Source organism: Microbacterium sp. lyk4-40-TSB-66 (genome assembly GCF_030209475.1).
Taxonomy (GTDB): Bacteria; Actinomycetota; Actinomycetes; order Actinomycetales; family Microbacteriaceae; genus Microbacterium.
Genome location: NZ_JARVRW010000001.1, coordinates 284,387 through 398,785, shown reverse-complemented (window position 1 = coordinate 398,785; position 114,399 = coordinate 284,387). Strand labels below are relative to the sequence as shown.

At 70.5% G+C, this 114,399-nt stretch carries 104 protein-coding genes, 1 tRNA gene, 1 pseudogene and 1 riboswitch (2 of these 107 only partly in view); of the genes and pseudogenes, 42 read left to right on the top strand and 64 right to left on the bottom strand.

Annotated features, from left to right (window positions below; translation table 11 throughout):
- Positions 1-15, bottom strand: the start of a protein-coding gene (locus QRO03_RS01780) for a homoserine dehydrogenase (RefSeq protein ID WP_285135807.1). Its footprint begins 1,341 nt before the window's first position; 15 of the gene's 1,356 nt are visible here — the first part of the coding sequence; the start codon lies at positions 13-15; the stop codon falls past the left edge of the window.
- On the bottom strand, positions 12-1,442 hold the full coding sequence (lysA, locus tag QRO03_RS01775; protein WP_285135806.1) for a diaminopimelate decarboxylase: 1,431 nt from the start codon (positions 1,440-1,442) through the stop codon (positions 12-14). The genes QRO03_RS01780 and lysA overlap by 4 nt, the downstream gene beginning before the upstream one ends.
- 268 nt (positions 1,443-1,710) lie before the next feature.
- Between lysA and QRO03_RS01770 the strand changes: the two genes are divergently transcribed.
- Positions 1,711-2,826 (top strand): P-loop NTPase family protein, encoded by a 1,116-nt coding sequence (locus tag QRO03_RS01770; protein WP_285135805.1) that lies wholly within the window; start codon positions 1,711-1,713, stop codon positions 2,824-2,826.
- Between the two features lie 167 nt (positions 2,827-2,993).
- Here QRO03_RS01770 and QRO03_RS01765 read toward each other — a convergent pair whose 3' ends face one another.
- From QRO03_RS01765 to QRO03_RS01735, 7 genes are all read right to left on the bottom strand, one after another.
- Complete coding sequence (locus QRO03_RS01765; RefSeq protein WP_285135804.1) at positions 2,994-5,729, bottom strand: RCC1 domain-containing protein; 2,736 nt, start codon at positions 5,727-5,729, stop codon at positions 2,994-2,996.
- 637 nt (positions 5,730-6,366) lie between these two features.
- Complete coding sequence (locus QRO03_RS01760) at positions 6,367-7,149, bottom strand: LmeA family phospholipid-binding protein (RefSeq protein WP_285135803.1); 783 nt, start codon at positions 7,147-7,149, stop codon at positions 6,367-6,369.
- Between the two features lie 2 nt (positions 7,150-7,151).
- Positions 7,152-8,816 carry an arginine--tRNA ligase gene (gene argS / locus QRO03_RS01755; protein ID WP_285135802.1) on the bottom strand — a complete coding sequence of 555 codons (1,665 nt, stop codon included), beginning with the start codon at positions 8,814-8,816 and terminating at the stop codon, positions 7,152-7,154.
- 39 nt (positions 8,817-8,855) lie between these two features.
- On the bottom strand, positions 8,856-9,665 hold the full coding sequence (locus QRO03_RS01750) for a transglutaminase-like domain-containing protein (RefSeq protein WP_285135801.1): 810 nt from the start codon (positions 9,663-9,665) through the stop codon (positions 8,856-8,858).
- 54 nt (positions 9,666-9,719) lie between these two features.
- On the bottom strand, positions 9,720-10,283 hold the full coding sequence (locus tag QRO03_RS01745) for a hypothetical protein (protein WP_285135800.1): 564 nt from the start codon (positions 10,281-10,283) through the stop codon (positions 9,720-9,722).
- A complete protein-coding gene (locus tag QRO03_RS01740; RefSeq protein ID WP_285135799.1) occupies positions 10,280-11,542 on the bottom strand; it encodes a serine/threonine-protein kinase in 1,263 nt (420 codons plus the stop codon). The genes QRO03_RS01745 and QRO03_RS01740 overlap by 4 nt, the downstream gene beginning before the upstream one ends.
- 31 nt (positions 11,543-11,573) lie before the next feature.
- Positions 11,574-11,828, bottom strand: coding sequence for a DUF6458 family protein (locus tag QRO03_RS01735; protein ID WP_285135798.1), 255 nt, complete (start codon positions 11,826-11,828; stop codon positions 11,574-11,576).
- Between the two features lie 110 nt (positions 11,829-11,938).
- On the opposite strand from QRO03_RS01735, the gene QRO03_RS01730 reads away from it, so the two are divergent.
- Positions 11,939-12,145: a DUF2188 domain-containing protein gene (locus tag QRO03_RS01730; protein ID WP_285135797.1), complete on the top strand. Its 207-nt coding sequence runs from the start codon at positions 11,939-11,941 to the stop codon at positions 12,143-12,145.
- Between the two features lie 54 nt (positions 12,146-12,199).
- Here the strand turns inward: QRO03_RS01730 and QRO03_RS01725 are convergent.
- From QRO03_RS01725 to QRO03_RS01715, 3 genes are all read right to left on the bottom strand, one after another.
- A tRNA-Arg gene (locus QRO03_RS01725) sits at positions 12,200-12,275 on the bottom strand.
- Between the two features lie 90 nt (positions 12,276-12,365).
- On the bottom strand, positions 12,366-12,551 hold the full coding sequence (locus tag QRO03_RS01720) for a hypothetical protein (RefSeq protein ID WP_285135796.1): 186 nt from the start codon (positions 12,549-12,551) through the stop codon (positions 12,366-12,368).
- An 84-nt stretch (positions 12,552-12,635) separates the two neighbouring features.
- Positions 12,636-13,085, bottom strand: a complete 450-nt coding sequence (locus QRO03_RS01715) for a hypothetical protein (protein WP_285135795.1) — start codon at positions 13,083-13,085, stop codon at positions 12,636-12,638.
- 109 nt (positions 13,086-13,194) lie between these two features.
- Between QRO03_RS01715 and QRO03_RS01710 the strand changes: the two genes are divergently transcribed.
- On the top strand, positions 13,195-13,587 hold the full coding sequence (locus tag QRO03_RS01710) for a DUF5684 domain-containing protein (protein WP_285135793.1): 393 nt from the start codon (positions 13,195-13,197) through the stop codon (positions 13,585-13,587).
- A 67-nt stretch (positions 13,588-13,654) separates the two neighbouring features.
- Here the strand turns inward: QRO03_RS01710 and QRO03_RS01705 are convergent, their stop codons facing one another.
- From QRO03_RS01705 to QRO03_RS01690, 4 genes are all read right to left on the bottom strand, one after another.
- Positions 13,655-14,824: an RtcB family protein gene (locus QRO03_RS01705; protein WP_285135792.1), complete on the bottom strand. Its 1,170-nt coding sequence runs from the start codon at positions 14,822-14,824 to the stop codon at positions 13,655-13,657.
- 333 nt (positions 14,825-15,157) lie between these two features.
- Complete coding sequence (locus QRO03_RS01700; RefSeq protein WP_285135791.1) at positions 15,158-15,514, bottom strand: hypothetical protein; 357 nt, start codon at positions 15,512-15,514, stop codon at positions 15,158-15,160.
- A gap of 70 nt (positions 15,515-15,584) precedes the next feature.
- Entirely contained in the window at positions 15,585-15,764 is a 180-nt protein-coding gene (locus QRO03_RS01695; RefSeq protein ID WP_285135790.1) for a hypothetical protein, read from the bottom strand.
- Entirely contained in the window at positions 15,761-16,315 is a 555-nt protein-coding gene (locus QRO03_RS01690) for a MarR family winged helix-turn-helix transcriptional regulator (RefSeq protein ID WP_285135789.1), read from the bottom strand. Before QRO03_RS01690 ends, QRO03_RS01695 begins: the two co-directional genes overlap by 4 nt.
- A 113-nt stretch (positions 16,316-16,428) precedes the next feature.
- Here QRO03_RS01690 and QRO03_RS01685 point away from each other — a divergent pair, with 113 nt between their 5' ends.
- From QRO03_RS01685 to QRO03_RS01675, 3 genes are all read left to right on the top strand, one after another.
- Entirely contained in the window at positions 16,429-16,812 is a 384-nt protein-coding gene (locus tag QRO03_RS01685) for a DUF7882 family protein (RefSeq protein ID WP_285135788.1), read from the top strand.
- Between the two features lies 1 nt (position 16,813).
- A complete protein-coding gene (locus tag QRO03_RS01680) occupies positions 16,814-17,155 on the top strand; it encodes a hypothetical protein (RefSeq protein WP_285135787.1) in 342 nt (113 codons plus the stop codon).
- A 110-nt stretch (positions 17,156-17,265) separates the two neighbouring features.
- Positions 17,266-17,436: a hypothetical protein gene (locus tag QRO03_RS01675; RefSeq protein WP_285135786.1), complete on the top strand. Its 171-nt coding sequence runs from the start codon at positions 17,266-17,268 to the stop codon at positions 17,434-17,436.
- Positions 17,437-17,440: 4 nt separating this feature from the next.
- Here QRO03_RS01675 and QRO03_RS01670 read toward each other — a convergent pair whose 3' ends face one another.
- The 5 genes from QRO03_RS01670 to QRO03_RS01650 all read right to left on the bottom strand — a co-directional run bounded on the left by QRO03_RS01670 (position 17,441) and on the right by QRO03_RS01650 (position 22,645).
- Positions 17,441-18,511, bottom strand: a complete 1,071-nt coding sequence (locus QRO03_RS01670) for a spore photoproduct lyase family protein (protein ID WP_285135785.1) — start codon at positions 18,509-18,511, stop codon at positions 17,441-17,443.
- Positions 18,512-18,520: 9 nt separating this feature from the next.
- Positions 18,521-19,345, bottom strand: a complete 825-nt coding sequence (locus QRO03_RS01665) for a DNA-formamidopyrimidine glycosylase family protein (protein WP_285135784.1) — start codon at positions 19,343-19,345, stop codon at positions 18,521-18,523.
- Positions 19,346-19,347: 2 nt separating this feature from the next.
- A complete protein-coding gene (locus tag QRO03_RS01660; RefSeq protein WP_285135783.1) occupies positions 19,348-20,829 on the bottom strand; it encodes a phytoene desaturase family protein in 1,482 nt (493 codons plus the stop codon).
- Positions 20,826-21,329 carry an SRPBCC family protein gene (locus tag QRO03_RS01655; protein WP_285135782.1) on the bottom strand — a complete coding sequence of 168 codons (504 nt, stop codon included), beginning with the start codon at positions 21,327-21,329 and terminating at the stop codon, positions 20,826-20,828. The genes QRO03_RS01660 and QRO03_RS01655 overlap by 4 nt, the downstream gene beginning before the upstream one ends.
- A gap of 140 nt (positions 21,330-21,469) precedes the next feature.
- Complete coding sequence (locus QRO03_RS01650; protein WP_285135781.1) at positions 21,470-22,645, bottom strand: sensor histidine kinase; 1,176 nt, start codon at positions 22,643-22,645, stop codon at positions 21,470-21,472.
- Positions 22,646-22,755: 110 nt separating this feature from the next.
- On the opposite strand from QRO03_RS01650, the gene QRO03_RS01645 reads away from it, so the two are divergent.
- On the top strand, positions 22,756-23,007 hold the full coding sequence (locus QRO03_RS01645) for a hypothetical protein (RefSeq protein WP_285135780.1): 252 nt from the start codon (positions 22,756-22,758) through the stop codon (positions 23,005-23,007).
- A gap of 64 nt (positions 23,008-23,071) precedes the next feature.
- On the opposite strand, the gene QRO03_RS01640 is transcribed toward QRO03_RS01645, so the two are convergent.
- The 5 genes from QRO03_RS01640 to QRO03_RS01620 all read right to left on the bottom strand — a co-directional run bounded on the left by QRO03_RS01640 (position 23,072) and on the right by QRO03_RS01620 (position 27,448).
- Positions 23,072-24,385: a hypothetical protein gene (locus QRO03_RS01640; protein ID WP_285135779.1), complete on the bottom strand. Its 1,314-nt coding sequence runs from the start codon at positions 24,383-24,385 to the stop codon at positions 23,072-23,074.
- A 130-nt stretch (positions 24,386-24,515) separates the two neighbouring features.
- On the bottom strand, positions 24,516-24,839 hold the full coding sequence (locus QRO03_RS01635; RefSeq protein WP_285135778.1) for a DMT family transporter: 324 nt from the start codon (positions 24,837-24,839) through the stop codon (positions 24,516-24,518).
- A gap of 10 nt (positions 24,840-24,849) precedes the next feature.
- A riboswitch (guanidine-III (ykkC-III) riboswitch) is annotated at positions 24,850-24,914 on the bottom strand.
- Between the two features lie 64 nt (positions 24,915-24,978).
- Positions 24,979-25,839 (bottom strand): CPBP family intramembrane glutamic endopeptidase, encoded by an 861-nt coding sequence (locus tag QRO03_RS01630; RefSeq protein WP_285135777.1) that lies wholly within the window; start codon positions 25,837-25,839, stop codon positions 24,979-24,981.
- Positions 25,836-26,558: a tRNA (guanosine(46)-N7)-methyltransferase TrmB gene (gene trmB / locus QRO03_RS01625; RefSeq protein WP_285135776.1), complete on the bottom strand. Its 723-nt coding sequence runs from the start codon at positions 26,556-26,558 to the stop codon at positions 25,836-25,838. Before trmB ends, QRO03_RS01630 begins: the two co-directional genes overlap by 4 nt.
- 56 nt (positions 26,559-26,614) lie before the next feature.
- The gene (locus QRO03_RS01620; protein WP_285135775.1) at positions 26,615-27,448 is read right to left on the bottom strand and encodes a DUF3097 domain-containing protein; all 834 of its coding nucleotides are present in this window, start codon (positions 27,446-27,448) and stop codon (positions 26,615-26,617) included.
- A 135-nt stretch (positions 27,449-27,583) separates the two neighbouring features.
- On the opposite strand from QRO03_RS01620, the gene QRO03_RS01615 reads away from it, so the two are divergent.
- From QRO03_RS01615 to QRO03_RS01600, 4 genes are all read left to right on the top strand, one after another.
- Positions 27,584-29,698, top strand: coding sequence for a TPM domain-containing protein (locus QRO03_RS01615; RefSeq protein WP_285135774.1), 2,115 nt, complete (start codon positions 27,584-27,586; stop codon positions 29,696-29,698).
- A 93-nt stretch (positions 29,699-29,791) separates the two neighbouring features.
- Entirely contained in the window at positions 29,792-30,547 is a 756-nt protein-coding gene (locus tag QRO03_RS01610; RefSeq protein WP_285135773.1) for a PspA/IM30 family protein, read from the top strand.
- Between the two features lie 66 nt (positions 30,548-30,613).
- Positions 30,614-31,426 carry an arginase family protein gene (locus QRO03_RS01605; protein ID WP_285135772.1) on the top strand — a complete coding sequence of 271 codons (813 nt, stop codon included), beginning with the start codon at positions 30,614-30,616 and terminating at the stop codon, positions 31,424-31,426.
- The gene (locus QRO03_RS01600) at positions 31,423-31,878 is read left to right on the top strand and encodes a Fe-S oxidoreductase (protein ID WP_285135771.1); all 456 of its coding nucleotides are present in this window, start codon (positions 31,423-31,425) and stop codon (positions 31,876-31,878) included. Before QRO03_RS01605 ends, QRO03_RS01600 begins: the two co-directional genes overlap by 4 nt.
- 156 nt (positions 31,879-32,034) lie before the next feature.
- On the opposite strand, the gene QRO03_RS01595 is transcribed toward QRO03_RS01600, so the two are convergent.
- The 3 genes from QRO03_RS01595 to QRO03_RS01585 all read right to left on the bottom strand — a co-directional run bounded on the left by QRO03_RS01595 (position 32,035) and on the right by QRO03_RS01585 (position 33,872).
- Complete coding sequence (locus tag QRO03_RS01595) at positions 32,035-32,499, bottom strand: SIP domain-containing protein (RefSeq protein ID WP_285135770.1); 465 nt, start codon at positions 32,497-32,499, stop codon at positions 32,035-32,037.
- Positions 32,500-32,661: 162 nt separating this feature from the next.
- Positions 32,662-33,375, bottom strand: a complete 714-nt coding sequence (locus tag QRO03_RS01590) for a tyrosine-protein phosphatase (protein ID WP_285135769.1) — start codon at positions 33,373-33,375, stop codon at positions 32,662-32,664.
- Positions 33,372-33,872, bottom strand: a complete 501-nt coding sequence (locus tag QRO03_RS01585; protein ID WP_285135768.1) for a carboxymuconolactone decarboxylase family protein — start codon at positions 33,870-33,872, stop codon at positions 33,372-33,374. The genes QRO03_RS01590 and QRO03_RS01585 overlap by 4 nt, the downstream gene beginning before the upstream one ends.
- A 157-nt stretch (positions 33,873-34,029) precedes the next feature.
- On the opposite strand from QRO03_RS01585, the gene QRO03_RS01580 reads away from it, so the two are divergent.
- From QRO03_RS01580 to QRO03_RS01545, 8 genes are all read left to right on the top strand, one after another.
- Positions 34,030-34,965, top strand: a complete 936-nt coding sequence (locus QRO03_RS01580) for an alpha/beta fold hydrolase (protein WP_285135767.1) — start codon at positions 34,030-34,032, stop codon at positions 34,963-34,965.
- Between the two features lie 147 nt (positions 34,966-35,112).
- Complete coding sequence (locus QRO03_RS01575; protein WP_285135766.1) at positions 35,113-36,624, top strand: ABC transporter substrate-binding protein; 1,512 nt, start codon at positions 35,113-35,115, stop codon at positions 36,622-36,624.
- A complete protein-coding gene (locus QRO03_RS01570) occupies positions 36,621-37,571 on the top strand; it encodes an ABC transporter permease (RefSeq protein WP_285135765.1) in 951 nt (316 codons plus the stop codon). Before QRO03_RS01575 ends, QRO03_RS01570 begins: the two co-directional genes overlap by 4 nt.
- Entirely contained in the window at positions 37,568-38,437 is an 870-nt protein-coding gene (locus QRO03_RS01565) for an ABC transporter permease (protein WP_285135764.1), read from the top strand. Before QRO03_RS01570 ends, QRO03_RS01565 begins: the two co-directional genes overlap by 4 nt.
- Positions 38,434-39,375: an ATP-binding cassette domain-containing protein gene (locus tag QRO03_RS01560; protein WP_502882992.1), complete on the top strand. Its 942-nt coding sequence runs from the start codon at positions 38,434-38,436 to the stop codon at positions 39,373-39,375. Before QRO03_RS01565 ends, QRO03_RS01560 begins: the two co-directional genes overlap by 4 nt.
- Complete coding sequence (locus QRO03_RS01555; RefSeq protein WP_285135763.1) at positions 39,372-40,163, top strand: ABC transporter ATP-binding protein; 792 nt, start codon at positions 39,372-39,374, stop codon at positions 40,161-40,163. Before QRO03_RS01560 ends, QRO03_RS01555 begins: the two co-directional genes overlap by 4 nt.
- A gap of 242 nt (positions 40,164-40,405) precedes the next feature.
- Complete coding sequence (locus QRO03_RS01550; protein WP_285135762.1) at positions 40,406-41,464, top strand: M4 family metallopeptidase; 1,059 nt, start codon at positions 40,406-40,408, stop codon at positions 41,462-41,464.
- Positions 41,451-41,777, top strand: a complete 327-nt coding sequence (locus QRO03_RS01545) for a protealysin inhibitor emfourin (protein WP_285135761.1) — start codon at positions 41,451-41,453, stop codon at positions 41,775-41,777. The genes QRO03_RS01550 and QRO03_RS01545 overlap by 14 nt, the downstream gene beginning before the upstream one ends.
- Before the next feature lie 144 nt (positions 41,778-41,921).
- Here QRO03_RS01545 and QRO03_RS01540 read toward each other — a convergent pair whose 3' ends face one another.
- The 4 genes from QRO03_RS01540 to QRO03_RS01525 form a co-directional block, all read right to left on the bottom strand.
- Entirely contained in the window at positions 41,922-42,533 is a 612-nt protein-coding gene (locus tag QRO03_RS01540) for a GNAT family N-acetyltransferase (RefSeq protein ID WP_285135760.1), read from the bottom strand.
- A gap of 74 nt (positions 42,534-42,607) precedes the next feature.
- Positions 42,608-43,294, bottom strand: a complete 687-nt coding sequence (locus tag QRO03_RS01535) for a uracil-DNA glycosylase (RefSeq protein WP_285135759.1) — start codon at positions 43,292-43,294, stop codon at positions 42,608-42,610.
- Complete coding sequence (locus tag QRO03_RS01530; protein ID WP_183418208.1) at positions 43,291-43,776, bottom strand: phosphoribosyltransferase; 486 nt, start codon at positions 43,774-43,776, stop codon at positions 43,291-43,293. Before QRO03_RS01530 ends, QRO03_RS01535 begins: the two co-directional genes overlap by 4 nt.
- Before the next feature lie 292 nt (positions 43,777-44,068).
- Positions 44,069-44,839: an SDR family oxidoreductase gene (locus tag QRO03_RS01525; RefSeq protein ID WP_285135758.1), complete on the bottom strand. Its 771-nt coding sequence runs from the start codon at positions 44,837-44,839 to the stop codon at positions 44,069-44,071.
- A gap of 258 nt (positions 44,840-45,097) precedes the next feature.
- On the opposite strand from QRO03_RS01525, the gene QRO03_RS01520 reads away from it, so the two are divergent.
- Positions 45,098-46,420: a bifunctional o-acetylhomoserine/o-acetylserine sulfhydrylase gene (locus QRO03_RS01520; protein WP_285135757.1), complete on the top strand. Its 1,323-nt coding sequence runs from the start codon at positions 45,098-45,100 to the stop codon at positions 46,418-46,420.
- A gap of 275 nt (positions 46,421-46,695) precedes the next feature.
- Here QRO03_RS01520 and QRO03_RS01515 read toward each other — a convergent pair whose 3' ends face one another.
- Positions 46,696-47,394: an SDR family NAD(P)-dependent oxidoreductase gene (locus QRO03_RS01515; RefSeq protein ID WP_243223922.1), complete on the bottom strand. Its 699-nt coding sequence runs from the start codon at positions 47,392-47,394 to the stop codon at positions 46,696-46,698.
- A gap of 149 nt (positions 47,395-47,543) precedes the next feature.
- Here QRO03_RS01515 and metX point away from each other — a divergent pair, with 149 nt between their 5' ends.
- Complete coding sequence (gene metX, locus QRO03_RS01510; protein ID WP_285135756.1) at positions 47,544-48,749, top strand: homoserine O-acetyltransferase MetX; 1,206 nt, start codon at positions 47,544-47,546, stop codon at positions 48,747-48,749.
- Between the two features lie 294 nt (positions 48,750-49,043).
- On the opposite strand, the gene QRO03_RS01505 is transcribed toward metX, so the two are convergent.
- Positions 49,044-50,291 (bottom strand): MFS transporter, encoded by a 1,248-nt coding sequence (locus QRO03_RS01505; RefSeq protein ID WP_350224112.1) that lies wholly within the window; start codon positions 50,289-50,291, stop codon positions 49,044-49,046.
- A gap of 231 nt (positions 50,292-50,522) precedes the next feature.
- On the opposite strand from QRO03_RS01505, the gene QRO03_RS01500 reads away from it, so the two are divergent.
- On the top strand, positions 50,523-50,882 hold the full coding sequence (locus QRO03_RS01500) for a hypothetical protein (RefSeq protein WP_285135754.1): 360 nt from the start codon (positions 50,523-50,525) through the stop codon (positions 50,880-50,882).
- 109 nt (positions 50,883-50,991) lie between these two features.
- Here QRO03_RS01500 and QRO03_RS01495 read toward each other — a convergent pair whose 3' ends face one another.
- From QRO03_RS01495 to QRO03_RS01485, 3 genes are all read right to left on the bottom strand, one after another.
- Positions 50,992-51,318 carry a thiamine-binding protein gene (locus QRO03_RS01495; RefSeq protein ID WP_285135753.1) on the bottom strand — a complete coding sequence of 109 codons (327 nt, stop codon included), beginning with the start codon at positions 51,316-51,318 and terminating at the stop codon, positions 50,992-50,994.
- Between the two features lie 110 nt (positions 51,319-51,428).
- Positions 51,429-52,736, bottom strand: a complete 1,308-nt coding sequence (locus QRO03_RS01490; RefSeq protein WP_285135752.1) for a glycosyltransferase family 87 protein — start codon at positions 52,734-52,736, stop codon at positions 51,429-51,431.
- An 85-nt stretch (positions 52,737-52,821) separates the two neighbouring features.
- Entirely contained in the window at positions 52,822-53,679 is an 858-nt protein-coding gene (locus QRO03_RS01485) for an ADP-dependent NAD(P)H-hydrate dehydratase (protein ID WP_285135751.1), read from the bottom strand.
- Positions 53,680-53,708: 29 nt separating this feature from the next.
- Between QRO03_RS01485 and QRO03_RS01480 the strand changes: the two genes are divergently transcribed.
- Positions 53,709-54,767: an NADH:flavin oxidoreductase/NADH oxidase gene (locus QRO03_RS01480; RefSeq protein WP_285135750.1), complete on the top strand. Its 1,059-nt coding sequence runs from the start codon at positions 53,709-53,711 to the stop codon at positions 54,765-54,767.
- Positions 54,768-55,064: 297 nt separating this feature from the next.
- Here QRO03_RS01480 and QRO03_RS01475 read toward each other — a convergent pair whose 3' ends face one another.
- Together QRO03_RS01475 and QRO03_RS01470 are read right to left on the bottom strand one after the other, a co-directional pair.
- Entirely contained in the window at positions 55,065-56,120 is a 1,056-nt protein-coding gene (locus QRO03_RS01475; protein ID WP_285135749.1) for a hemolysin family protein, read from the bottom strand.
- Positions 56,120-57,460 carry a hemolysin family protein gene (locus QRO03_RS01470; RefSeq protein ID WP_285135748.1) on the bottom strand — a complete coding sequence of 447 codons (1,341 nt, stop codon included), beginning with the start codon at positions 57,458-57,460 and terminating at the stop codon, positions 56,120-56,122. The genes QRO03_RS01475 and QRO03_RS01470 overlap by 1 nt, the downstream gene beginning before the upstream one ends.
- A gap of 156 nt (positions 57,461-57,616) precedes the next feature.
- On the opposite strand from QRO03_RS01470, the gene QRO03_RS01465 reads away from it, so the two are divergent.
- Positions 57,617-58,651 (top strand): glycoside hydrolase family 76 protein, encoded by a 1,035-nt coding sequence (locus QRO03_RS01465; RefSeq protein ID WP_285135747.1) that lies wholly within the window; start codon positions 57,617-57,619, stop codon positions 58,649-58,651.
- Here QRO03_RS01465 and guaB1 read toward each other — a convergent pair.
- Positions 58,641-60,101 carry a GMP reductase gene (gene guaB1 / locus QRO03_RS01460; RefSeq protein ID WP_285135746.1) on the bottom strand — a complete coding sequence of 487 codons (1,461 nt, stop codon included), beginning with the start codon at positions 60,099-60,101 and terminating at the stop codon, positions 58,641-58,643. The genes QRO03_RS01465 and guaB1 overlap by 11 nt on opposite strands.
- Before the next feature lie 171 nt (positions 60,102-60,272).
- Here guaB1 and QRO03_RS01455 point away from each other — a divergent pair, with 171 nt between their 5' ends.
- On the top strand, positions 60,273-63,962 hold the full coding sequence (locus tag QRO03_RS01455; RefSeq protein ID WP_285135745.1) for a multifunctional oxoglutarate decarboxylase/oxoglutarate dehydrogenase thiamine pyrophosphate-binding subunit/dihydrolipoyllysine-residue succinyltransferase subunit: 3,690 nt from the start codon (positions 60,273-60,275) through the stop codon (positions 63,960-63,962).
- 14 nt (positions 63,963-63,976) lie between these two features.
- Here the strand turns inward: QRO03_RS01455 and QRO03_RS01450 are convergent.
- The 10 genes and pseudogenes from QRO03_RS01450 to QRO03_RS01405 all read right to left on the bottom strand — a co-directional run.
- Positions 63,977-64,229, bottom strand: a pseudogene (locus tag QRO03_RS01450) (IS30 family transposase); the annotation flags it as partial.
- Positions 64,230-64,316: 87 nt separating this feature from the next.
- Positions 64,317-65,573 (bottom strand): MFS transporter, encoded by a 1,257-nt coding sequence (locus tag QRO03_RS01445; RefSeq protein WP_285135744.1) that lies wholly within the window; start codon positions 65,571-65,573, stop codon positions 64,317-64,319.
- Complete coding sequence (locus QRO03_RS01440) at positions 65,570-66,670, bottom strand: JmjC domain-containing protein (protein WP_285135743.1); 1,101 nt, start codon at positions 66,668-66,670, stop codon at positions 65,570-65,572. The genes QRO03_RS01445 and QRO03_RS01440 overlap by 4 nt, the downstream gene beginning before the upstream one ends.
- Complete coding sequence (locus tag QRO03_RS01435) at positions 66,667-67,287, bottom strand: hypothetical protein (RefSeq protein WP_285135742.1); 621 nt, start codon at positions 67,285-67,287, stop codon at positions 66,667-66,669. The genes QRO03_RS01440 and QRO03_RS01435 overlap by 4 nt, the downstream gene beginning before the upstream one ends.
- A 632-nt stretch (positions 67,288-67,919) precedes the next feature.
- Entirely contained in the window at positions 67,920-68,891 is a 972-nt protein-coding gene (locus tag QRO03_RS01430) for a ThiF family adenylyltransferase (protein WP_285135741.1), read from the bottom strand.
- 713 nt (positions 68,892-69,604) lie between these two features.
- The gene (locus tag QRO03_RS01425) at positions 69,605-70,906 is read right to left on the bottom strand and encodes an alpha/beta hydrolase (RefSeq protein ID WP_285135740.1); all 1,302 of its coding nucleotides are present in this window, start codon (positions 70,904-70,906) and stop codon (positions 69,605-69,607) included.
- On the bottom strand, positions 70,903-73,416 hold the full coding sequence (locus QRO03_RS01420) for a bifunctional lysylphosphatidylglycerol flippase/synthetase MprF (RefSeq protein ID WP_285135738.1): 2,514 nt from the start codon (positions 73,414-73,416) through the stop codon (positions 70,903-70,905). Before QRO03_RS01420 ends, QRO03_RS01425 begins: the two co-directional genes overlap by 4 nt.
- 36 nt (positions 73,417-73,452) lie before the next feature.
- Positions 73,453-74,757: a GNAT family N-acetyltransferase gene (locus tag QRO03_RS01415; protein WP_285135737.1), complete on the bottom strand. Its 1,305-nt coding sequence runs from the start codon at positions 74,755-74,757 to the stop codon at positions 73,453-73,455.
- 52 nt (positions 74,758-74,809) lie between these two features.
- The gene (locus QRO03_RS01410; RefSeq protein ID WP_285135736.1) at positions 74,810-75,052 is read right to left on the bottom strand and encodes a zf-HC2 domain-containing protein; all 243 of its coding nucleotides are present in this window, start codon (positions 75,050-75,052) and stop codon (positions 74,810-74,812) included.
- Positions 75,049-75,675 carry a sigma-70 family RNA polymerase sigma factor gene (locus tag QRO03_RS01405; RefSeq protein WP_183419364.1) on the bottom strand — a complete coding sequence of 209 codons (627 nt, stop codon included), beginning with the start codon at positions 75,673-75,675 and terminating at the stop codon, positions 75,049-75,051. Before QRO03_RS01405 ends, QRO03_RS01410 begins: the two co-directional genes overlap by 4 nt.
- Before the next feature lie 88 nt (positions 75,676-75,763).
- Here QRO03_RS01405 and aroA point away from each other — a divergent pair, with 88 nt between their 5' ends.
- From aroA to bcp, 3 genes are read left to right on the top strand one after another with little or no spacing between them, the layout of a single operon-like run.
- Positions 75,764-77,110: a 3-phosphoshikimate 1-carboxyvinyltransferase gene (aroA, locus tag QRO03_RS01400; RefSeq protein ID WP_285135735.1), complete on the top strand. Its 1,347-nt coding sequence runs from the start codon at positions 75,764-75,766 to the stop codon at positions 77,108-77,110.
- Positions 77,111-77,123: 13 nt separating this feature from the next.
- The gene (gene rsgA / locus QRO03_RS01395) at positions 77,124-78,185 is read left to right on the top strand and encodes a ribosome small subunit-dependent GTPase A (protein WP_285135734.1); all 1,062 of its coding nucleotides are present in this window, start codon (positions 77,124-77,126) and stop codon (positions 78,183-78,185) included.
- Positions 78,182-78,655, top strand: a complete 474-nt coding sequence (gene bcp / locus QRO03_RS01390; RefSeq protein WP_285135733.1) for a thioredoxin-dependent thiol peroxidase — start codon at positions 78,182-78,184, stop codon at positions 78,653-78,655. Before rsgA ends, bcp begins: the two co-directional genes overlap by 4 nt.
- A gap of 386 nt (positions 78,656-79,041) precedes the next feature.
- Here bcp and QRO03_RS01385 read toward each other — a convergent pair whose 3' ends face one another.
- Positions 79,042-79,422, bottom strand: coding sequence for a histidine kinase (locus QRO03_RS01385; RefSeq protein WP_285135732.1), 381 nt, complete (start codon positions 79,420-79,422; stop codon positions 79,042-79,044).
- A 210-nt stretch (positions 79,423-79,632) separates the two neighbouring features.
- Here QRO03_RS01385 and QRO03_RS01380 point away from each other — a divergent pair, with 210 nt between their 5' ends.
- Positions 79,633-79,881: a WhiB family transcriptional regulator gene (locus QRO03_RS01380; RefSeq protein WP_013583608.1), complete on the top strand. Its 249-nt coding sequence runs from the start codon at positions 79,633-79,635 to the stop codon at positions 79,879-79,881.
- A 351-nt stretch (positions 79,882-80,232) separates the two neighbouring features.
- Here QRO03_RS01380 and QRO03_RS01375 read toward each other — a convergent pair whose 3' ends face one another.
- Complete coding sequence (locus tag QRO03_RS01375; protein WP_285135731.1) at positions 80,233-81,729, bottom strand: sensor histidine kinase; 1,497 nt, start codon at positions 81,727-81,729, stop codon at positions 80,233-80,235.
- A gap of 610 nt (positions 81,730-82,339) precedes the next feature.
- On the opposite strand from QRO03_RS01375, the gene QRO03_RS01370 reads away from it, so the two are divergent.
- The gene (locus QRO03_RS01370) at positions 82,340-82,786 is read left to right on the top strand and encodes an Rv3235 family protein (RefSeq protein ID WP_285135730.1); all 447 of its coding nucleotides are present in this window, start codon (positions 82,340-82,342) and stop codon (positions 82,784-82,786) included.
- A 184-nt stretch (positions 82,787-82,970) separates the two neighbouring features.
- Here QRO03_RS01370 and QRO03_RS01365 read toward each other — a convergent pair whose 3' ends face one another.
- Complete coding sequence (locus tag QRO03_RS01365) at positions 82,971-84,197, bottom strand: pyridoxal phosphate-dependent aminotransferase (protein ID WP_285135729.1); 1,227 nt, start codon at positions 84,195-84,197, stop codon at positions 82,971-82,973.
- 120 nt (positions 84,198-84,317) lie between these two features.
- Entirely contained in the window at positions 84,318-87,116 is a 2,799-nt protein-coding gene (gene secA, locus QRO03_RS01360; protein WP_285135728.1) for a preprotein translocase subunit SecA, read from the bottom strand.
- A gap of 184 nt (positions 87,117-87,300) precedes the next feature.
- Between secA and QRO03_RS01355 the strand changes: the two genes are divergently transcribed.
- Both QRO03_RS01355 and QRO03_RS01350 read left to right on the top strand, forming a co-directional pair.
- Positions 87,301-88,617, top strand: coding sequence for a coiled-coil domain-containing protein (locus QRO03_RS01355; RefSeq protein WP_285135727.1), 1,317 nt, complete (start codon positions 87,301-87,303; stop codon positions 88,615-88,617).
- 282 nt (positions 88,618-88,899) lie between these two features.
- Entirely contained in the window at positions 88,900-91,815 is a 2,916-nt protein-coding gene (locus QRO03_RS01350; protein ID WP_285135726.1) for an RCC1 domain-containing protein, read from the top strand.
- A 316-nt stretch (positions 91,816-92,131) separates the two neighbouring features.
- Here the strand turns inward: QRO03_RS01350 and hpf are convergent, their stop codons facing one another.
- The 5 genes from hpf to mtrA all read right to left on the bottom strand — a co-directional run bounded on the left by hpf (position 92,132) and on the right by mtrA (position 97,665).
- A complete protein-coding gene (hpf, locus tag QRO03_RS01345; protein ID WP_285135725.1) occupies positions 92,132-92,797 on the bottom strand; it encodes a ribosome hibernation-promoting factor, HPF/YfiA family in 666 nt (221 codons plus the stop codon).
- A 93-nt stretch (positions 92,798-92,890) separates the two neighbouring features.
- Positions 92,891-93,559: a ComF family protein gene (locus QRO03_RS01340; protein WP_285135724.1), complete on the bottom strand. Its 669-nt coding sequence runs from the start codon at positions 93,557-93,559 to the stop codon at positions 92,891-92,893.
- 80 nt (positions 93,560-93,639) lie between these two features.
- On the bottom strand, positions 93,640-95,298 hold the full coding sequence (locus QRO03_RS01335) for an LpqB family beta-propeller domain-containing protein (protein ID WP_285135723.1): 1,659 nt from the start codon (positions 95,296-95,298) through the stop codon (positions 93,640-93,642).
- Positions 95,295-96,977: an MtrAB system histidine kinase MtrB gene (gene mtrB / locus QRO03_RS01330; protein ID WP_285135722.1), complete on the bottom strand. Its 1,683-nt coding sequence runs from the start codon at positions 96,975-96,977 to the stop codon at positions 95,295-95,297. Before mtrB ends, QRO03_RS01335 begins: the two co-directional genes overlap by 4 nt.
- A 7-nt stretch (positions 96,978-96,984) precedes the next feature.
- Complete coding sequence (gene mtrA / locus QRO03_RS01325; protein ID WP_285135721.1) at positions 96,985-97,665, bottom strand: MtrAB system response regulator MtrA; 681 nt, start codon at positions 97,663-97,665, stop codon at positions 96,985-96,987.
- A 161-nt stretch (positions 97,666-97,826) separates the two neighbouring features.
- Here mtrA and QRO03_RS01320 point away from each other — a divergent pair, with 161 nt between their 5' ends.
- From QRO03_RS01320 to QRO03_RS01285, 8 genes are all read left to right on the top strand, one after another.
- On the top strand, positions 97,827-99,263 hold the full coding sequence (locus QRO03_RS01320) for a glycerophosphoryl diester phosphodiesterase membrane domain-containing protein (RefSeq protein WP_285135720.1): 1,437 nt from the start codon (positions 97,827-97,829) through the stop codon (positions 99,261-99,263).
- Positions 99,260-99,916 carry a DUF4129 domain-containing protein gene (locus QRO03_RS01315; RefSeq protein WP_285135719.1) on the top strand — a complete coding sequence of 219 codons (657 nt, stop codon included), beginning with the start codon at positions 99,260-99,262 and terminating at the stop codon, positions 99,914-99,916. The genes QRO03_RS01320 and QRO03_RS01315 overlap by 4 nt, the downstream gene beginning before the upstream one ends.
- On the top strand, positions 99,913-101,079 hold the full coding sequence (locus tag QRO03_RS01310) for a DUF4350 domain-containing protein (protein WP_285135718.1): 1,167 nt from the start codon (positions 99,913-99,915) through the stop codon (positions 101,077-101,079). Before QRO03_RS01315 ends, QRO03_RS01310 begins: the two co-directional genes overlap by 4 nt.
- Before the next feature lie 272 nt (positions 101,080-101,351).
- Positions 101,352-102,281, top strand: coding sequence for an AAA family ATPase (locus QRO03_RS01305; protein WP_285135877.1), 930 nt, complete (start codon positions 101,352-101,354; stop codon positions 102,279-102,281).
- Entirely contained in the window at positions 102,281-103,582 is a 1,302-nt protein-coding gene (locus QRO03_RS01300) for a DUF58 domain-containing protein (RefSeq protein ID WP_285135717.1), read from the top strand. The genes QRO03_RS01305 and QRO03_RS01300 overlap by 1 nt, the downstream gene beginning before the upstream one ends.
- 125 nt (positions 103,583-103,707) lie before the next feature.
- Positions 103,708-104,730 carry a 3-oxoacyl-ACP synthase III gene (locus QRO03_RS01295; RefSeq protein WP_285135716.1) on the top strand — a complete coding sequence of 341 codons (1,023 nt, stop codon included), beginning with the start codon at positions 103,708-103,710 and terminating at the stop codon, positions 104,728-104,730.
- Complete coding sequence (locus QRO03_RS01290) at positions 104,727-107,408, top strand: alpha/beta fold hydrolase (protein ID WP_285135715.1); 2,682 nt, start codon at positions 104,727-104,729, stop codon at positions 107,406-107,408. The genes QRO03_RS01295 and QRO03_RS01290 overlap by 4 nt, the downstream gene beginning before the upstream one ends.
- Positions 107,405-108,364: an NAD-dependent epimerase/dehydratase family protein gene (locus QRO03_RS01285; RefSeq protein WP_285135713.1), complete on the top strand. Its 960-nt coding sequence runs from the start codon at positions 107,405-107,407 to the stop codon at positions 108,362-108,364. Before QRO03_RS01290 ends, QRO03_RS01285 begins: the two co-directional genes overlap by 4 nt.
- A gap of 388 nt (positions 108,365-108,752) precedes the next feature.
- Here QRO03_RS01285 and katG read toward each other — a convergent pair whose 3' ends face one another.
- From katG to QRO03_RS01270, 3 genes are all read right to left on the bottom strand, one after another.
- The gene (katG, locus tag QRO03_RS01280; protein WP_285135712.1) at positions 108,753-111,005 is read right to left on the bottom strand and encodes a catalase/peroxidase HPI; all 2,253 of its coding nucleotides are present in this window, start codon (positions 111,003-111,005) and stop codon (positions 108,753-108,755) included.
- The gene (locus QRO03_RS01275) at positions 111,002-111,463 is read right to left on the bottom strand and encodes a Fur family transcriptional regulator (RefSeq protein ID WP_285135711.1); all 462 of its coding nucleotides are present in this window, start codon (positions 111,461-111,463) and stop codon (positions 111,002-111,004) included. Before QRO03_RS01275 ends, katG begins: the two co-directional genes overlap by 4 nt.
- Before the next feature lie 72 nt (positions 111,464-111,535).
- Complete coding sequence (locus QRO03_RS01270) at positions 111,536-112,531, bottom strand: stage II sporulation protein M (protein WP_285135876.1); 996 nt, start codon at positions 112,529-112,531, stop codon at positions 111,536-111,538.
- Between the two features lie 16 nt (positions 112,532-112,547).
- Here QRO03_RS01270 and QRO03_RS01265 point away from each other — a divergent pair, with 16 nt between their 5' ends.
- Positions 112,548-113,378: an RDD family protein gene (locus QRO03_RS01265; protein WP_285135710.1), complete on the top strand. Its 831-nt coding sequence runs from the start codon at positions 112,548-112,550 to the stop codon at positions 113,376-113,378.
- A gap of 224 nt (positions 113,379-113,602) precedes the next feature.
- Here QRO03_RS01265 and QRO03_RS01260 read toward each other — a convergent pair whose 3' ends face one another.
- Positions 113,603-113,809, bottom strand: coding sequence for a DUF3499 family protein (locus tag QRO03_RS01260; protein ID WP_055958394.1), 207 nt, complete (start codon positions 113,807-113,809; stop codon positions 113,603-113,605).
- A gap of 337 nt (positions 113,810-114,146) precedes the next feature.
- Here QRO03_RS01260 and QRO03_RS01255 point away from each other — a divergent pair, with 337 nt between their 5' ends.
- Positions 114,147-114,399 carry the 5' portion of a hypothetical protein gene (locus QRO03_RS01255; RefSeq protein WP_285135709.1) on the top strand. The gene runs 182 nt beyond the window's last position, so 253 of the gene's 435 nt are visible here — the first part of the coding sequence; the start codon lies at positions 114,147-114,149; its stop codon lies beyond the right edge, outside the window.

The following is a 114,399-nucleotide window of genomic DNA, read 5'->3' as shown; positions in this document are numbered from 1 at the left end:
GCGGTAGTCGGTCATTCGGTGTCTCCGTGGGGTGTGTCGGTCGTGACGGATGCCGGGATTCCGGCGTCGCGGGCGAGCAGATCGTCGACGGTCTCGCCGCGGACGATGACGCGCGCCTCACCCCGTCGCACCGCCACGACGGGCGGGCGTGGGGTGTAGTTGTAGTTGCTCGAGAGCGAGAAGCAATAGGCGCCGGTCGCGGGGACGCCCAGCAGATCGCCGGGGGCGACGTCGGCGGGGAGGTACTCGGCATCCACGACGATGTCCCCCGACTCGCAGTGCCGGCCGACGACGCGCGACAGCGCCGGAGTCTGGTTGCTCGTGCGCGAGACGATGCGCGCCGAGAAGTCGGCGCCGTACAGCGCCGGCCGGGCGTTGTCGCTCATGCCGCCGTCGACGCTGACGTATGTGCGGTCGAGGCCCTCGGCCGCCGTCACGGTCTTGACGGTGCCCACCTCGTACAGCGTCACGCCCGCCTGGGCGACGATGACGCGTCCGGGTTCGGTGGCGACGTCGGGCATCGGGATGCCGCGCACGGCGCACTCGTCGGCGATGGCATCCAGGATGCCGTCGGCGATCTCCTCGATGGGGCGGGGATCGTCGACCGAGGTGTAGGAGACGCCGAATCCGCCCCCGACGTTCAGCACGGGGATGTCTCCCCCCGCGAGCAGGTCGGCGTGGAGGTCGACCAGACGCGCGGCCGACTCGCGGAACCCGGAGGAGTCGAAGATCTGCGACCCGATGTGCGCGTGCAGTCCCACGAAGCGCAGGCTCGGCAGCTCACGGATGCGTGCGACCGCGGCGGCCGCCCCGTCGAGCGAGAAGCCGAACTTCTGATCCTCGTGTGCGGTCGCCAGGAACGCGTGGGTCTCGGCGTGGACGCCGGTGCGCACCCGCACGAGCACGGGCTGCACGACGCCGCGGCGATCGGCGATGGCGGCGAGCCGCTCGATCTCGATGGGGCTGTCGAGAACCACCGAACCGATGCCGACCTCGACCGCCCGTTCGAGTTCGCCCACGCTCTTGTTGTTGCCGTGGAAGCCGAGGCGGGCGGGATCGGCGCCACCGGCCAGGGCGACCTCGAGCTCACCGCGGGTGCAGACGTCGACGGCCAGCCCCTCGTCGACGACCCACTTCACGACCTCGGTCGAGAGGAACGCCTTCCCGGCGTAGTAGACGCGAGCCCGGATGCCGTGGCGCGCGGCCGCGGACTCGAAGGCCGCGCGGGCGCGGTGGGCGTGGGCGCGCACCTCGTCCTCGTCGAGGACGTACAGCGGAGTGCCGAAACGGTCGCGGAGGTCGAACACGGAGACCCCGCCGATCTCGACGGAACCGTCATCGGCACGTCGTGCGGTCGCGGGCCAGACGGGGGCGACGAGCTCATTCGCTTCGTCCGGGGCGACGAGCCACTCGGGCACGAGCGCGGAGTGCGAGGCGGACACAGGGGGACCAATCGGGTTTGCAGCGACGCGACGGCCGCGGATCACGGCTCCACCCCCGCGGAGAGTCACGCGAGGGTGTTTCTCGAAGTCTAGAGCACGCCGTATGCCGCACCTTTCCCACGTCGGCGCGCCGAGCCTCGACCTGCCGTGCGAGACACCAGCGCCGGGTGAAGCGTGGGGTGAAGTAGGGACGCCCTTCCCGGCATCCCTCCCGCTCGGAAGGCTGCGGCCGTCGGCATCCGCCGCCCCCAGACTTTACGGTGAGCCGGTGCAGACCGAATCAGCGTCCTCGCCCCTCGTCGTGGACGCCGTCGGGGTGCGCATCGGTATCGATGTCGACCACCTGGGCGACGACGATCGACACGCCGTCCGCACCGCCTGGCGCGACGCGCTCTCCCCGGAGCGGGGCTCGCCGGCGCACACCATCGTGCCCGACGCCGATGTCGAAGCCGGTGTCATGCTGTCGCGCCTGTCGAGCGACGTGACACGGTCGGCGATCGCGGCCCGACAGGGCGAGCAGTGGATGCTCCACGCGGCAGGGCTGGCCGCTCCGGACGGTGGCGTCATCGTGCTCGTCGGTCGTTCGGGCGCGGGCAAGACCACGGCGGTGAGCGTGCTGGCCCGGCGGTGGGGGTACGTCTCCGACGAAGCGATCGGCATCGACGACGACGGTCGCGTGCACGCTTACCGCAAGCCGCTGTCGGTGATCACCGACGGGCACGTGTCGAAGGTCCAGCACGCACCGGACGATCTCGGCCTGCAGCCGCTTCCGGACGGCCCCCTGCACCTCCGCCGGATCGTGCTCCTCGATCGCGACCACAAGCACGCGCGGGCGCGATTGCTCACCGTTCCCCTCTCGGTCGCCTTCGCCGACCTCGCACCGAACTCGAGCGCATTGGCGGCCATGCCGCATCCGCTTCGCACGATGCTGCGCGTCGTCGCCCGCACCGGCGGGGTGCTCCTCGCGCAGTACGCCGAGGCCGCCGACCTCGAGCCACTGCTGGACCGGCTCGACTCCGTGCTCCTTTCCGCCGAGAACGCCGCCCCTGCCCACGCCGGCGGCCGCGTCGACCACGAGGGTGGCGAAGCCGTCGCCCGGCCGAACCCCACGTCGATCTACCGCCGCGCCACCGTGGTGGACTGGTGCCCCGTCGACGACGAGCAGATCGCCGTGCTCTCGGCGGAAGCCGACGGCCGCGGCGTCCTGCGGGTGCTGGCGGGCCTCGCCCCTGCGATATGGTCCGCCGCCGCCGACGACATCGCCGTCGCCGACCTCGTGCGCGAGACCACCGCACGCTTCGACGAGGCCCCGCCCGCGGACGCGGTCGAAACGGCGATGGTGCAATTGGTCGAGGCGGGCCTGCTCACCGTCGTCTTGAGCTGACGACGGCTCCGGCCGGGGCAGGCGTTCGGGCGCGAGTCAGAGGACGGGACGGATGCCGGCGCCGGACGGCACCGCCATCGGGTCGTTCGCCCGGCGGTCACCGTCGAACGAAATCGGGGGTTCCCACGGACGCGGAGCGTCAGCGAGAACCCCCGACGAAGAGCACCTCAGACGCGGATGAACGCACCCTCGGCGGAGATGCCCGCGTCGATGCCGACGACCGTGCGGCCCGTGAGCCCGGTCATCTGCGCGGGCGTCGTCCTGTTGATGGTCGTGCCGTCGCCCAGCTGTCCGGCATCGTTCTTCCCCCAGCCCCAGACCTCGCCATTGTCGAGGAGCGCGTAGCCGCCGCCCCAGCGACCGGTGATCTTCGTCACGCCCGTCAGCGCACTCACGGAGGTGGGGCTGAGGACCGTGGAGGTGCCCCCGTTGCCGATCTGACCCGCGTCGTTGATACCCCATCCCGCTACCGTCTTGTCGGAACGCAGCACATGGAAGAAGCCGAAGCCGGCGGCCAATGCGCGAACGCCCGACAGTCCCGACACCGCCAGCGGCGTCGTGCTGCCCGAGGAGTCACCGTTGCCGAGCGTGCCCGACGTCGCGCCGCACGTCCATACCGTCCCGTCCGTTCGAAGCGCGGCGGTCTGCTGGTTGTCGCCGCCGATGTCGGTGACCGAACCCCACGCCGGGACGGAGATCGGACTCAGCACCGACCGGGTCCGGAGACCGTCTCCGAGGTTGCCGCTGGAGTTCGCTCCCCACGCACTCACCGCGTCGGTGGACAAGATCGCGAACGCCGAACGGTACGCACCGCAGATCTTCTTGGCCCCCGACAGGTTCGGGATCCTCTGTGCGGAACTGCGATCGGTCATCGTTCCATCGCCGAGCTGTCCATCGGCATTCCACCCCCACGCGTATACGTCGCCGTCGGCGGTCAGGGCGTATACGCTCGCTCGTCCGCCGGAGATCTGGACGACGTTCGAGGGTAGCCCCGGCACGCGGCCCCACGTCTTGCGACCGGTCCACCCCGGCCACCCCGCTGATACCGGGATCGAGGGGTCGCCCAGCGCACCGTTGTCGTTGCGTCCCACCGACCACACCGATCCATCGGCCAACAGGGCCACCGCGAAGATGTAGCCCGTGTACACCTGCACCACCGGCGAGGGGAACACGCGCGACGACTGGGTCGCCGCCGTATGGTCGCTCTCGGCTCCGTCACCGCCCGCGCCGTACAGGCCGTACCCCGCGTGCAGAAGGTTCGCGCCGATCACCTGGTACGTGTCGGTCGCGGTGCCTTCGTCGGAGGATGCGGACACCGCCGAAATGACGCCTGGACGAGTCCACACATCGGGGGTCACCGTGGTGCGGAACGAGCCCGACCCGTCGGTGGTGCCCGACCCCGCACCCAGCGTCGCATTCCGCGTCGCGCTCAAGGTCAGCGTCACGCCCTCGACACCGGCGGATCCGGTGGAGACGGTCGCGGTGACGGTCCCCGCCGTCCCCGCTGAGACCTGTGCGTCGACGTCGAGCGACACCGTTGCCGGAGTCGTCACGAAGAACACCGCATTCATCCGCGCACCGGAGGAGATCGCCGCGATGCTGCGACCCGTGAGACCGGCCACCGCCACGGGGGTATCGCGGTCGGCGGTGGTGCCGTCGCCCAGCTCACCGTCGGCGTTCGATCCCCAGGCCACGATGCTGCCGTCGGAACGAAGTGCATACGCATTCGACGCGCCGGCGGCGATCGTCGTCGCTCCCGACAGCGCGGGGACCTCCGCGGGGGTCGTCGCCTGCGCTCCCGTTGCCGAGCCGATGCCCAGCTGGCCGCGCGCGTTGCTCCCCCACGCGAACACCGCCCCGTCGGAGCGGATCGCGTAGCCTGCGTCTCCACCTCGGGCGATCGAGGCGACTCCCGAGAGCGAGGTCACCTGCACCGGCTGCGTCCGAGTGCTCGTCGTGCCGTCGCCGACCTGGCCCAGGTCGTTCGCCCCCCACGACCACACCGCACCCGAAGAGTCCAATGCCGAGTGGGTGTCATTGCCGCCGACCACCTGCACGATGTCGGACAACCCTGTGACCGCGACCGGAGACAGCTGATTCGTGGTGCTACCGTTGCCCACCTGGCCGCTGGCATTGCTCGCACCCCACGACCACAGGGTCTTGTCGGCCAGGATCACCAGACCGTTCACCCGACCCGCTGCGAGGAAGGTGACGTTCGCCAGACCGGGGATCTCCGTCGGCCGATCGCGATCCGTCGTGGTCCCGTCGCCGATCTGCCCCCAGATGTTCCACCCCCACGCCATGACCTTGCCCCCCACCAGTGCGTAGCACCCGTTCCACTGCGCGGCGATCTGGGTCACACCCGACAGGCCAGGCACAGGACCGAACTGGGTATAGGGAATGACGGAGGTGTCGCGACCCAGTCGTCCGAAGTCGGGATTCCCCGCCGTCCAGACGGTGCCGTCGGCCAGCAGCGCCACCGTGTGCGCGTCCCCGCTGGCGACCTGCACCACAGGGCTGGGGAACACCGGCAGCGTCTGAGCCGGTGTCGTCCACCCCCCGCCCGGCGCTCCATTGCCGATGTGACCCCAGTTGTTGGGTCCGGACGCCAGGACGTTGGATCCCACGACGGTGAACGTCGTCGACGTGTTCAGACCGCTGGAGACGGCGGTGATCGTCGCCGTCGTGCCGGGCTTGGCCCACGGTGTCCCCAGCCAGAACTTCGTGGTGTACTGACCCGCACCGTCGGTCGTGCCATCAGCGTTCTCGAACGACCCCCAGCCGGGACCGGAGAGCGAGACGGGCTGCCCCGCCAGCGCCGCGCCCGCCTCGGAACGCACGGTCACCGTGACCTCGACCGGTCCGGCGGCCGGCACCGTGCTCTGCGGAGTCGTGACGGCCAATCGCGTCACCTCGGACTGTGCGAGCGCAGGTGAGGCCGACAACAGGCTTATGGCCGGAACGGCCCACGCCGCACCGACGACGACCGTCCGGCGAGAGAGCCCCCCCCCGGGAGGGGGACGCGTCGGAGCGAGCGCCTGCCACGCCGGCACTCTGGCGGATACCTGAATGAGTCATGAGTGATCCCCTCTGCACAGCGCCGTCTCGCGGCGCCGCCTGTCGATGTGCCGTGACCGGGCTTGCGTCCTAGCACGTGTACATGCGCGAACGTACCCTCGTCGTCCCTGACGTCGGCGCGGAGAGTCAGCTCAAAGCGCCGGGTGAGGATAGACCCCGCAGAGGGCGAGACGGGGCGGCGGGACCTCGGCCACCCGTGAGTCGATCGGCGCGTTGCGACATCTCTGCGTGCCAAGGAGCGGGGCGAGGCGGTCTGTCGCCCGTACGAGCGCCGCCTTGTGTTCGAGGTCGACGCATCGCCAGCGGGTGAGGGTCGCCCGGCCAGGCGTGACCGACACCAGCGGGCGACTCACGAGGACCATCGAAATCGACCGGACGGCTCAGCGTGGCACGGTCATCACCATGGCAATGAGCGGGTCACTGCAATCTGACACGGCGCTCGCACCGCGCGCCGAATACGCCTCAGCCGCAGGTGCCGTTCGCCTGGAGCGCAGGGTCGTTGACGATTCCACCGGCGATGTCGAACGTCGCCACCAGGTCTTGTCCCTGCACGGTCGCGGAGGTCAGCGTCAGACCCGACGGCAACCGGTCGGCGATGCACAGGCTCGAGGTCTGCAGGATGCCATCGGCGACACCGCCGAACTGACCACGGAGCGTGTCGGCGTCGAGCAGGTTGCCCGCGACCTGGAAAGAGGACGGCGTCAGCGTGAGATCGCCGTCGGCGGCGCCGGGCGTCACGGTGACGCCGATCGGGATGCCGATACCGAACAGCGACAACGACGTCTCGAACGTCACGTCCGGCGCTGCGAGGGCGACGGTGCCGGCAGGAAGGTCGGGAAGTTCGGCGAGGAGCGCCCGCACCTGCTCCTGGTCGAGTCGTACCGAGGCCACTCCCCCCTCTGCGGCCGATCCGGCCGACACCGGCACACCACGCAGGTCGACGCGCACGTCGCCCGTGATCGGCCCGAGGGTGACGTCGTCGGACGCCACGTCGACCTCGTCGAGGCGCCCCGCGATCACCTGGGGCAGCACGAGGCCGGCCACCTGGACGTCGACGTCTTGATCGTCGGGCAACCCGACGTTGGTGACGACGAGGGAGCGCACCGTGCTGGTCACCACGGATCGGGCGATGAACTCCGCGGCCACCGCCGCGGCCACCAGCAGCAGGACGACCACGACGATCACCGCGATCCAGCGGCCGGTCTTCCGTCCGGACCGACGGTCCGAGGTCGCGGCATCCGTCATGGTCACATCCGTTCCGGAGCGCTGACTCCGAGCAGCGTCAGGCCGTTGCGCAGCACCTGCCCGGTCGCGTCATTCAGCCACAGGCGAGTGCGGTGCACCGGCTCGACCGGCGCGTCGCCCAGCGGGATGACACGACAGTTGTCGTACCAGCGGTGGTACAGACCGGCGAGCTCTTCGAGGTAGCGGGCGACGCGGTGCGGCTCGCGGACCTCGGCGGCGAAGGCGACGATGCGGGGGAACTCCTGGAGGGCCCCGAGGAGCGCCGACTCGGTCTCGTGATCGAGCAGCTCGGGAGCGAACTCCGAGCGGTCGACCCCGGAGCCGTGCGCGTTGCGCGCGACGTTGTGCGTGCGGGCGTGGGCGTACTGCACGTAGAAGACGGGGTTGTCGTTGGTGCGCTTCTGCAGCACGTCGAGGTCGATGTCGAGGTTCGAGTCAGCCGAGCTGCGCGTGAGGGCGTAGCGGGCGGCATCCACTCCGACGATCTCGACAAGATCCTCGAGGGTGACCACGGTGCCGGCGCGCTTGGACATGCGCATCGGCTGACCGTCGCGCACGAGGTTGACCATCTGGCCGATCAGCACCTGGAGGTTGACGTGCGGCTCGTCGCCGAAGGCGGCGCACATCGCCATGAGGCGTTGCACGTACCCGTGATGGTCGGCGCCGAGCATGATGATGCAGCGGTTGAAGCCGCGCTCGCGCTTGTCGAGGTAGTAGGCCAGGTCGCCGGAGATGTAGGCGGGCTGCCCGTCGGACTTGATGATGACGCGGTCTTTGTCGTCGCCGAACTCGGTCGAGCGCAGCCACGTCGCCCCGTCGGCCTCGAAGATGTGGCCGAGCTCGCGCAGGCGCGCGACGGCCCGGTCGACGGCTCCCGAATCGTGCAGGTCGTTCTCGTGGAAGTAGACGTCGAAGTCGACGCCGAACTCGTGCAGCGACTGCTTGATCTCGCCGAACATGAGCGTCACGCCGAGCTCGCGGAACGCCTCTTGTTTGGCATCCGGGTCGAGGGCGTCGATGTCGCCGTCGTACTGTTCCGTGACGCGCACGGCGATGTCGTGGATGTACGCGCCGCCGTAGCCGTCTTCGGGGGTCGGGTCGCCTTGGTGGGCGGCGACGAGGCTGCGCGCGAAGCGGTCGATCTGGGCGCCGTGGTCGTTGAAGTAGTACTCGCGGGTGACCTTCGCGCCCTGCGAGGAGAGGATGCGCGCGAGCGCGTCGCCCGCCGCGGCCCACCGGGTGCCGCCGAGGTGGATGGGGCCGGTGGGGTTGGCGCTGACGAACTCGAGGTTGATGATCTCGGCAGCGCGGGAGTCGTTGGTACCGAACGCGGCGCCCTGATCGACGATGGTCTTGGCGAGAGCACCGGCGGCGGCCGCATCGAGACGGATGTTGATGAAGCCGGGACCGGCGACCTCGACGCTGGCGATCCCGTCGACGGCCTCGAGACCGGCGGCGATCTCGGCGGCGAACTCGCGCGGGTTCGCCCCGACGACCTTCGACAGCTTGAGTGCGGCGTTGGACGCCCAGTCGCCGTGGTCGCGGTTCTTCGGCCGTTCCAGCGGCAGGTCGGCGACCGTGATCCCCGCCGAGGACCCCTCTCGTCGCGCCTCCGCGAGCGGAGTGACGACGGCGAGCAGGGCAGCAGAGAGGGCAGCGGGATCCATAGCCCGTCAAGTCTATGGCGCGCCGCTTGGGTGGCCGCGTCAGCCGATCTGCACCAGGGCCTCGTGGTCGTCGGGGGTCGTGGCATCCGGAGCGACGTCGTCGAGCACCGCGTCGACGTGCATGCGCTCGAGCCCGACGTACCCGCCGTGGTAACTGAGGAAGGCGCAGTCGGCGGCATCGCGGCCCGTGGCGATGCGCACGAGCGAGCGGCGGTCGGCCAGTCGTGTGGCATCGACGACGTACCAGGCACCGTCGATGTAGGCCTCGGCGACGGCGTGGAAGTCCATGGGCGTGAGGCCCGGCGCGTAGCACGCGGCGTAGCGCGCGGGCATGTCCATCGCGCGGAGGAGGGCGATGACCACGTGCGCGTAGTCGCGGCAGACGCCCTGGCCGGTCATCAGGGTCGTCACGGCACTGTCGGTGCCGAGGCTGAGTCCGGGGGTGTAGGTGACGGTGGAGGCGACGAAGCCCGACACCGCCGCGAGCAGGTCTTCGCCCGCAAGGCCGCGGAACTGCCGACGCGCCTGCGCGAACACCTCATCGGACTGGCAGTAGCGGCTCGGGCGGAGGTAGGTGATGGTCTCGAGGTCGCTCGTCCGAGGGCTCTGGGACGGACCCGAGACCACGGCGTCGTAGCGCACGGAGAGAGGCCCCTGCTCCCCCGAGAGTCGGTGCAGACGGCTGCCCGACTGGTCGACGATCTCGGTCGGTGTGTACACGCGATCGCCCTGCGAGAAGGTCAGTTGTTCGTCCGCGACCGGCACGCCCTGAGCCGCGGTGATCTGGAAGATGAGGTCGACGGACGCCCCCAGATCGAGGTCGAGTTCAGCGGTCACGCGGCGCGGCACCGGGCAATCCTCGCACGCTGTCGCAGGCCCTCGGACCATCGCCGACGAATCGACTCACCCGTCCTTCTTACCCGGGCCGGGAGACGCTCCCTGGGAGGGCTTCTTGTCGTCGCCACCACCGGGGCCGCCGGTTCCCGGACCCTTGTCACCGCCGCCGTTCGGCGGGGTTCGGTCTTCGTCACCCGCACCGTCGGACGGTTCCTCGGGCGTCGGTTCCGCCGTCGGTTCGACGGTGTCGGTGGGCTCGGGTTCGGTGGTCTCGGTCGGTTCCGGCGCGGCCGTCTCGCTCGGTTCCGGGTCACCGGTCTCCTCTGGCGCCGGAGAGGACGGTGCCGGGGCGAGAGAGGTCAGGTCTGCGCGCACCGTCGCGATGCGGGCCAGGATGCCGTCGGCCTCCGCCGCGGTGATCTCCCCCGCGTCGCGCCGCGCGACGACGTCGGCCTCGAGAGCGTCGAGGGTCGCCGATGCGGACGCATAGTCGCCCGAGGAGGCCTGCTCGGCGACGGTCTGCACCGACTGCTGCCACGCGGTGGGAGACGCGCTGGGCGGCGTGCACGAGGCCAGCATGACCGTTGCGGCGAAGAGAAGCGCGGCCGTGGGTGCGGCTCGACGGATCACGGGCCGACCTCCGTCCACAGTTCATCCATGTGCTGATCGAGTGGCTGCGGGAGCGTCGGCAGGTCGGGCCGGCCGGCCGCACCCTGACCCGAGAGCGAGACGGCGGCGATCACCGCTCCCACGGCGAGGACGACGGCCACGAGGGACGCGACCACGATGTTCTTCTTCGCTCCGCGCCGCGCCGCCTGCGCCGGGGCGCGGGTCTCAGCCACCGGAGCGCCGCCCGCGGAGGGATCGATCGATCGGGCGCCGCCCGCCCGTGGGAGCACCTGCGTGCGGTCGACGCTCGGAGAGGAGAGACCGCTGTCGGGCTGCGGCAGCACCCGCGTGCGTTCATCGCTCGCACCGAATGCCCGCGTCGGAGCCGTGGTGTGCGGCAGGACCGCCGTGCGGGCGTCGACCGACGTCGCCGAGGCGCTCGCGACGGTCCGCAGCGCCACGATCACCCCCGTGGCATCCGGTCTCTCCGCCGGTTCGAGGGCGGTCATGCGTCGCAGCACCTCCCTCCACGCCAGGGGCAGGTGAGCAGGAATCTCGGGCGGCGAGACGAGCCGGGCGGCGAGCGCCTCGTGGGGCGTGCGAGATCCGAAGGGGCGCGCTCCCGTCAGCGCCTCGAGCAGCACGAGTCCGAGCGCGTAGACGTCGCTCGAGGGGGCGGCCGGTAGTCCGCGCGCCTGCTCGGGGCTGAGGTAGGCGGCGGTGCCGATGACGGTGTCGGCGCGGGTGACCCGGGTTGCACCCACCAAGGCCGCGATGCCGAAGTCGGCGAGGGTTGCGCGCGGCGTCTCGCCCACGTGGGCGGCGGGGCGGATGAGGATGTTCGACGGCTTCACGTCGCGGTGCACGATGCCGCGCGCGTGGATGACGGCGAAGGCCTCGGCGATCTCGCGGCCGATGAGGGCGACCTCGGGCGCGGGGAGCGGACCGCGCGCGATGCGATCCGACAGCGTGGGGCCGGAGATCAACTCCATGACGAGGTACGCCGGAGCGCCCGCGAGCCTGGCGTCGTAGAGGGTCACGAGGGAGGGATGCGAGACCGATGCGAGCAGCCTGATCTCCGACCGCACACGCGCGACGTCCGACGGGTCCGCGCCGTCGCCATCGATGATCTTGAGGGCGACACTGCGCTCGAGCGCCGTGTCCACGGCCTCGTGCACACGCGCATACCCCCCGCGGCCGAGGAGCCGACCCACGCGGTACCGTCCGTCGAAGAGCCCGCCGTCGATCGGATCCGCGACGGTGGGTGTCTGCTCGTTCACGATCTCGGCCCGGGGTGCGGCCCCGAGCCCATCAGACGAGATCGTCGTTCGACGATCGCGTGGTCGAACGGGTCACCTGGGCCCCGCCCACTCCCTCGGTGCGCGTGACCGTATCGGTCTGACGACGCTTCATCAGCAGCACGATGCCGATCAGGAAGACGACGACGCCGGCACCCATCATGATGTAGCCGATCATGCTCAGGCTGACGTAGTCGTTGGGAAGGTTCACCGCGAAGGCGAGGATGGCCCCGATGACGAACAGGGCGATGCCGGCTCCGATGCTCATGTCAGACCCCTTTCGAAGGAGTTCTCAGCATGGCAAGGACCACCCCCCACCGGTCATGCTCTTGACAATGCCTGTCAAGACGGGTGCGACTCCGCCGCATCGGGTGTGACATGGACGCCATGAGCCAGAACGACGTGACCACCCGATCCAACCGCGGCCAGTGGGAGAATGCGGTCGAGGGCCGCCCCGAGCTGTCGGCCAGCTTCTCGAGCAAAGAGGAGGCGATCGATCAGGGGCGCGCCACGGCCGACGAACTCGGTTCCGAGCACACCGTCGACGACGCCGAGCCGACCGGGGCCGTGACCGACGAGGGGTGAGCGCAGCGGAGACGAACGAAGAGGCCGCGATCGTGGATCGCGGCCTCTTCGTGGTGGTGCCCCCGACTGGAATCGAACCAGCGACCTTTGGTACCGGAAACCAACGCTCTATCCCCTGAGCTACGGAGGCGGACAGGTTCAGGTTATCACCGCAGCACGGCGAGCCCCGACGGCACGGGGCGGCGCCGCGGACGCGGGCAGCCGCCCCGCTGCATCCGGATCACTCGTCGCCGATGACCCCGATGCCGGTGGCCCGGTGGTCGGCGTTCGGGTCGTCCTTCGTGGGAGCCTTCGACGCCTCCTCGGGGTCGTTCTCCTGACTCGGACGAACCGTGGGGTCGTCGCCGAGGTCGCCGGCGTCGTCGGTCGGGTTCTCCGCGGGGGTGGAGTCCTGGGGGTCGCTCATGGGGTGTCCCTTCGTCGCGTGGAATCCCAGCCTGACAAGGTGATGTACCGGGATGCAGCGGCTTGACCGCGACGGCCGGCGGCCCTAACGACCGAGCATCGCTCGAACGCGTCGGGCCAGGGGCTGCGTCAGGATCACGCGACGACCGTTCACATCGATGGTGAGGGTCGAGCCGCCCCATCCCCGCCCGCGCGCCGGCCGGGCGTCGCCGCGGACGTAGGCCTCGGCGATGTCGACGTACGCGGCCAGCAACTGCGCGCTCTGATCCTTGGACGAGTTCGCGTCGACCAACTGCAGGCGGTGCCCCGTGTCGGTCTCGACCGAGAACCACCGGGAACCGGGCGTCGACACGAGCGCCCAACGCTCATCCCGCTCGAACCGCGCCCATGCAGCACCGCTGCGCAGGGCTGTCGTGACCGCCAGGTCGGCCTGGGCGATGCACAGCACCTCGAGCATGGCGAGGGCCTCTGCCGCGGTGACGTAATCACCGCGGTCGGCACCCAACCCGCCCCACTCGAACCTGCGCTCGCTCATCCGTCACCGCCCGTGCCCTCATCCTCCCCAGAGGGTAACCCCGGGTACCGCGTGCCGGCCCCGCGAGCGGAAGACTCCGCGCACGACGGCGGGGCCCTACGATGAGCGCATGCTGACCTCGTCGCCGTCATCGATCACCGATCAGACCTCGATCTTCGCCCTGAGCGGCACCACGTCGTTCGTCGCCTTCGCCCTCTACGTCCTCACGGTCGTGGCGTTGTGGAAGGTCTTCACCAAAGCCGGGCACCCCGGCTGGCTCGCGATCATCCCGATCGTCAACATCGTCTTCTTGACGAAGATCGCCGGGTTCTCCGGGTGGTTCGCGCTGCTCTACATCATCCCGATCGTGGGATTCGTGTTCCACATCATCGTGCAGCTGCGGGTCGGACGCGCCTTCGGCCACGGCTGGGTGTTCTCGCTCTTCCTGCTCGTGTTCCTCTACGTCGTCGGCTACCTCATCATCGGGTTCAGCGACGACAGGTACCGCCCCGAGCGCATCTGACGGCCGGCTGCCACGACACCGGTTGAGAAGACGGATGCCACGGGGGCGCCCCGTGGCATCCGCTCTCTCAGTCGCCCTTCACGTTCACGACCTGTCGCAGCGTGTGTCGGACCGTCACCAGGTCGGCGGCGTCCGCCATCACCCGGTCGATCGGCTTGTACGCCTGGGGGATCTCGTCGATGAACGCGTCTGTGTCGCGGTACTCGATGCCCGTCATCGCCTCACGCAGCTGCTCGTGCGTGAAGGTCTTGCGCGCCGCCGACCGCGAGTACTCCCGACCCGCACCGTGCGGGGACGAGTTCAAGGCGACCGGGTTGCCCCGACCTTCGACCACGTACGAGGCCGTCCCCATCGATCCCGGGATGAGGCCCGGACGTCCGGCGTCGGCCATGATCGCGCCCTTGCGTGAGACCCATACCTGCTTGCCGAAGTGCCTCTCGGACTCGGTGAAGTTGTGGTGGCAGTTGATCCGCTCGCGCTCGTCGATGGAGGCGTCGAGGAACCGACCCAGCTGATTCGCCACCCGGTCCATCATCTCCTCCCGATTGAGCAGGGCGAAGTGCTGCGCCCACCGCAGTTCGCGGATGTACCGGTCGAACTCGGGCGTACCCTCGGCCAGGTACGCGAGATCGGGATGCGGGAGCTCGATCCACCACTGCTGCGCGAGGCGCTGCGCCACCTTGATGTGGTGCTGCGCGATGCGGTTTCCCACGCCACGGGACCCCGAGTGCAGGAACATCCACACGTCGTCGTCCTCGTCGAGCGAGATCTCGATGAAGTGGTTGCCACTGCCCAGCGAACCGAGCTGGTTGCGCCAATGGCCGGCGTACGACGACGGGTCGAACTCGGCCTTCTCGGCGAGCGCCTCGAGCTCGGCGATGCGCGGCTCGGCGGTGGCGACGATCTTGCGGTTGTCGCGTCCGGCCGAGAGCGGGATGGCGCGCTCGATCTGCTGGCGGAGCTCTGCGAGGTCGCGACCGGCGAGGTCGGCGGCCGCGAACTGGGTCCTGACGGCGATCATGCCGCAGCCGATGTCGACCCCGACGGCCGCGGGCATGATGGCCCCGCGCGTCGGGATGACCGAACCGACCGTCGCACCGAGGCCGAGGTGGGCATCGGGCATGAGGGCCAGGTGAGGGTAGATGAACGGCATGCGCGACGAGGTGCGGGCCTGTTCGATGGTCTTGTCATCGATCAGGCTCGCCCACGACACCAGTCGTTCGGTGAGCTTCTGCATGGATCCTTTCCTTCGTGTGATGCGCTGCTGCGCGGTGAGTGAGCCACAGATCAGGGCACACTCCCCCACTCGAGTGGAAAGAGAAACGCCCCGACCTGACGGTGCGGGGCGTGAGAAGACGGTGTCTAGACGACCGGCGCCGGAGGGTACGACGAGGGGAGGAACGGCAGGTACTGCTGCTGCTCCGGACGCAGATCGCGATTCGCGGTCATGGCCTCGTCTCCTCTCGACTCGTCGCGCCGATTGGCACGGACTAGTGAACGTAGCGGATGCAGAGAGCACCCCGCAAGGCGATCTCTCGGCGCGTCATCCCGCGGTTCACCCGCGCAGGGCTCAGGCCTGGGTGGGCTGGTCGAAGTCCCAGTCGATCGGTCCGTCGTCGTCTGCGCCGGGATCGGGCTCGACGGCGCGAAGGTGCGCCCGGGGGAAGAGACGGTGTGTGCGCAGTTCCTGAGCCGCGGCGGTGAAGTCGGGCTCCTCGTCGTCCCAGTCCAGCGGCGCGGACAGCACGTCGTTGCCGACGCCGATCACCAGCTCCGCCTGGGCGACCTTCTTCGCATCGGTGACGATGGGGATGCTGACCGCTTCGGCCTGCCCCTCTTTCGCCACCGCGGCGGTCAATTCGATGAGCGACGCGGCGACGTCGTCGGTGGTCATCACGGTCTCGCCGGCATAGGTCACGCATCGCATTCCCCCACCCTGTGGTCCGATCATGCGGCGAGGGGGGTGGGTTGCCGGGAGGCGACCGGTGGGGTACGTCTCATCCCCTGCGCTGGGATGAGCGGAACATCGCCTCATCGAGCTCGAACCACACAGCGCGCACCGTGTCGAAGTCGCCGAACGGTTCGGGCTGAGGATCGCTGAGCGACAGGCGGTAGCCGCGGGGAAGGTCATCCACGTGTTGTCCGTCGCGCGGGCCGCCGACGAGCACGTAGATCACGGCGAATCGACCGCGGGAGCCTCGGCGGCGACACCGTCGACGGCGTCGCTCATGCGTCGCAGGAAAGCGACGACAGCCGCCGACTCGTCGGGCGTCATGTCGATGACCGCTGCCAGCATGCGATCGTGCATGTTCCCCAGCGTCTGCCGGACCTCCGCGTCGGCGCGCGGCGTCACCGCGATGAAGATGCTGCGGCGGTCGTCGGGGTTCGCGGAGCGGGTGATGTGCCCGGAGCGTTCGAGCCGATCGAGGATCGCCGTCGTGGAGGCCGTCGAGAGCCCGAGGTATCGGGTGAGCTCACCTGGACGGACCTGTCGTTTCGGGTCGCGAAGCAGGTAGCGCAACACGAGGAGCTCGTTCTCGCCCATCGACATCGAATCGCGGGTGCGCCGTCGCATGGCGACCTCGGCGGCGCGATAGACGCGGAGGGACTCGAGCACGGCTTTGCTTCGTTGACGACGGTCGGCCGGCTCGTCGCCATACCAGTACGTCATCTCACCGTCGGGGGGCGCCATCGCGGGTGCACGAGGCGTGGTGTCGACGTCTGTCATGTCACACTCCTCCGCTCGTATCGCGACTATACAGCGGAAATAATAGTTAGGCAAACTAGTTACTAAGCGAGTATGTTCTCAGCACAGCTAATCGCTTTCGAAGGGAGCACCCCATGGGCCACCTTTTCTACGGAACGTCGACGGAATCGATCCGGATCCCCGACCGACTGCTCTCCCACCTCAAGGTGGTCGCCACCACCAAGCTCCGCCGCAGCGAGAGCTTCACCCTCAGCTGGATCCACGTCGACGGCACCCCCGGTCGTTCCACCCTCTGGCTGCAGCCGGCGATCCCTCTTCGCTTCGTCTTCGACGCCGCCGAGCCGGAGGCGCTGAACTCCGCCGCCCTGAAGGACATGGCCGACATGGCCAACTCGTCGGCCGGGCTCATCGTGGACCTGACCGCCGAGATCCCCACGGCTCAGACGCACACCCGCGCCCCCGCACGAAGCGCGGCCGCATCCGCGCCGCGTCCCGCCGCGCTCCGTGTGGCGGCCTGACATGACCTCCGCAGTCTCCCCCTCCCCGACACCTCTGTCGTCGGCGCGCGTCCTCTGGGCGAAAGTCGACACGGGATTCTGGGTCGCTCACCGCGGCGGCGAGTACTTCGGCTGCGTCGACGCGGTGGCGGGAGGATTCGTCGCGCGCGACGCGCACGGCATCCCCATCGGTCGTTACGACACGCTCGACAGCGCCAAGTCGTCGCTGCGGTCGACCACGCACCCCGCGAACGTGTCGCGGCGGCGTCTGCTCGACCGGGCGTCCCTGGCGGCCGCGACCGCGCTCGGGGGCACGGCTCTCGCGCTCGGTCTGACGGCCGGCGCCCTCGCGCCGTACCTCTGACGTGAGACACGGCGCTGACACCGGCGCACGCGGGCAACTCGTCCATCCCCTGGACACCACAGGGACGACGTGTCAGCGTCGGTGATCCAAGCACGATGGACGGAGAAACCATGACGCACCACGACGGTCAGTCGGACAACACGCACGACGACCACGCGGCAGCACCCGACGAATCGTCGAACGGCGCCGGAAGCGAATCACCCGAAGAGGGCGCTGCGGCTCAGAAGGCCGCTGACGACGCCTCCGACACGGGTGGTTCCCCCACCGGAGACATCGGTTGAGGACTCAGAACGCGTAACGCACCGTGCAGTACGGCAGCCGCCGGGCGATGAGATCGGTCAGCGCCGCAACGCTCTGCGCCTTGAGCGGGTGCCGGTAACGCACGTTCTCGGCTCCGTTCTGCGAGCGTTTCGGCTCCTGTATGGACGGCGTCCACAGCAGCTCTTCGCCCTTCGGATGCCAGCCGAGGTTGACGTCGTGAAGGCCTTCATTGTGCGTGAGGAAGATGACCTCGCACGCCAACTGTTCTTTTGCGCGTGCGTGCAGGGCCGAATCCAGCTGGTCGAAAAGCTCTGCCCAATCGTGGAGCCACGTCGGCGTCAGGATCACCGGCGAGAAGTTGACGTGCACCTCGTAGCCCGCGTCGACGAAGTCGTTGATGGCGGCGATGCGCTCGGTCATCGGCGACGTGCGCAGGTCGGTGACGCGCGCCGTCGCGGCCGGCATCAGAGAGAAACGGATGCGCGTGCGCCCCGCAGGATCCCACTCCAGCATGTCGCGGTTGACGAACTTCGTCGCGAATGACGCCTTGGCTGTGGGCGTCATCCGGAACAGGTCGCACACATCGCGCACGTTCTCGCTGATCATCGCGTCGACCGAGCAGTCGCCGTTCTCCCCGATGTCGTAGACCCACGCCTCTGAGTCGCACTGGTTCGGCTCGGTTTTCAGTCCACGCGCGGCCACGTGTCGCGCGAGGTGGCGCGTGATCTGCTCGATGTTGGCGAAGACGGTGATGGGGTTGCTGTACCCCTTTCGCCGCGGGACGTAGCAGTACACGCACGCCATCGCGCAGCCGTTCGACAGCGACGGGGCGATGAAGTCGGCGGAGCGGCCGTTCACCCGCGTCGCGACGCTCTTCTTCACACCCAGCACGAGCGCCTCGGTCTTGATGCGCACCCACCGGGCGACATTCGTCTCGTCGCCGTGCACCTCGGGGATCTGCCAGTGGGAGGCGATCGGAACGATCTCGGCATTCGGCCACCGGGCGACGATCTCGCGGCCGCGCTCGAGGTCGAGAGCCCCGTCCTCCGTGTAGATGCGGGTGACACGCAGCAGGTTCTCTCGTTCGACGGCCATCGTTCCGTTCTACTCCGGGGTCCCGACATCGGTGCCGGACGGCTCCGGCTGGCACCGGGGGCACCACCAGGTGCGACGCTGCTCGGGATCGTTCGCCACCTCGTCGCGTACGCGCACCCGCGTTCCGCAGCGCAGACACGGTCGCCCCGCACGCCCGGCGACCCAGTGCGACGATCCCTTCCGGCGGTCGCCCGTGGTGACCTGATACATACCCGGTACCGTCGCCGAGACGCGCAGGCACCGCGCCGCCAGTGCCACCAACGCGTCCTGATCGGTGGATCCGATCGGAGCGAAGGGATGGATGCCGCGGAGGAACGCCAGCTCGTTGACCCACAGGTTGCCAAGACCCGCGATGCGCGTCTGGTCGAGCAGCGCCGCCACGAACGGCCGGTCGGGACGTGCCGACAATCGACGAACCGCCTCGGCAGGGTCCCAGTCCTCCCTCAGCGGGTCGGGGCCGAGATACCCGACGACGTCGCGCTCGCGCGCGGTGGGGACGAGCTCCACGACCGGGAGATCGAGACCCCAGACCTCACGGCCGTCCGCGAGGCGGAGGCGGACGCGCGCTTTCCCCCGTTCCGTGGAGGGGAGCGCGCGCCCCGCTCGCGTGATCGTCCAACTGCCCTGCATACGCAGGTGCGTGTGGAGGGTGAAGAGGTCGTCGAAGCGCGTGAGGAGGTGCTTGCCGTGGGTGTCGTAGGCGACGATCGTCCGCCCCGCGAGCGAGCGACCGGCGGCGTTACCCGACCGCAGTTCCCCGTCGACCACCCGCGCGCCCCGCGTCGCGGCATCCAGGCGTCCCCGCAGCCGGTAGACGCTGTCGCCCTCGGGCATGGTCAGGACGCCGCGGCGGTGAGCTGGTCGTGGCGCGGGGCCAGGTCGGGGCGGAGGCGCGTTCCGAACTCGTGCCGCAGCGCGCTGAGCGCCGCCTGCCAGCCCGCGAGGCCGTGCACGCCCGGGCCGGGACTCGTCGACGACGAGCAGAGGTAGACGCCCTTCATGGGCGTGCGCCACGGATCGGGGCTGTACACCGGTCGCCCGAGCAGCTGAGTGAGGGTCGGCGCGCCCGCGGAGATGTCTCCCCCCGGGAAGTTCGGGTTCCACGCCTCGACGTCCACCGCCGTTCTCGAGGCGGTGGCGAGGATGGTATCGCGGAAGCCCGGGGCGAAGCGCTCGATCTGCGCGACGACGGCGGCCTCGCGGTCGGCGGGGCTACCCGCCGGAACGTGCGTATACGCCCAGAACACGTGCTTGCCCTCGGGCGCGCGCGTCGGGTCGAACAACGTCGGCTGCGCGGCCAGCACATACGGCGCATCGGGCAGGTCCCCGCGCGCGACGGCGTTCTCGGCGGCGGCGATCTCGGCTCGGGTTCCACCCAGGTGCACGGTCCCCGCTCGCGCGATGTCGGCATTCGTCCAGGGCACGGGCTCCGACAGCGCGAAGTCGACCTTGGCGACACCGCCCCCGTAGCGGAAGCGTTGCAACGCACGACGGTAGGCCGCCGGCATCCGTTCCCCCGCCAGGGCGATGAGGGCCCGCGGAGTCGTGTCGAGCAGCACCGCGCGGGCGGGCGGGAGCTCGTCGAGCGAGCTCACCTCGATCCCGGCGTGCAGCACTCCCCCGTGCGCCCGGATGTCGGCGATCATGGCGTCGGCGATCGACTGGCTGCCACCGACCGGGATCGGCCACCCCCGACCGTGCCCGTACGTGGCGAGCACGAGTCCCGCGCCCCCGGCGGCGAGGCTCGGCTGATGCAGGATCGTGTGGGCGGAGACGCCGGTGATCAGGCTCGGAGCGACCTCTTCACGAAAGCGCGCGTTCCACCAGGGTCCCCCCTGCTCGAGAGCCCGGATGCCGAAGAAGAACGCCGCGAGCGGGTCACCCGGCACGCGCAGCAGTGCATTGCCGGTGAAGTCGGCGACGCCGCGCAGATGCTCGACGAGTGGTCGCATGAGGCGTTCGTAGGCCGGTCCGTCGACGCCGAGGCCCGCTGCCGCCCGAGCGAGGTCGCGGAAGGCGAGACCCGCCCGGCCCCCGTCGAGCGGGTGCGCGTAGGAGATCTCGGGGACGGTCAGGCGGATGCGGCGGTCGAGGCCGAACTCGCGGAAGAACCACGACTCCAGAGCCAGCGGGTGCACGGCCGATCCCACGTCGTGGCGGAACCCCGGCAGCGTGAGCTCCGCCGTCGAGGATGCTCCCCCGAAGGTCGCGGACCGCTCGTACACCGCGACCGACAATCCCGATCGCGCGAGCGTGACGGCCGCGGCCAGACCGTTCGGGCCCGAACCGACGATGATCGCGTCGTAGCTCTCGCTCATCGCTCGATCGGCTCCTTCTCGGCCGTGGACTCGTGCCCGATGGCGCCGGCACCGCCGTCGGTTCCGGGCGCCCCTCCCTCGGCGAGGTAGGCGAGGCGATGCAGCGTCTCGGCGTTGCGCCATCGCGTGATCGCGTCGAACACCGTGTCGGGGAGGATCTTGGTGGGCCCCGTGACGGGCTCCTCCTGAATGCGCACGACGCAGGCGTCGCCGCGTGGCTTGACGTCGATCGCGACACGGGCGATCCCAATGGGTCCGCCGTGCGGCTCCATCACCGCGCGGTGGGGCGGGTCCCATACGCGCATGACGGTGGTGTCGTTGACCAGCAGGGGCCACGAGCCGAAGGAGTGGTGCAGCGTCGCCCCCGGGGTGGGCCAGGCGTCGCCGACGTCGCGCATGCGCGAGGTGCCGACGACCCACAGCGGGTACAGCCACCCGTTCGCGAGGACGCGGAACACGTCGTCGGGCGTGCAGTGCATCAGGCGGACGTTACGGGCCATGGACTGTCCTCCTCGTCGGTGCGGTCTGATGGATGCCGTGACTCGGCCGCCCCGACACCGCCCACGCTACGGCCCGTCGACGCCCCCGGTCGCGGAGGTTGCGCCCCGACGCGCGGCCGGGTAGCGCGTCCGGGAGGGAATCACTCTGCGGCCGGGAGGACGAACCACGCGCGCGTGCCGCCCGTCGGCGAGACGTCGAGGCCGATCGTCCCGCCGTGCGCATCCACGATGCGACGGCAGGTGGCCAGACCGATGCCGATGCCCTGCACCTCGGACCCGTGTCCGCGCTGCATCGGTTCGAACAGGCGATCGCGCAGCTCCGGGGCGACGGCGTCGCCGTTGTCGTCGACGCAGACGCGCCACCCGTCGGGCAGCTTCTCCACGCTCACCCGGATGACGGGGACCCTCTCGGCCGCCGTGGTGAACTTCACCGCGTTGGCGATGAGATTCTGCAGCAGCACGCGCAGCAGGGTGCCGTCGGCGCGGACGAAGGTAGACGCGTCGACGGACACCCGCGCTCGCGTGCGAACGACCGCACCGTCGAGGTCTTCCAACACGGCATCCACCGTGTCGGCCACGTCGACGTCGGTGAGGTGCGGTCGCGTGCCGCCGATGCGCGCGAAATCCAACAGGTCGCTCACCATCGTCGTCATGCGCGTGGCGGCGGCTTCCGCGCGGGCGAGGGATCGCGCAGCACGCGGCGCCTGGCCCATCTCGGGGCTGTCGGCGGCCAATTCGAGGAAGCCGGCCAACGCCGTGAGCGGGTTGCGCAGATCGTGGCTCACCTGCGCCGCGAAATCCTCGAGCAGCGCGTTCGACTGCAGCAGATCCCGCTGGACGCGGCGCAGCTCGAGGACGTCGATGACCTGCCTCGCGAGCAGGTCCAGACCGTGCGCCGCGGCATCCGAGAGCCCACCCACCTCCGTGTCGAACACGCAGAGTGTGCCGATGGCGACCCCCGTCGGGGTGATGAGAGGACTCGACGCGTAGAAGCGTGTCAACGCGATCTCGCCCGTGACGAACGGGTTCTCGGCGAAGCGCCCATCGAGGCGGGCGTCGGACACGACGACGCGGCGCGGGTCCGAGATCACCGCCGCGCACATGGAGTCCTCCCGCGCGCACGACGCCGCCTGCACCCCGATCGCGGCGATCTGATGCTGCATCCGGTCGTCGATGATGTTGATCACCGCCGTCGGCACACGGCACACCGTCGCAGCGAGCTCGACGAGGCCCTGGAGGTCGGGTTCGGGGGGTTCGCCGATCACGCCGTACTGCGCGATCGCCTCCCGCCGGGTCACATCCTGTGCCGTCGACACGTCATCCCCTCGCGGTCGTCCTCTTCGTGAGCCTAACGGTCCCGGTACACCGTCCGCGGCGGATCGGAAAGGGGCTCGCGCGCGTGGGCCGGATCGCGGAGAGTCGGCGCATGAGCACCCCCGCGTTCCCCCCGACACCGTCCGAGCCCGTCGCGCCCACCCCCGCCGAGCCGACAGCGCCCACCCCGGCCGAACCCACGGTCCCCCTCCCGCCCGAGACGGCGCCGTCACCCTCGTCGGAGGATGCCGCGTCCCCGTCGGACGACGACACCACCGGCGTGGGCTCCGCGGAGATGGATGCTGACAACGCGGTCGAACAAGACGTGATCGACTCCGTCGACCCCGGCGGTAGCCCTGAGTGACGACCCCGCGAGACGAAGAGAGGGCGGAGCCGGTCGGCTCCGCCCTCTCTTCGTCAGGTGGGGATCACGGGTTGCCGCGGGTCCACAGCAGCAGGATCGCCACGGCCTGGAGCACGAGGCACCCGGCGAGGATCGCGACCCGCCGGCGCGGTGTCGACGACCACCGCTCGTCTCCGAGCAGGGGCGCCATGGGCATGAGCAGACGGAAGGTGCTCTGCTGCGGCAGGAACACGGCGAGGATGTACACGCCGTAGCTGAAGCCGTAGGCGACGACCATGAGGCCGAGCTTGCGCACCGGTCGCGACCACATCAGGGCGAGGAAGGCGACGATGAGCGCGACGACCAGGATGATGCCCACGACGCCCAGATGGGTTCCGGCCTGACGGAACCACGGGGTGAACGGGGTGAACTCGTCGTTGCCGACGTAGTCGAGCCACCAGCCGAGTTCGGTGCGGATGTACGCGTTGTGCGTGCCGGTGATGTACTGCGCGATGTGGTTCCACGACAGCCCCGTCACCGCGATGGCCAGACCGGAGGCCATCAACGGCGCCCACTGCTTCATCGGGAACGGGTCGACCTTGCGGCGGAAGAAGCGCACGAGGAACACGATGCCCAGGGCCAGTCCGAGGGCGAGCACGCCGGGTCGCGTGTACGCGGTGATGACGCCGATCGGAAGGATCCACAGGTAGCGGCGTTTGATGGCCAGCAGCATGCCGGCGAACATCAGCAGCATGAACAGGCCTTCGCTGTAGCCGATCACGAAGAGGAACGACATGGGCGCGAAGGAGAAGAACACCACCGCCCACCAGGCCGGCTGGGGCTTGGTGATGGTGCGCATGAGCACGAACAGCAACCACGTCGCGCCGAGGCTCGCACCGAGGCTCAGCAGCACCGAGACGGGCTGCCAGCCGAGACCCGTCGCGCCCGAGATGACACGGATCAGGGTGGGGAAGACGGGGAGGAACGCCCAGTTGTTCGGCAGGATGTCGCCCGAGACGTTCATCGGGAGCGACATCGGGTAGCCCTCGGCCGCGATCTGCCCGTAGCGGTCGGCGTCCCACCCGGTCAGGTAGTCGAAGAACGTGCCGAGGCGCTCGCCGTCGGGACCGAAACCCCACCGCGCGGCCTTCGCGATCGAGTAGTAGCCCCACAGCATCCCGAAGTTGACCACGCGCGCCACGGCCCACAGCAGCAGGATGCGCGTGAAGGCGCCGCGCTCGATCGGGACGATGCCCTCGGGCTTGCGCAGCACATCGTGGCCGTACTGACGCAGGGCGCGCCCGATGCGCGAATCGCGGAGGCGATCGATGCGACGCGGCGGTGCGATGACACGCGAAGGACGCGTCGGGGAGACAAGCTCGCTCGGCGGTGCGCTCACTCGGAACCTTTCACAAGGGAAGATGTGGGCGAGTGACGACGGTGTCGGGGCCCGGATAAGTGCAGGAAACCAGATGGTACCGGATGGAAATGTGCGTTCCATCCCGTTGACTTTCAGGGAAACCCCCTGGTCAGTGGGTGTCTCCGACGAGCTTCAGGCCGATGACGCAGCCGACGAGGCCCAGTACGAGGAGCACTTTCACCACCGAGATCGCCTCGGCGCCCGTGACCATCGCCACCACCACGGTCAGCGCCGCGCCGATTCCCACCCACACGGCGTAGGCGGTACCGGTGGGGATGTCGCGCATCGCGAAGGCGAGGCCGCCCATGGACAGCACCAGGGCCGCACCGAAGATCACGCTCGGCCAGAGCTTCGTGAAACCCTCCGACCGGCCGAGGGCGGTGGCCCACACGGCCTCGAGGACGCCGGAGAGGATGAGGATGATCCACGACATGACTGTGCTCCTTGGCCAGTCTTGTCGCTGTCCGGGTACTGATCCCTCGTCCGGTGACGCGGCTGCGCGTCCGGTGACCACGCTAGCGAACGCACCTGGGCAGCGCCCGTGCACGGTCGCCGGGGCACGGCATCCGGGATCAGATGAGGAAGATGGATGCCGCGCCGGGGTTGTGGGCGTGGACGAGCACGCCGAAGACGACCGCGTCGAACAACAGGTGCACCGTGACGACGTACCAGAGCGAGCGGGTCTTGAGGAAGAGGAACCCCTGGACGATGGCGAAGGGGATCGTCAGCAGTGGACCCCACGCCTGATAACCCAGCTCCCAAAGGAACGACACGAACACGATCGCCTGGAGCAGGTTGGCGGTGAGATCGGGGAAGTGCCGGCGCAACAGCACGAAGACCGTGCAGATGAAGAACAGCTCGTCCCAGATGCCGACGGCACCGACGCCGACGAACAGGCGTGCGATGAGATCGGGGGTGTTCACGACGGGCCAGTTCATGTAGACGCCCGAGGTGATGAAGTAGAACGGCAGGATCAGGTAGCCGAGCACGATGACGCCGGCCAGCCACGTCCACTGCCACCACGTCCAGCGCCCCCCGCCGCGCCACGGGAAACGGATCGCGTAATCGCGGTAGACGAACCGCGAGACGACGTAGGGCACCACCACGGCGCCGCCGAGCGCGAGCGTGAAGCGGACGAAGGCGGCGTTGTCGAGCTCGGCCTGCAGGGGGATCAGGCTGACGATGAACTGCCCGAGCGCGATCAGCGAGACGTCGCGGGCGATGCTGGGCTCCTCACCGCGCGCGAGCGGCACCCCGGCGCGACGGTCGACGAGCACCCCGGAGGCCACGGCGAGCGCGAGGAGCACCCACCCCAGCCAGACGACCTGCACGACGAAGAGCACGGGAGCGGCCAGGCACACCAGCAGCGCCGGGATCAGCTTCGGCGTCCAGGTGGAGCGCTCGCGTACGGGAACCGCGGTGTGGGCGGTCATGGCGAGACCCGCGTGTACGTGAGGTCGCGGATGTCGCGCCCGACGCGCAGACCCTTGTTCTCGAAGGCGGTGAGCACACGACCCGCGAAGCGTTCCGCCCACTCCCCCGCGAACGCCCGCTCGAAACCGGGCGCCGCGTCCAGTACGTCGCGCATCTGGTCGGCGTAGTCCTGCCAGTCGGTGGCCAGGCGCAGGACGCCGCCGGGCCGGAGCGCCTGCGCGGCGATGCGGGCGAAGTCGGGGGCGACGAGACGACGCTTCGTGTGCTTGTTCTTGTGCCACGGGTCGGGGAAGAACACCCAGAGCTCGTCGACGGATGCCGCGGGCAGCAGGTGTTCGAGGGCCTCGGGCGCGTTCGCCTCGACGAGGCGGAGGTTCCTCACGCCGTCGCGGTCGGCGTCGAGCATCGTCCGCGCGAGTCCGGCCGTGAACACCTCGACGGCGAGGAAGTCGCTGTCGGGATCGGCGGCGGCGGCGGAGACGATCTGGTGCCCCTGTCCGGACCCGATCTCCACGACCAGCCGCGCGCGGCGGCCGTAGACCTCTTCGACGTCGACGGCCGTTCCGGCCTTGACGCTCGTCGTCGCGGCCGCGCGCTCGACGGGGAGCAGGTAGAACGGCGACAGCTCGGCCCAGGCGCGATCCTGGGCCTCGGACATGCGGCCGCTGCGACGCACGAACGACACCGGCTTGTCGCGGAAGACGGGCGCGGCATCCATGTCGTCCAGGCTAGGCGAGCCCTCGGGGGTGTGCCGCACGGGCACCTTGCGACCGCTCACGGGACGGTCACGAAGTCGATGAGCTCTTCGACACGGCCGAGCAGGGCCGGCTCGAGGTCGCGGAAGGTGGTGACCTTCGACAGGATGTGCTGCCACGCGCGAGCCGTGTCTGCTTGCTCCTCGGCGGGCCAGCCGAGGGCGCGGCACACGCCGACCTTCCACTCGATTCCGCGCGGCACCTCGGGCCACGCGGCGATGCCGAGGGCGCGGGGCGTGACGCACTGCCACACGTCGACGAAGGGGTGGCCGACGATCCTCACGTGGGCGCCGTGGCGACCCCGGGCGATCTTCTCGGCGATGCGCGACTCCTTGGAGTTCGGCACGAGGTGGTCCACCAGCACGCCGTAGCGACGCTCGGGGGTAGGGGGTTCGGCATCCAGTCTCTCTTCGAGGAGGTCCACACCCTCGAGGAACTCGACCACGACGCCCTCGGCCCGCAGGTCCGCGCCCCAGACCTTCTCGACGAGTTCGGCGTCGTGCTTGCCCTCGACGAAGATGCGGCTGGCGCGCGCGGTGCGCGCCCGCTGATCGGCGGCGACGAACGATCCGGATGCCGTGCGGGTGCGCCCCTTGGCGGCGGGGGCCGGAGCGGTGAGCACCGCCGGCGCACCGTCGACGAGGAAGCCTCCCCCGAGCGGGAACAGGCGGCGCTTGCCGAAACGGTCCTCGAGTTCGACGTTCATGCCGTCGACGCGGGTCACCGCTCCGACGTATCCGTCGCCGGCGACCTCGACGACCAGGTCGGTGGATGCCGCGATCTGCGCCGGCTTCTTCCGTCCGGCGTCGCGCCAGCCGCGGGCGAGCACATCGGTGCCGTAGCGGTCGTCCATCTGTACCTCCGAACGCACGAGCCTAGGCGGCGGTGGGGTGCGCCCGCAGCGGACTCGCCGATCCGTGCACGTGTGCCACCCGGATGTCGGAGGTCGTTTGTAGGGTGGGACAGTCCGGCGACCGAAGGGGGAAGCATGCGAAGGCCCACGGCGGTACACGTGCTGACCACGCTGTTGTTCGTGTTCGTCGGCGTGCTGAGCGCCCCGCTGAGCGCCGGCGCGGTCCCCCCGCCGTCATTGGGCTCCAGCTACGTGATCGATCGAGCCGACGTCCTGACCGACGCCGAAGAGGCTTCCGTCCAGAGCCGCATGGTGGCGCTGCGCGACCAGACCGGGCTCGACCTCTGGGTCGTGTACGTGCCCGAGTTCACCGACCCGCCGGGGGCCGCCGACTGGGCGAACGAGACGGCCAACCGCAACGGCCTGAGTGCAGATCAGTACGTGCTCGCCATCGCCATCAGCGGCGACACCTTCGCCTTCTACCTCTCGGGCGACGCAGAAGACGGCGTGCTGTCCGCCGCACAGCTCGGCGAGATCGAGCAGAACCGCGTAGAGCCCGCCCTCGAGGCCGGCGACGACGCGGGCGCGGCCATCTTGGCAGCAGACGGGATCCGCGCCGCGCACACCGAGGCCGGCGGGAGCAAGCCCGCTCCTCCCCCCACGCCCGCGGGCTCCGGCGGCCCCGCGCTCGGTCCCGTCATCCTCGTCGGACTCCTGCTGCTGGCCATCGCGATCGGTCTGGTGTGGTTCGCGCTGCGCCGTCGGAAGCGGGCCGCCGACGGCACCGCGAACGCTCCGACCGAGAGCATCGACGACCTGTCGCGGCGGGCCGGCTCGGCGCTGGTCGCCACCGACGACGCCGTCAAGACCAGCGAGCAGGAGCTCGGCTTCGCCCGCGCCCAGTTCGGCGACGAGGCCGCGGCGCCGTTCACCGCGGTGCTGACGCAGGCGAAGGCCGACCTCGACCGGGCGTTCTCCCTCCAGCAGCAGCTCGACGACGATGTGCCCGAGACCCCCGAGCAGCAGGGCGCCGCGTACACCGAGATCATCCGCCTGTGCACGAGCGCCGACGAGGCACTGGATGCCAAGGCCGCGGCCTTCGACGAGCTCCGCGCCCTCGAGGCCGACGCTCCGGCGGCCCTCGCGTCCACGCGGGAGCGGTACGCGGCGGCCGACGCCGCCCTTGCGACGGCGGCGGCCGACCTCGCCCGGCTGCGCGAGCGCTTCGCCGACGACGCCCTCGAGGCCGTCGCCGACAACCCCGGGCAGGCGCGGGAGCGTCTCGACCTCGGTGCCGCGCAGTCCCTCGCGGCCGAGACCGCGCTGAACGAAGGCCGCACCGGCGAGGCCGCCGTGGCGATCCGCGCCGCGCAGGCCGCCGTCGCCCAGGCCGAGACCCTCGAACGCGCCATCGTGACGCGGGGCGCCGACCTCGCCGAGGCCCAGGAGCGCGCCGCGGCCCTCGTCGCCGAGATCGAGGGCGATCTTGCAGCGGCCGCACGTCTCCCCGACCCCGACGGACGCGTCGCCGCCGCCGCGACCTCGGCGCGCACCCGACTCGACGCCGCCCGCGCTTCCCTGGGCGGGGCGCGCACCAACCCGCTGGCGGCGGTCGACACTCTGCAGCAGGCGAACACCACGATCGACACCGTCCTCGACGCGGTCCGCGATGAGACCGAGCGACGTCGGCGCGCCGAGACCCAGCTCGACGCCACGCTCGCGCAAGCGCGTGCCCAGGTCTCCGCGACCGAGGACTTCATCTCGGCGCGGCGGGGAGCCGTCGGGCCCACCCCGCGCACGCGCCTCGCCGAGGCCGGCGCCGCGGTCGTGCAGGCGCAGCAGCTGCGCGCGACCGACCCCGTGGCCGCCCTCGCGACCGCCCAGCGCGCGGCTCGGCTGGCCGCAGAGGCCGCCTCGCTCGCTCAGAACGAGGTCGGCGCCTTCGGCGGCGGGGGCGGCTTCGGCGGCACGGGCGGAGGCGGCGGCGGCATGATGGGTGCCATCCTCGGCGGCATCGCGGTCGACGCCCTGCTCGGCGGCGGGCAGCGACGCGGCGGCTTCGGCGGCGGCGGGCTCGGGAGCCTGGGCGGCCTGGGCGGCGGCTTCGGCGGCGGCGGCAGCGGGCGCTCACGCGGCGGAGGCTTCGGTGGAGGCTTCTCCGGCGGGGGTCGCAGTCGCGCCGGTGGAGGCGGCGGCTTCTCCGGCGGCGGTCGCAGCCGCGCCGGCGGGGGAAGCGGCAGACGCCGCTAGTCCACCCCTCGCGGGCACCCCGCCCGATCACAGAGAATTCGTAGCATCCGCCACCAGACTCGACATCGTCGCCCTCAGGAAGGAACACCCCGCATGGCCAAGCAGTCCATCTTCGGTCGCATCTCGACCCTCGTCCGCGCGAACATCAATTCGCTCCTCGACCAGGCCGAGGACCCGCAGAAGATGCTCGACCAGCTCGTCCGCGATTACTCGAACTCGATCGCCGACGCCGAATCGGCGATCGCCGAGACGATCGGAAACCTGCGCCTGCTCGAGCGCGACCACCAGGAAGACGTGCAGGCCGCGGCCGAGTGGGGCAACAAGGCCCTCGCCGCCAGCCGCAAGGGCGACGAGCTCCGCGCCTCCGGTAACGCCGGCGAAGCCGACAAGTTCGACAACCTCGCCAAGATCGCCCTCCAGCGCCAGATCACGGCCGAGGGCGAGGCGAAGGCGGCGGCTCCCACCATCGCCGCCCAGACCGAGGTCGTCGACAAGCTCAAAGACGGCCTCAACGGCATGAAGGGCAAGCTCGAGCAGCTCCGCGCGAAGCGCAACGAGCTCACCGCTCGCGCCAAGGTCGCCGAGGCGCAGAACAAGGTGCACGACGCCGTCAAGTCGATCGACGTGCTCGACCCCACCAGCGAACTCGGCCGCTTCGAAGACAAGATCCGTCGCGAGGAGGCCCTGGCCGCGGGCAAGCAGGAGCTCGCCGCTTCGAGCATCGACGCCCAGTTCAACGCGCTCGACGACGTCGGCGAGCTCACCGAGGTCGAGGCGCGACTGGCCGCCCTCAAGGTCGGCGGGCCTCAGCGTGCCGCGATCGACGCACCCAGCCCCGACCAGGTCTGACACCCTCGTGAGTGCATCGCCCGTTCGTCCGGGCGGTGCACTCACGTCTTGCGCGGAGGAGCACCCGTGACCCGATTCATCGTCGCCCCGCAATGGCAGGGGTCGTCGTCGTCACGCGCCATGCAGCTGATCGACGGCGCCGAGGCGATCGCGGGAGACCTGCCGCGCAGCTCGACCACCGTGCTCGACGTGCCCACCGAGGCGGGCGACGCCCAGGGGACGAGCGTGCACCGCCTCAGCGCGCTGGTGCGCATGCGCGAGCGCATCGAAGACGCCGTCCGCGCATCCGGCGAGCCCGCGATCGTCGTGGGCGGCGACTGCGGAGTCGCGCTCGGGGCGCTCACGCCCGTCGCCGGAGATGATCTCGCGGTGGTGTGGATCGACGCGCACGCCGACCTCAACATCCCCGCGACCTCCCCCAGTGGTGCGTTCCACGGCATGGTGCTGCGCGCGATCACCGGCGAGGGAGAGAGCCTCCTGCGCCTCGAGCCCGGGATCCCTCCCGCGCGCCTCGTGCTGGCGGGCACACGCTCCCTGGATGCCGAGGAGCAGCGCTTCATCGAGCAGCACGACGTTCGGGTCGTCGCCCCGAGTGAGATGGCCGACCCCGACGTGCTCGCCGATGCGGTGGTCGCGACCGGCGCGACCCGCGTCTACGTCCACGTCGACCTCGACGTGCTCGACCCCGCCGAGATGACGGGCGTCGCCCTGCCCGAGCCCTTCGGGTCGCGAACGATCGACGTCGTGGCATCCATCCGACGGCTGCGGGAGAGACTCCCCCTCGCCGGTGCGACGCTGACGGAGTTCTCGCCGGCATCGCCCGAGGCCGCCGTCGACGACCTCGGTACGATCCTGCGGGTCGTGGGAGCTCTCGCGTGAGCCCGATCCCCCGACCTCCGGCCGGATGGCGCGAGCGCGCGGACCGCGCGGTCGCCTGCGGGCAACGGTTCGACCGCTTCATCCCGGCCGTGCTGCTCGACTCGCCGCTCAGCAGGATCGGCTACTGGTACGGCTGCGCGGTCGGCTGGACCTGGGGGTCTCTCTGGAGCACCGGCCGTGTCGAGAAGCGCGCGGGGCTGTGGGTCTTCCGCGGGCTTCCGTCGTGGGCGTTCCCCCGCGGCGGCGTGTGCGTGGGTGCCTGCTTCCTGACCGGCGATGACCGCCCGACCGACACGGTGCTCGGGCACGAGGCCGTGCACCGGCGCCAGTGGCGCCGCTACGGCTTCCTCATGCCGGTGCTGTACGCGCTGGCGGGGCGCGATCCCCTCCGCAACCGCTTCGAGATCGAGGCGGGCCTCGTCGAGGGCAACTACGTGCCGCGCGGCAGCTGAGGGTCTCGGCGATACGACTCGCGGCGAGAGGATGCTCAACGACTGAGCGATGCCTCCGCGTCGCCGCTTCGGCCGGATCAGTCCACGAGTGGACGTCCGCGGGAACAGGTTCGACGCAACGGCCCCGCTGCGCGGGCGACCCGGGGAACGCCGCGGTCAGCGCGCGGTCGCGAGACCGAAGCGCTCGGGGGTGTGGATGGCCAGGGCGTCGACACCGTGGCGGTTCATCAGGTCGTCGACGATCTCGGCCGTGCCGAGGTAGCCGCCCAGCAGCACGACACGGGTCGCGTCGTCGTCCGCGCAGAGCATCTCTCCGGCCCAGCCCGAGACGGCGCGTGCGAGCGCCTCTCCGGGGGCGCATCCACGACCCGTGCCGGGGGCACCGGCGCGGCGGGAGCGGTCGAGCCAGGTCAGCGTCATGCGCGCCGGGGCGGCGACGGAACCCATCCACGACTCGTCGGGGACCTCGATGAACACGCGTCCGGTCGAGCAGATCGGCAGCGTGGCCAGCAGCGTCTCGAGCTCGACGAGCGAGGTCTCGTCGGCCGTCACGAGATGCTGCACACGCGTGTGCCGCGAGGCCCGGCAGGCGGCGGCATTGTGCTCGGTGGACGCGGTCATGATGGCATCCACTATACCCGGGGAGAAGGGTTGCCTAACCTGAGTTCATGCCCTGTATCTCGATGTCGAGGTGGTGGCCGGGCGCGAGCCGTGGCCGCCGGGCGTGCCTCGACGCGGGACGTCGATCGCCCGCCGCGGGAGACCGTCGCCGGGCGCGACGGCTCAGACGACCAGCAGCTCCCGCAGTCGGCGCAACTCGTCGTCGGTCACGCCGTGCGCGAGCAGGTACCCGGCCGGCGAGCCGTACTCGCGATCGAGGCGTTCGAGCAGGGCGCGCATGACCGGCGCGGGAGACCGTGTCGCCAGATCCTCCGCGTGCACGGCGCGCGGGTGCAGGGCGCGGATCGCGCGCAGCACGGCGGCGTTGCGCTCGGGAGGCAGCAGTTCCTCGGTGCGGGCGTAATCCGCGATCACGGCCTCGCGGTCGACTCCGGCCGCGTCGAGGGTGATGGCGACGGTGACGCCCGTGCGGTCCTTGCCGACGGTGCAGTGCACGAGCACGGGCTGGGTGCCCAGGATGCCGCGGACCACCGCGACGACCCGGTCGGCGGAGTCCTCGACGATGGCGGCGTACAGGGCGTCGAGGCTCAGGTCGTTCGTGAAGAACGAGGCGACGGAGCCGAGGAAGAGCGGTTCGTGCTGCACGTCGACGGCGAGGTCGTCCAATCGGCTCGGAGCGTGGGCCACCTCCGCGTCGTCACGCAGGTCGATGATCCGCCGGATGCCGAGCCGACGAAGCGTCCGCACACCGGCGTCGTCGACGGCGACGAGATTGCCCGACCGGTACAGCACCCCCTCGCGTGTGCGTCCGTCGCCGGCGGGCAGTCCGCCGACATCGCGGAAGTTCGTCGCGCCCGAGACCAACGACGCGGTCACGCGTCGTGTCCGGGATGCTCGTGGGGCGCGGCGACGGCTGAGCGCGGCGGTACCGGGTAGCGGCCGGCGATCGCCACGCGGTTGAACGCGTTGATGGCCACGAGCACCCAGCTGAGGGCGACGTACTCCCGCTCGCTCAGGATGCCGCCCGCCTGGTCGTAGACGTCATCGGGGATGCCGTCCTCGTGGATGAAGGTGAACGATTCGGTCAGCTCGAGCGCTGCGCGTTCGCGTTCGTCGAAGACGCCCGACTCCCGCCACGTCGCGATCTGCGCGATGACGTCGGCGTCGAGTCCCGCCTTCACCGCCGCCTCGACGTGAACGCGCACGCAGAAGGCGCAGCCGTTGAGCTGCGACGCGTGGATCTGCACGATCTCGCGCAGCCGGGCGTCGAGCCCGGCGTCGGCGGCGAGCCGGCCGACCGTGGTGGAGAACGACCGCAATGCCGCGTACGCCTCGGGGGCCTTCTTCGACAGGTGCACGCGTTCCTCGGCCATGGCCACAGCCTATGGGCCCTCGTACGCGCACGGGCCGGGTGTCCGAGGGTCGCGGCCTCGGCACCCGACACGCCCCCGACGGCCGGAAGAGCCCCCTCTCGGGGGCTCGACGGCACGGCGGCGGCGTCGTCCTCCGACGCGGTGACAGGCTGGGACCATGCCCGAGCTCGACGAGTTCTCTTTCCTGCCCGCGCAGTCCGCTTCCCTCGGTCGTGCTGCGCCGGTGGTGCGCCGCGTCGATGTGACGCTCTCCGACGGTCGCTCCCTCAGCGGTCTCCGGTGGGGCGACGCACCCCCGCGCGTGACCCTCCTGCACGGCGCCGGACTCAACGCCCACACCTGGGACACGACGCTGCTGCATCTCGGCGCGCCGGCCCTGGCGATCGATCTGCCCGGCCACGGCGATTCGTCCTGGCGCGACGACGCCGCCTACGTCGCCCGTGTCCTCGCGCCCGAAGTCGTGGCGGCCATCGAGGCGTGGAGCGACCGGCCGCAGATGCTCGTGGGACACTCGCTCGGCGGACTCACCGCGGCGGCTGTCGCGGCATCGCGGCCCGATCTGGTGTCGCAACTCGTGATCGTCGACATCACCCCCGGCGTCGACCCCAGCGCGGGGCCCGCGCAGATCAGAGCCTTCTTCGCCGGCCCGACCGACTGGGCCACACGCGACGAACTCGTCGACCGCGCGCTCTCGTTCGGTCTCGGCGGTACGCGCGAGGCCGCGACGCGCGGCGTCTTCCTCAACTCCCGCGTGAGACCCGACGGACGGGTGGAGTGGAAGCACCACTTCGCCCACCTCGCGGCCGCGGCGGCCAACGCGGGCGCCGACACGACGACCCCCGACGCCGTGCGGGCGGTGCTGGCGACCACGGGCTGGGACGACATCGCCGACGTGGCCCGTCCGACCACCCTCATCCGCGGCGAGCGCGGTTTCGTCACGGCTGCGGATGCCGAGGAGTTCACGCGTCGCGTCCCGGGCGCCGAGGTGCGCACCCTCGCCACCGGCCACAACGCGCAGGAAGAGGATCCCGGCGCTCTCGCCGCGCTCCTCGCCGACGCCCTGACGAAGGACCGCACGCCGGCGGACGACTGAAGACGAGCCCCTCCTCCCCCGTGTCACACGGCGTCGCGCACGGTCACACACGGAGGGAGGGAATACGGGTGAAAGTAGGCTGTTCCCACCCCTGCACGGCATCCACAGCACCCCGATGCCTTCGGCCTGCGAAAGGACAACCCCGCAATGCTGCGCCGCACCACCCTCGCCACGAGTGCGCTTCTCATCGGAGCCCTGCTCCTCACCTCGTGCACCGGTTCGAACACCGCACAGAACCCCACGGGCGAAGCGAATCCGGATGCCACTCTCACGGTGCGCCTGTCGCTCGAGCCGTCGAACCTCGACATCCGCCGCACCGGTGGCGCCGCCCTCGAGCAGGCACTCGTCGACAACGTCTACCAGGGACTCGTGACGCGCAACGCCGACGACGACAACGCCATCACCCCGGCGCTCGCCACGGAGTGGAGCGTGTCGGCCGATGGTCTCACCTACACCTTCACCCTGCGGCAGGGGGTGACCTTCCACGACGGCAGCGAGTTCGGCGCCGACGACGTCGTGTCCTCCCTGCAGACGGCGAAGGACGATGCGACCGTCGCCGACAGCTCCGACCTCGCCGGAGTGACCTCGATCGCCTCCCCCGACGCGTCGACCGTCGTGGTGACCCTCGCGCAGCCCAACATCGACTTCCTCTTCACCCTCACGGGCCGCGTGGGCCTCATCTTCAACAGCGGCGATACGACGAACCTCCAGACCGCCGCCAACGGCACCGGTCCGTTCACGGTCGCGAGCTGGAACACGGGCCAGAGCCTCACCCTCGCGCGCTACGACGGATACTGGGGCGAGAAGGCCGGCGTCGCCGAGGTCGTGCTCGACTACATCCCCGACAACAGCGCCGCCATCAACGCCGCCGTCAACGGCGACCTCGACGTGGCCCTCGAGATCGATCCCGAGCTGCGGGGTCAGCTCGAGGACGGCGGGAACTTCACGATCGAGTCGGGCCTGACGACCGACAAGGGCACCCTGGCGTTCAACAACCAGCGGGCTCCCCTGGCCGATCAGCGGGTGCGTGAGGCCCTGCGCCTCGCCATCGACCATGACGCCCTCGTCGAGACCCTCGGCTACGGCGACACCCTGTACGGCCCCATTCCGCCGCTCGACCCCGGCTACGAAGATCTCTCGGGCTCCCTCGCCTTCGACCCCGACCGAGCCCGCGAGCTGCTCGCCGAGGCGGGCGCGCAGAACCTGAACCTCACGCTGACCATCCCCAACGTCTACCCCGGCACGATCGCCACTTTCCTGGTGTCGTCGTTCGCCGACGTGGGCGTGACGCTGCAGGTGAAGCAGGTCGACTTCACCGCCTGGTTGCAGGACGTCTACACGAACAAGGATTACGACCTCAGCTTCGTCCGACACGTCGAAGCCCGTGACTTCGGCAACTGGGCCAACCCGTCCTACTACTTCGGCTACGACGACGCCGAGGTGCAGGGCCTGTACGCCCAGGCGCTCGCCACGACCGACGAGCAGCAGTCGTCCGACTTCCTGGCCGAGGCCGCCCGGATCGTCAGCGACGAGGATGCCGCCGACTGGCTGTTCCTGTCGACGCCGCTGACCGCGGTGGGCACGAACGTCGCCGGCTTCCCGAAGAACTCCCTCAACGTGCGCCTGCCGCTGGCCGGTGTGACGGTCTCGTCGGAGTGATCCGCTACGCGCTGACACGGCTGGGCCTGCTCGTGCTGGGCCTGGCCGTGGCCAGCGTGCTGATCTTCCTCTCGCTCCGGGTCCTCCCGGGCGACGTCGCGCAGCTCATCGCCGGCGCCGAGGCGACGCCCGCGCAGATCGCCGCCGTGCGCGCCGATCTCGGCCTCGACGTGCCGCTGTGGTCGCAGTACGGCGACTGGATCGGCGGGTTGCTGCACGGCGACCTCGGCACCTCCCTCGTCACGGGGACACCGGTCGCCGCGGAGCTGGCCGACAAGGCGCGGGTGACCGTTCCCCTCGCGGCCATGTCGCTCACGGTCGCGCTGCTGGTCGGCATCCCGTTCGGCGTGCTGTCGGCTCTCGGACGACGGCGCGCGAGCGGCACCGCGGTGAGTGTCGTCGCGCAGGCGCTGGCGGCGGTCCCGGTGGTCTGGGCGGGTCTCATGCTGGTGGTCGTGTTCTCGGTGTGGCTGGGGTGGCTGCCGCCGCAGGGCTTCCCCCGGGCGGGATGGGACGACCCCGCCGCAGCCTTCCGCGCGCTCGTGCTGCCCGCCGTGACCATCGGCGTGGTCGAGGGCGCCATGCTCCTGCGCTTCGTCCGGAGCGCCACACTCCAGGCGCTCGGACAGGACTACGTGCGGACGGCCGCCGCGAAAGGACTCACCCGTACGCGCGCGCTGCTCAGCCACGGCCTCCCCAACGTCGGACTCTCGGTCATCACCGTGCTGGGTCTGCAGATCGCGGGCGTCATCGTGGGAGCGGTGATCATCGAGCAGCTGTTCACCCTTCCGGGGATCGGCCGCATGCTCGTCGGCGACGTGGCCTCACGCGACCTGCCGAAGGTGCAGGGCGAGCTCCTCGCATTGACCGGCTTCGTGCTCTTCGTGGGATTCCTGGTCGACCTGGTCCACCGTCTCGTCGACCCCCGACAGCGGGAGGCCGCATGACCACGCTGCGACGTCTCTGGGGGCTCGGAACCGGCCGGTTCGGCATCCTCATCGTCCTCCTCGTTCTCATCACGGCGCTCGTGTCGGTCGTGTGGACGCCGTTCGATCCGGCGGCCGTCGATGCGCGGGAGCGCTGGAGCGATCCGTCGTGGCCGCACGTGCTGGGCACCGACAACAGCGGTCGCGACATCGCCAGTCTGCTGATGGCTGGCGCGCGCACGACGGTGATCGTCGCCGTCGGGGCCGGCGTGGTGGCCTCGGTGCTCGGCATCGCCCTCGCGGCGCTGGGCTCGCTCACCACACGGTGGGTCCGCGAGAGCGTCGCGGTGCTCGTCGACATCCTGATCGCCTTCCCGGTGCTCATCATCGCGATGATGATCTCCGCCGTGTGGGGCGGCTCTCTCGCCGTCGTCATCTGGGCGGTGGGCATCGGCTTCGGGGTGAACGTCGCCCGGGTGACGCGGCCGGAGCTGCGCCGTGTTTTGCACAGCGACTACGTACTCGCCGGGCGCGCGAGCGGCCTGACGACGTGGCAGAACCTCACCCGACACCTCTTGCCCAACGTCGCTCCGGTGTTCATCGTGCAGCTGTCGTGGGGCATGGCGGTGGCGGTGCTCGCCGAGGCGGGACTGTCGTACCTCGGCTTCGGCGCCCCGGTCACGCAGCCCTCGTGGGGCGTGCTGCTGAGCGATCTGCAGGCCTACATCGCCGTGCACCCGCTGACGGTCGTGTGGCCGGGACTGGCCATCACCCTCACCGTGCTGGGGCTCAACCTGCTCGGCGACGCCCTGCGGGAGGCCGCCGATCCCACGCTCTCCGAACGCGCACCCTCCGCCCGCCTGCACGTGCCGGGGGTGGTCGCGTGAGCCTCGAGGTGACCGACCTGCGCATCGAGATCGGCCGACGCCCGGTCGTTGACGGCGTCTCGTTCGCGGTTCCCGATGGAGCGCGAGTGGGCATCATCGGCGAGTCCGGCTCGGGCAAGTCGCTCACGGCCCTCGCGATCCTCGGGCTCCTGCCCGACGGGGCGCGGGCGAGCGGCAGCGTCCGCTGGAACGGGCGCGAGATCCTGGGACTGCCCGACCGCGAGCTCGCACGCCTCCGCGGCGACGACATCGGCATGGTCTTCCAGGAGCCCCGCACCGCCTTGAACCCCATCCGCACGGTCGGCCGTCAGATCGGCGAGTCGGTGCGCATCCACGAGCGCGTCTCGCGCCGCGAGGCGCTGCGTAGGGCCGTCACCGAGGCGGAACGCGTCGCCCTGCCCGACCCCGAGCGCATCGTCTCGCGGTACCCGCACCAATTGTCCGGGGGCCAGCGTCAGCGCGTCGCGATCGCCATGGCGCTCGCCTGCCGCCCGCGCCTGCTCATCGCCGACGAGCCGACCACCGCGCTGGACGTGACGATCCAAGCGGGTGTCCTCGCGCTGCTGCGCACCCTCGTCCAGGATGCCGGCATGTCGCTGGTCTTCATCACCCACGACCTCGCGGTGCTCGCGCAGGTCGCCACCCACGCCGTCGTCCTCGAGCACGGGAGGGTCGTCGAGCAGGGCGGTGTCGCCGACCTGCTGCGGGCGCCGTCGTCGCCGGTCACGCGTGCCCTGCTCCGCGACGCGACGGCCACCCTGTGGCATCCGGAGCGTCCGCAGGCATCGGTCTCGGATGCCGGGGCGAGAGCGGTCGCCGACGAATCCGCATTCCCCGCGGCGAGCGGCGGGGTGGTCGACGATCCCCCGGACGGGATGACGGACTCCCCACCCCCGGCTGAGGCGCCCGGCGCCTCGGAGACGGAGCGGACGCCATGACCGAGACGATCATGCGGGCGCGAGGACTCTCGCGCGACTACCCGACCCCCCGCACCCGCGGATTCGGACGCGCCGAACGCACCCCGGTTCTCGTCGACGTCGACATCTCGGTGCTCGCGGGCTCCGCGGTCGGCATCATCGGCGAGTCGGGCTCGGGCAAGTCGACGCTGGTGCGCCTCCTGCTCGGACTCGATGTCGCGACGTCGGGGACCGTCGAAGTCGACGGACGCGCGGTGGATGCGCGGCGGTCGGCGCGTTCGCTGCACTGGCTCCGTCGCACGACCGGGGTCGTCTTCCAGGATCCCTACGCCTCTCTCGACCCCCGCATGAGCGTCGGACGCATCGTGGGCGAGCCCCTGTGGGCGCTCGGCATCGAGGGCGATCGCCGCGCGCGCGTGCGGGAGGTCCTGGAGCAGGTCGGACTCGAGCCCGACATGGCGGAGCGCTTCCCCCACGAGTTCTCGGGCGGACAGCGACAGCGCATCGCGCTCGCGCGCGCCATCGTGCACCGGCCGCGCATCCTCGTCGGCGACGAACCGCTGTCGGCGCTCGACGTGACGGTGCGGGCGCAGATCCTCCGCCTGGTGGCGCGACTGCGCGTCGAGGAGCAGCTGACCCTGGTGCTGGTGTCGCACGACATCGGCGTCGTCCAGAACGTCTGCGATCAGGTGGTCGTGATGAAGGACGGCCGCATCGTCGAGCAGGGTCCGACCGAGAAGGTCCTGCTGCAGCCGCAGGCCGCCTACACGCGCCGGCTGCTGGCATCCATCCCGACGCTGCCGCGCTGACGCGGGTCCTCTTGGCGGGAATCCGGCGGTGCGGGGCGTTCGACCCGGGGATCCGGCGGCGCGGGCCTCTTCGCCAGGGATCCGCCGGCGAGCGGATCGTCGCGGTACCCGTGGACCGTCGCGGTACCCGTGGGTCGTCGCGTCGAGCACGGCTCCTCCCCCACGCGCGCGGATGGGAATCCGCCCCCAGGTCGAGGGCAAGGGATGCCGCGATGTCGGAGGTGCGCGCTAGCCTCGGGCGCATGATCGCCGGCATCGTTCCCCCCTTCCTGCTCGACCGTCTCGCCCAGACCGACGACCCCCGTCTCGCACGGGCCGCCGCCGCCGCCCGCAAGACGCTGGCCGTGCCGCGTCCTCCGCGGCCCGCCCGCACCCGACTGCGTTTGTCGATCGACGGCGACGCCCTCGTCGCCGAGACCGCACCCGCCCCCGATCGCATCATCTCCGATGCCGGCAACACCGAGAACCTGCCGGGGCGCCGGGTGCGCAGCGAAGACGAGGCCCCCAGCGGCGACGCCGCCGTCGACGAGGCATACGACGGTCTGGGATCGACCTACGACTTCTTCTGGGACGCCTTCTCGCGCGACGGGATCGACGCGGCCGGCGGCTCGCTGCTGGCCACGGTGCACTTCGGCGACGATTACGACAACGCGTTCTGGAACGGCGAGCGCATGGTCTTCGGCGACGGCGACGGCGAGGTGTTCGTCGGGTTCACGCGCTCCCTCAGCGTCATCGCGCACGAGCTCGGCCACGGCGTGACCGAGGCCGCCGGCGGCTTGGAATACCAGGGGCAGTCCGGTGCTCTCAACGAGTCGCTCTCCGACGTCTTCGGGGCCCTCGCCGAGCAGCACCACCTCGGCCAGCAGGCAGACGAGGCGACCTGGCTCATCGGGGCGGGTATCTTCGCGCCCGACGTCCAGGGCGAGGCACTGCGATCGATGAAGGCGCCCGGCACGGCCTACGACGACGACGTGCTCGGCAAAGACCCGCAGCCGGGGCACATGCGCGACTACGTCGAGACCGACGACGACAACGGCGGCGTGCACATCAACTCGGGCATCCCCAACCGGGCGTTCTACCTCGTGGCCACCGCCCTGGGCGGCAACGCCTGGGAACGCGCGGGCCTGATCTGGTACCGCACCCTCACCGCGGGCACCCTCTCTCCCACGGCCGACTTCACCTCCTTCGCGGCCGCCACCCTCGCGGCGGCCGCTGCGGAGTACGGTGAGGAGTCTGAGGAGGTCGCCGCCGTCCGTGCCGCATGGGCCGGAGTCGGCGTCGTGGAGGATGCCGCAGCCTGAAGCCGCCAGCTACGAGCGTCTGGCGATCGTCGTCGTGCGATCGGGTGGCATCGCCGGGCTCTCGAAGCAGTGGCGGGCCGAGGCCGATGCCGACCACGCGGCGCGCTGGAGGGAGCTCGTCGAGAGCTGCCCCTGGGATGCCACTCCCGCGCCGACGGCCGGGGCAGATCGCTACCAGTGGCGCATCGAGGTGCATCACGGCGGTGCGCCCGTGCACCAGGCGCGCCTGGGCGACGCACAGGTCGAGGGTGCGTGGCGCACGCTCGTCGACGAGGTACGTCAGGCGGCGCGTCCGCAGCCGCGCGGTCACTGAGACGCCGTCGAAGCAGCGAGCGCCGCCGAGGCACCGAGCGCACCGCCGAGGCACCGAGCGCACCGCCGAGGCACCGAGCGCACCGGCGAGGCAGCGAGCGGCATCCTGACGACGATCGGGCCGCCCTCGGCGACGACGGTGGCGTCAGCCGAAGAGCTTTCGCCGCTTCTTCTTCGACGGGATGCTCTTCTGCAGGTAGACCACGCCGAGCCAGCGGCCGAACTTGAAGCCCACGCGGCCCATCCGGCCGACCTCGGTGAACCCGAGCTTCTCGTGGAGCGCGATCGAGGCGTCGGCCCCCTTGTCGCTGATCGCGGCGACCATCTCGCGGATGCCGAGCTCCTGGCAGGCGGCGATGAGCGCCTCGAGCAGAGCTCGTCCGAGACCCTTGCCCGCCGCCGCCTGACCGAGGTAGATCGAGTTCTCGACCGTGTACCGGTAGGCGGACTTCGACTGCCACGGCTGCACGAGCGCGTAACCGAGGATCTGGCCGCTGGGCGACTCCGCCACGAGGAAGGGCAGCTTCAGCCTCTGCAGGGTGGCGAACTTGTCGCGCCATTTGGCGATGGTCCACGCCTTCTCGTCGAAGGTGACGACGGAGTTGCGCACGTAGTAGTTGTAGATCTCCCGGATGTCGGGGATGTCGGCCTCGGTGGCCGGACGGATCTCGAACGAGAACGGGCGCTCGGGCTCGGGAGCACGGCGCAGATGCGCAGGTGGTCGCCGACGGCTCTTCTCGTACTCCTCTTCCAGCACGTCGTAACTCTACGGGCGGCGCCGTTTCGCGCGCGTGTCACCGAGCCCCGACGTCGGGCCGGATGACGACGCCGTCAGGCCGGGAGGCGCCAGTCCACGGCGTCCGCGCCTTGCTCCGCCAGCAGGGAATTGACCTGCGAGAACGGCTTCGAGCCGAAGAAGCCCCGGCTGGCCGACAGCGGCGAAGGGTGCGGCGACGAGACGATGGCGGTGTTCGCGAGCAGGGGGGTGAGGTTGATGGCATCCCGTCCCCAGAGCACTGCGACCAGCGGCGCATCCCGTTCGACGAGACAGCGGATGGCATGCTCGGTGACGCGTTCCCACCCCCAGCCGCGATGGGATGCCGGCGACCCCGGTGCCACCGTCAGGACCCGGTTCAACAGCATGACGCCCTGCGCCGCCCACGCCGAGAGATCTCCGTGCGGGACGGGGGCGATACCGAGGTCGTCGGAGAGCTCGCGGTAGATGTTCGCGAGGCTGCGCGGCACGGGCCGCACGTGCGGATCGACCGCGAACGACAGCCCGATCGGGTGACCCGGCGTCGGGTAGGGATCCTGTCCGACGATGAGCACCCGGACGGCGTCCAGCGGTGTGCGGAAGGCGCGCAGCACGAGCTCGCCGGCCGGAAGATACGGCTCGCCCTCCTGTCGCAGACGTTCGCCGAGCGCGGCGATGTCGTCGGCGACGGGGGCGAGGGGCTCCACCCACGTGGAGTCGATCAGCCCGGCATGGGCGAGTTCGGCGAGGGACTTCGCGGTCACGCCGCGTCTTCTTCGTGCACCGACCCGAGGTGCGACCAGGGGAACTCGATCCAGAGGGTCGTGTCCTTCCAGGAGTAGTCCGGCGTCACGACCGTCGTCGGCTTCGTGTAGATCACGGCGGACCGCGCCTCGGCGCCGTGCCGGTCGAGCAGTTTGACGGCGAGATCGAGCGTGCGACCACTGTCGGCGACGTCGTCGACGAGCAGCACGCGGCGACCCTCGAGGTACGACAGGTCCAGCGCCGGGGGCAGCACCTCGGGTGCGTCCAGCACGGTGCCGACGCCCGTGTAGAACTCGACGTTGAGCGCTCCGCAGTTCTTCACGCCGAGTCCGTAGGCGATCGCCCCTCCCGGAAGAAGCCCGCCCCGCGCGATGGCGACGACCACCTCGGGACGGAACCCGTCGGCGACGATCGCGCGCGAGATGTCGCGCGTCGCGACCCCGAAATCGTCCCAGCTCAACCGTTCGCGCTCGTCCGTCACACCGGATCCTCTCCTCGACTGCTCTCACCCTAGGCGTTCGTTCGAGAACGCCGCGCCGGGCGCGGTGGCGGCACCGGTCAGCGCGGGGCGTAGGGGGGCGCGGTGGCAGCACCGGTCGGCGCGGGGCGTAGGGGGGCGCGGTGGCGGCACCGGTCGGCGCGCGGCGTCGCCGGGCGCGGGCAGCAGGGGTCACGGGTACGCCTGCGCGCGGGTACCCCGGTCGCCGTGCTCACCCGCGCGGCGCGGTGCGCGCAGTGCCGCGCGCGGGCGGTGCCGGTGGGGAGCGCCCAGATCAGCGCGTGGTCAGCGGCCCGCGCGCCAGCAGGTGCTGAGCCGACTGCGCCACGGGGCGCATCGTCACGAGGTCGAGGTTGACGTGGCCGGGGGCGTCGAGTGCGTAGGCGATGACGTCGGCGACGTCGGCGGCCACGAGAGGCGCCTCGACGCCCTCGTACAGCTTGTCGGCGGCGGCGGCGTCGCCACCGAGGCGGTTGAGGCTGAACTCCTCGGTGCGCACCATGCCCGGAGCGATCTCGATCACACGCAACGGCTCGCCGTTCAGCTCCTGACGCAGCGCGTGCACCAGCATCGCCTCACCGGCCTTCGCCGCGTTGTATCCGCCTCCGCCCGGGTAGGCCGTCTGCGCGGCCGTCGAGGTGACGAAGAGCAGGTCGGCGTGACCCGAGGCGTCAGCGGCGCGGCGGATCGCGGGAAGAAGGGATGCCACCAGTCGCTGCGCCGAGAGCACGTTCGCCTCGAACATCCAGCGCCAGTCCTCCGGGTCGCCGGCCTCGATGCGATCGCTGCCGCGAGCACCTCCGGCCACGTGCACGAGCGCGTCGACGCCGCCGGTCTCGTCGAGCCACGCGGCCAGCGCCGCGACGGCCGCGCCGTCGGTCAGGTCGGCGGCGTGGGCAACCACGCCCGTCTCGGCCTCGAGTGCCGCCAGGCGATCGGCCCGGCGTGCGACTCCCACCACGTCCCATCCGCGGGACCGCAACACCCGCGCGGCCGCCTCTCCGATACCCGAACTGGCCCCGGTCACCACTGCGCGTCGCGTCATGGCATCCACGCTACTGCGCCCCTCCGACACCGGATGCCGCGTGCCTCGGGTGGACTCCGCTCCCCCAGCCGGGGTTCGGGGATGCGGGAGCCGCGAGCCGCGGAGCGGCGCCGAGCGATCCGGCGGAGCAGGCGCGGGCGGTCACCCGGAAGCGGTGTTACGGCCCGTGTCCCGGGCGCTTGTCGGCGTCGGAGGGGGTGTCTACGCTCGCAGCAGGCCACGGCGTCCGCCTCGGCCCACCCGACCGGAGGAGCAGCCATGTCGGCACCCGAGAACTGGCGTTTCGAGACCAAGCAGATCCACACGGGCGCGCAGCCCGACCCGGTGACGAAGGCTCGCGCCACCCCGATCTACCAGACCACCTCGTACGTGTTCGACAACGCCGACCACGCGGCGAACCTCTTCGCGCTCGCCGAGTTCGGCAACATCTACACGCGCATCCAGAACCCCACGCAAGACGTCGTCGAGCAGCGCGTCGCCGGCCTAGAGGGCGGCACCGGTGCCCTCCTCGTCGCCAGCGGACAGGCGGCCGAGACGTTCGCCGTGCTGAACATCGCCCAGGCGGGCGACCACATCGTGTCGTCGAGCTCGATCTACGGCGGCACCTACAACCTCTTCAAGTACACCCTCGCCAAGCTCGGCATCGAGACGACCTTCGTCGAGAACCAGGACGACCCGGCCGAATGGCGCGCCGCCGTGCGACCGAACACCAAGCTGTTCTTCGCCGAGACCATCGGCAATCCCAAGATCAACGTGCTCGACATCCGCTCCGTCGCCGATGTCGCACACGAGGCGGGCGTGCCGCTCATCGTCGACAACACGATCGCCACGCCCTACCTCATCCGTCCGTTCGAGCACGGCGCCGACATCATCGTGCACTCCGCGACCAAGTTCCTCGGCGGGCACGGCACCACGATCGGCGGCGTCATCGTCGACGGCGGTCGCTTCCCGTGGTCCGAGCACTCCGACCGCTTCCCCGGTCTCACCACGCCCGACCCCTCCTACCACGGCGCGGTCTACACGCAGGCGGTGGGCGACGGACTCGCCTACATCATCAAGGCCCGCGTGCAGCTCCTGCGCGACCTCGGTGCCTCGATCGCTCCGCAGAGCGCATGGCAGCTCATCCAGGGCATCGAGACCCTGTCGCTGCGCATCGAGCGCCACGTGCAGAACGCGCAGGAGATCGCGGAGTGGCTCGAGTCGCACCCCGACGTCGCGACCGTGAACTACTCGGGCCTGCCGACCTCGCCCTGGTACGCCGCGGCCAACAACTACGCCCCGAAGGGCGTCGGCGCCGTGCTGTCGTTCGAGCTCAAGGGCGGCGTGCAGGCGGGGCGCGAGTTCGTCAACTCCCTCAGCCTGTTCAGCCATCTCGCCAACATCGGCGACGTGCGCTCGCTCGTCATTCACCCGGCATCCACGACGCACTCCCAGCTCACGCCCGAGCAGCAGCTCACGGCCGGCGTGACCCCGGGCCTCGTGCGTCTGTCGGTGGGCCTCGAGAACATCGAAGACCTCAAGGCCGACCTCGACCAGGCCCTCGCCGCGGCGCGTCGCCTGTCCGAGGCGTCCCGCGTCTGACCCCCGCGTCACCGAACGCCCCGACCCGGTCACCCGGTTCGGGGCGTTCGTCGTTCCACGGCGGCGACCGGGTGGGTTCCCTGCGCGGCGCCCTGCAGCGACGCGGTGACGGACGGAGGGCGAGGGATGCCGGGAGGCCCCACGGCGCAGGATCCTCCTCCCTCCACCCCTGGCCCTCCGCCGATCACGCGTGGAGACCCTGCACAACGGGCCATACCGGCCCGCCGCACCGCCCTCGCCGCGGGGAGCGCTCCCGCCCGCAGGGGAGGCGCCGATCAGACCTTCTGGCGCGGCCGGAGGCTCCCGAGCCCGCCGTCGACGCCGATGATCTGGCCGGTCATCCACGCGTTCTCCGGCGAGAGCAGGAACTCCACGGCCCGCGCGACGTCGTCGGGCTCACCGAGCCGCCCGAGCGGATGCATCGCCTCCGAGACCTTGCGCGACATGTCGGTCGATGTGAGCTTCTCGGTCAGGCGCGTCTGCACCAGGCCCGGGGCCACCGCGTTCACGCGGAGTCCGTGGGCGGCGTAGCTCGCGGCCGCCGACAGGGTGAGGCCGATCACCCCGGCTTTGGCCGCGGCGATGCCGTCGTGGTTCGGCAGGCCCGCCAGGGCCGCGGCCGACGACACCAGCACGACGGATCCGCCGTCGCGCATGTGCGCCCCCGCCGCGCGCACCGCCGCGAACGACGTGGTCAACGACGCGGCGATCAAGCCGTCGTACTGCTCACGCGAGGTGAGGTGCGCGGGTTTGAGCAGCATCGAACCCGCGAACACCGCGATGCCGTCGAGGTCGCCCGCCTCACCGACGACCTGATCGACGGCGTCGAAGTCGGTGGCATCCAGGGTGAAATCCGGCTCGATGACGGATGAGTCCCGAGCGGTCGTGAGCACGCGGTGGCCCGCGTCGCGCAGTCGTGTCGCCGTCGCCCCGCCGATGTCGCTCGAGGCCGCGATGAGAAGGAAGTTCGCCATGCCCGCGATTCTGACCAGCCGCACCCACGCCCGACGGGGGCTGGACAAGCGCGGCCCCGGATGGTCGGTGCATCCCGCGCGCACGCCGCGGCTCGCCCATCGCCGTAACAGAGCGGACCTCCCCGCCCCACCCGGAGAGAATGGATGCCATGGACTGGCAGATCTCCGAAGACACGGTGCCCTCGGCCCCGGTGACGGAGGCCGACGCCCGTTCCCTGCTCGGCCGCCCTCCGGCCACCGGGGCATGGCGTGACGGCGATCCCACGGGGGACCGCCGTTTCGCATCGTTCGGCTCCTTCCGCACGGAGAACGGCGAGTCCTTGCCGCACGTGCGCCTCGCCTACGAGACCTGGGGGGAGCTCTCCCCCGCGCGTGACAACGCGGTGCTCATCCTGCACGCCCTCACCGGCGACAGCCACGTGCGCGGGGCTGCGGGCCCCGGGCATCCCACCGCCGGGTGGTGGAGCGACCTCGTCGGCCCCGGGGCGGCGATCGACACCGACCGGTTCTTCGTCATCGCCCCCAACATGCTGGGCGGATGCCAGGGCTCGACCGGCCCCGCGAGCATCGCGCCCGACGGGTACGAGTGGGCGTCGCGTTTTCCCTACCTGACCATCCGCGACCAGGTCACCGCGCAGGCGTTGCTCGCCGACGAGCTCGGTGTCGAGCGGTGGTTCGCCGTCGTCGGCGGGTCGATGGGCGGGATGCACGCGATCGAATGGGCCGTCGGTCACCCCGACCGCGTCGCGCGCGCCGCGATCCTGTCGGCCCCGCCGATCACCACCGCCGATCAGATCGCCCTCAACTCGGTGCAGCTCGACACCATCCGGGTCGACCCGCGCTTCGCGGGCGGTGAGTACTACGACGCCGGCGACGGTGACGGACCGCACCGCGGGCTGGCGCTCGCGCGCCGCATGGCACTGCTCAACTACCGCAGCCCCACCGAACTGAACCAGCGGTTCCAGCGCTCGTGGCAGTCGGGCGTGAGCCCCCTGGGCCGGGGCGGTCGCTTCGCCGTGGAGTCGTACCTCGACTTCCACGGCAACAAGTTCACGCGCCGATTCGACGCCAACAGCTACCTCGCCCTGGTCGAGGCGATGAACTCCCACGACGTCGGCCGGGGCCGCGACGGGGTCGAAGACGCGTTGGCGCGCGTCACCGCCACGACCCTCGTGCTCGGGATCGACAGCGACCGCCTCTTCCCCATCGACGGCCAGCACCGAATCGCCCGCGGTATCCCCGACACCCTCGACGGAAACGACGCCGTCGTGCTCTCGAGCGACTTCGGACACGACGGCTTCCTCATCGAGACCGCGGCCGTCGCCACGCACCTGCGGCGCTTGCTCGCCGCCTGACGATCCCGGATGCCGGCCCCGGCATCCGAGCGACCTCCCTCCCCCGTCGCGGACGCGCCGTCGCTCCCGCCCGGCGTGCAGCGCCGTCGAGTGTCCGGGACACGCCGTGCACGGTGAAGACACGCGGCGTGTCCGGGACACTCGACTGAACCGCCGCCGCGGGCACGGCGTCGCGGCGGGCGAGCACGGAGACCCGGCGCCGGCGCGGGCAGCGCGTCGAGGCGGTCGAGCACGGAGACCCGGCGCCGCCCGGGCGCGGAGTCACGACCCGGGCGATGGCGTGCCCGCGACGCGTCAGCGCTGCGTCGGAATCGAACCGGTGATCGCGGTCTGCGCGGCCTCGGACGCCGGCATCCGGTGTGCGGGATGACGACCGCTGCGGTCCTCGACGCGATACGACACGACGGCGACGACGAGCCCGCCCAGGGCGAGCACGGCGCCGACCCAGGCCGGCGCGACGAGCCCGAGGCCCGCGGCGATCGCGAGCCCGCCCAGGAACGCCCCGAGGCTGTTGCCGATGTTCAGCGCCGAGTGGTTCAGGGCGGCGGCGATGGACTGGTTGTCTTCGGCGACGTCCATGAGACGGGTCTGGATGGCCGGGCTGAGCGCCGACCCGCAGAACGAGACGAGGAAGGCGAACAGCACCAGGCTGACGATCCACCCGGCGGTCAGGGCGAGGCCGACGGATGCCGCCGCGAGGGCGATGAGACCGACCCGGAGCCAGAACCGGAGGTCTTTGTCGGCCAACGCACCCCCCACGATGTTGCCGATGGTCATGCCGATTCCGACCAGGACGAGGACGAGGGAGACGCTCCACTCCGGCTGCCCGGCGACGTCGGTGATCATGGGGGCGATGTAGCTGTACATGGCGAAGAATCCGCCGAAACCCACCGCCCCGATCCCCAGTGCGAACCACACCTGGCCGATGCGGAACACGCGCAGCTCGTCGCGCAATCGGCGACCGGGCGACCCGGGGTGCTTCGGCACGAACAGGGCGATGCAGATGGTCGCCAGCAGGAATATGCCGGTGACGACGGCGAACGCCGCACGCCAGCCGACCTGCTGGCCGAGCAGGGTGCCGAGCGGCACGCCGACGACGTTGGCGATGGTCAGACCGGTGAGCACGAAGGCGACGCCCTTGGCGCGGTTTCCGGGGCCGAGGGCGTCCGCCGCCACGAGGGCGCCGATGCCGAAGTACGCGCCGTGCGGGAGTCCGGCCAGGAACCGGGATGCCGCGACGAGCTCGAACGTGGGGGCGATGACCGTCAGCAGAGTGAAGAACGCCAGCGCGGCGGCCAACACGATCATCACGCGGTGGCGCGGGAAACGCGCGACGGAGCCGGCGATCGTGGGGGCGCCGACGACGACGCCGAGGGCGTAGAGCGAGATGAGCCAGCCCGCCTGGGCGATGGCGTCGTCGGGCGAGGCGGCCCACGCGCCGGGGACGAGTTCGCGCGCGATGTTGGGCAGCAGGCCCATCACCACGAACTCGGTCATGCCGATGCCGAAACTGCCGATGGCGAGAGAAAGGAGCGCCCGCATCGCCGCACCTCTCGAGGTCGTCGAAGAGGTCACCCGACGAGTGTAGGGGGCTCGGCACCGTCTGGTCGAATCGTTTCGAAGATGACGCGAGAGTGCTCCCGCACCCCTCGCCCCTCCTGCACAGAACGGTCGATCGGCGGGTTCTCCACGCGACCGCGGATGCGCCGTATTTCACCCGGTCAGGGCGTGGCAATCTCTGACATCTGACCGCACAATGAAGGGATGCCGGAGATGACGGAACCACAGGTCTGGGTACTGATCGGAACCTTCGCCGCCGCCGTGCTCGGCGGCATGACGTTCAGCACGAACCTCATCATGGGATCGCTGACCAAGGTGATCACCGCGAACACCGACCGACTCGAGGCCCGGATCGACGCGTTGCGCACAGAAACGGTGTCGGAATTCCAAGTCACGAGGTTCAGAATCGACAGCGTAGAGACCGGACTCACCGCCAAGATCGACAGCGTCGAAGCGCGTCTGACCTCGCAGATCGAGAGCGTCGAGAGTCGACTCCGCGGCGATATGGCCCGCATCGACTCCGACGTCACGGCCATCGCGAAGCGCGTCTGGACCGACCCACCCGCCGCATGAGATGGCGCGGCCGTGCAAGGCAGGTCCGCCCGGGAGAAACGATCGGCTCGTCTGAACGCTCCCGCCCGGGAAGAACCCGATCAGCGCGGCGCCGAGGTCGGAGGGAACCTCAGTCGGCCCGGCGCTCCAGCGCCTCCTCGAGACGCTCGACCTTGCCGTCGATCTCGCCCGTGCGCCCCGGGCGGATATCGGCCTTCAACACGAGTGACACGCGCGATCCATAGGGCAGCACGGCATCCGTCGCCGCCTTGACGACCGCGAACACCTCGTCCCACTCCCCCTCGATCTCGGTGAACATCGAGCTTGTGCGGTGCGGCAGCCCCGACGCCCGTACGGCCGCGACCGCTGCGGCGACGGCGTCGTGCACCGACCCGTCGGGGTTCTCCGCCGAGGCGGAACCGATGCCGGAGGGTGCGACCGAGAAGGCGATGAGCATGTCTCGAGACTACGGGCCGCCCGCGGGCGGCAGGTCGCCCCGGGGACGACCCGCGCCACGGCACGCGGGCTGCACGCGAGCCGACCGCCAGGCTCAGCGTGCGGACGCGGTCACCGTCCGGCGGGTACGCGTGGCGGCGCGGGCCGTCGTCCCGTGACGATCTCGCGGAGCCCCGCGGGCGGGCGCACGCGTCCGACGGGGGCTTTCACGACGCGCACGATCGCCCACACCAGCAGCACCAGGGCGAGCAGGTTGCGCACCTCGAGCACCACCACCGGGAACGGGTTCGGATGCGTCGCCATGAGGCCGTCGTACAGCAGCGGATACATCCACTGCGTGAGGCCGGCGATGACCAGCGTCATCCCGGCGAAGGCGTACCAGCGACGACGGTCGAGCATCAGGCCGAGCGCGACGGGCGCGAACAGCCACACGTAGTACTGGGGCGACCCCACCTTGTTCAAAGCGATGAAGGCGGTGACCAGCGCGAGCGACAGCGGCGGGAACAGGCTCAGGAAGGTCGCGCCGTGGCGCAGTTTCCACACCCCGACCCCCGCCACGCCGGCCATGACGAGCAGCATGATCGGGGTCATCGCCGCGATCAGCGGCTCGGCACCGGGTCCCGTCACCTGGAAGGTGAGGACGTCGCCGTCGTAGTACACCTCGCTGCCGGGCACGTAGAAGGCGGCGAGGAACATGTAGAGGCCCCCGACGGGCGCCTCCATCTGAATGCCGCGCGAGGTCTGATCGCCCACGAATCCGAAGACGAAGGGGGCACCGCCCAGAGCCACGACGGGGATGATCGTCGCGAGCGACACGGCCACCGCACCCCACACGAGCGCGAGGCGGCGACGGATGACGACGAGACCCGCCGCGAGGATGGCCGCCGGCCACACCTTCATCCACACCGCGACCGACAGGAGCACGGATGCCAGGAACGGACGACGCAGCATCCAGATGCCACCGAGGAGGGCGAGGGGCACGGTGATGCCGTCGATTCGGTAGAGGCCGACCGGACCGATCAGCAGGATCGCCGCGAGCCAGAACCAGGCCGCGACCACGCGTCCGCGCGAGCGCGCATCGCCCAGGAGCACGAGGAACGCGACGAGGTTGAACAGCGACACGGTCAGCGCCCACGCCGGGGTGTAGCTGATCGCCCACGCGAACACCCACGCGAAGGTCATCGGCAGGAACGCGAGCTGCGGGTAGATCCACTTCTCGGTGATGCCGGGCCACTGCCAGGTCTCGCTGCGCGTGCACGAGGTCACGTCGACGCCGCCGAAGAGGGCGCACCGCGACCACGGCTCGTACACCAGGTACACGTCGCCCATCGGCTCGTTGGGCTGTTGATAGCCCAGAACGGCCACGACGACGTGCACGGCGACGAACGCGATCAACAGGGGAACGACACGCCTCAGCACCGGGTAATCCTAAACGGGGCTGTCTGAGCGCCCCCACCGGCGGCCGCCCGCTCGCGCGCCACGACGGGCGAGACGCACACGAACGTTATGGGATCGAGTCCCCGAGCAGGGCGGCGACGACGCCGGGCAGCGCATCGGCGACATCGAGTGCGGTGATCGGACCGCCCCCGCCCCCGTGGACCAGGGACGCCGCCGTGCCGGCGCGACCGTGCAGCCACGCCGACGTGGCCGCACACGCGGCCAGGTCGTCGACGTCGGTTCGTCCGGCGGCGACGGCCCCGGCGGTGACCGCCCCGAGGACTCCCCCCAGCACATCGCCGGTTCCCGCGGTGGCGAGCCAGGGCGTCCCGGTCGACACCCGGCGACTCCATCCCCCCGCCGCGGCCACGATCGTCACCGCCCCCTTCAGGAGCACGACGCCGCCGAAGGCGTCGGCGGTCTCGCGCGCCGCCCGCTCCCGGGCGTCGTCGTCCGTCGTCGCGACCGCGGGCAACCCCAGTGCGTCCCGCAGACGGTCCATCTCGCGGGCGTGCGGCGTGACGATGACCGACGCCATTGCCTGCGGCACGAGGTCCAGCGACCCGGCGTCGACGACGACCGGAACGTCGCCGTCCAGGATGCCGCGGAGCGCCGCCGTCTCGGAGGCGTCGCGCTCGCCGGCATCCGTTCCCGACCCGATGACCCACGCCTGAACCCGTCCGTCCGCCGTGACCGTCTCCGGGCGGCGCTGCAGCACGAGATCCTGCGCGCGCGCCGGGCCGAGGTAGCGGACCATCCCCGTGCCCGCCCGCCACGCCGCCTCCACGCCGAGCACCGCGGCGCCCGGATACCGGGCGGACCCCGTTCGCATCCCCACGACGCCGCGGGAATACTTGTCGTCGTCGGCGGTTGGCCTCCGCAGTGTGCGGGCGGCATCCAGCCCGCTCCAGTCCTTCGCCGTCATGGCGTCACCCTAGAACGCAAAGGTCCCCCGTGAGCGCCCTCTTCACACCCCTGTCCATCCGCGGTATCGAGATGCGAAACCGACTCTGGGTGTCGCCGATGTGCCAGTACAGCGCGGTCGAGGGGATGCCGAACGACTGGCACCACGTGCACCTCGCCCAGTTCGCCGCGGGAGGGGCCGGGCTCGTGATCGCCGAGGCGAGCGCAGTCTCGCCCGAGGGTCGGATCTCGCCCGACGACGCGGGTCTGTGGAACGACGCGCAGGCCGAGGCCTGGGCGCCCATCGTCGCGGCGGTCCGCTCGCGCGGCGCCGTCGCCGGCGTGCAGCTCAGCCATGCCGGACGTAAGGCCTCCACCACCCCACCGCTCTCCGGCGAGCGCGGATCCGTCGCGCCGGACGCGGGCGGATGGACCACCGTCGGCCCGTCCGCGATCGCCTACAGCACCTTCGCCGAGCCGGTGGCCCTCGACGCCGCCGGCATCGATGACGTCGTCGACGACTTCGCCGCCGCCGCCCGCCGCGCCGTCCGGGCCGGATTCGAGGTGGTCGAGGTGCACGCCGCCCACGGCTACCTGTTGCACCAGTTCCTCTCGCCGCTGACGAACCACCGCACCGACGCCTACGGCGGATCGTTCGAGAACCGGGTCCGTCTGCTCGTGCGAGTGGTCGAAGCCGTCCGCGCGGCCGCCCCCGATGCGGCCCTGTTCGTGCGCTTCTCCGCGACCGACGCGGCCGAGGGCGGTTGGGACGTCGCCGACACCGTCGCCGCGGCCCGGCTCGCGGCCGAGGCGGGCGCCGACCTCATCGACGTCTCCAGCGGCGGACTCGTCCCCCAGCAGAAGATCGTCCCCGGCCCCGGCTACCAGGTCGACTACGCCGCAACGGTCCGCCGTGAGACCGGACTGCTCGTCAGCGCCGTCGGCATGATCGACGACCCGACGTTCGGCGAGCAGATCCTCGCCGACGACCGCGCCGACGCGATCATGTCGGCGCGCGAATGGCTTCGCGACCCTCACTACGCCCTCCGCGCGGCCGCCGTCCTGGGTGCGGACTCGCCCGCCCCCGCGCAGTACCTGCGCGCGTACTGACGTCGGTTCCCGTCGCCCTTCCCCCTGGCCGCGGGTGTCCCTCGCGGCGCGCGCACCATCCGGCATTCCTCACCGGCACGTCGGCTGACGCGTCCGCGGCCGTCCGTCGCTCGCAGAAGAACGCGATCCTCGCAGATTCCGGCATCGATTCTGCGAGCGAGGTGACGATCTCCGCTGTTCGCGAGCGACCACGTCTCGTCGTGAGCGCGGACGCACCCGCGGATCGACCCGATCCCGCGACGACGCAGAACACCGGATACCGCGGGGCCGGGGCCGCGCGGCATCCGGTGTCTCCGGCTAGACGAAGCGGCGACGCTCGGTGGCGTCCTGCACTTCGCCGACGAGCTCTTCGATGACGTCCTCGAGGAACAGCACCGCCTTGACGTCGCCGCGCTCGTCGCGCACCTGGGCGAGGTGTCGCCCCGAGCGGCGCATGAGGGCGAGCGCGTCTTCGAGATCCGTCGTCTCCAGCACCGACACCATGTGATGGATGCGCTTCTGCGGAATGGGTCGGAGCATGTCGGCATCCGATCCCTCCGCCGCGCGCAGCACGTCTTTCAGGTGCACGTAGCCCGTCGGGTTGCCCGTGTCATCGACGATGACGTAGCGCGAATAGCCGTGCTGCGCGACGGCACGCTCGATCTCGGCCGGAGTCGTCGTCTCCGGCAGCGTCACCAATGCGCCCATCGGCACCGCGATGTCGGCGGCCTTCTTCTCGGTGAACTCGACCACCGCGCGGACGGTGCCGGCGGAGTCGTCGAGCACGCCCTCGCGACGCGACTGCGTCACGATAGTGGCGACCTCGTCGAGCGTGTACGTCGAGGCGGCCTCGTCTTTCGGCTCCACCCGGAACAGGCGCAGCACGTGGTTCGCGGTCCAGTTCAGCGCGACGATGATCGGGTAGAACGCCTTCGACACCGCCACCAGGGGCGGAGCCAGCATGAGCACCGCGCGATCGGGCAACGAGAACGCGAGGTTCTTCGGCACCATCTCGCCGAACACGACGTGCAGGTACGACACGATCAGCAGCGCCACGATGAAGGATGCGACGTCGACCGCGGCCTCGGGGAGCCCGGTGAGACCGAGGGGACCGGCCAACAGGTGGTGGATGGCCGGCTCCGACACGTTCAGGATCAGCAGCGAGCAGATCGTGATGCCGAGCTGACACGTCGCCAGCATGAGCGTGGCGTGCTCCATGGCGTAGAGCGCCGTCTTGGCGGCGCGCGACCCGCGGTCGGCGTGCGGCTCGATCTGCGAGCGGCGCGCCGAGATGACGGCGAACTCCGCACCGACGAAGAAGGCGTTGGCGATGAGGAGCACCACCAGCCAGGCGATTCCGGCCCAGTCGCTCATCACTGGTCACCGCCCTTCGCCGCGCGGACGAGGTCGTCGACGTTCTGCTCCTGCGGAGTGGGGGTGAACTGCACCCGGTCGACGCGGCGGCCGTCCATGCGCTGCACGGCGAGGATGCCGTCGTCGAGGTCGACGGTGTCGCCCACGACGGGAATGCGCTCGAGGGCGGCCATGATGAACCCGCCCACGGTGTCATAGACCTCGCCCTCGGGCACGCGCACGCCGGCGCGGTCGAGCACTTCGTCGGGTCGGAGGTCTCCGGGGAAGGTGAGGGATGCCGCGGAGCGCACCACGCCCGCGCGCGAGCGGTCGTGCTCGTCGAGCACCTCGCCGACGATCTCCTCGACGAGGTCTTCGAGGGTGACGACACCCGCGGTACCGCCGTACTCGTCGACGACGATCGCCATCTGGTAGCCCCGCGAGCGCAGTTCTGAGACGAGGGTGTCGAGGTGGACGGTCTCGGGAACACGCAGAGGTTCGGTCGACAGCGCCGCGACCGGCACCTCACCCCGCTTCTCGCGGGGCACGCCGATGGCCGCCTTGAGGTGGACGACGCCGACGATGTCGTCCATCGACTCGTCGTAGACGGGGAAGCGGCTGTGGCCGGTGCGTCGGGCGAGCTGCACGACGTCGTCGGCGGGATCGCCCGCGGCGAGCGCGTGCACGCTCGGGCGGGGGGTCATGACGTCGGCCGCGCTGAGGCGCGCGAAGGTCAAGCTGCGATCGAGGAGCGACGCGGTGTCCTTCTCGAGCATCCCGGCGTTGGCCGAGCGACGGACGAGGCTCGACAGCTCCTCGGCCGAGCGCGCACCCGACAGCTCCTCCTTGGGCTCGACCCCCATGGCACGAAGCACTCCGTTGGCGCTGCCGTTGAGCACCACGATCGCGGGCTTGAACACGGCGGTGAAGGCCACCTGGAACGGAATGACGAGCTTGGCGGTCTGTCGCGGAATCGCGAGCGCGAAGTTCTTCGGCACGAGTTCGCCGAGGATCATCGACAGCACCGTGGCGAAGGCGACGCCGATGACCGCGGCGAGCGAGACGATCAGCGCCTCGGGTAGTCCCCATGTCTGGAAGACGGGACGCAGCAGGTTCGAGATCGCCGGTTCCATGGTGTACCCGGTGAGCAGCGTGGTCAGCGTGATGCCCAGTTGCGCGCTCGACAGGTGGGTCGAGGTGATGCGCAGCGCGTCGATGGTCAGCGAGAGACGCGATTCGCCCGCGTCGCGGCGTGCTTCGAGGTCGGCGCGGTCGAGGTTGACCAGGGCGAACTCACTCGCGACGAAGAGTCCGGTGCCCACCGTGAGCAGAAGCCCCACGCCCAGCATGACGAATTCCATCAGTCGTCACCCCCGCTCGATCGCTCGGCGGAAGAGGGGTTGCGGGGCCAGGGTCTACAACTGGGAGGGTCGTCCATCGTGCCGATGATTCTATGGCAGCCAGGCGTGAGCGGCACTCGTATCCCCCGCATCCGGCGACCTGTGGAGGATGGGGGTATGGATGCGAGATCTCCCGCGCAGGCACGCGCCATGTCGGCCGAATCGGACGTGGTCCGCCGCTATGTCCATCGCTACGGACCGGTCGCGTGGGCGCACGCCGCGACGGCGGAGGTGACGGGCTCCCGCACCTGGCACTACTGGTGGCACGCGCACCTGCTCCACGTCCTGCGCGACGCGGAGCAGCACCGCCCCGATCCCCGCCGGGGGCGGCTCCTCCGGGCCCTCCACCGCGGCATCGCGCTTCGGACGCTCGGGCGCTGGACCACGCCGTTCTACGACGACGTCGCCTGGATGACCCTCGCCCTGCAGAGGTACGACATCCACGATCGACGCATCGACCGGCTCGTCCGGCGTCTCGACGACGCGGTCGACCCCGCGGTCGGGGCACTGCCCTGGGCGGTCGGCAGCGCGCTCTACAACGCCCCCGCCAACGGACCCGCGGCGATCGCACTGGCATGGTCCGAGCGCCGGGGGTCGGCGGTCGACCTCGACGCGTGGGTCGCGGCCAGACTCGACGACCCGAGTACGGGATTGGTGCGCGACGGTGTCGAGCAGGGTGCGGTGCGCTCCGAACTGTGGACCTACAACCAGGGTGTCGCGATCGGTTCCGCGCTGGCCCTGGCCGAAGGGGCCCCCGACGCCGACGCCCGCGACGCGCACGAGGCGCGAGCAGCATCCCTCATTCGCGCCGTCGCGCGCTGGTGCGCGGCGGACGGAGGTCTCTTCCCCTCCGCGGGCGGCGGCGACGGCGGGCTGTTCGCCGGCATCCTCGCCCGCTATCTGGCGGATGCGGCGGTGTGGTTCTCCGCGGACGGGGCGAACGACGAGCACCGCGCCGTGTCCCACGCCGCGCGCCACCTCGTCCGCCGCAACGCCGACGCCCTGTGGGACGGTCGACGCGCGGGGCTGTTCGCCGCGGATCCCCGACGCGCCGCTCGCGCGACCGGGGAGGACCTCGACCTCTCGGTGCAACTGGGGGCGTGGATCACCCTCGAGGCCGATGTCACCGTTTCCGGCCCCGTCACCAGCTGACGGGGAGCGCCTTCCCCTCCTCGTAGCCGGCCGCGGACTGCAGGCCGACCCGGGCGCGCTCGTGGAACTGCGCGACCGTCGACGCTCCGGCGTACGTGAACGAGGAGCGCACTCCCGACGTGATCATGTCGAGGAGGTCTTCCAGGCCCGGGCGCTGCGGATCGAGGTAGATGCGCGACGACGAGATCCCCTCGGCGAACAGTTCCTTGCGGGCGCGCTCGAAGGGATCGAGGCGTCCGAATCGGCCCTGCACCGCCTTGGTGGATGCCATGCCCCACGACTCCTTGTAGAGCAGGCCCGCCTCGTCTGTCCGGAGCCGGCCGGGAGACTCGATGGTGCCGGCGAACCACGACCCGATCATGACGGATGCCGCGCCCGCCGCGAGCGCCAGGGCGACGTCGCGGGGGTAGCGCACCCCTCCGTCGGCCCAGACGTGCGCCCCGGCACCGCGCGCCGCCTCGGCGGTCTCGAGCACCGCGGAGAACTGCGGGCGCCCCACCGCGGTCATCATGCGCGTCGTGCACATGGCACCCGGCCCCACGCCGACCTTGAGGATCGTCGCGCCCGCCTCGGTGAGGTCGCGCACCCCCTCGGCGGTCACGACGTTGCCGGCGGCGATCGGGATGCCGAGGTCGAGGGCGGCCACCTCGCGGAGGGCGCGGAGCATCTGCGCCTGGTGCCCGTGGGCTGTGTCGACGACGAGGACGTCGACGCCGGCGTCCGCGAGCGCGCGCGCCTTGCCGGCGACGTCGCCGTTGATGCCGACGGCCGCGGCGACGATGAGCCGTCCGTCGGCATCGACGCCCGGACGATAGACGGAGTCCCTGAGGGCGCTGCGCAGCGAGAGGGTCCCCACCACGCGGTCTCCGTCGACGACCGCGACGACGTCGGTGCCGGACTCTTCGATGAGGGCGAACACCGTCCGCGGGTCGCCCACGCGGTGCGCCTCGATCACGGGGCTCTCGCCGCGCGTGATGTCGCCGAGCGTGGCATCCAGGAGCGCTGTCGCCAGGCGGGGGGCGGGCACGATACCGCGGAAGTCCGCGAGGTCGACGACGCCGCCCTCACGGGTCTCGGCGACGACGATGCCGTGGCCGGGTACCGGCGGCAGAAGGAGGCGTGCGTCGGCGACCGTCGCGCCGGGAGGCAGGACGAGGGGCGCGTCCCAGGCGACCGGCCGCGACTTGACCCACTCGACCGCGGCGAGCAGATCGGGCAGGGCGAGATCCTGCGGGAGGACACCGAGCCCGCCCCGGCGCGCGAGGGCCGCGGCCAGGCGCGTTCCCGTCACCGAGTTCATGTTGGCCGAGACCAGGGGCAGGGTCGCCCCGCTTCCGTCGGCGGGGGCGAGATCCACGTCGAGGCGGCTGCGCACCTCGGAATGACGGGGGACGAGGAACACGTCCGAGTACGTCAGGTCGACATCGGGCTGGGCACCGGAGAACTCCATGGCATCCACCTCATCACACCCTTCGGAGGAAGGACCCGAGAGGGATGTGAAAGTAAAGGCCCCGTAAAGGCCCGGGCTGCCCCCGGCAACCTCGGCTAGGCTGGCTCGAGCGCAGACGGTGACGTCTATGCATCCACAGGAATCTTCATCGAGGAAAGCAGGCGATCGACTGTGTCGAGCCAGGTGACGGGCGTCGGTACTTCGAGCGAGGGCGAGTTCGGCGCGAACGAGTGGCTCGTAGACGAACTCTACGAACAGTTCAAAGTCGACAAGCACTCCGTAGACAAGGCCTGGTGGCCGATCCTGGAGGCGTACCACCCGGTCGTCGACGAGTCTTCCGCCGCCGCTCCCCCGCCCTCGGCGCCCCCGGCGCAGGCGGCCTCCGAGCCCAAGCCCGTGACGGCCCCGATCCCGATCGTCGGTCAGGCACCGGTGGCGCGCACCACGGCGAAGCCCGCGAAGCCGCAGCCGATCCCGGCGCAGGCGCCGAACGCCGTCCCGTCGGCGAGCTCGGAAAGCACCGAAGAAGACCGCGTGACGGTCCTGAAGGGGATGCCGAAGGCGCTCGCGTCCAACATGGACGACTCCCTGACGGTCCCCACCGCCACGAGCGTGCGCACCATCCCCGCGAAGCTGATGATCGACAACCGCATCGTCATCAACAACCACATGTCCCGCACACGCGGCGGCAAGGTCAGCTTCACGCACCTCATCGGCTGGGCACTGATCCAGGCCTTGAAGGAGTTCCCGAGCCAGAACGTGTACTACGCCGAGATCGACGGCAAGCCGTCGGTCGTCGCGCCCGCGCACGTCAACCTCGGCATCGCGATCGACATGCCCAAGCCCGACGGGTCGCGTGCGCTGCTGGTGCCGAGCATCAAGCGCGCCGACACGCTCACGTTCGGCGAGTTCCTCGCCTCGTACGAAGACCTCGTGCGCCGCGCCCGCGGCAACAAGCTCACCCCCGGCGACTTCCAGGGCACGACGGTCTCGCTGACCAACCCCGGCGGCATCGGCACGGTCCACTCCGTTCCCCGCCTCATGCGCGGCCAGGGCGCCATCATCGGCGCCGGCGCGCTCGACTACCCCGCCGAGTTCCAGGGTGCGAGCGAGAAGACGCTCAACGAACTGGCGATCGGCAAGACGATCACCCTGACCAGCACCTACGACCACCGCGTCATCCAGGGTGCGGGCTCGGGCGAATTCCTCAAGAAGGTGCACGAGCTGCTCATCGGGCAGCGCGGCTTCTACGACGACATCTTCTCGGCGCTGCGCATCCCTTACGCCCCCATCCACTGGGCGGCCGACATCAGCGTCGACATCTCCGAGCGCATCGACAAGAGCGCCCGCGTGCAGGAGCTCATCAACTCCTTCCGTGTGCGCGGCCACCTCATGGCCGACATCGACCCGCTCGAATACGTCCAGCGCACGCACCCCGACCTCGAGATCGAGCAGCACGGACTGACGTTCTGGGATCTCGACCGGGAGTTCGTCACCGGTGGCCTCGGCGGCAAGCGCGTCGCCAAGCTCCGCGACATCCTCGGTGTGCTGCGCGACTCCTACTGCCGCACGATCGGCGTGGAGTACATGCACATCCAAGACCCCGTGCAGCGCCAGTGGTTCCAGCGCAACGTCGAGGTCAAGTACACCAAGCCCGGTCACGACGAGCAGCTGCGCATCCTCTCGAAGCTGAACCAGGCCGAGGCGTTCGAGACGTTCCTCCAGACCAAGTACGTCGGTCAGAAGCGCTTCAGCCTCGAAGGTGGAGAGTCGCTCATCCCGCTTCTCGACCAGATCCTGCAGGGCGCGGCGACGGTCGGCCTCGACGGGGCGGCGATCGGCATGGCCCACCGTGGTCGGTTGAACGTGCTCACCAACATCGCGGGCAAGACCTACGGTCACGTGTTCCGCGAGTTCGAGGGCGCGGTCGCCATCGGCAGCAAGCGCGGCTCGGGCGACGTGAAGTACCACCTCGGCACCGAGGGAACCTTCGTCGGTGACGCCGGTGACGAGCTGCCCGTGTACCTCGCGGCCAACCCCTCGCACCTCGAGACCGTCGACGGCGTGCTCGAGGGCATCGTCCGCGCCAAGCAGGACCGCAAGCCCATCGGCACCTTCTCGTGGCTGCCCATCCTCGTGCACGGCGACGCCGCGTTCGCGGGCCAGGGCGTCGTGGTCGAGACGCTGCAGATGTCGCAGCTGCGCGGGTACCGCACGGGCGGCACGATCCACGTCGTGGTCAACAACCAGGTCGGCTTCACCACCACGCCCAACGACGCGCGCACCTCGGTGTACGCCACCGACGTGGCCAAGACGATCCAGGCACCCATCCTGCACGTGAACGGAGACGACCCCGAGGCCGTCGTCCGCGCCGCCGAACTCGCGTTCCAGTACCGTGAAGAGTTCCACCGCGACATCGTCATCGACCTCGTCTGCTACCGCCGGCGCGGCCACAACGAGGGCGACGACCCCTCGATGACGCAGCCGCTGATGACCAACCTCATCGAGGCGAAGCGCTCGGTGCGCCGGCTGTACACCGAGTCCCTGGTCGGTCGTGGCGACATCACCGAAGACGAGTACGAGCAGGCGAAGCAGGACTTCCAGAACCGCCTCGAGGTGGCCTTCGCCGACACGCACGAGGCCGAGACGGGTGCCAACCCGGTCGTGACCGTCGACGCGTCCGACGAGCCCGCCGTGGGCGCCCCCGAGACGACCGGCGTGTCGCGCGAGATCGTGCAGCACATCGGCGACGCCTTCGTGAACAAGCCCGACGGCTTCACGGTGCACACCAAGCTGCAGCAGCTGCTCGACAAGCGCCTCGACATGAGCCGCAACGGCAACATCGACTGGGCCTTCGGCGAACTGCTCGCCTTCGGCTCCGTGCTGATGGAAGGCACGCCCGTGCGTCTCGCCGGGCAGGACTCGCGCCGCGGCACCTTCGTGCAGCGTCACTCGGTACTGCACGACCGCAGCAACGGCCAGGAGTGGCTGCCGCTGGCGAACCTCAGCGAGAACCAGGGACGCTTCTGGGTGTACGACTCGCTGCTCAGCGAGTACGCGGCCATGGCGTTCGAATACGGCTACTCGGTCGAGCGCCCCGACGCGCTCGTGCTGTGGGAGGCCCAGTTCGGCGACTTCGCGAACGGCGCTCAGTCGGTCATCGACGAGTTCATCTCGTCGGCCGACCAGAAGTGGGCGCAGCAGTCGAGCGTCGTGCTGCTGCTCCCCCACGGCTACGAGGGCCAGGGCCCCGACCACTCCTCGGCACGTATCGAGCGCTACCTGCAGATGTGCGCGCAAGACAACATGATCGTCGCGCGCCCGTCGACCCCCGCGTCGTACTTCCACCTGCTGCGTCGTCAGGCCTACCAGCGCCCGCGCCGTCCGCTCGTGGTCTTCACGCCGAAGGCCATGCTGCGCCTGCGCGGTGCGACGAGCCCGGTCGAGAACTTCCTCGAGGGCCGGTTCGAGCCCGTGCTCGACGACGATCGCGGCATCGACCGCGGTGCCGTGAAGCGCGTGCTCCTGCACGCCGGCAAGATCCACTGGGACCTGCGCGCCGAGCTCGACAAGAACCCGAACCCCGAGATCGCCTTGGTGCGGGTGGAGCAGTACTACCCCGCCCCGATCGACGAGCTCAACACGGTTCTCGCGCAGTACCCGAACGCCGAACTGGCCTGGGTGCAGGACGAGCCCGAGAACCAGGGGGCGTGGCCGTTCATCGCCCTCGAGGTCGCCGACCAGCTCGGTCGCCCGGTCCGCCGCATCTCGCGTGCGTCCGCCGCCTCGACGGCGACCGGTTCGCCGAAGGTGCACGCCAACGAGCACGCCGCGATCATGAAGGAAGCGCTCGGCAGCTGATCCCCCGCCACAGATCGCTCGGCTGGAGTTTTCCAGCCGAGCGATTTCCGTAGGCGGCCGTTGACCTGCTGGGCAACGTGCTCGAAGTCTGCGAGCCCGTCGACGCTCAGGTCGGTGCCCTTTAGGAAGTATTGGCGTAGCCGCCCGTTGGTGTATTGGTTCGAGCCGCGCTGCCAGGGCGAGGCGGGGTCGCAGAAGTAGACCGGGACACCGGTCGCGATCTTGAACTGTTTATGGGTGGCCATCCTCTGCCCCCTGGTCCCAGGTCTCTGGCGGTGTTCTCAATCAGATCGCCCGCGAGGTCGGAGGCCCTGAGGACGTCGTAACGGCCCACGGACCCGAGACGCCACGGCTTTAAGCGTCGGCCAGGAGATCGAGTTCTTTGACCGGCCGTGACCCGACCACCCATATGGCGGAGGTCGCCACCCCCACTGCCGCGACCGCGAGGACGACCGCGGTCGGGAAGAAAATGGCGAGAACTGCTGCGAGAGCGGCGCCGACCGGATCCACTCCCCAGGTGAGAAGCCGGCTGGCCGCGGAGACGCGGCCGACGGTTTCGTTCGGTAGCCGCACCTGTTTGAGAGTTTCGGTCCCCGTGATGTTTACCATGACGCACGCAGCCCAAAACCCTAACGAGGCTGCGAGCAGAACGATGTTAAACAGACCGAGGCCGGGGTTGAGAATTGCTATCCCGCAGGCCGACAACAGCGGCAGAGCAAACGTGACCGCCAAGATCCTTATTGGCCGCGCGCCCGCCCAGATTCGGGGCGCGACGAGAGTCGCCGACAGCCCGGTGACTCCACCTATTGCCCCCGCGATTCCCACCTCCGCTGCTGTCATCGCCCCTGAGCGCAGGGCATGAGTGATGTAGACGGCCTGGATTGCGGTCGTGAACAGATTGAACTGCGCGATCGACAGCGTCACCGGCCACATCACTGGTTCTCGGCGTAGAAGCACAAAGCCGCTTCCTAGGCTCTGGACGTAGGTCCGCCATGAGAGATGCTCTTCGTCCGCGGCAAAACCTGCTTCGCGGACTGCTCGTATGCCGATTGCGGAAAGCACATAGGTCACCAAGTCGCCGACGAAAAGCCAGAGAGGTGACAGGAGCTGCAGCACAACGCCTGCGACAGCGCCCGCGCCGATGTCGCCCGCGGAGCGAATGCCCGCTACCCAAGAGTTCGCAGGGGTGAGATGTCGACGGCTGACCACATTCGGGAGAAGGGCTGCGAATGCACTGTCGTACAGTCCCGATAAGCCCGTCACGATGAGACCGGCGACAGCCAGCGCCGTCACCGACAAACTCTGGGTCATGAACAGGGCGACGACCACGCCGAGGGTGGCTGCACGCAACCACGACGCCCAGGACATCAGCGTGGTTCGCCGGATCACGTCGGTGATAGGTCCGAATAGGCCAAGGAATACGAGCGTTCCAAGTCCGGCGGCGGCGTTTAGCCAGGCGACCTCGGACGCACTGGCCCCAAGCATCTCTAAAGCGACTATTGGCATCGCGAACAGGGTGAGCTGGCTGCCGAAGAACGAGACAGACTCCGTCCACCACAACACCGAAAAATCGCGGTTCCATAGTCGATGCGTGTCGAGCGCGCCAGTCATCGATCGCTCACTGCTTGCACGATCAGGGCTCCCCGACCAATGAGGTGAAACAGGACCTCGCGCATCTCGCGGGTATCGTCAAGCTGCATTCGAGTGGGGGAATCCAGCGAGAGCCGTACGAGCTGCTGCCCCACTTCACCACCTACCTTCATCGTGAACTCCGGAAAGCGTAGGGCGAAGCGGTCGTTCGTCTCGTCCGTCTCCAGGGTGGTGTTCAAGGAGACATCCACCACGGGTGACGACAGGCGCCCCCAGGTCGCGAACGGAGAGAGCTTGTTACTGGGCTCGCGAAGAACCGCCGTGAGACCCCATGACGTGGCGCCGAGAAGGCGCGCCGCGTGCGCATCCGTGAACCCCCACGGGACAAGGGTCTGCGGCTCGGGGCTCGTCTTCGCGCTGTTCGTCATGACGTCCGCCAGCGCGTCCTTCATGTGGGGGCGCTCGACGGAAAAGGTGGTGTGCACGGACAGCTGGTCGGTGGCGGTCGCTACATGGGGTGTACCTGCGGGCATGAAGAACGCGTCTCCCGGAGCCATCAAGAACGGTTCCACCGCTGCCACCTGATCCTTGAACGGGAAACCCGCCCCCGCCGCCACGTCCAACTTCTGTGCACCATGAACGACCCACCGCTTGGTCCCGGAGGTCTGAAGCACTATGACGTCTTCTTCGTCAGTGTGCGGGGTGAGCCCCGGCTTCCCCGGCGGGGTGTCGTACGCGGTCGCAGTTGCAGTCAGGGACGTGTCTGCGGTCAGACGTTCGCAGATCCTCCAAACGGGAGCGGAAAAATTCTTCAGAGAGTCAATGGTCGCAGTGGCGCCCCTGCCAATCAGCACCGCAACGGCGCTCGCACTCACGCCATCATTGACCGATTGGGTGCCAAGACGGCGGTCTTCAACGTAGGCCGACAACGGGAATCCCTTGCCGCTCAGCGCCACTCGTAGCTGCGGGAAACACACGATTGGATGGCTGAGAAAGGTGCCGACCGCCTCGGGGTCGAGAAGGCTGTAAGACAGTCCTGGCGACGTGGATCGGAGAGCGAACGTGTCCGAGAACCTGTTGGTCGACTGGTCGGCGATGTCAGTGCTGAGGTCGGTCATGAGCGGGTTCCCGTCGTGTGGATCGCGTCGGCGAAGTCGAAGATGCCGGTGGGAGCTAGGTCGAAGGCGTGGTGGCTCCGGAAGCGAGATCGCATACGTCCAATGACGCGACGACGCAGAAGTGTGTCGATGAGTGCCTCTGTCTCGAGAGCCGGAACGGCGTCGTCACTGTCTCCTTGCCAGAACCGGTGAGACAGCTCGCGTGTCTCCGGATCTGCGGGTAGCCGACCACTGGCGATGACTGCGGCCTCCACTAGCTGGCCCCGACGGCCCGGAAAGGATGGCGCGTGCAACTGCAGGGAGAAGCCTTTGTTCGGCAGAGCAGCGTCGACCAGATTCTCGTAGGCGATGAGCGTTGGAACCAGAGCACCACCCGCTGAGCGCGAGAGACAGTCGGCAATCGCCGCATTTGGCGGGAAGTCGGAGTAGTACAGCGGGTACCGCGCCGAGGGCGCTTCAGCAGCGGGCGGAATTTCATCTTGGAGATCTCGGAAGCGAGAACCGCACGACAAGACGCCCTTCACCGCCTCCCGGGGAAGCATGGCCTGCCGCAGGATTAGCTGCGCGTGTGCGGCCGAAATACCTGGCCCGGCGCAGAGCAGAACGACTACGTTCATGACGCTGGGCGGAAGAAATGGTCCTTCCTCATTGTCGGACCAAAACGCCTCTGGAACACCTACTCCCCACCCGATGTCAAGCTCTCCACGCTCGAACAATGCCTTTCCCTGCTCACGACTACTTGTCGAGACGAGCTCGATGGGAGAGTGATTCGTCCCAGGCCGCGGTGAGAGTGTCAACCGGTGACCCGCTGCCCCAGTCACACGGAAACTGCCAGACGGGCGCGCATGATTGCGCGGAGTGATGGCGGGGTGTGCCAGGATCGGTGCCAGTTGCGCGACAGGCTGCCTCATCATCAGTCGGAGATGGCTGGATCCCTCAACGGTTATTCGCGCGAACACACTGGACATCCAGGCCAGCCGATGGCTTCGGACTGCGCTGATCATCGCTGCTCCGACATCGTCAGCGGTCACCCGCTCCCCACCCCACCACGACGCGTCGTCCGCTAGGCGAAGCCGCCATTCGAGCGCATCGGTTCGCTCGGCTGACGTCAGAAGGTCGCCCTCCACCCGGGCTCCGTTCCATCGGAAGAGCGGACGATGGAGCTGTGAGGAGACCAGCAGCCCCGTGTATTCGTTGGGTAAGAGGTACACGCCGGGCTTCGTGTCCATCTCGATCCGGACGGGCCGCATCAGAGATTCAGCCGCGCAACCCGGCTCGACACGATGGCGCCCGTGGCCTGGCGCACAACAACCATCGGCCTGTCGTACTCGACGAACCCGTTCAGGCCCGCGAGATGATGAAGGATCTGATCCGCGGCGAGGGTCGCCGCCAGTGTATTGATCGGCCCGTGTGACGCGAGCAGGGGAGTGCTCCCCCGCTCGCCTGGTTGCAGGACGAGCGCCGACGTGGGCGAGCCCTGTGACTGTCGGGGTGAAAATACGGGACTCACGACGGACCTATGCAGACCTGCAGTGGCCCACAGCGATGGCACTCCGCGGTCCCACGCTGACTGGCAAACGGAAACCGCTGTCCTCGTGTCCGGCTTGTCGATCGCCGACAGCACAAAGTCCGCTTCTGCATAGACGCGGTTCTGGATCGGACCTGCATCTTCCGTCCAGGTACCACGGATCGTGTGCACCTCGGCGTCAGGCATGCGCTCAAGGACATACGCGCGTGCCGCCTCGACCTTGGACGCGCCTACGTCGGAACGCTTGTAAATGAACTGCCGATTCATGTTCGAGTGCTCAACCTCGTCCGTGTCGACGAAGATGAGCTGTCGCACACCTGCGGCAATAAGGTGCTCTACAGCGACAGCCCCTATGCCGCCGATGCCCACGACCGCGACGGTTGCTGCAGCGATGCGCTCAACCGCGATCACTGGCTCGTTCGTGAGTGATCTCCAATACTCGACCTGACGGCTTTGATCGTCCGGCACTGGACGAGCCTTCGGTCGGATCACCGAGCGCCGGATCAACTCTTCACGTAGGGCCGCCAGGGACGGTCGCGACTGCGAGGACCAGCCCTCGGTCAGGCGGAACACCACCTCTGCAGCTTCGGCTTCGGTGCCAACATCAATCGCAAGTTCGGTGGTCTCGGACCGTAGGACGACACGTGAGTCGCGTTGGTGGGCAACCCAGCCAGACGTGATGGTGTGGATCATGTCGTCTCCGTTGAGAGCTCGCGGGGGCGGCTGGAGACAGCCCCCACGAGGTATGTCAGGTGCGGTGAACGATCAACGTGTCAATGTCGATCGCCTTTTCCTCGATCTCGAACGAAGTGGTCTCCATGGCGCACCTCCCCCCTCGTGGTCGGGCGCCGGCTTGGCGCGGGAGCGAGCGTAACCCGGCAAAGCGAAGGCCGAGGTGAGGGTCTGCGGTCAATGCGCCGCTTGCAAGCCGGTCGAACGAGGCATGATGAGGGTCGCCACCGCTGCCGTCCCGTTCGGTGTGGGCCTGGTGCGAGTGACGGCCACACGGCCTGAGTGTTGGCCTGCCCGGATCCGGGTGGCAGTGATGCCATGGTCGATTCGCCCACAACGTCACCCGAAAGCGCGGCTCAGCTAGCTTCCATTCCGTTCGCCGCGCTGTATCTCCACGATCATCACGCAGACCACCCGGGGGCCGGTGTTGCGACCACCGCTAGAACCCGCACGTCGGCCGGCCCTTTCGTAGTGCCGGCGCGGATATGCCCACCCGCCGCGGACACGGGCCGCGAGAGTGGCGGCAGGGATCTATGCACCTCCGCCGCCGCGGGCCGCGACCGTAGCGACGGGGACCTGCGCTTCCGCAATCGCGGACGGCGACCGTGGCAACGACGATCTACGAGCTCCCACCGCCACCCCACCGCGGCGACGCCTCGAGCCTTCCCCGTCGATCAGGACGGCGGCGCGGCCAGCCCGAGCGCGGGCGCGAGTGCCGGGATCGCCCACGCGAGGCTCGCGTCGAGCGTTTCGCCCGTGTGCCCGCCCCCCTCCACGACGTAGGTCAGGGTCGTGAAGCCGGCGGCGTTCGCCGCCTGGGAGTTCGACAGCTGTCCAGGGCCGTAGGTGGTGTCGGCACTGCCCCAGGTGAAGATCGCCGTGTGTCCGGCGTACGTCCCGGCGGGCGCGGCGCCCATGATCACCGACGGCTTGCCGGCCTCGAACGCGGCCGCGTCGCCGTTGTACACGTCGGCGACGGTCTGGGCGACGTGCTCCGAGCCCGGGAACTCGTTGCCCATCACGTCGAGCATCTGTCCCCAGGTGTCGGGATACCGTGAGCCGTACATCGCCGCACACGACCCCCCGTTCGAGAAGCCGCCGATCGTCCAGTAGCGATGGTCCGTGATGATGTTGAGATTCTTCTCGGCCCATTGCGGCACGAGGTCGTTGATGTAGGTCGCGACCGCTCCGTACTTCGCGGAGTCGACGCACGTGGGGTCGAGGTCGGGCGCGGTCAGCTGGTCCACCACGATCGCGATCGGAGCGAGCCCCTTGTTCGCGGCGGCGAACGCGTCGAGGGCTTTCGCCAGGGGGGTGGGGTCGGGCGAGCCCGGCTGACCCATCATGAACACCAGCAGGGGCAGGGCAGGCGGGTCGGCGACCTGGGCCGCCGGGGGGAGGTAGAGCGACGCATCACGCGCGGCGTACTGCCCGGTCGGGATCTTGGTGCTGCCGGTCAGCGCGCTCACCGATCCCTTCGCGGGCATGTCGGCGGGCGGCTGCCATGTCTGGTCCAAAGTCGCCGGATCGCCGGCGGCCGCACTCTGCTGCGGCAGCGACGCCGGGTCGAGTGCCTGAACGCCCAGGATGGCGGCGAGGTTGTGCGTCACGCCGTACGCCGCGTTGACTCCGAGGATGCCGGCCAGAAGTGCCGACACGACCGTCACGACGCCCGCGACCCGGCGCACCCAGGGACTGCGGAAGATCCCCACGATGCCGACGGCGATCGCCGCGACGGAGCCGGACCCCCACCAGATCGCCGCGCCCGGCAACGGACCCTGGAAGGCGTCCATCGCTTCGAGGACCTTCGCCACCACGAACATCGCGACCCCCGCCGCGACCCCGATCGACAGGGTGAGGATGACACGTCGGTGCGGCCACACGATGACGGCGACGAGTCCGAGCACGGCGACGGCGGCGCTGACGGGCAGGAGCGGAGAGTCGATCAGTTCGAGCGACAGGATGAACTTGTTCACCGACGGCCCTCCCACGCGGTCCGCGCCAGCGCGACCATCTCCCGGCGCGACGCGTCGGGGAGGTAGGCGCGTCCGACGGCGGCCCCGATGCCGGGCAGCTGCAGCGGGTCGCGATAGGCGAGGGCCAGGGGGCGGTATCTCGGGCGGAACTTGCCCTTGAAGCGGAACAACGACGCGAATCCGTACGCCGGCTCGAGCACCTCGGCGAGCCAGCGCAGCAGGGCGCGCAGCGGCGCGGGGTCGCCCTCCACCGCCTCGTCGGGGTCGTCGGCGAGGGGGGCACCTGACAGGCTCAGCACGATGGCGCCCTCCTCCTGCAGCTGCAGGGCGGCCTTGGCGATGAGGAACTCCATCATCCCGTTGGGGCCGTCGGTGCGGCGTCGCATGAAGTCGAGGGTCCAGCCCGTGATCTCGCCGTCGGTCCAGCTCGGCATCCAGCTCGTGACCGCCTCGATGCGCTCGTCGGGACCCACCGCGAGCAGAAGGCGTACGTCGCGGTCTCGCAGTTCGTCGAGCGACCCCAGCGTGAACCCCATCTCGGGCAGCGCCCGATCCGCGACCCACTCCTCGTCGATGGCGACGACCTGCGACGCCTGCGACACGGTGAGCTCGTGCCAACGCGACCAGACGGCCGTGTATCCCTCCCGCTCGGCGCGGGTGAGGGGCTGGCGCACCTTCTGCCAGGTCTTGCCCGCGAAGGTGAGACCCGGCAGATCCATCACGGTCTCGACGCCGACCGGCACGTGCCGCCAGCCCAGGTCGACGAGGTCGTTCAGGGTGTCGGCATGCACGCTGTAGAAGGCGGGGATCCACCCGTGCTCGACGCAGTAGTCGGTGAACCCCCTCAGGGCCTCGGGGCGCCTGCCGGCGGGCGCGAGGGGGTCGGCGACCGCGAGCGCGACGTCGCCGGAGAGCCGGTAGGCGACCGCGCAGTCTCCATCATCGGAGTACCAGTGACGGTTGCCGGCCCAGGTGCCCAGGAATCCCAGGGTGTCGCTGCCGCGACGCAACAGCTCGCGGTACCGGCCCTCGTCTCCCGGGTCGGGGCGCTGCACCCGGCGGTACAGCCACAGGATGGAGGCGACCACGGTGACCCAGAACAGCACGCCGATCCACTGGTACGCGAAGAGGGCGGGTCCGCTGTGGGGGAACGCGGTCGAGCCCCCCGGGTGGGTGAAGGCGGGTGGGAGGAAACGTCGCAGGGTCACCGAGAGCAGGTCGAAGAAGGAGACCTCGCGATCGAAAGCCCGTTTGCCGACGGCCTCGACGACGAAGAGCGTCGTCGCGCAGGCGACGAACGCCAGCGAGAGCACGACCGCCACGGTCTTCGCGGCCCTGGGTGTCGCGCGCACCGAGAACCGTGCGCGGGCGACGACCAGCGCCGCCGCAAGCACGAGGGGGATGACCACGCTCGCTATCGCCCACAGGACGTACTCCGCACCGCTGCCGTCGACCCAGGGGTCGATGCGCAGGCGACCGTCGGCGAGCGAGACGAGAGGAAGGACGGCGGATGCCACGAGCACGAACACCGCGACGACCCAGGCCGCACGGCGGCCCTGTCGCAGCCCCCACGCCGCTACGAGCAACAGGACGAGGGGGGTGATGGCCAGCAGAGCCGGTCCCGCGCCGCGCGTCATCAGGAGAGCCACCTGCTCGTCGCACACCGACGCTGCGACCGTTCCGCACTGCGCGAGCACCTCGTCGTCGTACTGGGTGTACGCGTCGACGACGAGGGACAGCGGGCCGCGCCCGCCGCCGCTGATCAACGCGACGATCGGCCCGCTGCCGACCACGGCGACCAGAAGCGCCAGCAGTGTGCGGCTCTCCCTCGTGGAGCTGCGATGCCACGAACGCCGCTCCCGGCCCCGCGCGAGGACGGCACCAACGGCGAGGCCGATCGCGGCCGCGGTGAGGCGGTACCAGGAGTCGGCGTCGCCGGCGTACAGGGCGAAGAGGGCGAGCAACGCGAAGCCGACCAGGCGCAGGCGGCGGCGCCAGAGCGTGGTCGCGAATGCCGAGGCCGCCATGACCGCGCCGGCGATGGGCGTGGTCGGGTCGAGCACGGGCACTTCGGCCGCTACGACGGGGCGGAGGTCCGTCACCGTCCAGGCCGCGGCGTGCAGGCCGATACCCACGAGCAGCCCCGCGAGCCCGGTCACCGCCAGCAGCAGCGCCGTACGGCGAGACCCCAGTAGGCGCTCGGCGTACGCGAGCACCGTGAGCGCGAGCAGCACGGATGCCGCCGCATCCACGGCCGAATCCGGTACGACGAGCGCGGTGACCACCGTCCACCAGCGACCGCTCGCGAAGGTGGCCAGAGGCCCTGCGCCCCAGATGAGGGCTCCCCCGTCGTTCCACAGCGATCCGGTCGCCGCCGCCGCGGCGACGACGATGACGGCGACGACCACGGCGACGGGATTGCGGGCGAGGTACCGGCGAAGGTACGGGCCCACCGCCCGCAGGCGCGAGGGCGTCTTTGCGCCGGGCGCGGCTGGTGCTGTATCGGACATCGGCGAAAGCCTACGAGCAAAGCAGGGCCGAGGACATCAGTACCAGATGTCGAGAAGCGGAGTCATAGACGGCGCAAAGGAACGGTCGACCGCCGCGAGGGTGTCGGGGTGCCCCGAGGCGAGACCCGCCGCGGCCAGTTCGGTGACGCGCGCGCCCCCGAGCAGAAGGGATCCCAGCGCGTTGACGGTCATCTCCACGTCGACCGCGTCGCCCGTGGCGACGGAATCGACCACGGCCTCGCCGTCATCGCCGATGACCATTCGCCACGCGCCATCGGCGAATCCGAGCGGATCGGTGACGCGCACGGCGACCCCCAGCGGCGCGGAATAAGCCCGTGAGGCGAGGGCGCGCGGGACGTCGAGGATCCGCAGCCACTGGTGGTCGGTCAGCGTCGCCGTGACCGCGCGCCGGTCGGCGACCATCCACTGCACGGGCGGAACGGGCGCCTGCAGCGAGGCCTTCACCGTGCCCACCAGGTCGTGCTCGAGGACGAACCTCCACAGGGCGGCGTAGGCGTCGGGCGTCTCCGCGAACAGCGCGCGTACGTCGAGGTCGTGCGCCGCGAAGTCGTCGCGATCGGCGATCGTGTACACGACGATGCCGCGCTCGACCCCCTCGGCGTCGCGGTGAACCACGGCGCGCACCTTCTCGCCCTGTTTGTCTCCGGGGGCGAGACCCGCGACCCCGCGCCAGCGTCCGTCCCACCCGGGCACCGAGCCGGGGCGCTGCCGGCGCACGCGCTCGTGGACGGCGGCGATCCTGTCGGCGAGGCCGTCGCGCGGCACGAAGTCGAGGCGTCCATCGGGGGTCGGACCCGTCCACCGGGCACGGGTGGTGTCGATCTCGACATCGGAGGCCCACGTGGCCGGGGAGAAGCCCCAGCGGCCGTAGATCGTCGCCTCGGTCACGGTCAGGCCCGCGAGGGCGAAGCCGGCGTCCGCCGCGGTGCGCAGCTCACCGCCCAGCATCGCCCGGGCGATCCCCCGACGCCGGTGGGTCGGCGCCACCGTGACGGCGCTGATCGCCCACAGGTCGGTCTGGCGCCCCGGCGAGGTGGTGAGCTCGGTCGCCCACGAGTCGACCGTCCCCACGGGGACGCCGGGTTCCACCCCGTCGCGGTCGTAGACCCCGGTGAGCCGGCGGGTGCGCAGCGTCAGGCGGGCGTTCTCGGCCTCGTCGTCGGTCGACTCCCCGCCGAGGAACCCGCGCGCCACAGCACGCTGGAACGGACGGTACGCGTCGCCGTCGGCATCCACCCGTGCGTAATCGAGCCCGGAGGCCGCGAGGTCGTCGCCGGAGGTCTGGTCGAGGGGCAGCGTCAGGGGGTCGATGGATGCCATGACCCCAGCCTACGGACCCCCTCGGACACCCACCCAGGGGCGTCGCCCGGGGTCAGTGGGTGGCTTGGATCGCGCGCAGGCGCGCGAGCACCTGATCACGCAGCTCGTCGGGGGCGGTCTCTTTGCACGCCCGCGCCACCACGTCGGTCAGGGTGCGCGCCACGAGCGCCTCGTCCTGGCATCCGGGGCAGTTCTCGAGGTGCTGACGGATGTCACTCGCCTCGGTCTTGCAGACCTCGTTGCGGAGGTACTCCTCCAGGTCGCGCCGTGCCTTGTCGCAGCCGCAGTCGCTCATTTCTTCTCTCCCGTCGCGGCCTTGATACCGCGCTCCTTGGCGTAGTCCGACAGCAGGTCGCGCAGCAGCCGCCGGCCGCGGTGCAGACGGCTCATGACCGTGCCGATCGGAGTCTTCATGATGTCGGCGATCTCCTGGTAGGCGAAGCCCTCGACGTCGGCGAGGTACACCGCCATCCGGAAATCCTCGGGGATCGACTGCAGGGCGTCTTTGACGACGGATGCCGGCATGTGGTCGATCGCTTCGGCCTCGGCCGAGCGGGCGCTGCTCGCGGTGGTCGACTCGGCCCCGCCGAGCTGCCAGTCCTCGAGGTCGTCGATGGCGCTCTGGTAGGGCTCGCGCTGCTTCTTTCGGTACGTGTTGATGTACGTGTTCGTCAGGATGCGGTAGAGCCAGGCCTTCAGGTTCGTGCCCTGCGTGAACGACGCCCACGAACCGAAGGCCTTCACGAAGGTCTCCTGCACGAGGTCGGCCGCGTCGGCGGGATTGCGCGTCATGCGCATCGCTGCGGCGTAGAGCTGGTCCATGAAGGGCAGAGCCTGCTCTTCGAACTGTGCGCGGGGCTCGGCCTGCGAGCCCGCTTCGGCGGTGTCGTCCATCGCGCGCCAGTCTACGTCGGGCATGTCGAAGGCCGCCGGGATGCTCGCCGGCGGGCTGTCGCGCTCGAGAAGTGCGGTCACGTGTCGTCCCCTTTCAGTAGGCTAGGAACCGATGAATCCGCTCGGGTATTCCCCTTCCGCCGCCACGCCTCGCGGCGCGTGGGACGCGCCTGTCGCCGCCGGTCCCATGGGTGCCACGGTCACCGTGCCGGGTTCGAAGTCGCTGACGAACCGCGAGCTCGTTCTCGCCGCGATCGCCGACGGCCCCGGCACGCTGCACGCCCCCCTGCATTCCGACGACTCGGCGCGCATGATCGACGCCCTGCGGGCGCTGGGCGTGGGCATCGACGAGATCGACACCGACTCGCCGTTCGGGCCCGACCTGCTGGTCACTCCCCCGTCGTCCTTCCTCGGCGGCACGACGATCGACTGCGGCCAAGCCGGCACCGTCATGCGCTTCGTGACGCCGCTCGCGGGCTTCGCGCGAGGTGACGTGCACGTCACGGCGCACGAGAGTGCCCTGCACCGCCCGATGGGCGCGATGATCCGTGCGCTGCGCGACGTGGGCGTCGACATCGACGACGGCGGCCACTGGGCCCTGCCCTTCTCGGTCCGCGGACACGGTCACGTGCGCGGCGGCGAGGTCGAGATCGACGCGAGTCAGTCCAGCCAGTTCGTCTCGGGTCTGCTCCTGGCGGCCCCCCGCTTCGACGTGGGCCTGCGGCTGCGCCACGTCGGCTCGCGGCTTCCGAGCGTCCCGCACATCGACATGACGGTCGAGGCGCTGGCCCACCGCGCCGTCCACGTGGAGCGTCCGGCTCCGGGCGAGTGGATCGTGCCCGCGGGGCCCGTCCGGGCCAAAGACGTCGCGATCGAGCCCGACCTCTCCAACGCCTCGCCGTTCCTGGCCGCGGCGATGGTCGCGGGCGGTTCGGTCACGGTCACGGGGTGGCCGCTGCACAGCACCCAGCCCGGCGCACTCCTCGTCGACATCCTCGCCGAGATGGGGGCGCGCGTGAGCCGTCGTGGCGGCGCCCTCACCGTCGCCGCCGGCGACGACGGCATCCTGGGCGTCGAACTCGACCTCTCGGCCGCCGGCGAACTCGCTCCCACGCTCTTCGGTCTGGCAGCTTTCGCCGACGGCCCCACGACACTGCACGGCATCGGTCACATCCGGGGGCACGAGACCGACCGCATCGCCGCCCTCGTCGGCAACCTGCGGGCGCTGGGCGGCGAGGCGCACGAGCTCGAAGACGGCATCCGCATCGTCCCGCGCGCCCTGGCCGGCGGCGAGTGGAAGGCCCACCACGACCACCGGCTGGCCACGACCGGCGCCCTCATCGGACTCCGCGTCCCCGGCGTGCAGGTCGACGACATCGGCACGACGGCCAAGACCCTCCCCCAGTTCGCCGCACTCTGGCACGCCATGCTCGGCGCCGACGCCCCGGTCGACGCGTGAGCAGGACGAACGCGTGAGCTGGCTCGACGACGACGACGATGACGACGATCTCGCCTACGACGAATCGTCCATCCGGTCGCGACCGAACCCCAAGGCCAACCGCCCCCGCACCAAGCGTCGCCCGGCGCACGCCGATGCGCAGATCGCCCGGGTCCTGGGCGTCGACCGCGGCCGGTACACCGTGCTCGTCGACGAGGACGGTCCGGACGAGCGCCGCATGCTCGCGACTCGCGCGCGCGAACTGCGCAAGCAGCCGATCGTCAACGGCGACCGCGCGCGCGTCGTCGGCGACCTGACCGGCGGCGAGGGCACGCTCGGCCGCATCGTCGGCATCGAGGAGCGCACCTCCCTCCTCCGCCGTAGCGCCGACGACACCGACCAGGTCGAGCGGGTGATCGTCGCCAACGCCGACCAGATGCTGATCGTGGTCGCCGCGGCCGACCCCGAACCCCGCGAGCGGCTCGTCGACCGTTATCTCGTCGCCGCGCTCGACGCCGGCATCCGTCCGCTGCTCGTGGTCACGAAGACCGACCTGGCCGACCCGACCGAGTTCCTGTCGCACTTCGCCGGGATCGACCTCCGCGTCTTCACCAGCGCGCAGGGCGCCATGCCGCTGGACGAGATCGGCGAGGCGATCGCGGGGCACTCCACCGTCTTCGTCGGACACTCCGGCGTGGGGAAGTCCACGCTCGTCAATGCGCTGACCGGCTCGGAGCGGGCGATCGGGCACGTCAACGTGGTCACCGGTCGGGGCCGGCACACGTCGTCGTCGGCCGTCTCGCTGCGCTATCGGGGACCCGCCGGTTCCGGCTGGGTGATCGACACCCCGGGCGTCCGGTCGTTCGGTCTCGGCCACGTCGATCCCGCCCATGTGCTCGGCGCCTTCACCGACCTCGCCGAGGCGGCCGAAGACTGCCCGCGCGGCTGCACCCACCTCCCCGACGCGCCGGACTGCGCGATCGCCGAGGCCGTGGCATCCGGTCGTCTGGGTCCGGGGGCCGAGGCGCGTCTCGACTCCCTGCACCGGCTGTTGACGACGTTCCAGGCGATCGAGCGTTCTAGGCTGGAGGGGTGACGAACCTCGACAAGGGCGACACCGCCCCCGACTTCACCCTGCTCGACCAAGACGAGCACCCCGTCTCGCTGAGCGACTTCCGTGGTCGCCGCGTGATCCTGTACTTCTACCCCGCCGCCCAGACCCCGGGCTGCACGACGCAGGCGTGCGACTTCCGTGACAGTCTCGCCTCTCTGCAGGGCGCCGGGTACACGGTTCTCGGCCTGTCACGCGACACCCCCGAGAAGCTCCGGGCGTTCCGCGGCAGCGACGGCCTCACCTTCCCCCTGCTCAGTGATCCCGATCACACGGTGCACGAGGCGTACGGCGCGTGGGGCGAGAAGCAGAACTACGGCAAGACCGTGACCGGTGTGCTGCGCTCGACCTTCGTCATCGACGAAGACGGCACGGTCGTCGAAGCGCTCTACAACGTCAAGGCCACCGGGCACGTCGCGCGTCTGCGTAAGACCCTCGGCCTCGCCGCCGCCTGACCTCCGCGCTCACGACCCCGCCCGCCGCATCCGCGGTAGGCGGGGTTCGTCGTTCGTCGGCCGCACGCCCGCCGGTGGACACGCCGCAGCGGACGCGCCCCTGTCAGCTCGGTCCCTTCACCCTCCGCCCGCTCGCGGCCCCGCCTGTCCTGCGTTGTGGCCCTCGGCGGCCATCGTTCGCGCCGTACGGTCGGTGCTGCGCGGAGGACACAACGCAGGAGATCCGCCCAGGTCAGGGGGTTTCTTCCGCCTCGAGCCCTCTCGTCGCGCCGTTTCCCCTGCGTTGTGTGCCGCGGGCGACGGGCATTCGGGACGTTCGGCGGACGGTTGACGCCGCGCGCGCGGGCGAGAGCGACCCGTGGAGCCTTCTGGCCCGTCGGGGACGGTCAGTCGTCGTCGCGACGGCGCGGCGCGGCGCGCCGCACGGCGATGACGAGCAGGACCAGCCCGATGACGGCCGGGAGGGCGATGAGAAGGGCGGCTGTGGGGGCGGCCCATTCCCCGGTCACGGCACCGATGGCGACCGACAGGATCAGCAGCTGCGTCACGATGCCGCCCGAGCGCGCGACGGACGCATCGCGCGCCGTCCCGACGGCGAACGCGCCGACGATGGCCGCGCCGATGATCGTCAGCACGATGAGGGCGATCGAGCTCACGACGGAGTCGGTGTCGCCGCCGATGAGCGCCACGACCTGCCATCCGGCGAGCGCCAGGATGCCGAGGGCCTCGAGTCCGAGCAGGGCGGCGGCCGCGAGTCGAATCGGCATCCGAAACCCTCCGAAGGGCGCCGCTGGCCCGTTACGATCCGGAAACCTGCCGGTTACCTCTTGATCAGGCGGAATCGCTATGGGAGCATGGAACAAGCCGTGTGCTCCCACAGCGAAGTGGGGCGAGCAATCGCTCGCGTTCCCACCAGGGTACCGGACCCGATAGCCGGTGCCGAATCGACCAAAATTTCTGTTACAAGGAGCACCCCTATGGATTGGCGCGACAAAGCAGCCTGCCTGACAGTCGACCCCGAGCTGTTCTTCCCCGTCGGTAACACCGGCCCCGCGGTCGACCAGATCGAGAAGGCCAAATCGGTCTGCGCACGCTGCACCGTCACCGAGGTCTGCCTGCAGTACGCCCTCGAGTCCGGCCAGGATTCGGGCGTCTGGGGCGGCCTGAGCGAAGACGAGCGCCGCGCCCTCAAGCGCCGTGCCGCCCGCGCGCGCCGCGCCTCCTGACACCACCCTCCACGGTTGAAGCCCGCCCCCTCGGGGCGGGCTTCTTCGCGTTCGGAACCGAGCAGCGCCGGCCTGGCGGCTGCTCGCAGATGTGCAGGTCGCTCGCACAATGGCATCCGGAATCTGCGAGGGACGCGCGATTCTGCGAGGATCGGGCTCCGCTGGACGCCGGTAGCGGCGCGTCGGAGATGGGTCGTCCTCGGACATCGGCCCGCGGCCAATCTCGCACACGGACGGCTTCCTCGCAGAATGGCATCCGGAATCTGCGAGGGAAGCGCGACTCCGCGAGGATCGAGCCCCGTTGGACGGGCCACACCGTAAGGAGAACGGATGCCGCGTGGCGGCGGTCCGTCAGGCCGAGGAACCGCCGATGTAGCGCAACGGGATCTCGATGGTGACCTCGGTCCCGCTGCCCATGAGGGTGTGCCAGTCGATCGTGCCGCCGAGTTCGCCCTGGATCAGGGTGCGTACGATCTGCGTGCCGAGACCCCGCCCGACCTGACCCTCGGGCAGGCCCACGCCGGTGTCGCGGACGCTGACCTCCAGCATCTCGCCGGTGCGCTCCGCCGCGATCTCGACGTCACCCTCTTGACCTGCGAGCCCGTGCTCGACGGCATTGGTGACGAGTTCGGTGAGGGCCAGCGCGAGCGGGGTCGCGAACTGGCTGGGCAGGGTACCGAACTGGCCCGTCGAACGCGTGCGCGCGCGGGTGTTCGGGGCCGCGGCGACCTCGGCGACGAGCTTCAGCACGCGGGCGAAGACGTCGTCGAAATCGACGTTCTGGGCGAGACCCTCCGACAGGGTGTCGTGGACGACCGCGATGGCCGACACCCGGCGCATGGCCTGCGTGAGGGCGTCCCGCGCCTCGTCGGAGTGCGTGCGACGCGCCTGGATGCGCAGCAGGGATGCGACCGTCTGGAGGTTGTTCTTGACGCGGTGGTGGATCTCGCGGATCGTCGCGTCCTTGGTGATGAGCTCCTGCTCCTGGTGACGGATCTCGGTGACATCCCGGCTCAGCACGATGGCGCCGATGCGGTTCCCGCGGTCGCGCAGGGGGATCGTGCGCAGAGACACCTGCACGCCGCGCGCCTCCATGTCGGCGCGCCACGGCGCACGGCCGCTGACGACGACCGGGAGCGACTCGTCGACGTCCTGCCGTTTGGCGGGGAGGATGCGCGCCGTCACCTCGGCCAGCGACTCGCCCTCGAGCTCGTCGTCGAAGCCCATGCGGTTGAAGGCCGAGAGCGCATTGGGGCTCGCGAACGTCGTGATCCCGTCGACGTCGAGGCGGATGAGCCCGTCGGAGGCACGAGGGGCGCCGCGGCGGGGGGCCGTCGGGGCGGCGAGGTCGGGGAACTCGGCCGACGAGATCATGCGGAACAGATCGTCGGCGCAATCGTTGAAGGTGATCTGCTGACGCGACGGTGTGCGCGTCTCGCCGAGGTTGGTGTGGCGGGTGAGCACGCCGACGGTGGTGACCGCCGCGCCCTCGCGCGAGAGCTCGCGCACGATCGGCACCGCGCGCACTCGCGTGGGCGTCTCCTCGAACCAGTCGGGGGATGCCGAATCGACGATGCGTCCGCTCTGGAAGGCGTCTCTCACCTGCGTGCGCCACTGCGGCCGCACACGGTCGCCGACGATGTCACGGTAGAACAGGGTGGCTGCTCCCCCGGGGCGCGTGTGGGCGACGGCCACGAACGAGTCGTCGGGGGTGGGAACCCAGATCACGATGTCGGCGAAGGCCAGGTCGGCGAGCAATTGTCCGTCGCCGGCCAAGCGGTGCAGCCACTCGACGTCCGCCTCGCTGGAGCGGCCCTGGGCGTAGACGAGTTCACTGAGTGTCGACACCCTCTCACCCTACGGGAGCGGGTCGATACCGCCGTTCCGAGAAGTCGCGAGGAGGAGCACGCATGAGTCGTCGGGTGAGCGCCCGGCGAGCCGATACGAGGGCGGGGCGAAACGGGAGACGGACCCGCCGACGACCTCCGGGGAACGGATCGCACGATCCAGTCCTGGACGGGTGAGGGCGGCGCCTCCCCCTAACGGTGGACATCGTGAGCGGAAGGCTCTTGCGAGGCGATTTTGCCTCCTGCTCGCCCCCTCGCCCCCGCGCCGAGAAGCTCCTCCCGGCCGTCTGGAGCCGAGATCTCGACCGCTTCCCGGCGCACAGGCTTCACCCGTCGACGCGATCACGTCAGACCCGGAACGCGACGCCGCCGACCGGCTGCGAAGCCCGGATCCACGCGGATCCGTCGGGCGCCCGCGTCAGCCCGTCGACGAAGAGGCGCCACACGTCGCGGTCACGCGCGTCGTCCGCACGAGGCCACCTTCTCACCAGGCCGAGATCTCCCCGCATCCCTCCACAGGCGTCCGGACTGCTCCGGTTCGCGGGTCGCCGCTGCCCTACTCTCGGCGTCACCCCCCGCTCGCTTCACGCACCACATCCTCGGAGGGAACCATGTCACAGCCGCACGCCCACACCACCTCGGGTCCGACGCGACGCTCGCTCGCAGCCGCCTCCCGGTCGGAGGAGTTCTTCGGTCGGCAGAGGACCTCGGCCGATGAGCTGCCATCCGCGAGAACCTTCACGCTCAACATCGTCCGCGGAGTCCTCGAGGTGCTCGCCGGAGTGCGCGAGGTCGACCAGCTCGCCCGGTGGTTGTCGGAGGACGTCTACCGCACCGTGGTCGTCCGCGCCGGATTGGCCGCCCGCGCGCGCAGCGCCCGCGGGATGCCCGCGCCCCGCGCGACGCACATCATCCAGAGCGTGCACCTCTCCTCCCCCGCCGACCATGTCGTCGAGGCCACGGTGACGGCGTCGACGCGTCTGCGCACCCGCGCCGTCGCCCTCCGCCTCGAGGGCCTCGACGGTCGCTGGCGCGTCACGTCGCTGGGCCTCCTGTGAGCGTCCTTGAGTCGAGCCCGAGTCGTCATCCCGCGATGTCGAGGCGAACGCGACGCGGCGGCGCGGCTCTCGACGCCCGAATCCACCACGCCGTGACCGCATCACGGCCGGGCCGCCGATCGGGACGGGCGCCGTCCATCGGGACGGCACCCTTCCGCGGATCAGCGGCCGACGCCTCGACCGGTCACGGCCGCCACGACGACAGGAAGTTGCCGAGCCGCTCGATGGCATCCGAGATGACACGCGCTTCCGGCAGCGTCACGATGCGCACGTGATCGGTCGCGGGCCAGTTGAAGCCCGACCCCTGCACGAGCAGCACGTGCTCGGCGAGCAGGAAGTCGTGCACGAACTTGCCGTCGTCGGGGATCTCGTACACCTCGGGGTCGAACCGCGGGAAGGCGTAGAGCGCGCCGCGGGGCATCACGCACGAGACACCCGGTATGGCTTCGAGGCCCTGCCAGGCCGCATCCCTCTGCTCGTGGAGACGGCCGGACGGAGCGATGAGCCCGTCGATCGACTGCACGCCCGACAGTGCCGCCTGCACCGCGAACTGCGCCGGCACGTTCGGGCAGAGACGAGTGGATGCCAGCAGGTTGATGCCGTGCAGGAAGCCCTGCGCGTGCTCCTTGGGGCCGGTGATGGCGAGCCACCCGGAGCGGTAGCCGGCGACGCGGTAGGTCTTCGACAGACCGTTGAAGGTCAGGCAGAGCAGGTCGGGCGCGACGGTGGCCATCGGGATGTGCACCGCGTCATCGAACAGGATGCGGTCGTAGATCTCGTCGGCGAGCAGCAGGAGCGAGTTCTCACGGGCGATGTCGGCGATCCCGTCGAGGATCTCGCGCGAGTACACCGCCCCCGTCGGGTTGTTGGGGTTGATGACCACGATGGCCTTGGTGCGGGGCGTCACCTTCGCCCGGATGTCGTCGAGGTCCGGCTGCCACTCGCGCGACTCGTCGCAGAGGTAGTGGACGGGCGTCCCGCCGCCGAGGCTCGTCATCGCCGTCCACAACGGATAGTCGGGGGCGGGGATCAGCACCTCGTCACCCTCGTCGAGGAGCGCCTGCATGGTCATCGTGATCAGCTCGGACACACCGTTGCCGAGGAACACGTGATCGGGGTCGAGCGGGGGGAACCCGGGCTCCTGCTCATAGCGCGACACCACCGCGCGACGAGCCGACAGGATGCCGCGGCTGTCGCTGTAGCCGTGGGCGTGGGGCACTGACGCGATCATGTCGCGGACGATCTGGTGCGGTGCCTCGAAACCGAAGATCGCCGGGTTGCCGGTGTTCAGCTTGAGGATCGAGTGCCCCTCGGCCTCGAGTCGGTCGGCCTCGACGAGGGCCTCCCCCCGGATCTCGTAGAGGACGTCTTTCAACTTCGACGACTGATCGAGGGGGCGTAGCGGGCTCATCGGTTCAGGATATCCCCGGCCCCAACGGGCCAATCGACACCGAGTGGACCAGGTGTCGGTCGCCGCGGACGTCGGATGCCGTGCCCCTGAGATCGAGGCACGGCATCCGGTGGTCGTTCGTTACTTCTTCTTGGCGGCGCGACGGTCGGCGCGGTTCGACGCGGCGGAGTCGTCGGCGGCGTCGGTGCGCTGTCCGAACGCCCCGCGAGCACCCGTGGGCACGGGCTCCGCTGCGGGTGCGGCGGGCTGCGCCGCCTGACGCAGTCGGTTCGTCGCCGCCTGCTGCACCTGGCCGCGGTCGTTGCGCACCTCGACCTCGCCCGCGTCGTTCGCGGCCGAGTACTCCAGGCGCTGCGTCTCGACCGGGGTGGGCGTGAGGCCCTTGGCCTCGACCTGCGCCTCGTCGCCCTCGATCTTTCGGACCTCGACCTCGAGGTTGTAGAGGAAGCCGACGGACTCCTCCTTGATCTGGCCCATCATCGACTGGAACATCTGGTAGCCCTCGCGCTGATACTCGATCAGCGGGTCGCGCTGGGCCATGGCACGCAGGCCGATGCCGTCCTTGAGGTAGTCCATCTCGTAGAGGTGCTCGCGCCAGCGGCGGTCGAGCACCTGGAGCACCACGCGACGCTCGAGTTCGCGCAGGGCCTGCTCGCCGAGCTGCTGCTCGCGGTTCTCGTAGGCGATCCGGGCGTCGGAGATGATCTCGCGCTTGAGGCCCTCGGGGGTGATGCGCCCCTTGCTGCCGCCGGCCTCGGCGACGACCTCGTCGATCGTCACGCTCACCGGGTACATCGTCTTCAGCTCGGTCCAGAGCGCGTCGAAGTCCCAGGATTCGGTGTGGCCCGAGCCGGTGTGGTCGTCGATCACGGCGGTGATGGCGTCCTCGATGAAGTGCTGCACGCGGTCGGCGATGTCATCGCCCTGGAGCATGTGGCGACGGTCGGCGTAGATGGCCTCGCGCTGACGGTTCAGCACGTCGTCGTACTTCAGGACGTTCTTGCGCATCTCGGCGTTGCGCGCCTCGACCTGCGACTGGGCGCTCTTGATCGCGCGCGACACGAGGCCCGACTCGATCGCGACGTCGTCGGGGAAGTTGGTGCGCGCGAGGATCGCCTCGGCGGCGCCCGACTGGAACAGGCGCATGAGGTCGTCGGTGAGCGACAGGTAGAACCGGCTCTCGCCCGGGTCGCCCTGACGGCCCGAACGACCGCGCAGCTGGTTGTCGATGCGGCGCGACTCGTGACGCTCCGTGCCCAGCACGTAGAGGCCACCGGCCTCGGTGACCTTCGCGGCCTCCTCGGCGACGGTGTCGCGCATGGACTGGTAGACCGTGTCCCACTCGGACTCGTAGGCCTCGGGCGTCTCGACGGGGTCGAGGTTCTTCGCCTTCATCTCCTGCACGGCGAGGAACTCGGCGTTACCGCCGAGCATGATGTCGGTTCCACGACCGGCCATGTTGGTGGCAACCGTCACGGCACCGAGGCGGCCCGCGCGGGCGACGATCTCCGCCTCGCGCGCGTGGTTCTTGGCGTTGAGCACCTCGTGCCGCACGCCCTTCTTCGCCAGCAGACGCGAGAGGTACTCGCTCTTCTCGACGCTCGTCGTACCGACCAGCACGGGCTGGCCCTTCGCGTGGCGCTCGACGATGTCTTCGACGACCTGGGCGAACTTGGCCGTCTCGTTCTTGTAGACGAGGTCGGACTGGTCCTTGCGGACCATCGGCCGGTTGGTCGGGATGGGGACCACGCCGAGCTTGTAGGTCGACATGAACTCGGCCGCCTCGGTCTCGGCCGTACCGGTCATGCCCGACAGCTTGTCGTAGAGGCGGAAGTAGTTCTGCAGGGTGACGGTGGCGAGGGTCTGGTTCTCGGCCTTGACCGGCACGCCCTCCTTGGCCTCGATGGCCTGGTGGATGCCCTCGTTGTAGCGACGCCCGACCAGGATGCGACCGGTGTGCTCGTCGACGATCATGACCTCGTCGTTCATGACGACGTAGTCGGTGTCGCGCTTGAACAGTGCGATGGACTTGATCGAGTTGTTCAGGAACGAGATCAGGGGCGTGTTGGCCGACTCGTAGAGGTTGTCGATGCCGAGGTAATCCTCGACCTTCTCGATACCGGGCTCGAGCACGCCGATCGTGCGCTTCTTCTCGTCGACCTCGTAGTCGACGCCCGCCTCGAGAGTGCGGGCGAGCTTCGCGAACTCGGCGAACCAGCGGTTGGCCTCACCGGATGCCGGGCCCGAGATGATCAGCGGAGTGCGAGCCTCGTCGATGAGGATCGAGTCGACCTCGTCGACGATGGCGTAGAAGTGGCCGCGCTGCACGAGGTCTTCCTTGCGCCACGCCATGTTGTCGCGCAGGTAGTCGAAGCCGAATTCGTTGTTCGTGCCGTAGCTGATGTCGGCCTCGTACTGCTCGCGGCGCACCCCGGGGGTCTGACCCGAGACGACGGTGCCCGTCGTCATCCCCAGCGCGCGGTAGACGCGGCCCATGAGCTCCGACTGGTAGCTGGCGAGGAAGTCGTTCACGGTGATGACGTGCACGCCCTTGCCGGCGATGGCGTTGAGGTAGGCCGGGAGGGCCGCGGTCAGCGTCTTACCCTCACCGGTCTTCATCTCAGCGATGTTGCCGAGGTGCAGGGCAGCGCCGCCCATGATCTGCACGTCGTACGGACGCTGGCCGAGGGTGCGCTTCGCCGCTTCGCGGACGGCGGCGAACGCCTCGGGCATGAGCTGGTCGAGCGTCTCGCCGGCCTCGAAACGGGCGCGGAGCTCGACGGTCTCGTTGCGCAGCTCGTCGTCGGTGAGCTGCTCGTAGTCCTCTTCGAGCGCCCCGGTCGCCTTGACGACGCCCTGTAGGCGACGCAGGACGCGGCCTTCACCGGCGCGCAGCAGTCTCTCGAGCGGATTTGCCACGAAGAATCTCCATCTGTCGGGTGCGACGCCCGTACGGGCGCCGGCCTGCGAACAGGCATACGTCGCCCATGGTATCCGTGTTACCGGTTCGTGACCTGCGAAGGAGCCGCAATCCCCTGGCCGGGTTGCGCGCCCGCAGCGAACACACGGCGACGGGTGCGGACCCGCCGCTTAGGATCGACGCATGGCGGGTTTCTGGGGTAAGAGGAAGCGCGAAGAGCAAGACGCGGCCGACGCGGATCTGGCTCGGCGGGCCGAACTGGCGATCGTCGCCGCCGACGAGCGGGTGCGTCTCACCTCCGACGAGCTCGACTTCGCGCGCGCCGAGCTCGGCGACAAGGCCACCGAAGACCTCGCCGCCGCCCTCGACTCCGTGCGCACCCACCTCGCCGAGGCCTTCCAGCTGCACCAGCTCAACCACGACGAGATCCCCGACACCAAGGAGGAGCTGCGCACGCGCAACGCGCGGATCATCCAGCTCTCCCAGTGGGCGGAAGACCTCCTCGAAGAACGCACGCAGGTCCTGCAGCCCAAGATCGACGCCGTGCGGCGCGCGCCCGAAACGCTCGCCCGCGTTCGCGCCGATCGCGAGCGTCTGCAGGAGCGCATCCCGAACGCGCGCGACGTGGTCGAACGTCTCTCGCGTCGGTACAGCGATTCGGCCCTCGCGCAGATCGGCGGCAATCCCGAGGAGATCGAGCAGCTCCTCGACTTCGCCGTGCACACCGCGTCCGTCTCCGAACGCCGCCGCGAAGCCGGCCAGCGCGAGCAGGCGTCGGTCGCGCTGGAGGCGGCCACCGAGGCGGTCCGTCGTGCCGAATCGCTTCTGGATGCCGTCGACACCTTCGAGATCGAGGCGCTCCGCGCCGAGTCCACTCTCGCCGCCGTCGTCGACGACTCCCGTAACGACCTCGTCGAGGCTCGCCGCGAGGCGCAGACCCCCGCCGTCGTCGCCGCCATGTCGACCCTGCAGGGCGCATTGACCGCGCTGCCGGCATCCGGTACCCGCACGGATCCCTTTGCGGCGCTGTCGTCGCTTCGCCAGGCCAACGCCGACCTCGACCTCGCGCGCGAGCGCGCCGCCCGTCCCGTGCCCTCGCAGCAGCAGGTGGAGCACGCGATCGACGACGCCGACCGACAGCTGGCGGTCGCGCGCGGACTCATCACCGGCCACCGCGGATGGATCGGGGCCGACGCGCGCACGCGCTTCGTCGAAGCCGAGCGCCTGCGCGCCGGACTCCCGCTCGGACCGGTCGCCGAGGATCAGCGCGAGACAGCGCTCGCCACGGCGCGCCGCGCGGGCTCGCTGGCCTCCGAGGCCCTGCAGATCGCGCAGCGCGACATCGAGCAGTCCCGCCCCAACGACTTCGGCGGCGGCGACGGATACGGCCGTGGCGGCGGGTACGGCCGCGGCGGTGGCATGGGCGGCGGCAACATGGTCGGCGGCATGCTCGGCGGCCTGGTCATCGGCTCGCTGCTCGGCGACATCTTCGACGGCTGAGCCCGAGCCCTCATACCGCTGCAAGCGCGCTCGGCACGCGGCCCCGCAACGCGAATTGTCGGCGGTGGCGATTTCTCATCCCTCGTTGACTCACCCGTCGGGTGAAGAAGCGCAGCGCGTTCGGTGGCGGCGTGCGGGTGCCGCCGCGGGATGAGGCGGTTCACGGGGCTTCACCACCCCCGCGGGACGAGACCCCAGCCCTCTCGCGGGCGGAACACACCGCGGATCATCAGGAAAGCCGTGGCCACTCCGTACCCGCTCGGCGCCTGAATGGAGCTCACCGTGACCGACATCGCCCCCTCCACCGCCGATTCCGCCGCCGCAGCCGGCCTGTCGCGCCGCACGATCATCGCCGGAGCGGCGTGGTCGGTGCCCGCGATCGTCGCGGTCAGCGCGACGCCCGCCTTCGCCGTCAGCGGCGCGCCGACCCTGACGGTCACTTCGCCCAACATGCAGGCCGTCGCCGCCGGCACGACACCCGTGTCGACGCGCGTCGTCGATGACGGTGGGCAGCCCCTCGCGGGCCGCGCCGTCGCCTTGACCGGTCCCTCGGGCACCAGCTTCTCACCCGCGACGCCGACCACCGACGGCGCCGGCACCGCCACCACGACGATGACCACCAGCGACCCGTGGGCGACCCCCGGCAGCTCGCTGACGGTCACCGCGACCACCAACGGCGGGACCACCAGCGCCGCACTCACGCTGCTCGGCGCCAACGCGTACGCGGTCGGCAACAACTGGGCCGGCCAACTCGGCACCCCGGTCGACGGGAACACCGAGACGGTGCCCACCCCCGCGCAGCTGTCGCTCGTGTTCCCCTCCCCCATCCGCTCCCTCACCGCGGGCAGCCAATTTAGCCTCGCCCTGCTCGACGACGGAACCGTCTGGGCGATCGGGGAGAACGGCTCCGGCCAGCTCGGTGACGGCACCACCACGACCCGATCCACCTGGGCGCCGATCGCCGGTCTCGCCGACATCACCCAGATCGCCGCCGGACCGGCCAGTGCCTACGCCGTCAGGTCCGACGGGATCGTTCTCGCGTGGGGCTACAACGGTGCCGGGCAACTCGGATTCCCCGGAACCGTCAGCGTCACCCCCACTGCCGTGCCCGGCGTCAGCGGCGCCACCCAAGTCGCCGCCGGCGGCGACAACGCCTACGCGCTCGTGACCAACGGCAACGTCTATTCCTGGGGCAACAACGCCTACTCCCAACTGGGGAACGGCGACACGGACAACAGCGACGGCGGTGACGCTCGTTACACGGCTTTGCCCGTCGTCGACGTCAATGGCGCCCCCATCAGTGGCGCCACACAGATCGCCTCCTCCGGCGGGACCGGCTACGCCCTCATCGCCGGCACCGTTCTCACCTGGGGCACCGGTGCGGGCGGACAGCTCGCCAACGGTACCGACAACGACGACTACCCAAGTGCCCGGGCCATCAGCGGTCTCAGCGGCGTCACACAGATTGCTGGGGGAGGCGGGACTGCGTTCGCCCTCACCGGCGGTCAAGTCAAAGCATGGGGCCGAGGCGACAGCGGCCAACTCGGCAACAACACCACCACCTCCTCGTACACGATCGTCACCGTCAGCGGCCTCGCCGATGTGAGCGCGATCTCCGCGGCAGGAAGCAGCGCGTACGCCATCTCCCCCTCTGGAATCTACGCCTGGGGTGGAAACGACAGCGGCCAACTCGGCGACGGCACCTACACGGACCGCCTCACTCCTGTAACCGTGCAGAACACCGCCAACGTCACCACCCTCATGCCCGCCAGCAACACCGGCAGCAACTGCGCCTTCTTCCTCCGCTACCAGGCACCGACCCTCACCATCACCAGCCCCGACATGCGCACGATCGCGGCCGGCACCACCCCCGTGGCCGCGGCCCTCACCGACGCGAGCGGCAACCCGGCGGCGGGCAGGACCATCACGTGGAGTGGGCCTTCCGGGACGTCCTTCTCCCCCGCATCGTCGGCTACCGGCACCTCTGGGGACGCGACGTCTACCCTCACAACGACCGACACGTGGGCGACGCCCGGTAGTGCCCTGACCGTGGAGGCCAGCGCCTCGGGTGTCACCGGATCCGCAGCGCTGACAGTGGTCGGTGCGAACGCGTACGCCGTCGGGTACAACTGGGCGGGCCAGTTGGGCACCCCGGTCGATGGGAACACCGAATCCGTGCCCACACCCGCCCAGCTCTCGCTCGTGTTCCCCTCGCCTATCCGCTCCGTCGCCGCCGGAAGTCGGTTCAGCCTCGCCTTGCTCGACGACGGCACTGTCTGGGGTATCGGCGACAACGGCTCCGGTCAGCTCGGGGACGGCTCAACGACGACCCGGTCCACCTGGACGCCGGTCGCCGGTCTCACCGACATCACCCAGATCGCCGCCGGACCCTCAAGTGCCTACGCCGTTCGATCAGAAGGGACGGTTCTCGCATGGGGCGACAACGGGTACGGACAACTCGGTTTCCCGGGTACCAGCACCGCCACTCCCACCGCGATCCCCGGTGTCAACGGGGCAAGCCGAGTCGCCGCAGGAGACACCAATGCCTACGCACTGACCGTCCATGGCACGGTCCGCGCCTGGGGCAACAACGCCTACGGCCAGCTGGGGAATGGCGACACGGACAACAGCGAGGGGGGCGACGCCCGCTACACCGCTGTCGATGTCATTTCTGGTGGTGGCGCCCCCATTACCGGCGTCACCCAGATTGCCAGCGCTGGTGCCACCGCCTACGCCCTCATCTCCGGCATGGTTTACACGTGGGGCTACGGCGGCGAGGGACAGCTCGCGAATGGAACCGGCAACGCCGACTACAACCGGGCTCAGCCCATCGGCGCACTCACCGGGGTGACGCAGATCGCTGCCGGACAGGGGACCGGGTACGCCCTCGCCGGTGGCGAAGTGAAAGCTTGGGGCTGGGGCGGAGAAGGACAGCTCGGCAACAACACCGCCTACAACGCTCTCACCCCCGTCAGTGTTATCGGCCTCACGAATGCCACCTCGATCACCGCGAGCTTCACGAGCGCCTACGCCCTGTCAGCAAGCGGCCTCACCGCGTGGGGTGGAAACGACGCCGGCCAGCTCGGAGACGGCACGTACGTAAATCGCTCCACCCCTGTCTCTGTGCAATCGACATCGAACGTGGAGTCCCTGTCGCAGAACAGCACCAGCGGCAGGAGTGCGTTCTTCGTTCGGTGACGTTGATGCAGAGGCACCCCGCTGCAGGAGACTCACGTGTCCGACGACGGGGTTGCCTTCTTCCGACGACAACGATGCACGCGCCGCGCCGCGTAGTCGGAGCACCCCGACATGCCGACGAGTAGACGCAGTGTGAGGAGCTGCTGGTTCTCATCGCATTGTCGCGCGCGACATATTGCCGCACGCGCAGCCTGAGAGTGACGATCAAGCACGAGGGCCCGGCAGAATCGCTCCTGCCGGGCTCTCGTTACGCCCGGCCCGCAGAGCTATATGACGCCCAACGGTCCGTCCGCGGCATGTTTCTCGACGAGGGGCCTCAGGATGCGACCTGCGCGGCCGGCGCGGCCTGCGTCGCGAGCGCGATCACGCCGTAGTCCCAGCCCTTGCGGCGATACACGACGCTGGGGTGGTCACTGCGGGCGTCGATGAAGAGGAAGAAGTCGTGGCCGACGAGCTCCATACGGTCGACGGCGTCTTCGACGGTCATCCACTCGGGGCCGAACTCTTTCTGGCGGATGACGACGGGGGTGTAGTCCTCCTCGTCGGCGGCTCCCTCTTCTTGCACCGGAATCGATCCGGTCGCCACAGCGCGCAACACCTCGACGGACGCGGGCTCGACGTCGATGCCCGCCAGCTCGCCGGTGCCCTTCTCGAACCGGGCGCCGCGGGGGTGGTTTCGGGCGTCGACGCGCTTGTCTTTCGCACGACGCACCTGCTCGGAGATCTTGTCGACCGCGAGGTCGAGAGCGGCGAACTTGTCGACATCCGTAGCCTCGGCTCGGACCACCGGGCCTTTGCCGTCGAGGGTGAGCTCGACGGTGTCGTCTTCCATTCGTCCGTTGCGATACGAACGGTGGGTGACCTTGACCTCGAGCGCCTGCGCACGAGGCGCCAGGTGCTCGATGCGGCTGACCTTCTCTTCAACAACGGTGCGGAAACGATCGGTGATACCGACCCCCACGCCGACGATGTTGGTGTCCATCCGTGACCTCCTTGTTCCGGGTTCCGCCCGGTCTAAGGGCGGAACATCCGTCGCCTTCAGTCATCCCCACGCTAGTGGGAGGCCACCGACATGTCACGTGCCAATCACCTCCCATTCACCTCCCAATGACCTGCGGCGCGGCGTGTGCGCGAGCGCGACCGCCCGCACATCTGCGACGCCCGCCGCACGCAGGGCACGAACCGCCTCAGCCAACGTCGCACCCGTCGTGACCACGTCGTCGACCACCACGACCGGCCCGCTCACGACGGCTCGAACCGCGAACACGTCGCGGACGTTCTCGCGTCGCGCGCGATCGCCGAGTCCGCGCTGATCGCCGGGCGCACGGCGCAGCCGCAGCAGTCGCTCGGGGCGCCGGCCCGCCCGCCGCACCAGCATCTCGACCGGGCGATAGCCGCGGCGGCGGAACGCCGCGCGCGACGACGGCACCGTCGTGACCCGCGCCCCCGGCGGAGCGGATACGGCGAGCGCGGCGGCCAGCGCGGGGGCGAGGTCGCGCGCCAGCGCCGTGCGGCCCTCCTCCTTGAACGCTCTGATCACCCGCGCCGGAACGCCCTCGAAGGGCAGCCCGCAGACGACGGAGAGGCCGGGATCACGCTCCTGCCGTGACGGTCGTGGAGTCAGGTCGCCACGGCATCCGTCGCACAAGAACACATCGGGATCACCGCATCCCGCGCAGGCGAGCGGGAGCCAGAACGTCAGGGCATCGTGCAGCGCGGACGTGATCGGAACGGGGAAGGCCATGCGGCCAGCCTCCCGCGCCCGCGCCCGGCGCGAGGGACGGGGCTCCGAACCGGTCGATGCTCACGCCCTGGGGAGGAGCCTCAGGACGTAGTGCCCTGCTGCGCCGCGAGGACACGGATGTCGGAGGCCACGAGCGTCCACGAACTCCCGCGTCGACTGAACAGACGCCCCTGATCGTCGAGCACGCGGACGCTCGTGCTGCCCGCCGCCAGCGTGCGCGTACCCTCGGGCGCGACCGAGTCGGTGCCGCGCCCGCCCACCCCGAGTTCGTGCAGGGTGCTGACGCCGTCGACGCTGGAGAGGACGCCGACCGTGGTGTCGTCGAGCCAGGCGAGGTCGAACGCCCCGGGCTGCGAGAACGAGAGCACGTGGGGCGGACCCAGATCGATGTCGCCGTTGGTGCGCTGGATGCCGGCGACCCACACCTCGCGGGTCCCCGAGACCGTCACGACGGCGGCGATACGCGTGCCGTCGCGCGAGATCTGCATGGCGGTGATCTCGGCGGCATCCGGCCAGGCGTTGCCGACCTCGCGCGGAACGCCCTCGGCGGTGATCGCCCGCAGCTGGGTGGGGGCCGCGGCCGGAACGCTCCAGATCGACCCCTCGGCGTCGATCGAGGGGGCGATGAGGCCGGGCCGGTCATCGAGGAGGAACGTGCGCCCGTCGGCGAGCGCACTCGCGACCGACCCCTGCTGCGTACGGATCGCGGCGAGACTGCGGTCGGCCTCGAGCTCGATCGCGGAGGGCGCCAGCGACTCGACGGCATCCGAGAGGCTCTCGATGGGCTCGACCGTGTCGCCCGCGAGCGAGCCGAACAGGCCCACCGAGGTCAGCACCGCCGGCGAGGGGTCGACGCGCGTGACGCGCACAGGCACCTCGGTGGCCGTGATGGGGGTTCCCTCGACCGTCATCTGCACGTCGCTGATCCCGGCCGTGGCGAGGCTCCGGGCGAGCTGGGTCTGCATGCGGTCGAGCCGCGTACGGTCGAGGCTGAGCGCGGCCCGCGGCAACTGCACCTGGGCCACGCCGTTCTGCGACAGGGTGACCGAGCGCCCCACCAGCGACAGTTCGTCGGGGAACGCCGACTCCACGGCACCGGCGAGCCACGCGCTGGGCTGTCCGTCGACGAGCGCGGTGGCCACCCGACTGGCGACCAGGGCGCGGGGGAACCAGCGCACGTCCGGCACGATGAAGCTGTACGTCGGATCGAAGTACGCGATGGATGCCGGTTGGTAGACGGTCGGGAACACCTCTTCGTACAGCACGACCCCGTCGGGAGCGGCGGTGATGCGCCACTGGTCGTCGACCTTCGCGAGGCTGAACGACAGCGTCTCGGCCGTGCCAGATGCGGCGGGGGCGTACGCGCCGTCGGCATCCACCCCGGCGGTCGCCACCACGGACACCGCGACCGAGCTGCCGTCGGCGGCGGCCGTCGCACGACGGTCGGCCAGGCGGTCGATCGTCACGCGCGCCCGCGGGTCCCACTGCGTGCCCGCGGCGAGGAAGAGCTTCGCGGTGGCCCAGTCGTCGGCGGGACCGGAACCGGCGCGGAGGAACCCCTCGACGATCTCGCTCGGCGTGGCGTCGTCCTGCGGGCCGTCGGGGACGAATGCGAACGCCTGGGTGTCGTCGGTCTGCGGACCCCGACCCGGATTGACGTAGCTGGTGGTGGGCAGACCCGTGCACGCGGTGAGGGCGAGCACGAGCGCGAGGCTGACGAGGGCGAGGGCGCGCCTCATGACGGCCTCCTGACTCCGGGACGTGTCGAGATGGGCTGCGTGAGGCCGAGCGCTTCGAGCGGGCCCCCCTGCTCGTCTTCGGGCTCGAGCGGCAGGGGCGAGCCGGTCACCGGCCTGCCGGAGCGCGGGAGGGTCAGCACGAAGTTCGACCCGCGACCGAGTTCGGACCACACCGCCAGGGTGCCGCCGTGCAGGCGCGCGTCACCGAGGGCGATCGACAGGCCGAGGCCCGTACCGCCGATGGTGCGCACCCGCGATGGGTCAGCGCGCCAGAACCGGTCGAAGACGCGCTCGACGTCGTCGCTGCGCATGCCCAGACCGAAATCGCGCACACCGAGGGCGATGGCATCCCGATCGCTGTCGACCGAGACGACGATCGGGCGCCCCTCGCCGTGTTCGATGGCGTTGCCGAGGAGGTTCCGCACGATCCGGCGCACACGACGGGCGTCCATCTCGACCGGGGTGTAACCGCCGGGTGCGACCAACCGCACATCGGAACCGTGTCCTTCGGCCAACTGCTCCATCGAGAGGATGACGTCTTCGGCGAGATGGGCCAGGCTGGTCGGCTCGAGCTCGAGCTGCACCGACCCGGCGTCGTACCGGCTGATCTCGAGCAGGTCGGTCAGCAGGACCTCGAACCGCTGCACCTGCGCGTGCAGCAGCTCCGCGGCACGGCCCGTCACCGGGTCGAACTCGTCTCGCTGATCGTTGATCATGTCGGCGGCGAGCTTGATGGTGGTCAACGGCGTACGGAGTTCGTGCGAGACGTCGGAGACGAAACGCTGCTGCACGAGGGAGAGGTCGGCCAGCTCCTTGATCTGCGACTCGATGCTGTCGGCCATGGCGTTGAACGAGCGATTCAACGTCGCCAGCTCGTCTTCGCCGCGCACAGGCAGTCGCACCCCCAGGTCGCCCGCCGCGAGCTTCGCGCTGGTCTCGGCGGCATCCGCGATCGGCGTCGTCACTGAACGCAGGACGAACCACGCGATCGCCCCGATCAGCACGACCAGGACGAGCCCCACGACCCACAGCAGCACCTGCACGAAAGAGAGCGTCTGCGATGCGCTGACGAGGTCGTACCCCATGTAGAGCTCGTACGAATCGACGCCGTCGGAAGCGGGGAAGCGGAGCTGGTGTCCGACCAGGATGCCGGGGACCTCGCGGCCGCCGTCGGAGGGCAGCGCGACCGACTGCCACCACTGCAGGTCGGGGCTCGACTGCACCTGCGTGCGCAGCGCGTCGGTTACCAGATTCGATTCGAACGCGGGTGAAATGAACGGCTGAGGTGCGAGCGGTGACGGAGGGCCGATTCGGTACAGCGCGATGAGGTCGCTGGAGGACTGCTGCGACAGACGGGTCGCGATGCCGTTCATCAGGGTCTGCGCCGCGGCCGGGTCTGTGGAGTCCACCGCGGCGTCGAGCGTCGCCTGCGCCGCGGCGGTTGCGCGCTGCGCTTCGAGGAGCACCTGGTCTTTCCGCGCGCTGAAGAGTTCGTTCTGGATGACGAGCGCCATCGCCAGACACGTCGCGAGGATCGTCACCGCCGTCAAGGTGACGGTGATCAGGATCGTGCGGAAGCGCAGCGACCGGCGCCAGAGCGTGCGCAGGCGATCACGGGCGAGACGCCAGTCGCGGAGGCCACGCGGCCGAGGCGGGAGGGTGCGGACCGCCCCCGTCATGAGGTGCTCAGGCCACCGCGCCGGCGCGGTAGCCCACGCCGCGCACGGTGGTCACGATCCGCGGATTGTCGGGGTCGGCCTCGATCTTGGCGCGCAGACGCTGGACGTGCACGTTCACCAGGCGCGTGTCGGCCTTGTAGTGGTAACCCCACACCTGTTCGAGCAGCATCTCGCGCGAGAAGACCTGCTGCGGCTTCTCGGCGAGCGCGACGAGGAGCTCGAACTCCAGCGGGGTGAGAGCGATGGGCGCGTCGCCTCGACGCACCTCGTGGGCGGCGACGTCGACGGTCAGGTCGCCGATGCGCAGGGTCTCATCGACCGCCGCCTGGACGGGTCGGAGTCGCGTGCGGATGCGGGCGACGAGCTCCTTCGGATTGAAGGGCTTCATGATGTAATCGTCGGCGCCCGACTCCAGGCCCTTCACGACGTCGGCGGTGTCGGTGCGCGCGGTGAGCATGATGATCGGGACGCCGGATTCCGCGCGTACGCGCGTGCAGATCTCGATCCCGTCGACCCCGGGGAGCATGAGATCGAGGAGGATGAGGTCGGGGCGCTCCGTGCGCCAGGCGTCCACGGCCTGCGCACCGTCGGCGCAGAAGACGGTGTCGAATCCCTCGGTGCGCAGCACGATGCCGATCATCTCGGCCAGCGCGGTGTCGTCGTCGACAACGAGGATCCGTGAAGTCATTCGGGTGTACGTCTTCCAGCTCGGACCCGCTCGGAAACGGGCAGGACGCCCCGGCGGGGGCATGTCCCATCGACAGTAGTCGACCTGCCTGCACGAGAGGCGAGCGTGTCGGGGGTGTGTGACACGATGAACGGACCGCCATGTGACGAGGAGGCGCCACCGTGACCGCGTACCCGGCCTGGACCCCGGCATCCCGCCCCGGCATCGTGCCGCTGCACCCGTACGGGTTCGGCACGATCCTCGGCCGCTCCTTCGTCGCCCTGCGGCACAACCCGAAGGTCCTGCTCGGCTTCGCACTCATCACGCAGGCGGTGGCCTACATCGTGCTGACCGCGGCCGTCGCCGCCGCCGCTGTGGCGAGCTTCACGCGCCTCGACACCGTCGCCCCGGGCAGCGACGACTTCGACGCCATCCTCGCGGGCTCGGTGGTGCTGACCGGCGCCACCGCCCTCATCCTGGGCGTGGCGACGGGTGCACTGAGCGTCATCGTGCAGGGCGTCGTCGTCGCCGAGGTCGCGCACGCCGTCGTCGCCGAGAAGCCGACGCTCAAGGCCGTGTGGGCACGCGTCAAACCCGTCGTGTGGCGACTCATCGGGTACAGCGCCCTCACCGTCCTCGCCACCGTCGTCGCGATCGGTGTGCTCGCCGGCATCGTCACCCTGTTGGTGATGTCGGTGCTGTGGCTCGGCATCCTCTTCGGCATCCTGGCGCTGCTCGCGCTCATCGTCGTCTCGCTCTGGCTCGCCGCCAAGCTCTATCTGGTGCCCTCGGCGATCATCCTCGAGCGGGCACCCGTCTTCCGTGCGATCGGTCGTTCCTGGCGACTGACGCGCGGGCGGTTCTGGTCCACGCTCGGGGTGTTCATCGTGATCTCGGTCGCGTTCAGCATCGTCGCCCAGATCATCTCGATCCCGTTCAGCCTCATCGGAAGCCTCGTGCCGGCCATCATCGCCCCGACCGGCGAAACCGACACGGGGGCGATTGTCGGCCTCATCGTGGTGCAGGTCATCGGCCAGTTCGGCATCCTGCTCGTGCAGTGCATCGCGCTCGTCGTGCAATCCACTTCGGCGGCGCTCGTCTACGTCAACGCACGGATGCGCGTCGAAGCGCTCGATCACGACCTGCAGACCTACGTCGAGGCGCGTGACGCGGGAGCGACCGAGCTCGACGACCCCTACCTGGTCGGCGTCGGACGGCTCGTCGCTCGTCCTGCGCCCATCCCCTACGGTGCGGTCGCCGGGCAGTCCGGTCACGCCGTGCCGGGTGGGCCGGCCGGGTACGGCGGGCAGCCGGGTTACGCGCCTCAGGGATACGGGGTGCCGACAGGCCAGCCGGGTTACGCGCCTCAGGGGTACGGGGTGCCGACAGGGCAGCCGGGCCACGGGGTGCCGACAGGATATGCGCCGCCAGTGGGCCATGCGGCGCCGGGAGCGCAGCCCGTGGCCGAGCAGCGACCGCGCGACGATGCGCCCGCCGCGGGCGACGGCTCCGTCGCGGCCGCTGGCCCCACGCCGGACGATGCGGCGCCCGCTCGACCCGACACCCCGAGAGCGACCCCCACCACCTGGGCGGCACCCGGGTCGAACGGCGACGCGTGAGACTCTCCGCCACGCTCGCGGCAGCCGTTCCCCTGCTGCCCGACCCCGACGAGGCGCGGGAATGGGCGAAACGGGAGCTGGCCGATCCGGCCTACCAGGCGGCGGAGCCGAGCATCATCGACCGGATCGCCCAGGCGGTGGGTCGGTTCCTCGGCGACCTGCTGCGCGTTCCCGACACCTCCGGATGGGGGCCGTCGGCGCTCATCGTCCTCGCGATCGTGATCGCCTCGCTGATCGTCGTCGCCGTCCTCATCTGGGGACGACCCCGACTCGTGTCACGCGCGACCCGTCCCGCCCATGCCCTGTTCGACGAGGACGACGTCCGATCGGCCGAAGATCTGCGCGCCGATGCCGCCCGGGCCGCCGCACGCGCCGACTGGGATGACGCGATCGTGCTGCGCTTCCGCGCCTTCGCCCGAGGGCTCACCGAGCGCGGTCTCGTCGATCCGCCGCCGGGCGCGACGGTTCGCGCCTTCTGTCGCGAGGCGGCCGGCGCCCTCCCGACCCTCGCATCGCGCCTCGACGACGCGGCCGAGATCTTCGACGACGTCCGGTACCTGCGACGGCCCGGCTCCGCTGACAGCTACCGGACGATCGCCGACCTGGACGACCAGGCCGTGCGCACGCGCCCGACCCCGGCGGCCGCGCCGTGAGCGTCACGGCGGCGCCCGTCCGCTCCCGGCGGCGCGGAGCCCTCGGCTGGGTGGCGTTGATCGTGGCGCTGCTGCTCGTCGCGCTCGTCGGCGGCACCCTGGTCTACGGCGGGTACTCCCAGCGCGCCGCCCTCGATCCCGAGTCCGCGGGGTCCGACGGCGCCCGCGCCGTCGTGCGCGTGCTCGAACAGCAGGGCGTGCGCGTGATCGTCGCGCGCGACCGCCCGGCCGCCGAGCGGGCGCTGGCCGACGGCGAGGCGACCCTCGCGATGCGCGACGCCCCCATGCTGTCCGACGACGCGCTGCGGGATCTGACCGACCGAGCGCGCAACGTCGTCCTGCTCGAGCCGCGCACGCGCGCACTCGACGTCGTGCTGAACGGCTCCCGCCTCGGCGGCTTCGCCGACGACCAGGCCGTGGCCGCGGACTGCTCCGTGCCGGCCGCGGCGAACGCCGGCACCGCGCGCGTCGGCGAGTTGATGACCCCGGGCGAGGGCGTCGTCGGCTGCTTCCCCGTCGACGGGGAATTCGCCCTCCTCACCCTCGAGACGGCGGGCCGCACGGTCACCGCCTTCGACGCCCTCGCGACGCTGACGAACGCCACTCTCCCCCGCGACGGCAACGCCGCCCTCGCCCTCGCGGTGCTCGGTCAGACCGACACGGTCGTCTGGTACATGCCCTCCCCCGCCGATGCCGACCGCGCGGCCGACGCCCCGACGCTGAGCGATCTCACCCCGCCCTGGGTCACCCCCGGCATCCTGTTGCTCATCGTCGCCGCGCTCGTCGCAGCGATCTGGCGCGGACGCCGTTTCGGACCCCTCGTGACCGAGCGACTCCCGGTGACCGTGCGGGCGAACGAGACCACCGAGGGGCGCGCCCGCCTGTACGCCACGGCGCGCGACGCGCCGCACGCCCTCGACGAACTGCGGCGGGCGGCACGCGGGCGGCTGGAGCGTCTGCTCGGACTCTCCGCGCGCAGTGACCCCGGTCGCATCGCCGACGCGGTCGCCGCACGCCTGGGTGCCGACCGTGCCCGGGTGCACGGCATCCTCATCGACGATCAGCCCCGCACCGACCGCGACCTCGTCGCGGCCGCCGACCGACTCCGCGACCTCGAGGCGAGCGTGCGCGCCGCCGTCCGAACCGAAGGGACCACACGATGACCGACAGCCCCGAGAACCCGGTCTGGCCCGCGCCCTCGCACCCGGCCGCGGTCCCCGGTCCCGACGCCTCCGCGTCGAGCGACCCGCGCGCCGCCGGCGCCGCGCCCGCGACCGGCTTCACCCCGGAACGCACGGCCGATGCCGGATCCGCGGCGGGCTCCACGCCGGAACGCGCGCCCGCCGACGGCACGGCATCCGCGCCCGTCGTCGCCCCCGCCACCACGCGGGCCCAGGCCCGGGCCGCCGACGACCACGCCGCGCTCCGCGACTCGATGCACCGCGTGCGTCTCGAGGTCGGCAAGGCCGTCGTCGGACAGGACGGTACCGTCACCGGACTCCTCATCGCCCTTCTCTCGCGCGGCCACGTCCTGCTCGAGGGCGTCCCCGGCGTGGCCAAGACGCTGCTCGTCCGCTCCTTCAGCCGCGCCCTGGGGCTCGACACGCGTCGCGTGCAGTTCACCCCCGACCTCATGCCGGGAGACGTCACGGGCTCGCTCGTCTACGACCCCCGCGCCGGGGGGTTCGATTTCCGCCCCGGCCCCGTCTTCACCCACGTGCTGCTGGCCGACGAGATCAACCGCACGCCCCCCAAGACCCAGGCGGCGCTGCTGGAGGCGATGGAGGAGCGGCAGGTGTCGTCCGACGGCGAAAGCCGTGCCCTCCCCGACCCCTTCCTCGTCGCGGCGACCCAGAACCCCATCGAGCACGAGGGCACGTACACGCTCCCCGAGGCGCAGCTCGACCGCTTCCTCCTCAAGCTCGTCGTCGACCTGCCCGGGCGCGACGCCGAGGTCGACGTGCTGCGCCGCCACGCGGGCGGTTTCGACCCCCGTCGCCTCGACGACGCCGGGATGCACGCGGTGGTTACGGCCGACGAGATCCTCGCGGCCCAGCGCGCCGCGGCATCCGTCGCCGTCGACGACGACCTGCTCGGGTACGTCGTCGACCTCGCGCGCGCCACCCGGCAGAGTCCCTCCGTGCTGCTCGGTGTGAGCCCCCGCGCGACGACGGGCCTTCTGGCCGCCGCCAAGGCCTGGGCGTGGCTCGGCGGCTATCCCGCGATCACGCCGGACCACGTGCAGACGATGCTCGTGCCCGTCTGGCGCCATCGCATCCGTCTGCGCCCCGAAGCCGAGATCGAGGGCGTCTCGGTGGATGCCATCCTCACCTCCGTCCTGCAGCAGACCCGCGTCCCCATCTGATGTTCGTCACCGGCCGGCTCGCCCTCCTCGTCGCCCTCGGCGTCGTTCCCCTCGTGCTGCTGAGCAGCGCGGGGGTGCCGGCGTGGACCGCCGCGGGCGGCTGGGTCGTGCTCTGCGCCGTCCTCGCCGCCGTCGACACGGCCGCGGCCGCCGACGCCCGCCGCGTGGAGATCACGCGGACGCTGCCGGAGCGGGCGCTCCGCGACGAACCCGTCGCGGGAGAACTGCGGGTGCGCAACCTCGGTACCCGTCTGCTGAGGGCGCGGGTACGCGACGCGTGGCAGCCGACGGCGGGTGCGCCCTCGGCGCGGCAGAGCCTCACCGTTCCCCCGGGCGAGCGACGCGGAGCTCCCCTCTCGCTGCTCCCGCGTCGCCGGGGCGAACTGCGCAGCGCGTTCGCCGTCGTGCGATCGGTGGGTCCGCTCGGCCTCGCCGGTCGGCAGGCGGTGATCGCCGCTCCCGCGCGCCTGCGGGTGCTGCCCCCGTTCACCTCACGACGGCACCTGCCCTCGCGTCTCGCCCGGCTGCGGGAACTCGACGGCAACACCACGCTCCAGGTGCGAGGGCAGGGCACCGAGTTCGACAGTCTGCGTGAGTACGTCCGCGGCGACGATGTGCGCTCGATCGACTGGCGGGCCACCGCCCGCGCGGGGACCACGATGCTGCGCACCTGGCGACCGGAGCGCGACCGGCACGTCGTCATCGTCATCGACACCGGACGCACGGCCGCCGCGCGGGTGGGCGACGGCGTCCGCCTGGACGCCGCGATGGAGGCCGCACTGCTGCTCTCGGTGCTCGCGACACGCGCCGGCGACCACGTGCACCTGCTCATGTTCGACCGTGTCACCCGCGCGCGCGTCACGCGGATCGACGGGTCGCAGCTGCTTCCCGCTCTCGTGGATGCCATGTGCCCGGTCGACCCGCAGCTCATCGACACCGACTGGGATGCCGCTTTCGCCCAGATGCGCGGCCTGTCGGTGCGTCCGGCCCTGGTCGTGCTGCTGACCGCGGCCGACGACCCCGAGGCCGCGCGGGCGTTCCTCGCGTCGCTGCCCGCCGTCGCGTCGCGCTCGCGTCTTCTGGTGGCGACAGCGACCGACGGCCCGGGAGAGGCCCCGCCGCACCGGGACGCCGCCGACGTGTACGCCGCCGCGGCCGTCGAGCGTGCCCGGCACGACGCCGAACGTGTGCGCGACGCGGTGGTGCGCGCGGGCGGCGACGCGGTGTCGGCGTCGGCCGACGACCTTCCGCCCCTCGTCGCCGACCGCTACCTCGCGCTCAAGGCGGCGGGCCGGCTTTAGCACGTTCAGCCCCCATGCAGCCCGAGACATACGTCCCGGCTTATCCTGAGGGGTAATCTTCGAGCCGTCCGCGCGTCCCCTCCGTGCCCGGCTGCGCCGTCAACGCACAGGATGCGGGAGCTCTCTTGCCAGGTAATGCCACCACGCACTTCGATGATGTGGCCCTTGTTTCGGTGGCGAGCGTCCTGCCCAGCCGCGTGACGACGTCCGACGACATCGAGGCGAGGCTGGCCCCGGCGCTGCAGCGACTCAAGCTCAAGCCCGGACTCCTCCGACGCGTCGCGGGTGTCACCGAGCGCCGCAACTGGGCCGAGGGCGAGTCGTCCGACGAGGCGACGATCGCCGCGGGCAAGCAGGCCCTCGCCGAAGCGGGAGTAGACCCCAGCGAGGTCGGCCTGATCATCAACACCTCGGTCACCCGCAAGCACCTCGAGCCGTCGGTGGCCGTGCGCCTGCATCACGGTCTCGGCCTGCCGAGCTCGGCGATCAACTTCGACGTCGCCAACGCCTGCCTCGGGTTCATCAACGGCATGAGCCTCGCCGCCGGCATGATCCAGTCGGGGCAGGTCAAGTACGCCCTGATCGTCAACGGCGAGGATGCCGACGAGATCCAGGTCAACACCATCAACCGCCTCGTGCGCGAAGATCTCGACCGTGACGCGTTCATGCAGGAGTTCGCCTCTCTGACGCTGGGTTCGGGCGCCGCCGCCGCCGTGCTCGGTCGCGCGAGCGATCACCCCGAGGGTCACCGCATCGTGGGCGGCGTGACGCGCGCCGCCACGCAGTTCTACGACCTGTGCGTCGGCAGCGTCGACGGCATGTTCACCGACGCCAAAGCGCTGCTGAAGGGCGGCCTCGACCTCGTCGTGTCCGCGTGGAAGGAGGCGAAGGACGAATTCTCCTGGACCGGCATGGACCGCTACATCACGCACCAGGTCTCGTCCGTCCACACCTCCGCGATCGTCCGCGCCGCCAAGCTCGAACGCACCCGCGTTCCGGTCACCTACCCGACCCTGGGCAATGTGGGACCGGCATCCATCCCCATCACCCTTGCCGCCGAGCAGAAGACGCTGCGCCGGGGCGACCGCGTCCTGCTGATGGGAGTGGGCTCCGGGCTGAACACCGGCATGCTGGAGCTGGCCTGGTGAGGGTCACGGCCCCCGGCGCGACCCTGCCCCCGGTGGGTCTGCCCGGCCTCGACCCGGCCCTGTCCCGCCTCGTCGCCGTCGACGGCGTCGCCGCCGACTCGGGCGACACCCGCACCTGGCACGTGCTCGACAACGGAGATGCCCTCGCCGAGCGCGGCATCACCCCCGTCGGCACGATCGTCGCCGTCCACGGCAACCCCACCTGGTCGTATCTCTGGCGGGCACTGGTGAGCACCTCGCTCGAGCGCGCCGAAGCCGGCCGGACGGCGTGGCGGGTCGTCGCCGTCGACCAGCTCGAGATGGGCTTCTCGGAGCGCTCGGGGCTGCGGAGGACTCTGGCGCAGCGCATCGCCGATCTCGGCGCGCTCGTGGAAGAGCTCGGCCTCCCGGGTCCGATCGTGACGATCGGCCACGACTGGGGAGGACCCGTCTCGCTCGGGTGGGCCGTCGAGAACCGCGACCGCCTCGCCGCCGTCATCGCCTTGAACACCGCCGTGCACCACCCCGACGGCGCACCCCTGCCGTTCGCGTTGCGCGTGGCCACCGCCCGGGGCATGCTCGCCGCGGGGACGACGGGGACGACCGCGTTCCTCGACACCACCCTCGCGCTCGCCGACCTCGATCCCGCCGTGCGCTCCGCCTTCCGCGCGCCCTACGCCACCGTCGCCCGCCGCCGCGGTATCGGCGGGTTCGTCGCCGACATCCCCGCCACCTCGACCGACGAGAGCACCCCGGCCCTGCGTCGCATGTCCACGGGGCTGCGGCGACTCGAGGTGCCGGCGCTCCTGCTCCGCGGCCCCAAAGACCCCGTGTTCGGCGAGGCGCACCTCGACGACCTCACCGACCGCCTGCCCCACGCGGACGTTCATCGCTTCGAGGGCGCCGGGCACCTCATCGCCGAGGAGCGGCCCTACGCCGACGTGGTGCTCGACTGGCTCGACGAGAAGGTCGTGGATGCCGAGGACCCGCGCACGGCGCAGGACTCCGGCTCGACCCGCGTCGCGCGCGACAATGACGGCGCGTCCTCCGCCGCCCGCGCCGCGGACGAGGCGGACGCCGGCTCGCTCTGGGACGCCCTCGACGCCCGCCGCGACGACGACGACACCGCCGTCATCGACATGAGCACCTCGCGCGACGGCCGGCCGCTCCGCGTGAGCTGGCGTCAGCTCGCCTCCCGCGTCGATGAGATCGCCGCCGGTCTCGACGCCTTCGGCGTGCGCGCCGGGGACCGCGTCTCCCTGCTCGTGCAGCCCGGTCCCACCCTCACCGCCGCGCTGTACGCGTGCCTGCGCATCGGCGCCGTCGTCGTCGTGGCCGACCGCGGTCTCGGCATCCGAGGTCTGTCGCGCGCCGTGCGCGGTGCGGTGCCCGACGTCGTGATCGGCGAGGTGGCGGGACTCGCCGCCGCACGTGCCCTCGGGTGGCCGGGCCGCCGAATCTCGGCCGCTTCCCTCCCGGCCGCGGGATCGCGCGCGCTGGGCGTGGAGGCGAGCCTGTCCGACCTGGCCAGAGCCGGACGGGGTCGCGCCCTGCCCGCGCCGCCCGCACCCGACGCCGACGCGGCCGTGCTGTTCACGTCCGGCTCGACCGGGCCGGCGAAGGGCGTCGTCTACACGCACGCGCAGCTCACGGCGCTCCGCGACACCCTCGCCGCGCACTTCGGCGTCACCGCCGACACGGGCCTCGTGACGGGATTCGCGCCGTTCGCGCTGCTCGGCCCGGCGTTGGGCACGCGCTCCGCAACGCCCGCCATGGACGTCTCCGCACCCCGCACCCTCACCGCCGCCGCCGTGGCGTCCGCCGTCCGCGCATCGGACGCCCGCATGGTGTTCCTCTCGCCCGCCGCCGTCGCCAACGTCGTCGCCACGGCATCCGCCCTCGGTGCCGATGATCGCGCAGCGCTCGAGCGCGTCGAGACGTTCCTCTCCACCGGCGCCCCGGTCGGCATCGACCTGCTCCGCCGCGCGCAGCGACTCATGCCGAACGCCGTCGCGCACACCCCGTACGGCATGACCGAGTGCCTGCTCGTCGCCGATGTCACGCTGCCCGAGATCGAGCGGGCCGCAGGTGACCGCGGCGTCTGCGTCGGTCGTCCGCTGGGCACGGGCCAGGTGCGCATCTCCGCGATCGACGCCGACGGACGCGCCACCGGGGAGCCGACGACCGACGCCGGGGTGACCGGCGAGATCGTCATCTCCGCCCCCCACCTCAAGCAGGGCTACTTCCGCCTCTACCTCACCGACCGCGAGGCGCGCCGGGGCCTGCCCGACCGCTGGCACCGCACCGGCGACGTCGGCCACCTCGACGCCGACGGACGCCTCTGGGTCGAGGGCCGACTCCCCCACGTCATCACCACCTCCGACGGACCCGTGACCCCGGTCGGCATCGAGCAGGATGCCGAGACCGTCGACGCCGTCGCCCGCGCCGCCGCCGTGGGGGTCGGGCCCGTCGGCCGGCAGGTCGTCGTCGCGGTCGTCGAGGCGGGCGCCCGCCGCCCGGGCCTCGCGTCGCCCGAGCTGACGGACGCGGTTCGCGCGGCCACTCGCCAGCGACTGGCGGCTGTGCTGGTCGTGCCCGTCCTCCCCACCGACATCCGCCACAACTCCAAGATCGATCGCACCCGCGTCGCGGCGTGGGCCGAGCGCCTCCTGGCCGGCGAGAAACCGACGGCACCGTGAGGGTTCTCGCCACCGGCGCGTCCGGCTTCCTCGGTGGGGCGGTCGTCCGCGCCCTGCAGGACGCGGGACACTCGGTCCGCACCCTCCAGCGTCGTCCCTCCGGCGTCGACGGCGCCGAGGATCGTCTGGGCTCCGTGACGGATCCGGATGCCGTGGCATCCGCCCTCGACGGTGTCGACGGCGTGGTGCACCTGGCGGCGAAGGTCTCGCTCGCGGGAGACCCCGCCCAGTTCCGCGCGGTCAACGTCGAGGGCACGCGCATTCTCCTCGACGCCGCGGCCGCCGCCGGGGTCTCGCGCATCGTGCACGTGTCGTCGCCGTCGGTCGCGCATGCCGGTCACGCGCTCGCGGGCGTCGGCGCCGAACCCGCGGATCCGGATGCCGCGCACGGCGAGTACGCCCGCACGAAGGCCGAAGCCGAGCTGCTCGCGCTCTCCCGCGCCGGCGACGGCCTGTCGCTCGTCGCGATCCGCCCGCACCTGGTCTGGGGCCCGGGCGACACCCAGCTCATCGCGCGCATCGTCGACCGCGCGCGCCGGGGCCGCCTGCCCCTGCTGAACGGCGGCACGGCGCTCATCGATTCCACGTACGTCGACAATGCGGCATCCGGGATCGCCGCCGCCCTCGCGCGCGTCGACGACGTCAGCGGACGCGCCTACGTGCTGACCAACGGCGAACCGCGCCCGGTCGGCGATCTCCTCGCCGGTATCTGCCGCGCGTCCGGCGTGACGCCGCCGAGGTTCAGCGTGCCCGCGGGGCTGGCTCGCGCGGCCGGTGCCCTCGTCGAGCGGGTGTGGGCCGTGCGTCCGGGCGAGGACGAGCCGCCGATGACCCGATTCCTCGCCGAACAGCTGTCGACGGCGCACTGGTTCGACCAGACCGAGATCCGCCGTGATCTGCGCTGGGCCCCCTCCGTGTCGCTGGACGAGGGTCTGCGCCGCCTGTCGCGCGCCTGAGTCGCGCGGGGTCGCTGGGTCGCGTCTGCACCCCGCCCATGTCCCACTTGGTGCGAAATCTGAAGCTCGAACCTGCACGAATTGGGACACAGCCACCAAACGCGACGCCCACCCAACCGCGTCCCGCGCCATGTCCCACTTGGTGCGCAATCCGTAGCCTGCACCTGCACCAAATAGGACACGGCTGCCAGACGCCACGCCACGCAACCGCGTGCCGCGCCATGTCCCGCTTGGTGCACAATCCGGAGCCTGAACCTGCACGAAGTGGGACACGCACGGCGGTGAGCAGCAGGAGCTCCACGAGACGGCGAACGACGGAAGGCCCGCCCCCGCGAGGGGACGGGCCTTCCGGATGCCGCGACGACCGAGCCGCAGCGCGGCGGAGAGCTCAGACCAGGTCGAACCGGTCGAGCTCGGTGACCTTGCGCCAGGCGGCGACGAAGTCGCGCACGAACTTCTCCTTGGCGTCGTCCGAGGCGTAGACCTCGGCGAGCGCGCGCAGCTCGGAGTTCGACGAGAACACCAGGTCGACGCGCGTGCCGATACCGACCTTCTCGCCCGAACCGTCCTTCGTGCCCTCGAACGCGTGCTTTCCGCTGTCGAGCGGCTTCCACGTCGTGCCCAGGTCGAGAAGGTTCGCGAACACGTCGTTGGTCAGTGCGCCCGGGGTGTCGGTGAAGACGCCCCAGTCACTGCCGTCCCAGTTGGCCCCGATCGCGCGGAGCCCGCCGACCAGCACGGTCATCTCGGGCGCGGTGAGGGTCAGCAGGTTGGCCTTGTCGAGCAGCAGGAACTCCGCCGGCAGCCGCGTCTCGCGCGAGGCGTAGTTGCGGAAGCCGTCGGCGATCGGCTCGAGCCACCGGAACGACTCGATCTCGGTCTGCTCCTGCGACGCGTCGGTGCGGCCGGGGGTGAAGGGCACCTCGACCTCGACGCCGCCGGCGAGGGCGGCCTGCTCGACACCGGCGTTGCCCGCGAGCACGAGCAGGTCGGCGATCGAGACCTTCTTGTCGCCCTGCGCGTCGAAGGCGGCCTTCACGCCCTCGAAAACGGAGAGGACGGATGCCAGCTGCTCGGGGTTGTTGACCGTCCAGCTCTTCTGCGGCTCGAGACGGATGCGCGCACCGTTCACGCCGCCGCGCTTGTCGCTCCCCCGGAAGGTGGATGCCGCGGCCCACGTCGTCGTGACGAGCTGCTGCACCGTGAGGCCGCTGTCGAGGATCTGACGCTTCAGCGACGCGGCATCGGCGGCGTCGATCAGGGCGTGGTCGACGGCGGGCACGGGGTCCTGCCATGCGAGAACCTCGGCGGGAACCTCGGAGCCGAGGTAGCGCTCGCGCGGGCCCATGTCGCGGTGGGTCAGCTTGAACCACGCGCGGGCGAAGGCGTCCTGGAACGCGGCCGGGTCTTCGGCGAAGCGGCGCGAGATCTTCTCGTAGGCCGGGTCGACCCGCAGCGCCAGGTCGCTGGTGAGCATGCGGGGCTCCCGACGGCCGTCGGAGTGCGCCTCGGGCACGAGGCCGGCACCGCCACCGTTGACCGGACGCCACTGGTGCGCGCCCGCGGGGCTCTGGAAGAGCTCCCATTCGTAGGCGAACAGGATGTGGAAGAACTCGTTGTCCCAGCGCGTCGGGTGGTAGGTCCACGTGACCTCGAGGCCGCTCGAGATGGTGTCGTCGCCCTTGCCGGTGCCGAAGCTGCTCTTCCAGCCGAAGCCCTGGTCGTTGATGTCGCCGGCCTCGGGGTTCACGCCCACGTGCGAGTCGCTCGCCGCACCGTGCGTCTTGCCGAAGGTGTGGCCACCGGCGATCAGGGCGACGGTCTCTTCGTCGTTCATGGCCATTCGGCCGAACGTCTCGCGGATGTCGTGGGCCGACAGCTGCGGGTCGGGGGTGCCGTTGGGGCCTTCGGGGTTGACGTAGATGAGGCCCATCTGGACGGCCGCGAGCGGGCGCTCCAGCTCACGGTTGCCGGTGTAGCGCTCGTCGCCGAGCCACGTGGTCTCGGGACCCCAGTACACGTCGTCGTCGGGCTCCCACACGTCGGTGCGTCCGCCGGCGAACCCGAAGGTCGGGAAGCCCATGTCCTCGAGCGCGACGTTGCCGGCGAGGATCATGAGGTCGGCCCACGAGATCGACTGGCCGTACTTCTTCTTCACGGGCCACAGCAGGCGGCGGGCCTTGTCGAGGTTGACGTTGTCGGGCCAGCTGTTCAGCGGGGCGAAGCGCTGCATACCCGCACCGGAGCCCCCGCGGCCGTCGGTCACACGGTAGGTGCCGGCACTGTGCCAGGCCATGCGGATCATCAGCGGGCCGTAGTGACCGAAGTCGGCGGGCCACCAGTCCTGCGAGGTCGTCATGACGTGCTGGATGTCGCTCTTCACGGCATCCAGGTCCAGCGCTTCGAAGGCCGCGCGGTAGTCGAAGCCCTCGTCGAGGGGGTCGCGCAGCGCGTTGTTCTTCGCGAGGATCTTCACGTTCAGGGCTTCGGGCCACCACACGCGGTTGGCCGACCCCTGGGTCGGGTGCGGCAGGGCACCGGCGGGCTCGCTGTCGGCGGGGGCTTCACCCACCGGCAGTCGGTTGTCGTCGGGGGCGGCGCCGTCGTGGAAGACGGGGCATCCGTTCAGAGTGTCGCTCATCGGGATCCTCTCGGTTTTTCGGCTTCGGACTTCGCTCGACAATCGGAGCACACGCCCCAGAACGTCACCTCGGCGGTCTCTATGAGGTAGCCGCTTCCCTCCGGCACGTGCAGGCAGGGGGCGGACCCCACCACGCAGTCCACATCGTCGATGCGTCCGCACGAGGTGCACACCACGTGGTGGTGGTTGTCGCCCACGCGCAGCTCGAACGTGCCGGCGTGACCGGCGGGTTCGATGCGTCGGGCGAGCCCTGTGTCGACGAAGTCGCCGAGCGCGTTGTACACCGACTGCTTGCTGGTGCCGGGGAGGATGCCGCGGATCCCGTCGAACACGGCGTCGGCCGTGGCGTGCGGGTGCGCACGCAGAGCCTCGAGCACGGCGACGCGTGTCGCCGTCACCCGCAGGCCCGCGTCGCGGATGAGGGCATCCGCTGCGGCATCCGGTCGACTGTCGAGCATGACTCGAGCCTACCTACTTTTGAGTGAATCAAAAATGACACGCCGACGAACGATCGGGGTGCTGGATGCCGTTCACCCGGCCGTCAGCGTCGGCGTCCCCGCCTCGTACTCGGTGACGTCACCGCTCTCACCAGCGCGCGCGGCTCGGCGACCCACCCACAGCATGTAGAAGAGGAAGACGCCCAACGCCGCCGCCCCGATGGCGATCTTGATCGGCCACGGCCAGTCGCGCGGGGTCACGAACCCCTCGACGACACCCGACAGCGCGAGAGCGAAGACGAGTCCCACCGCCACCGTCGCCAGCGAGCGCCCGGCGGCGGCGAGGGCCTCCCCGCGCGTACGTCGACCGGGCGCGACCCACGCCCAGAAGATCTGCAGGCCCGCCGCCCCCGCGACGAAGATGGCCGTCAGCTCCAGCAGGCCGTGCGGGAGGATGAACTGGAAGAACACGTCGGCACGGTCGAAGGCGATCATGATGGCGGCCGACTGGCCCACGCCCACGGCGTTCTGCATGATGACCATGACCGGCCACACCCCGGTCACCCCGAACATCACGCACTGCGCCGCGATCCAGGCGTTGTTCGTCCAGACCGTGCCCGCGAAGATCGCGTTCGGGTTCTCGCGGTAGTAGTCCACGAACTGCTCGTCGGCGTAGTTCTGCAGATCGCTTTGCGCACCGAGCGCGGCGATCGTCGCGGGATCACCCGAGATCCACAGGGCGACGAGCGTCGAGACCACGAGGAAGAACACCGTCACGGCGAGGGTCATCCATCGCACGCGGTACAGGGCTGCGGGCAGCTGCAGCAGGAAGAAACGGGGCAACTGCTTGAGCACGTTCTCGCGGACGCCCGTCAGGCGCAGCCGGGTGCGGGCCAGCAGGATCGAGACGTAATCGCCCTGGGGCGTCCGCCCCGCCGAGGTCTTGATGTCGGCGAGATCCGCCGACGCCGCGCGATAGCGGGTCACGAGTTCGTCGACCTCGGGGCCGCTCAGGTGCCGCGTACGCCCGAGCTCGTCGAGACGGGCCCACTCGTCCCGCCGAGCAGCCGTGAGGGCGTCGAGGTCCATGTGGTCAACTGTACGCATGGCTCCGCCTCCGACCCCCGCCGCCGCGGTCACCGTGGTGCACATGAACGCCGACGAAACACTCACCGGCGAGGCCGTCGCCCTCGACGTGCAGCCGGTCGGCTTCTTCCTCCGCGCCGTCGGAGCCATCATCGACTTCGTCGTCGGCGTGGCCGTGCTGGTGGGCTGCGCTCTGCTCCTGCTGTGGATGATCGGGGCGGGCACCCTGCCGGAGTCGGCGATCGGCATCGGCGTCATCTCGCTGCTCGTGATCGTCACGGTGGTACTGCCCACGACGGTCGAGACGCTGTCACGGGGGCGCAGCCTCGGCCGCCTGGCCGTGGGGGCCCGTATCGTCCGCACCGACGGCGGTGCCGCCGGATTCCGGCAGGCCTTCATCCGCGCGGTGGTGGGGGTGCTCGAGCTGTGGTTCACCCTGGGCGCGATCGCGGCCGTCGTGGGCATCTTCACACCGCGCGCGCAGCGCCTCGGCGACCTCCTGGCGGGTACGGCCAGCGAACGCACCCGCACGCGTCCCCTACCGCCCGCTGCTCCCGGCCTGCCACCGGGCATGGAGCCGTGGGCCGAGATCGCCGACGTCACACGGCTGCCCGATCGCCTGGCCGCGCGCCTGTCGCAGTTCGTCCGCGGGGCCGACGCCCTGGAGCCGGCCGCGAGGGCCCGTGTCGCGGCATCCCTGGCCGAATCCGTGCGCCCGTTCGTGTCGCCCCACCCGTCGGTGGATGCCGAGACGTTCGTCCGTGCGGTGTCGGCCGTGCGGCGCGACCGCGAGTACCGCGCGCTCGTCCTCGAGAGCTCGCGTGCCGCAGCGCTCACCGAGCGACCCTGAGTGGGCGCGGGGGCCGCAGCTTCAGGTTCGGGGCGGATTCGGCCGTTAGGGGCGGGACCGCTCGGCCCCGAACGGCGAAACGCGCCCCGAACCCTCGTGGAGCGACCGGAGCAACCCAAACGATCGGAGCGACCCAAGCGACCGGGTCGACCCATGCGACCGGAGCGGCCCTGACCGACCCGAGCTGCCCGAGCGACCGTGCGCGCCCGCCCGGCGCGACAGGGTCAGGTGCGCAGTGTCTCGTGGCGCACGACGACCCAGCCCTTGGGCACCGACAGCCGATCCGCGTGGATCGCGCAGAGGTCGTGCGCGTGAGGGTCGCCCGCGGGACCCATGGGGCCCAGGGCCGCCATCTGGTCGCCGTAGTCGTAGGTGAGGGTGCTCATCGCCTCACGGGCGCATCCCACCTTCGAGCAGAGTCTGTCGCGCATCGCCGGTCAGCCTAGTCAGCACCTCCCCCTCCGCCTCCACGCCGCGCCGATGCCCGGCATCCGCTCCCCTCCGGGACACCCGGGTCCGAGCCGACCGGTGCGCCCCGGTGCGCCCCGGTCCGCCCACCGGGGCGCGCACGCGTCGGATCGCCCGGCGCACCCCCCGCGTCCGCCCTCGCCCGCGCGCGCCCCGGTCCGCCCACCCGGGGCGCGCACGCGTCGGCTCGCCCGGCGCACCCCCCGCGTCCGCCCGCCCCCGCGCGCGCCCCCCGCATCCGCCCACCCGCAACGCCCTCGTCTGCCCGCCCGGTCGCACGCGCGAACGTAGGATGGGCGCATGATGCGTCGCCGATCCCGCGAAGCGCGGCCGGTCGCCCGCCCGTCGCGTCACGGGCGACACGGGCGTGAGAACCGCAGCCCGGTGGTGCGCCCCCCGCTGCCCCCCATCGACACGCGCGTCGAGAGGTTCGACATCGCGGTCAGCACCGCGGCGGAGTTCCTGCGGTCGGCGTGGACCGACCTGCGCGAGGTGTCGTTCGAGATCGGCATCATGCCCCCCGCCTCCGCTGACGGCATCCCGCGCTGGACGG

Bases quoted from the DNA above. Each gene is read 5' to 3' on its own strand.
- QRO03_RS01760 (WP_285135803.1), bottom strand. From the start codon at position 7,149: ATGACGGATGCCGCGACCTCGGACCGTCGGTCCGGACGGAAGACCGGC.
- argS (WP_285135802.1), bottom strand. From the start codon at position 8,816: ATGGATCCCGCTGCCCTCTCTGCTGCCCTGCTCGCCGTCGTCACTCCG.
- QRO03_RS01735 (WP_285135798.1), bottom strand. From the start codon at position 11,828: ATGAGCATCGGAGCCGGCATCGCCCTGTTCGTCATCGGGGCCATCCTC.
- QRO03_RS01730 (WP_285135797.1), top strand. From the start codon at position 11,939: ATGGACGCCATGAGCCAGAACGACGTGACCACCCGATCCAACCGCGGC.
- QRO03_RS01720 (WP_285135796.1), bottom strand. From the start codon at position 12,551: ATGAGCGACCCCCAGGACTCCACCCCCGCGGAGAACCCGACCGACGAC.
- QRO03_RS01715 (WP_285135795.1), bottom strand. From the start codon at position 13,085: ATGAGCGAGCGCAGGTTCGAGTGGGGCGGGTTGGGTGCCGACCGCGGT.
- QRO03_RS01710 (WP_285135793.1), top strand. From the start codon at position 13,195: ATGCTGACCTCGTCGCCGTCATCGATCACCGATCAGACCTCGATCTTC.
- QRO03_RS01705 (WP_285135792.1), bottom strand. From the start codon at position 14,824: ATGCAGAAGCTCACCGAACGACTGGTGTCGTGGGCGAGCCTGATCGAT.
- QRO03_RS01700 (WP_285135791.1), bottom strand. From the start codon at position 15,514: ATGCGATGCGTGACCTATGCCGGCGAGACCGTGATGACCACCGACGAC.
- QRO03_RS01690 (WP_285135789.1), bottom strand. From the start codon at position 16,315: ATGACAGACGTCGACACCACGCCTCGTGCACCCGCGATGGCGCCCCCC.
- QRO03_RS01685 (WP_285135788.1), top strand. From the start codon at position 16,429: ATGGGCCACCTTTTCTACGGAACGTCGACGGAATCGATCCGGATCCCC.
- QRO03_RS01680 (WP_285135787.1), top strand. From the start codon at position 16,814: ATGACCTCCGCAGTCTCCCCCTCCCCGACACCTCTGTCGTCGGCGCGC.
- QRO03_RS01675 (WP_285135786.1), top strand. From the start codon at position 17,266: ATGACGCACCACGACGGTCAGTCGGACAACACGCACGACGACCACGCG.
- QRO03_RS01670 (WP_285135785.1), bottom strand. From the start codon at position 18,511: ATGGCCGTCGAACGAGAGAACCTGCTGCGTGTCACCCGCATCTACACG.
- QRO03_RS01665 (WP_285135784.1), bottom strand. From the start codon at position 19,345: ATGCCCGAGGGCGACAGCGTCTACCGGCTGCGGGGACGCCTGGATGCC.
- QRO03_RS01660 (WP_285135783.1), bottom strand. From the start codon at position 20,829: ATGAGCGAGAGCTACGACGCGATCATCGTCGGTTCGGGCCCGAACGGT.
- QRO03_RS01655 (WP_285135782.1), bottom strand. From the start codon at position 21,329: ATGGCCCGTAACGTCCGCCTGATGCACTGCACGCCCGACGACGTGTTC.
- QRO03_RS01645 (WP_285135780.1), top strand. From the start codon at position 22,756: ATGAGCACCCCCGCGTTCCCCCCGACACCGTCCGAGCCCGTCGCGCCC.
- QRO03_RS01635 (WP_285135778.1), bottom strand. From the start codon at position 24,839: ATGTCGTGGATCATCCTCATCCTCTCCGGCGTCCTCGAGGCCGTGTGG.
- QRO03_RS01630 (WP_285135777.1), bottom strand. From the start codon at position 25,839: ATGACCGCCCACACCGCGGTTCCCGTACGCGAGCGCTCCACCTGGACG.
- trmB (WP_285135776.1), bottom strand. From the start codon at position 26,558: ATGGATGCCGCGCCCGTCTTCCGCGACAAGCCGGTGTCGTTCGTGCGT.
- QRO03_RS01620 (WP_285135775.1), bottom strand. From the start codon at position 27,448: ATGGACGACCGCTACGGCACCGATGTGCTCGCCCGCGGCTGGCGCGAC.
- QRO03_RS01615 (WP_285135774.1), top strand. From the start codon at position 27,584: ATGCGAAGGCCCACGGCGGTACACGTGCTGACCACGCTGTTGTTCGTG.
- QRO03_RS01610 (WP_285135773.1), top strand. From the start codon at position 29,792: ATGGCCAAGCAGTCCATCTTCGGTCGCATCTCGACCCTCGTCCGCGCG.
- QRO03_RS01595 (WP_285135770.1), bottom strand. From the start codon at position 32,499: ATGACCGCGTCCACCGAGCACAATGCCGCCGCCTGCCGGGCCTCGCGG.
- QRO03_RS01585 (WP_285135768.1), bottom strand. From the start codon at position 33,872: ATGGCCGAGGAACGCGTGCACCTGTCGAAGAAGGCCCCCGAGGCGTAC.
- QRO03_RS01580 (WP_285135767.1), top strand. From the start codon at position 34,030: ATGCCCGAGCTCGACGAGTTCTCTTTCCTGCCCGCGCAGTCCGCTTCC.
- QRO03_RS01575 (WP_285135766.1), top strand. From the start codon at position 35,113: ATGCTGCGCCGCACCACCCTCGCCACGAGTGCGCTTCTCATCGGAGCC.
- QRO03_RS01565 (WP_285135764.1), top strand. From the start codon at position 37,568: ATGACCACGCTGCGACGTCTCTGGGGGCTCGGAACCGGCCGGTTCGGC.
- QRO03_RS01555 (WP_285135763.1), top strand. From the start codon at position 39,372: ATGACCGAGACGATCATGCGGGCGCGAGGACTCTCGCGCGACTACCCG.
- QRO03_RS01550 (WP_285135762.1), top strand. From the start codon at position 40,406: ATGATCGCCGGCATCGTTCCCCCCTTCCTGCTCGACCGTCTCGCCCAG.
- QRO03_RS01545 (WP_285135761.1), top strand. From the start codon at position 41,451: ATGCCGCAGCCTGAAGCCGCCAGCTACGAGCGTCTGGCGATCGTCGTC.
- QRO03_RS01525 (WP_285135758.1), bottom strand. From the start codon at position 44,839: ATGACGCGACGCGCAGTGGTGACCGGGGCCAGTTCGGGTATCGGAGAG.
- QRO03_RS01520 (WP_285135757.1), top strand. From the start codon at position 45,098: ATGTCGGCACCCGAGAACTGGCGTTTCGAGACCAAGCAGATCCACACG.
- QRO03_RS01515 (WP_243223922.1), bottom strand. From the start codon at position 47,394: ATGGCGAACTTCCTTCTCATCGCGGCCTCGAGCGACATCGGCGGGGCG.
- metX (WP_285135756.1), top strand. From the start codon at position 47,544: ATGGACTGGCAGATCTCCGAAGACACGGTGCCCTCGGCCCCGGTGACG.
- QRO03_RS01505 (WP_350224112.1), bottom strand. From the start codon at position 50,291: ATGCGGGCGCTCCTTTCTCTCGCCATCGGCAGTTTCGGCATCGGCATG.
- QRO03_RS01500 (WP_285135754.1), top strand. From the start codon at position 50,523: ATGACGGAACCACAGGTCTGGGTACTGATCGGAACCTTCGCCGCCGCC.
- QRO03_RS01495 (WP_285135753.1), bottom strand. From the start codon at position 51,318: ATGCTCATCGCCTTCTCGGTCGCACCCTCCGGCATCGGTTCCGCCTCG.
- QRO03_RS01485 (WP_285135751.1), bottom strand. From the start codon at position 53,679: ATGACGGCGAAGGACTGGAGCGGGCTGGATGCCGCCCGCACACTGCGG.
- QRO03_RS01475 (WP_285135749.1), bottom strand. From the start codon at position 56,120: ATGAGCGACTGGGCCGGAATCGCCTGGCTGGTGGTGCTCCTCATCGCC.
- QRO03_RS01470 (WP_285135748.1), bottom strand. From the start codon at position 57,460: ATGGAATTCGTCATGCTGGGCGTGGGGCTTCTGCTCACGGTGGGCACC.
- QRO03_RS01465 (WP_285135747.1), top strand. From the start codon at position 57,617: ATGGATGCGAGATCTCCCGCGCAGGCACGCGCCATGTCGGCCGAATCG.
- guaB1 (WP_285135746.1), bottom strand. From the start codon at position 60,101: ATGGAGTTCTCCGGTGCCCAGCCCGATGTCGACCTGACGTACTCGGAC.
- QRO03_RS01445 (WP_285135744.1), bottom strand. From the start codon at position 65,573: ATGACTGGCGCGCTCGACACGCATCGACTATGGAACCGCGATTTTTCG.
- QRO03_RS01440 (WP_285135743.1), bottom strand. From the start codon at position 66,670: ATGACCGACCTCAGCACTGACATCGCCGACCAGTCGACCAACAGGTTC.
- QRO03_RS01435 (WP_285135742.1), bottom strand. From the start codon at position 67,287: ATGAACGTAGTCGTTCTGCTCTGCGCCGGGCCAGGTATTTCGGCCGCA.
- QRO03_RS01430 (WP_285135741.1), bottom strand. From the start codon at position 68,891: ATGATCCACACCATCACGTCTGGCTGGGTTGCCCACCAACGCGACTCA.
- QRO03_RS01420 (WP_285135738.1), bottom strand. From the start codon at position 73,416: ATGTCCGATACAGCACCAGCCGCGCCCGGCGCAAAGACGCCCTCGCGC.
- QRO03_RS01415 (WP_285135737.1), bottom strand. From the start codon at position 74,757: ATGGCATCCATCGACCCCCTGACGCTGCCCCTCGACCAGACCTCCGGC.
- QRO03_RS01410 (WP_285135736.1), bottom strand. From the start codon at position 75,052: ATGAGCGACTGCGGCTGCGACAAGGCACGGCGCGACCTGGAGGAGTAC.
- QRO03_RS01405 (WP_183419364.1), bottom strand. From the start codon at position 75,675: ATGCCCGACGTAGACTGGCGCGCGATGGACGACACCGCCGAAGCGGGC.
- aroA (WP_285135735.1), top strand. From the start codon at position 75,764: ATGAATCCGCTCGGGTATTCCCCTTCCGCCGCCACGCCTCGCGGCGCG.
- QRO03_RS01385 (WP_285135732.1), bottom strand. From the start codon at position 79,422: ATGCCGATTCGACTCGCGGCCGCCGCCCTGCTCGGACTCGAGGCCCTC.
- QRO03_RS01380 (WP_013583608.1), top strand. From the start codon at position 79,633: ATGGATTGGCGCGACAAAGCAGCCTGCCTGACAGTCGACCCCGAGCTG.
- QRO03_RS01370 (WP_285135730.1), top strand. From the start codon at position 82,340: ATGTCACAGCCGCACGCCCACACCACCTCGGGTCCGACGCGACGCTCG.
- QRO03_RS01365 (WP_285135729.1), bottom strand. From the start codon at position 84,197: ATGAGCCCGCTACGCCCCCTCGATCAGTCGTCGAAGTTGAAAGACGTC.
- QRO03_RS01355 (WP_285135727.1), top strand. From the start codon at position 87,301: ATGGCGGGTTTCTGGGGTAAGAGGAAGCGCGAAGAGCAAGACGCGGCC.
- hpf (WP_285135725.1), bottom strand. From the start codon at position 92,797: ATGGACACCAACATCGTCGGCGTGGGGGTCGGTATCACCGATCGTTTC.
- QRO03_RS01340 (WP_285135724.1), bottom strand. From the start codon at position 93,559: ATGGCCTTCCCCGTTCCGATCACGTCCGCGCTGCACGATGCCCTGACG.
- QRO03_RS01335 (WP_285135723.1), bottom strand. From the start codon at position 95,298: ATGAGGCGCGCCCTCGCCCTCGTCAGCCTCGCGCTCGTGCTCGCCCTC.
- mtrB (WP_285135722.1), bottom strand. From the start codon at position 96,977: ATGACGGGGGCGGTCCGCACCCTCCCGCCTCGGCCGCGTGGCCTCCGC.
- mtrA (WP_285135721.1), bottom strand. From the start codon at position 97,665: ATGACTTCACGGATCCTCGTTGTCGACGACGACACCGCGCTGGCCGAG.
- QRO03_RS01305 (WP_285135877.1), top strand. From the start codon at position 101,352: ATGCACCGCGTGCGTCTCGAGGTCGGCAAGGCCGTCGTCGGACAGGAC.
- QRO03_RS01300 (WP_285135717.1), top strand. From the start codon at position 102,281: ATGTTCGTCACCGGCCGGCTCGCCCTCCTCGTCGCCCTCGGCGTCGTT.
- katG (WP_285135712.1), bottom strand. From the start codon at position 111,005: ATGAGCGACACTCTGAACGGATGCCCCGTCTTCCACGACGGCGCCGCC.
- QRO03_RS01275 (WP_285135711.1), bottom strand. From the start codon at position 111,463: ATGCTCGACAGTCGACCGGATGCCGCAGCGGATGCCCTCATCCGCGAC.
- QRO03_RS01270 (WP_285135876.1), bottom strand. From the start codon at position 112,531: ATGGACCTCGACGCCCTCACGGCTGCTCGGCGGGACGAGTGGGCCCGT.
- QRO03_RS01265 (WP_285135710.1), top strand. From the start codon at position 112,548: ATGGCTCCGCCTCCGACCCCCGCCGCCGCGGTCACCGTGGTGCACATG.
- QRO03_RS01260 (WP_055958394.1), bottom strand. From the start codon at position 113,809: ATGCGCGACAGACTCTGCTCGAAGGTGGGATGCGCCCGTGAGGCGATG.